The organism is Telluria sp. RB2R28 (assembly GCF_059685835.1).
The window spans coordinates 1139806-1255148 of record NZ_JCASIK010000001.1 but is presented as its reverse complement, the minus strand read 5'-3'; the positions used below and the strand labels follow the sequence as shown (position 1 = coordinate 1255148).

At 62.3% G+C, this 115343-nt stretch carries 97 protein-coding genes and 1 tRNA gene (2 of these 98 only partly in view); 53 read left to right on the top strand and 45 right to left on the bottom strand.

Annotated features, from left to right (window positions below):
• On the bottom strand, positions 1-651 hold the 5' portion of the coding sequence (locus AC56LV_RS05575; protein WP_499556404.1) for a glucose 1-dehydrogenase. 189 nt of this gene lie to the left of the window's left edge; only the first 651 of its 840 coding nucleotides appear in the window; its start codon is at positions 649-651; its stop codon lies beyond the left edge, outside the window.
• 262 nt (positions 652-913) lie between these two features.
• On the opposite strand from AC56LV_RS05575, the gene AC56LV_RS05570 reads away from it, so the two are divergent.
• From AC56LV_RS05570 to AC56LV_RS05560, 3 genes are read left to right on the top strand one after another with little or no spacing between them, the layout of a single operon-like run.
• Positions 914-1234 carry a thioredoxin family protein gene (locus AC56LV_RS05570; protein WP_499556403.1) on the top strand — a complete coding sequence of 107 codons (321 nt, stop codon included), beginning with the start codon at positions 914-916 and terminating at the stop codon, positions 1232-1234.
• Positions 1231-2511 carry an MFS transporter gene (locus tag AC56LV_RS05565; RefSeq protein WP_499556402.1) on the top strand — a complete coding sequence of 427 codons (1281 nt, stop codon included), beginning with the start codon at positions 1231-1233 and terminating at the stop codon, positions 2509-2511. The genes AC56LV_RS05570 and AC56LV_RS05565 overlap by 4 nt, the downstream gene beginning before the upstream one ends.
• A complete protein-coding gene (locus AC56LV_RS05560; RefSeq protein ID WP_499556401.1) occupies positions 2508-2984 on the top strand; it encodes a GNAT family N-acetyltransferase in 477 nt (158 codons plus the stop codon). The genes AC56LV_RS05565 and AC56LV_RS05560 overlap by 4 nt, the downstream gene beginning before the upstream one ends.
• Before the next feature lie 26 nt (positions 2985-3010).
• Here AC56LV_RS05560 and AC56LV_RS05555 read toward each other — a convergent pair whose 3' ends face one another.
• The gene (locus AC56LV_RS05555; protein ID WP_499556400.1) at positions 3011-3814 is read right to left on the bottom strand and encodes a DUF481 domain-containing protein; all 804 of its coding nucleotides are present in this window, start codon (positions 3812-3814) and stop codon (positions 3011-3013) included.
• A gap of 177 nt (positions 3815-3991) precedes the next feature.
• Positions 3992-5284 (bottom strand): NCS2 family permease, encoded by a 1293-nt coding sequence (locus AC56LV_RS05550; protein WP_332532041.1) that lies wholly within the window; start codon positions 5282-5284, stop codon positions 3992-3994.
• A 142-nt stretch (positions 5285-5426) separates the two neighbouring features.
• Between AC56LV_RS05550 and AC56LV_RS05545 the strand changes: the two genes are divergently transcribed.
• Both AC56LV_RS05545 and AC56LV_RS05540 read left to right on the top strand, forming a co-directional pair.
• Positions 5427-6635, top strand: a complete 1209-nt coding sequence (locus AC56LV_RS05545) for a hypothetical protein (RefSeq protein ID WP_499556399.1) — start codon at positions 5427-5429, stop codon at positions 6633-6635.
• 433 nt (positions 6636-7068) lie between these two features.
• Positions 7069-8247 carry a glycosyltransferase gene (locus AC56LV_RS05540; RefSeq protein WP_499556398.1) on the top strand — a complete coding sequence of 393 codons (1179 nt, stop codon included), beginning with the start codon at positions 7069-7071 and terminating at the stop codon, positions 8245-8247.
• 75 nt (positions 8248-8322) lie between these two features.
• Here AC56LV_RS05540 and AC56LV_RS05535 read toward each other — a convergent pair whose 3' ends face one another.
• Together AC56LV_RS05535 and AC56LV_RS05530 are read right to left on the bottom strand one after the other, a co-directional pair.
• Complete coding sequence (locus AC56LV_RS05535) at positions 8323-10668, bottom strand: ATP-binding protein (protein ID WP_499556397.1); 2346 nt, start codon at positions 10666-10668, stop codon at positions 8323-8325.
• A gap of 122 nt (positions 10669-10790) precedes the next feature.
• Positions 10791-11051: a hypothetical protein gene (locus tag AC56LV_RS05530; protein WP_499556396.1), complete on the bottom strand. Its 261-nt coding sequence runs from the start codon at positions 11049-11051 to the stop codon at positions 10791-10793.
• A gap of 194 nt (positions 11052-11245) precedes the next feature.
• Between AC56LV_RS05530 and AC56LV_RS05525 the strand changes: the two genes are divergently transcribed.
• The 3 genes from AC56LV_RS05525 (at position 11246) to AC56LV_RS05515 (ending at position 14230) form a co-directional block, all read left to right on the top strand.
• Positions 11246-12034, top strand: coding sequence for a DNA/RNA non-specific endonuclease (locus AC56LV_RS05525; protein WP_499556395.1), 789 nt, complete (start codon positions 11246-11248; stop codon positions 12032-12034).
• Positions 12035-12046: 12 nt separating this feature from the next.
• Positions 12047-12322 (top strand): hypothetical protein, encoded by a 276-nt coding sequence (locus AC56LV_RS05520; RefSeq protein ID WP_499556394.1) that lies wholly within the window; start codon positions 12047-12049, stop codon positions 12320-12322.
• A 165-nt stretch (positions 12323-12487) separates the two neighbouring features.
• Positions 12488-14230, top strand: a complete 1743-nt coding sequence (locus AC56LV_RS05515) for a hypothetical protein (protein ID WP_499556393.1) — start codon at positions 12488-12490, stop codon at positions 14228-14230.
• A gap of 217 nt (positions 14231-14447) precedes the next feature.
• On the opposite strand, the gene AC56LV_RS05510 is transcribed toward AC56LV_RS05515, so the two are convergent.
• Both AC56LV_RS05510 and AC56LV_RS05505 read right to left on the bottom strand, forming a co-directional pair.
• Positions 14448-15368, bottom strand: coding sequence for a sensor domain-containing diguanylate cyclase (locus AC56LV_RS05510; RefSeq protein ID WP_499556783.1), 921 nt, complete (start codon positions 15366-15368; stop codon positions 14448-14450).
• Between the two features lie 244 nt (positions 15369-15612).
• A complete protein-coding gene (locus AC56LV_RS05505) occupies positions 15613-16563 on the bottom strand; it encodes a sensor histidine kinase (RefSeq protein ID WP_499556392.1) in 951 nt (316 codons plus the stop codon).
• A 172-nt stretch (positions 16564-16735) separates the two neighbouring features.
• Here AC56LV_RS05505 and queE point away from each other — a divergent pair, with 172 nt between their 5' ends.
• The 8 genes from queE (at position 16736) to AC56LV_RS05465 (ending at position 23484) form a co-directional block, all read left to right on the top strand.
• Positions 16736-17371: a 7-carboxy-7-deazaguanine synthase gene (gene queE, locus AC56LV_RS05500; protein WP_332532050.1), complete on the top strand. Its 636-nt coding sequence runs from the start codon at positions 16736-16738 to the stop codon at positions 17369-17371.
• Positions 17372-17410: 39 nt separating this feature from the next.
• Positions 17411-17857 carry a 6-carboxytetrahydropterin synthase QueD gene (gene queD, locus AC56LV_RS05495; RefSeq protein ID WP_183552419.1) on the top strand — a complete coding sequence of 149 codons (447 nt, stop codon included), beginning with the start codon at positions 17411-17413 and terminating at the stop codon, positions 17855-17857.
• Positions 17850-18368, top strand: coding sequence for a tRNA adenosine(34) deaminase TadA (gene tadA / locus AC56LV_RS05490; RefSeq protein WP_499556391.1), 519 nt, complete (start codon positions 17850-17852; stop codon positions 18366-18368). Before queD ends, tadA begins: the two co-directional genes overlap by 8 nt.
• A 102-nt stretch (positions 18369-18470) precedes the next feature.
• Positions 18471-19388: a muramoyltetrapeptide carboxypeptidase gene (gene ldcA / locus AC56LV_RS05485; RefSeq protein WP_499556390.1), complete on the top strand. Its 918-nt coding sequence runs from the start codon at positions 18471-18473 to the stop codon at positions 19386-19388.
• 103 nt (positions 19389-19491) lie between these two features.
• Positions 19492-21093: an ABC-F family ATPase gene (locus tag AC56LV_RS05480; RefSeq protein WP_183552413.1), complete on the top strand. Its 1602-nt coding sequence runs from the start codon at positions 19492-19494 to the stop codon at positions 21091-21093.
• 48 nt (positions 21094-21141) lie between these two features.
• Positions 21142-22275, top strand: a complete 1134-nt coding sequence (nadA, locus tag AC56LV_RS05475) for a quinolinate synthase NadA (protein ID WP_499556389.1) — start codon at positions 21142-21144, stop codon at positions 22273-22275.
• A complete protein-coding gene (gene nadC, locus AC56LV_RS05470; RefSeq protein WP_499556388.1) occupies positions 22272-23135 on the top strand; it encodes a carboxylating nicotinate-nucleotide diphosphorylase in 864 nt (287 codons plus the stop codon). The genes nadA and nadC overlap by 4 nt, the downstream gene beginning before the upstream one ends.
• A 28-nt stretch (positions 23136-23163) precedes the next feature.
• A complete protein-coding gene (locus AC56LV_RS05465; RefSeq protein ID WP_183552409.1) occupies positions 23164-23484 on the top strand; it encodes a hypothetical protein in 321 nt (106 codons plus the stop codon).
• Between the two features lie 95 nt (positions 23485-23579).
• Here the strand turns inward: AC56LV_RS05465 and AC56LV_RS05460 are convergent, their stop codons facing one another.
• From AC56LV_RS05460 to nadB, 3 genes are read right to left on the bottom strand one after another with little or no spacing between them, the layout of a single operon-like run.
• The gene (locus AC56LV_RS05460) at positions 23580-24431 is read right to left on the bottom strand and encodes an NAD-dependent protein deacetylase (protein ID WP_499556387.1); all 852 of its coding nucleotides are present in this window, start codon (positions 24429-24431) and stop codon (positions 23580-23582) included.
• 27 nt (positions 24432-24458) lie between these two features.
• The gene (locus AC56LV_RS05455; protein WP_499556386.1) at positions 24459-25358 is read right to left on the bottom strand and encodes a DMT family transporter; all 900 of its coding nucleotides are present in this window, start codon (positions 25356-25358) and stop codon (positions 24459-24461) included.
• Position 25359: 1 nt separating this feature from the next.
• On the bottom strand, positions 25360-26970 hold the full coding sequence (gene nadB, locus AC56LV_RS05450; RefSeq protein WP_499556385.1) for an L-aspartate oxidase: 1611 nt from the start codon (positions 26968-26970) through the stop codon (positions 25360-25362).
• A gap of 173 nt (positions 26971-27143) precedes the next feature.
• Between nadB and AC56LV_RS05445 the strand changes: the two genes are divergently transcribed.
• Together AC56LV_RS05445 and pnuC are read left to right on the top strand one after the other, a co-directional pair.
• Positions 27144-27638 (top strand): pyridoxamine 5'-phosphate oxidase family protein, encoded by a 495-nt coding sequence (locus tag AC56LV_RS05445; protein WP_482898778.1) that lies wholly within the window; start codon positions 27144-27146, stop codon positions 27636-27638.
• Positions 27639-27743: 105 nt separating this feature from the next.
• On the top strand, positions 27744-28358 hold the full coding sequence (pnuC, locus tag AC56LV_RS05440) for a nicotinamide riboside transporter PnuC (RefSeq protein ID WP_499556384.1): 615 nt from the start codon (positions 27744-27746) through the stop codon (positions 28356-28358).
• A gap of 77 nt (positions 28359-28435) precedes the next feature.
• Here pnuC and AC56LV_RS05435 read toward each other — a convergent pair whose 3' ends face one another.
• Positions 28436-28834 (bottom strand): hypothetical protein, encoded by a 399-nt coding sequence (locus AC56LV_RS05435; RefSeq protein ID WP_499556383.1) that lies wholly within the window; start codon positions 28832-28834, stop codon positions 28436-28438.
• 197 nt (positions 28835-29031) lie between these two features.
• Between AC56LV_RS05435 and AC56LV_RS05430 the strand changes: the two genes are divergently transcribed.
• A complete protein-coding gene (locus tag AC56LV_RS05430) occupies positions 29032-30198 on the top strand; it encodes a tyrosine-type recombinase/integrase (RefSeq protein ID WP_499556382.1) in 1167 nt (388 codons plus the stop codon).
• 207 nt (positions 30199-30405) lie between these two features.
• Here AC56LV_RS05430 and AC56LV_RS05425 read toward each other — a convergent pair whose 3' ends face one another.
• A complete protein-coding gene (locus tag AC56LV_RS05425) occupies positions 30406-30684 on the bottom strand; it encodes a hypothetical protein (protein WP_499556381.1) in 279 nt (92 codons plus the stop codon).
• A 357-nt stretch (positions 30685-31041) separates the two neighbouring features.
• On the bottom strand, positions 31042-31530 hold the full coding sequence (locus tag AC56LV_RS05420) for a hypothetical protein (protein WP_499556380.1): 489 nt from the start codon (positions 31528-31530) through the stop codon (positions 31042-31044).
• Between the two features lie 292 nt (positions 31531-31822).
• On the opposite strand from AC56LV_RS05420, the gene AC56LV_RS05415 reads away from it, so the two are divergent.
• The 12 genes from AC56LV_RS05415 (at position 31823) to AC56LV_RS05360 (ending at position 48863) form a co-directional block, all read left to right on the top strand.
• Complete coding sequence (locus AC56LV_RS05415; RefSeq protein WP_499556379.1) at positions 31823-32689, top strand: hypothetical protein; 867 nt, start codon at positions 31823-31825, stop codon at positions 32687-32689.
• A gap of 133 nt (positions 32690-32822) precedes the next feature.
• Positions 32823-33533 (top strand): site-specific integrase, encoded by a 711-nt coding sequence (locus AC56LV_RS05410; RefSeq protein ID WP_499556378.1) that lies wholly within the window; start codon positions 32823-32825, stop codon positions 33531-33533.
• Positions 33534-35087: a site-specific integrase gene (locus AC56LV_RS05405; protein WP_499556377.1), complete on the top strand. Its 1554-nt coding sequence runs from the start codon at positions 33534-33536 to the stop codon at positions 35085-35087. It abuts the gene before it with no gap.
• On the top strand, positions 35084-37405 hold the full coding sequence (locus AC56LV_RS05400) for a hypothetical protein (protein WP_499556376.1): 2322 nt from the start codon (positions 35084-35086) through the stop codon (positions 37403-37405). The genes AC56LV_RS05405 and AC56LV_RS05400 overlap by 4 nt, the downstream gene beginning before the upstream one ends.
• Entirely contained in the window at positions 37398-37904 is a 507-nt protein-coding gene (locus tag AC56LV_RS05395; protein ID WP_499556375.1) for a Maf family protein, read from the top strand. Before AC56LV_RS05400 ends, AC56LV_RS05395 begins: the two co-directional genes overlap by 8 nt.
• Before the next feature lie 489 nt (positions 37905-38393).
• The gene (locus AC56LV_RS05390; protein WP_499556374.1) at positions 38394-38663 is read left to right on the top strand and encodes a helix-turn-helix domain-containing protein; all 270 of its coding nucleotides are present in this window, start codon (positions 38394-38396) and stop codon (positions 38661-38663) included.
• Between the two features lie 2 nt (positions 38664-38665).
• Complete coding sequence (locus tag AC56LV_RS05385; RefSeq protein WP_499556373.1) at positions 38666-41464, top strand: type I restriction endonuclease subunit R; 2799 nt, start codon at positions 38666-38668, stop codon at positions 41462-41464.
• A 16-nt stretch (positions 41465-41480) separates the two neighbouring features.
• Positions 41481-43145: a type I restriction-modification system subunit M gene (locus tag AC56LV_RS05380; RefSeq protein ID WP_499556372.1), complete on the top strand. Its 1665-nt coding sequence runs from the start codon at positions 41481-41483 to the stop codon at positions 43143-43145.
• Positions 43142-44644: a restriction endonuclease subunit S gene (locus AC56LV_RS05375; RefSeq protein WP_499556371.1), complete on the top strand. Its 1503-nt coding sequence runs from the start codon at positions 43142-43144 to the stop codon at positions 44642-44644. Before AC56LV_RS05380 ends, AC56LV_RS05375 begins: the two co-directional genes overlap by 4 nt.
• On the top strand, positions 44641-46425 hold the full coding sequence (locus tag AC56LV_RS05370; RefSeq protein WP_499556370.1) for a restriction system-associated AAA family ATPase: 1785 nt from the start codon (positions 44641-44643) through the stop codon (positions 46423-46425). The genes AC56LV_RS05375 and AC56LV_RS05370 overlap by 4 nt, the downstream gene beginning before the upstream one ends.
• Positions 46425-47501, top strand: a complete 1077-nt coding sequence (locus AC56LV_RS05365; RefSeq protein ID WP_499556369.1) for an HNH endonuclease — start codon at positions 46425-46427, stop codon at positions 47499-47501. Before AC56LV_RS05370 ends, AC56LV_RS05365 begins: the two co-directional genes overlap by 1 nt.
• 84 nt (positions 47502-47585) lie before the next feature.
• Positions 47586-48863, top strand: coding sequence for a hypothetical protein (locus AC56LV_RS05360; protein ID WP_499556368.1), 1278 nt, complete (start codon positions 47586-47588; stop codon positions 48861-48863).
• Positions 48864-49286: 423 nt separating this feature from the next.
• Here AC56LV_RS05360 and AC56LV_RS05355 read toward each other — a convergent pair whose 3' ends face one another.
• From AC56LV_RS05355 to AC56LV_RS05345, 3 genes are all read right to left on the bottom strand, one after another.
• Positions 49287-49988, bottom strand: a complete 702-nt coding sequence (locus AC56LV_RS05355) for a pirin family protein (RefSeq protein WP_499556367.1) — start codon at positions 49986-49988, stop codon at positions 49287-49289.
• Positions 49989-50000: 12 nt separating this feature from the next.
• Complete coding sequence (locus tag AC56LV_RS05350) at positions 50001-50396, bottom strand: OsmC family protein (RefSeq protein ID WP_499556366.1); 396 nt, start codon at positions 50394-50396, stop codon at positions 50001-50003.
• 79 nt (positions 50397-50475) lie between these two features.
• Entirely contained in the window at positions 50476-52266 is a 1791-nt protein-coding gene (locus AC56LV_RS05345) for an amidohydrolase (protein WP_499556365.1), read from the bottom strand.
• A 226-nt stretch (positions 52267-52492) separates the two neighbouring features.
• On the opposite strand from AC56LV_RS05345, the gene AC56LV_RS05340 reads away from it, so the two are divergent.
• The 3 genes from AC56LV_RS05340 (at position 52493) to AC56LV_RS05330 (ending at position 56114) form a co-directional block, all read left to right on the top strand.
• Positions 52493-54184, top strand: coding sequence for a sensor histidine kinase (locus AC56LV_RS05340; protein ID WP_499556364.1), 1692 nt, complete (start codon positions 52493-52495; stop codon positions 54182-54184).
• 54 nt (positions 54185-54238) lie between these two features.
• Positions 54239-54871, top strand: coding sequence for a response regulator transcription factor (locus AC56LV_RS05335; protein ID WP_499556363.1), 633 nt, complete (start codon positions 54239-54241; stop codon positions 54869-54871).
• A 133-nt stretch (positions 54872-55004) separates the two neighbouring features.
• Positions 55005-56114 carry a porin gene (locus AC56LV_RS05330; protein ID WP_499556362.1) on the top strand — a complete coding sequence of 370 codons (1110 nt, stop codon included), beginning with the start codon at positions 55005-55007 and terminating at the stop codon, positions 56112-56114.
• A gap of 20 nt (positions 56115-56134) precedes the next feature.
• On the opposite strand, the gene AC56LV_RS05325 is transcribed toward AC56LV_RS05330, so the two are convergent.
• The 6 genes from AC56LV_RS05325 to AC56LV_RS05300 form a co-directional block, all read right to left on the bottom strand.
• Entirely contained in the window at positions 56135-56758 is a 624-nt protein-coding gene (locus AC56LV_RS05325) for a response regulator transcription factor (RefSeq protein WP_499556361.1), read from the bottom strand.
• Positions 56755-61413 (bottom strand): AAA family ATPase, encoded by a 4659-nt coding sequence (locus tag AC56LV_RS05320; protein ID WP_499556360.1) that lies wholly within the window; start codon positions 61411-61413, stop codon positions 56755-56757. Before AC56LV_RS05320 ends, AC56LV_RS05325 begins: the two co-directional genes overlap by 4 nt.
• Positions 61410-61814: a response regulator transcription factor gene (locus AC56LV_RS05315; RefSeq protein ID WP_499556359.1), complete on the bottom strand. Its 405-nt coding sequence runs from the start codon at positions 61812-61814 to the stop codon at positions 61410-61412. The genes AC56LV_RS05320 and AC56LV_RS05315 overlap by 4 nt, the downstream gene beginning before the upstream one ends.
• Before the next feature lie 18 nt (positions 61815-61832).
• Positions 61833-62129: a XapX domain-containing protein gene (locus tag AC56LV_RS05310; RefSeq protein ID WP_499556358.1), complete on the bottom strand. Its 297-nt coding sequence runs from the start codon at positions 62127-62129 to the stop codon at positions 61833-61835.
• A gap of 76 nt (positions 62130-62205) precedes the next feature.
• The gene (locus AC56LV_RS05305) at positions 62206-62892 is read right to left on the bottom strand and encodes a hydrolase (RefSeq protein ID WP_499502244.1); all 687 of its coding nucleotides are present in this window, start codon (positions 62890-62892) and stop codon (positions 62206-62208) included.
• 107 nt (positions 62893-62999) lie between these two features.
• The gene (locus AC56LV_RS05300) at positions 63000-63704 is read right to left on the bottom strand and encodes a YoaK family protein (protein WP_499556357.1); all 705 of its coding nucleotides are present in this window, start codon (positions 63702-63704) and stop codon (positions 63000-63002) included.
• 208 nt (positions 63705-63912) lie between these two features.
• On the opposite strand from AC56LV_RS05300, the gene AC56LV_RS05295 reads away from it, so the two are divergent.
• The 4 genes from AC56LV_RS05295 (at position 63913) to AC56LV_RS05280 (ending at position 70501) form a co-directional block, all read left to right on the top strand.
• Positions 63913-64539 (top strand): response regulator, encoded by a 627-nt coding sequence (locus tag AC56LV_RS05295; protein WP_499556356.1) that lies wholly within the window; start codon positions 63913-63915, stop codon positions 64537-64539.
• 27 nt (positions 64540-64566) lie between these two features.
• Positions 64567-66438 (top strand): amidohydrolase, encoded by a 1872-nt coding sequence (locus AC56LV_RS05290; protein ID WP_499556355.1) that lies wholly within the window; start codon positions 64567-64569, stop codon positions 66436-66438.
• Between the two features lie 72 nt (positions 66439-66510).
• Positions 66511-67332, top strand: coding sequence for an alpha/beta fold hydrolase (locus AC56LV_RS05285; RefSeq protein WP_499556782.1), 822 nt, complete (start codon positions 66511-66513; stop codon positions 67330-67332).
• Between the two features lie 220 nt (positions 67333-67552).
• Positions 67553-70501 carry a sensor histidine kinase gene (locus tag AC56LV_RS05280; RefSeq protein WP_499556354.1) on the top strand — a complete coding sequence of 983 codons (2949 nt, stop codon included), beginning with the start codon at positions 67553-67555 and terminating at the stop codon, positions 70499-70501.
• Here the strand turns inward: AC56LV_RS05280 and AC56LV_RS05275 are convergent.
• Complete coding sequence (locus tag AC56LV_RS05275; protein WP_499556353.1) at positions 70461-70931, bottom strand: DoxX family protein; 471 nt, start codon at positions 70929-70931, stop codon at positions 70461-70463. The two genes, AC56LV_RS05280 and AC56LV_RS05275, sit on opposite strands and share 41 nt — an antisense overlap.
• Positions 70932-71137: 206 nt before the next feature.
• Here AC56LV_RS05275 and AC56LV_RS05270 point away from each other — a divergent pair, with 206 nt between their 5' ends.
• Entirely contained in the window at positions 71138-72100 is a 963-nt protein-coding gene (locus AC56LV_RS05270; RefSeq protein ID WP_499556352.1) for an alpha/beta fold hydrolase, read from the top strand.
• Here the strand turns inward: AC56LV_RS05270 and AC56LV_RS05265 are convergent.
• Both AC56LV_RS05265 and AC56LV_RS05260 read right to left on the bottom strand, forming a co-directional pair.
• Positions 72090-72248, bottom strand: coding sequence for a hypothetical protein (locus AC56LV_RS05265; RefSeq protein ID WP_499556351.1), 159 nt, complete (start codon positions 72246-72248; stop codon positions 72090-72092). The two genes, AC56LV_RS05270 and AC56LV_RS05265, sit on opposite strands and share 11 nt — an antisense overlap.
• 10 nt (positions 72249-72258) lie before the next feature.
• On the bottom strand, positions 72259-72846 hold the full coding sequence (locus AC56LV_RS05260; protein WP_499556350.1) for a TMEM175 family protein: 588 nt from the start codon (positions 72844-72846) through the stop codon (positions 72259-72261).
• 479 nt (positions 72847-73325) lie between these two features.
• Here AC56LV_RS05260 and AC56LV_RS05255 point away from each other — a divergent pair, with 479 nt between their 5' ends.
• On the top strand, positions 73326-74336 hold the full coding sequence (locus tag AC56LV_RS05255) for a tyrosine-type recombinase/integrase (RefSeq protein ID WP_499556349.1): 1011 nt from the start codon (positions 73326-73328) through the stop codon (positions 74334-74336).
• Positions 74337-74346: 10 nt separating this feature from the next.
• Here AC56LV_RS05255 and AC56LV_RS05250 read toward each other — a convergent pair whose 3' ends face one another.
• Positions 74347-75597 (bottom strand): SGNH/GDSL hydrolase family protein, encoded by a 1251-nt coding sequence (locus tag AC56LV_RS05250; RefSeq protein ID WP_499556348.1) that lies wholly within the window; start codon positions 75595-75597, stop codon positions 74347-74349.
• Between the two features lie 116 nt (positions 75598-75713).
• Between AC56LV_RS05250 and AC56LV_RS05245 the strand changes: the two genes are divergently transcribed.
• On the top strand, positions 75714-76658 hold the full coding sequence (locus AC56LV_RS05245; RefSeq protein WP_499556347.1) for a LysR family transcriptional regulator: 945 nt from the start codon (positions 75714-75716) through the stop codon (positions 76656-76658).
• On the opposite strand, the gene AC56LV_RS05240 is transcribed toward AC56LV_RS05245, so the two are convergent.
• Complete coding sequence (locus AC56LV_RS05240; RefSeq protein ID WP_499502225.1) at positions 76636-77049, bottom strand: Rrf2 family transcriptional regulator; 414 nt, start codon at positions 77047-77049, stop codon at positions 76636-76638. The genes AC56LV_RS05245 and AC56LV_RS05240 overlap by 23 nt on opposite strands.
• Before the next feature lie 180 nt (positions 77050-77229).
• Here AC56LV_RS05240 and AC56LV_RS05235 point away from each other — a divergent pair, with 180 nt between their 5' ends.
• Positions 77230-77610, top strand: a complete 381-nt coding sequence (locus AC56LV_RS05235) for a translational machinery protein (protein ID WP_499556346.1) — start codon at positions 77230-77232, stop codon at positions 77608-77610.
• Positions 77611-77740: 130 nt separating this feature from the next.
• Here AC56LV_RS05235 and AC56LV_RS05230 read toward each other — a convergent pair whose 3' ends face one another.
• Positions 77741-78199, bottom strand: a complete 459-nt coding sequence (locus AC56LV_RS05230; RefSeq protein WP_499556345.1) for a DUF2721 domain-containing protein — start codon at positions 78197-78199, stop codon at positions 77741-77743.
• A 184-nt stretch (positions 78200-78383) separates the two neighbouring features.
• Between AC56LV_RS05230 and AC56LV_RS05225 the strand changes: the two genes are divergently transcribed.
• From AC56LV_RS05225 to AC56LV_RS05210, 4 genes are read left to right on the top strand one after another with little or no spacing between them, the layout of a single operon-like run.
• Positions 78384-79409: an acyl-CoA dehydrogenase family protein gene (locus AC56LV_RS05225; RefSeq protein WP_499556344.1), complete on the top strand. Its 1026-nt coding sequence runs from the start codon at positions 78384-78386 to the stop codon at positions 79407-79409.
• Positions 79397-80170, top strand: a complete 774-nt coding sequence (locus AC56LV_RS05220) for a PIG-L deacetylase family protein (RefSeq protein ID WP_499556343.1) — start codon at positions 79397-79399, stop codon at positions 80168-80170. The genes AC56LV_RS05225 and AC56LV_RS05220 overlap by 13 nt, the downstream gene beginning before the upstream one ends.
• Positions 80163-80768 carry a class I SAM-dependent DNA methyltransferase gene (locus AC56LV_RS05215; RefSeq protein WP_499556342.1) on the top strand — a complete coding sequence of 202 codons (606 nt, stop codon included), beginning with the start codon at positions 80163-80165 and terminating at the stop codon, positions 80766-80768. Before AC56LV_RS05220 ends, AC56LV_RS05215 begins: the two co-directional genes overlap by 8 nt.
• Complete coding sequence (locus AC56LV_RS05210) at positions 80765-81478, top strand: glycosyltransferase family 2 protein (RefSeq protein WP_499556341.1); 714 nt, start codon at positions 80765-80767, stop codon at positions 81476-81478. Before AC56LV_RS05215 ends, AC56LV_RS05210 begins: the two co-directional genes overlap by 4 nt.
• 28 nt (positions 81479-81506) lie before the next feature.
• On the opposite strand, the gene AC56LV_RS05205 is transcribed toward AC56LV_RS05210, so the two are convergent.
• From AC56LV_RS05205 to AC56LV_RS05195, 3 genes are all read right to left on the bottom strand, one after another.
• Complete coding sequence (locus tag AC56LV_RS05205; RefSeq protein ID WP_499556340.1) at positions 81507-83069, bottom strand: alpha,alpha-trehalose-phosphate synthase (UDP-forming); 1563 nt, start codon at positions 83067-83069, stop codon at positions 81507-81509.
• 95 nt (positions 83070-83164) lie between these two features.
• Entirely contained in the window at positions 83165-84139 is a 975-nt protein-coding gene (cyoE, locus tag AC56LV_RS05200) for a heme o synthase (RefSeq protein WP_499556339.1), read from the bottom strand.
• Between the two features lie 132 nt (positions 84140-84271).
• Positions 84272-84961, bottom strand: coding sequence for a hypothetical protein (locus AC56LV_RS05195; RefSeq protein ID WP_499556338.1), 690 nt, complete (start codon positions 84959-84961; stop codon positions 84272-84274).
• Positions 84962-85267: 306 nt separating this feature from the next.
• On the opposite strand from AC56LV_RS05195, the gene AC56LV_RS05190 reads away from it, so the two are divergent.
• Positions 85268-88498, top strand: a complete 3231-nt coding sequence (locus AC56LV_RS05190; protein ID WP_499556337.1) for a di-heme oxidoredictase family protein — start codon at positions 85268-85270, stop codon at positions 88496-88498.
• Positions 88499-88802: 304 nt separating this feature from the next.
• On the opposite strand, the gene AC56LV_RS05185 is transcribed toward AC56LV_RS05190, so the two are convergent.
• The 10 genes from AC56LV_RS05185 to AC56LV_RS05140 all read right to left on the bottom strand — a co-directional run bounded on the left by AC56LV_RS05185 (position 88803) and on the right by AC56LV_RS05140 (position 99561).
• Positions 88803-89189, bottom strand: coding sequence for a DsrE family protein (locus AC56LV_RS05185; RefSeq protein ID WP_499556336.1), 387 nt, complete (start codon positions 89187-89189; stop codon positions 88803-88805).
• Positions 89186-89632, bottom strand: a complete 447-nt coding sequence (locus AC56LV_RS05180; RefSeq protein WP_499556335.1) for a glycine cleavage system protein H — start codon at positions 89630-89632, stop codon at positions 89186-89188. Before AC56LV_RS05180 ends, AC56LV_RS05185 begins: the two co-directional genes overlap by 4 nt.
• Before the next feature lie 23 nt (positions 89633-89655).
• Positions 89656-89751 (bottom strand) — tRNA-Sec (locus AC56LV_RS05175).
• 43 nt (positions 89752-89794) lie between these two features.
• Complete coding sequence (gene selB, locus AC56LV_RS05170) at positions 89795-91714, bottom strand: selenocysteine-specific translation elongation factor (protein ID WP_499556334.1); 1920 nt, start codon at positions 91712-91714, stop codon at positions 89795-89797.
• A complete protein-coding gene (gene selA, locus AC56LV_RS05165; protein ID WP_499556333.1) occupies positions 91711-93168 on the bottom strand; it encodes an L-seryl-tRNA(Sec) selenium transferase in 1458 nt (485 codons plus the stop codon). The genes selB and selA overlap by 4 nt, the downstream gene beginning before the upstream one ends.
• Before the next feature lie 2 nt (positions 93169-93170).
• On the bottom strand, positions 93171-94202 hold the full coding sequence (fdhE, locus tag AC56LV_RS05160) for a formate dehydrogenase accessory protein FdhE (protein ID WP_499556332.1): 1032 nt from the start codon (positions 94200-94202) through the stop codon (positions 93171-93173).
• Between the two features lie 146 nt (positions 94203-94348).
• A complete protein-coding gene (locus AC56LV_RS05155; protein ID WP_258834163.1) occupies positions 94349-94978 on the bottom strand; it encodes a formate dehydrogenase subunit gamma in 630 nt (209 codons plus the stop codon).
• Positions 94979-94988: 10 nt separating this feature from the next.
• Positions 94989-95918, bottom strand: coding sequence for a formate dehydrogenase subunit beta (gene fdxH / locus AC56LV_RS05150; protein WP_499556331.1), 930 nt, complete (start codon positions 95916-95918; stop codon positions 94989-94991).
• Between the two features lie 3 nt (positions 95919-95921).
• Positions 95922-98996, bottom strand: coding sequence for a formate dehydrogenase-N subunit alpha (fdnG, locus tag AC56LV_RS05145; RefSeq protein ID WP_499556330.1), 3075 nt, complete (start codon positions 98994-98996; stop codon positions 95922-95924).
• Between the two features lie 136 nt (positions 98997-99132).
• Complete coding sequence (locus AC56LV_RS05140) at positions 99133-99561, bottom strand: hypothetical protein (RefSeq protein ID WP_343829235.1); 429 nt, start codon at positions 99559-99561, stop codon at positions 99133-99135.
• 508 nt (positions 99562-100069) lie between these two features.
• Between AC56LV_RS05140 and AC56LV_RS05135 the strand changes: the two genes are divergently transcribed.
• The 5 genes from AC56LV_RS05135 to AC56LV_RS05115 all read left to right on the top strand — a co-directional run bounded on the left by AC56LV_RS05135 (position 100070) and on the right by AC56LV_RS05115 (position 109109).
• Positions 100070-103066, top strand: coding sequence for a TonB-dependent receptor (locus AC56LV_RS05135; RefSeq protein WP_499556329.1), 2997 nt, complete (start codon positions 100070-100072; stop codon positions 103064-103066).
• Positions 103067-103156: 90 nt separating this feature from the next.
• On the top strand, positions 103157-104836 hold the full coding sequence (locus AC56LV_RS05130) for a sodium:solute symporter family transporter (protein ID WP_499556328.1): 1680 nt from the start codon (positions 103157-103159) through the stop codon (positions 104834-104836).
• 48 nt (positions 104837-104884) lie between these two features.
• Positions 104885-107101: a beta-glucosidase family protein gene (locus tag AC56LV_RS05125; RefSeq protein ID WP_499556327.1), complete on the top strand. Its 2217-nt coding sequence runs from the start codon at positions 104885-104887 to the stop codon at positions 107099-107101.
• 41 nt (positions 107102-107142) lie between these two features.
• Positions 107143-107547, top strand: coding sequence for a helix-turn-helix domain-containing protein (locus AC56LV_RS05120; protein ID WP_499556326.1), 405 nt, complete (start codon positions 107143-107145; stop codon positions 107545-107547).
• Positions 107544-109109 carry a GH39 family glycosyl hydrolase gene (locus AC56LV_RS05115; RefSeq protein WP_499556325.1) on the top strand — a complete coding sequence of 522 codons (1566 nt, stop codon included), beginning with the start codon at positions 107544-107546 and terminating at the stop codon, positions 109107-109109. The genes AC56LV_RS05120 and AC56LV_RS05115 overlap by 4 nt, the downstream gene beginning before the upstream one ends.
• 67 nt (positions 109110-109176) lie before the next feature.
• Here AC56LV_RS05115 and AC56LV_RS05110 read toward each other — a convergent pair whose 3' ends face one another.
• Together AC56LV_RS05110 and yfcF are read right to left on the bottom strand one after the other, a co-directional pair.
• Positions 109177-109644 (bottom strand): hypothetical protein, encoded by a 468-nt coding sequence (locus AC56LV_RS05110; RefSeq protein WP_499556324.1) that lies wholly within the window; start codon positions 109642-109644, stop codon positions 109177-109179.
• A gap of 64 nt (positions 109645-109708) precedes the next feature.
• Positions 109709-110326, bottom strand: a complete 618-nt coding sequence (gene yfcF, locus AC56LV_RS05105; RefSeq protein WP_499556323.1) for a glutathione transferase — start codon at positions 110324-110326, stop codon at positions 109709-109711.
• Between the two features lie 1765 nt (positions 110327-112091).
• Here yfcF and AC56LV_RS05100 point away from each other — a divergent pair.
• Complete coding sequence (locus AC56LV_RS05100) at positions 112092-112682, top strand: hypothetical protein (protein WP_499556322.1); 591 nt, start codon at positions 112092-112094, stop codon at positions 112680-112682.
• Between the two features lie 14 nt (positions 112683-112696).
• Here AC56LV_RS05100 and AC56LV_RS05095 read toward each other — a convergent pair whose 3' ends face one another.
• Together AC56LV_RS05095 and AC56LV_RS05090 are read right to left on the bottom strand one after the other, a co-directional pair.
• Positions 112697-113788 (bottom strand): SGNH/GDSL hydrolase family protein, encoded by a 1092-nt coding sequence (locus AC56LV_RS05095; protein ID WP_499556321.1) that lies wholly within the window; start codon positions 113786-113788, stop codon positions 112697-112699.
• 64 nt (positions 113789-113852) lie between these two features.
• On the bottom strand, positions 113853-115343 hold the 3' portion of the coding sequence (locus AC56LV_RS05090) for a glycoside hydrolase family 31 protein (protein ID WP_499556320.1). It continues 1377 nt past the right edge of the window; 1491 of the gene's 2868 nt are visible here — the last part of the coding sequence; its start codon lies beyond the right edge, outside the window; its stop codon occupies positions 113853-113855.

The window sequence follows — 115343 nt, the reverse complement described above, 5'->3', positions numbered from 1 at the left end:
CGGACCCGGCGCGACCGAGTTGACGCGGATGCCCTTGTCCGCCAGCAGCTGCGACAGGCCCCCCGTGAAGTTGGCGATGGCGCCCTTGGTGGTGGCGTAGGCCAGTAGTGTTGGCTTGGGCTTGTCGGAGTTGATCGACGTCGTGTTGATGATCGACGAGCCGCTCGGCATATGCTTCACCGCCGCTTTACACAGATGGAACATGGCGGTGATGTTCACCTGGAACGTATAGTCCCATTCGTCGTCCGGGATGTCTTCGATGGCCTCATGGCTCATCTGGAAGGCAGCGTTGTTGACCAGGACGTCGATGCGGCCGAATTCGGCCACGGCGCGCTCGATGACCGCGCGGCAATGCGCCGGATCGGCCAGGTCGCCCGGCACCAGGATCGCGCGGCGGCCGGCTTCTTCGACCAGGCGCGCTGTCTCCCTGGCGTCGTCATGTTCGTTCAGGTACGAGATCAGGACGTCGGCGCCTTCGCGCGCGTAGGCCAGCGCCACGGCGCGGCCGATGCCGCTGTCGCCGCCGGTAATCACGGTGGCCTTGTCCTGCAGGCGGCCGGAGCCGCGATACGATGTTTCGCCGTGATCGGCCTTGGGATGCAGGGCAGCTTCGCTGCCCGGTGGTGTTTGCTGTTGGGATGGCATGTTCATCGGTGGATCCTTTCAGGGTTCAGGGCTGAGGGGGAGCCGACTTGAGCTGACTTTATTGAGAGCTGACTCGAGAGCAGACTGCATGAAACGCCAGCGTGACAGCGTCATCCGCTCCGGTCGGTTAGGTGACACACCCAGGGACGACCATGTTTCAGTAGCAACCACGATAGGCCGCAACGGGGTTTTCAGGTAGGCTTATGCTATTGACAAGGCCAGGATTGGCCAGGACCAGGCCAAAATCGGCTTATACAAGGAGACCCGCATGTCCACAGCCTATGCAACCCACCAGCCCGAGCGCGCCGAGATCGATTCCGCACCAGGCATTCTCGTCCTCGACTTCGGTACCGACTGGTGCGGTTATTGCCGCGCGGCCGCGCCGGCCATCGCCCAGGCCGTCGCCGGGCAACCGGCCGCCAGGCACGTCAAGGTCGAGGATGGCCCCGGCCGGCCGCTGGGCCGGTCATTTCGCGTCAAGCTGTGGCCGACAGTGATCGTGCTCAGGGATGGCCAGGAAGTTGCGCGCGTGGTGCGCCCGGCCGATGCCGGCGCCGTAACCGAAGCGCTGGCCCGGGCGGCTGCATGAGCGTCGTCACGGCCAACAAGCCCCGTACCGTCCTGTTTGCCAGCTTGATCGGCACGACCATCGAGTTCTACGACTTCTATATCTACGCGACGGCCGCCGTGCTGGTGTTTCCACGGCTGTTCTTCCCGACCGCCGATCCAGGCGCCGCGATGCTGCAGTCGCTGGCGACATTCGCCATCGCCTTCTTCGCGCGCCCGGTGGGCTCGGCCGTGTTCGGCCACTTCGGTGACCGCGTGGGTCGCAAGGCGACCCTGGTTGCGGCGCTGCTGACGATGGGCCTGTCGACCATCCTGATTGGCCTCTTGCCTACCTATGCCCAGATCGGCGTGGCCGCGCCCCTGCTGCTGGCGCTGTGCCGCTTCGGCCAGGGTTTGGGCCTGGGCGGTGAATGGGGCGGGGCGGTGCTGCTCGCCACCGAGAATGCGCCGCCGGGCAAACGCGCCTGGTACGGCATGTTCCCCCAGCTGGGCGCGCCGATCGGCTTCTTCCTGTCGGGCGGCGTGTTCCTGCTGCTGGGCGAAGTGATGACCGATGCCGACTTCTTTGCCTGGGGCTGGCGCATTCCATTCCTGGCCAGCGCCGTGCTGGTGGGCGTGGGCCTGTATATTCGCCTCAAGATCACCGAGACGCCGGACTTCCAGAAGGTATTGGACAGCAAGGCGCGGGTCAAGGTGCCAGTCGTGACCGTCATGCGCGACCATCGCCGCTCGCTGGTGCTGGGCACGTTCATTGCACTGGCCACGTTTGTCATCTTCTACCTGATGACGGTCTTCGCGCTGAGCTGGGGAACCGCGAAGCTCGGTTACACGCGCCAGCAATTCCTGTTACTGCAATTGTTCGCGGTACTGTTCTTTGCGCTGACCATTCCGCTGTCGGCGCTGCTGGCCGACCGGCGCGGGCGGCGCACCGCGATGATGCTCGTCAGCGGGGCGATCGCGCTCTTCGGCCTGCTGTACGGGCCGCTGTTCGGGGCGGGTGGCGCGTGGTCGGTCGGCGCCTTCATGGTGCTGGGCATGTGCCTGGTCGGCTTCACGTACGGGCCATTGGGCACGCTGCTGGCCGAGCTGTTCCCGGCCGAGGTGCGCTATACCGGCGCGTCGCTGACCTTCAACTTCGCCAGCATTCTGGGCGCGTCGGTCGCGCCATATATCGCGCTGTGGCTGGGCACGAATTACGGGCTGGAGTATGTTGGCTACTATCTGAGCGGCGCAGCGCTGATCAGCCTGTTGGCGCTGGTCCTGGCCCGCAGCCTGATACCGCACACGGCGAAGGCGTGAACGAACGCCGCTTCGGCGCGCTGACGGGACGTGCGCCGCACGCAACCGACGCGGCGTTCCTGGCGGCCCTGTACCTGGCGGCACGGCCCGACCTGGGCGCGCTGCCGGTGCCGCGCAGCGTGATCGAGGGCATCGCGCGGCACCAGCAGCAACTGCAGGTCGACGAGTACGCGCAGCGCTATCCTGTTGCCGAGACGTGGCTGCTGACCGATGGCAAAGAGGCGCTGGGACGGGTGGTGCTGGACTGGACGCGCGACACGCTGCGCGTGGTCGACCTGGCGGTGGCGCCCCATGCCCGCCGCCGCGGCCTCGCGCGCACGGTGCTGGGGGCGCTGCAGGACGCGTGCCTGGGGCAGCGCACGATAACGCTGCGCGTGCGCTGTGAGAATACCGCCGCACGCGCGCTGTACGGGGCGTGCGGCTTTGCCGTCGTGCGGGACGACGGCGCAACGCTGGAACTGGCCTGGGGTTGAGCTGAGGTTGATCTGGTGTTGCGCGTCTAGAACGAATAGACCATCGTCAGCGAGGTCTGGGTATCCGTGTTCTTCTTGTCTTCGGGCACGCTGCTGTCGTTGCGGACGCTGAAGCCCGCCTTCATCTGCATGCTGCCGTTGATCTTGGTCGACAGCGATGTCTCGGCCACCGAGTGGGTGTTCGACGTGCCTTTTTCGACGGCGAGCGTCTGCGCGAAGAACGCCGACGGGCTGACCTGCCAGCGGAACTGCGCCGCGCCGCGCACGGTCAGGCCGTCTTCTTCTTCGTCCGTTTCGCGTTTGCCGTTGAAGTAGCCCGGACCGATCTCGACGTCGAGCGTCTTGTCCGGCGCCGTGTACCAGCGTGAGCCGTAACCGACCGACAGCGACGAGTAGCGTACGTAAGCGCCGAACTTGTCGTTCACGTGCGAGCCGAGAATGAAGGCCCGGCGTCCGTCGCCCAGTAGCTTGAACGAGGCCTTGGCCGACGTCGCCCAGCGCTCGGCCGAACGTGTACGCTGCAGCTCGCCTTCTTCGTTCTCGTACTCGTCTTCCTTGAAGTAGCCGCTGGCAATGAATTCATGGCTCCACTGCGACGTTTCGTGGCGGGCGTCGATCTTGCCCGTCACCGATGTGCCGTTCGTGTTGCCGGACGTGTTGATGGCGCCGAGCTCGGCCGAGGTGAACCAGCCGCCATCGGGAATCGCCGGCATCATGACTTTGAGCGGCGCATGGACGTCGCCAACCTGGGGAAGATCGGGGGCCGCGTTGGCCACGCCGTGGACGCTGACAACAAGCAGCGCCAGGATCGGGGATAGTTTCATCAGCATCCGTTGAAAAGCATGGGCCGCACTGCACCAGACCTGCGCAGGGCAACCGGCCCATCGTTCGTGAATCGTTCATGAATCGTGCGCGGCAGGTACGTTGCCGCGAGTTGGCCGATATTGTAACGCATAGGCTGCGGGATGCGGCGTACATGCATGCCGCATCGCGCCTCGCACTGGACATCAGGCCCCGACGTAGGCGATCTTGAACGCGAACAGTGCGGCGATCACCCAGACGACCGGTTTCACGTCGCGTGCGCGGCCCGTCAGCAGCTTGAGCACGGCGTAGCTGATAAAGCCGAATGCAATGCCTTCGGCGATCGAGTACGTAAACGGCATGCCCAGCGCGGTGACGGCGGCCGGGATGCTTTCGGTGGTATCGCTCCAGTCGACTTCGCCCAGATCGGCCAGCATCAGGCAGGCAACGAACAGCAGTGCCGGCGCAGTCGCGTAGGGCGGCACGACCGAGGCCAGTGGCGCGATGAACAGGCACGCGAGGAACAGCGCGGCGACGGTCAGCGCCGTCAGGCCCGTGCGGCCGCCCACCTGCACGCCGGCCGCGCTTTCGATGTACGCGGTCGTACTCGAGGTGCCCAGCACGCTGCCGGCGACGATGGCGCCGCTGTCGACCAGCAGCGCCTTGTTCAGGCGCTCCATCTTGCCTTCCACCAGAAGGCCCGCGCGGCGCGCCACGCCCATCAGGGTGCCCGTCGCATCGAACAGCTCGACCAGAAAGAACACCAGCACCACATTGAGGATACCGGCCGCCAGCGCGCCCGGGATATCCAGCGCGAACAGCGTCGGCGAGATGGGCGGTGGCAGCGAGAACACGCCCTGGTAGGTATTGCCGCCGAAGAAAAAGCTGAGCACGGTCACCAGCACGATGCCGATCAGGATCGCGCCGCGCACCCGCAGGCGGTCCAGTGCGACGATCACGAAGAAGCCCAGCACGGCCATCATGGCCGCCGGCTGGTGCAGGTCGCCCGCCTTGACGAGCGTGGCGTCGCTGGCGACGACGATGCCGGCGTTCTTGAGTGCGATCAGGGCCAGGAACATGCCCAGCCCGACCGTGATGCCCACCCGCATCGAGCGCGGAATGCCATCGACGATCATCGCGCGCAGGCCAACCATCGTGACGAGGATGAACAGGCAACCGGAGATGAATACGGCGCCCAGCGCCGCCTGCCACGGGATGCCCATGCCAAGCACGACGGCGTAAGCGAAGTAGGCGTTCAGGCCCATGCCGGGCGCCATCGCAATCGGGTAGTTGGCGTACAGGCCCATCAGGGCGGTGCCGCCCGCAGCGATCAGGCACGTTGCGACGAAGACGGACGCTTTCGGCATGCCGGCGTCGCCCAGGATCGATGGATTGACAAAAATGATGTAGACCATCGTCAGGAACGTGGTCAGGCCCGCCATGAGTTCGGTGCGGACGGTGGTGTTGTTGGCGCTGAGTTGGAAGAAACGGTCGAGCATGGTGATCCTGCAGATTACGGTAGGGCGAAGCATATCATTGCGCGCCGACGCGACGGCGACCGATGGCGACTGTCAGCGCCCAGGCCAGGGTGTTACCATGCCAACACGATTCTTTTTTCATTTTCATTCTCCGACTTCAGACATGCCAAAAAACAAGCGTCCGGTGCCCCGCACCTCGAACAACACACGCGAACCGGACACCAATGCCCAGGCCCAGGAAATGGCCGATCTGGCGCTCGAAATCGCCGAGCGCGAAGACCTGGAAACGGGTGAACCCGATACCGTGCGCCGTGACCAGCTCGTTCTGGCGGTGCGCAAGGCCGTGCGCAAGAAGCGCGACGAGGTCCTGTACGAGGCGATCGAACTGGCCCGCTATACCGATCCGCTGGCCTGCCGCGTGCTGCGCGGGTGCATCGAAGAAGAGGCGGCGACGCTGCGCGTGGGTCGCGAAGGCGGCCCGGAACACGAAATCGACGCCTTCATGGTGCCGCTGTTCGTGCGCAGCCAGGGCGGGCTGGTGGCGCAGGAATTGTTCCAGGACGAAGCGGCCTTCGAGGCGCTCGTGGCCAGCTTCCAGGATGGCGGCCTCGACAGTCCGGATGCGCGCGTGATCCTGCTTCAGCATGCGTTCGACCTGGGCGAGATCGACCATATCGCCTACGGCACGCTGCACGAGATGCTGCGCGAAGCAGCTGCCTCGCTGACGGAAAAGAAACTGCAGCCGGCCCCGACCATCGCAGCCAGCATGCGCGGCTGGACCGGCGAGCCGGTCGCGCCCGACGAAACTGCGCTCGAGTTGCGTTTCCTGCTGGGCTTTTCGTTCAAGCGCAGCGACGATGCCTTCTACCGGATTCCGAAGGACGAGGCCGGTAGCGACGCCTATTTCACCGCCCGCATGGACCGCTACCGTGACTGGACCGTGGCTGCCGCACCTCTGGTGGCGCGCTGCCTGGCGGCCGACCCCGCACGGCTGGACCTGAACTTCCTGTACCAGGACCTGTTCTACGGTGCGAAGGAGCAGGGCGTGGCCGAGCTGGCGACACTTGGCGTGCTGGCCGACATCAAGGGCCTGCTGCAGGCCAAGGACCTGGCGCCGGATGCCGTGCATGCGGCTGTCGCGCCGATCGATATGGGCGAACACATCCTGCTGCGCGCGAACCTGTATGCGCTGGACGGTGGGCAGCCATGGGGCAGCGTCGAGAAACCGGTCGACCTGGCCGCTGATCTGGTGCTTGAAGTCGACGAATTGTGCGACGCGCTGCTGTCGCTTGGCCTGGAAGGCGTGTCGATCGCCGTGGGCTTTAGCGACGATGGTCATGCCGAAGGCGCTGAACCCTATCACCCGGGCTGAGCTTCTCCGTCTTGCCGGCGCGCCGCCAGGCGTGCCTGGATACAGTGGCAGTACTGGAATTTCCGACCCGTGGTGCGGTGCAACCGGGTTCGGGCACCGATTTTGCGGCGTGGCTTTTGGTGAGTTTCGTCAAGATTTTCACTTGTATTCGTAGTGGAACTTCTTGTCGCGCTGTAGGACGCCACTGACAGCAAATCATGTCAAAAACCGCCTCTCCCTATGAGGTCCGGCAAAAATCAACAACAGGCGTGTTACATTTCCTGAAATATTGCTCTGCACAAATCAAAAAATTAAGAAAATTGCATGTTACGATCCACTCGTCCGGCCAGGTTCCCGCGCGTATGCAGCGGTGGTCCCGAGTAGAGAGAGAAGAACCGTCCGGCTGCACAATTACCAACAACTATAGCGCCACCAAGGCGAAAGGAAAATTCACATGCCGACCCTCATCGTGTTCTGCCATCTCCGCTGGGATTTCGTGTTTCAACGCCCCCAGCACCTGATGACACGTCTGGCTCAACACTACAAGATTCTCTTCGTCGAAGAGCCGATGCACACGGACGGCGAAGCGCGCCTGGAAAAGATGGAAGTTGCCGACAACATCACGGTCTGCCGTCCGCACACGCCAATTCATCAGTGGGGTTTCCACGATGACCAGCTGCCAACGCTGCAAAACCTGCTCGCTGACCTCGTGCCAGCCGGTGAAGAGCCAATCGTCTGGTTCTATACCCCGATGGCGCTGCCGCTTCTGCAAGGCCTGAAGCCATCGAAGGTGATTTACGACTGCATGGACGAACTGGCAATGTTCAAGAACGCGCCGAAGCAGCTGCTGCAGCGCGAAAGCGCCTTGCTCAATATCGCCGACGTGGTCTTTACCGGCGGCCCGAGCCTGTACCAGTCCAAGCGTGACCGTCACGCCAACGCCCACTGCTTCTCGAGCAGCGTCGACGCCAACCACTTCCGCCAGGCGCAGGATGCGGCAATCTCGCATCCTGACCAGGCCCACATCGCACATCCGCGCCTGGGCTTCTATGGCGTGATCGATGAGCGCTTCGACGTCGACCTGGTCTCGAGCATGGCCGATACGCATCCGGAATGGCAAATCGTCCTGGTCGGACCAGTCGTCAAGATCGATCCGGCAACGCTGCCAAAGCAAGCCAACGTGCACTACATGGGTCAGCGCACCTACAACGAGCTGCCGCAATTCCTGGCTGGCTGGGATGTCTGCCTGCTGCCGTTCGCGATCAACGATTCGACCAAGTTCATCAGCCCAACCAAGGTGCTCGAATACATGGCGGCCGAACTGCCATCGGTGTCCACGCCGATCACCGACGTCAAGGTGCCATACGGTGACGTGGTCGAGATCGCCGAATCGTACACCGACTTCATCGCGGCCTGCGAGCGCCAGCTGGCGCTGACGCCCGAAGCGCGTGCAACGATGGCAGCGCGCATGCGCGACGTCGTGGCCGGCACGTCGTGGGATCTGACCGCGCGCAGCATGCATGAGCTGATCGACAGCGCCGTGCGCAGCAACAAGGTCGAGCGCTTCTTCGCCAGCAACCAGGAAGCCGTGCCAAGCACGCCAGACCTGGTCGCAGTTGCCCACGCAGGTTAAACGCAGCAGCAAGAAGTCATAAAAAGGCCGGTGTCGCAGGACACCGGCCTTTTTTACGTGGAAGCCTGTTGCTTGCTATGTCGTGTGGCGTAGCACGTCCTCGATGGCTTCCACCGTCGCCGGCTTGGTCAGGTGGGCATCGAACCCGGCCTGCGCGGTGCGTTCGCGGTCGGCTGCGCCCCCCCAGCCGGTCAGTGCGACCAGGCGGACGGCGGCGTAGCGGGCCTCGGCGCGGATCGCTTTGGCCACGTCGTAGCCGGACATGCCCGGCATCCCCAGATCCAGAAACACCACATCCGGCATCAGCACTGGCAGCATCCGCAGCGCCTGATGGCCATCGTTGGCGACCGGCGCGCTGTGGCCCAGCATCGACAGCAGAGCGGCCAGGGTTTCGGCCGCGTCGCGGTTATCATCGACGACCAGCACGCTGCAGGGCGGCACCGCGCCTGCCGGGGCCGCCTGGGTTGCTGGCGGCGCGGCACCAACAAGCCCGCTGGCGAGCGGCAGGCGCACCGTGAACCGGCTGCCTGCATTCGTCCCTGCGCTGTCGGCGCGCACGCTGCCGCCATGCAGCTCGGCCAGGCTGCGCACCAGCGACAGGCCGATGCCGAGGCCGCCCGAGCCGGGCTGCTGGGCCTGCCCAACCTGCGTAAACATCCGGAACACTGCTTCGAGCGCATCGGCTGCGATGCCGATGCCATTGTCGGTCACGGTGATGACCGCTTCGTCGCCATCCCGCTCGGCGCACAGCGCAATGCGCCCGCCCTTGGGGGTGTAGCGCGCCGCGTTGTTCAGCAGGTTGCTGATGACCTGGGTCAGGCGTGTGGGATCGGCCAGCAGCGGCAGGGGCAAGGCGGGCACGTGGACATCAAAGCTGTGGCGCGCCGCCTGGAGCAGCGGCATGCTCGTCTCAATCGCTGCGTTCACGACCGTGGCCAGGTCGACCGGTTCGCAGCGCAGCTCGACCTTGCCGCGCTGGATACGGGCGACGTCGAGCAGGTCGTCGACCAGCAGCACCAGGTGGTCGAGCTGCCGGCCCATGATCTCGTGCACGCGGCTGACCGCATCGGCGTCGCCCGGCGTGCGCCGGATGAATTGCAGCCCGCTGCGGATCGGCGCCAGCGGGTTACGCAATTCATGCGCCAGTGTGGCCAGAAATTCGGTCTTGAGCCGGTTGGCCTCGGACAGGTCAGCCGCCATCTGGCGCAGCGCGGCGTCCGACCGGCGCCGTTCGGTCACGTCGGTAAACAGCACCGCGAGGCGGTGCGTGAGTGGTCCGCCCAGCCGCGTGGCGTACACGTCGAACCAGCGCGACAGCCCCTTTGCCTCGTTTTCGAAGCGCACCGGCTCGCCCGTGGTGGCGACCCGCCCGTAGATGTCGAACCAGTGCTGTTCGTGACCTGGCACCATGTCACGCATGGTCTTGCCCACCGCGTCGGCAAGACCAGTGTGCTTGATGAACGCTGGATTGGTTTCGATGAAGCGAAAGTCGCATGGCGCGCCGTCGGCATCGAACAGCATGTCGATCACGCACAGGCCTTCGTCGATCGAGTTGAATACCGTGCGGTAGCGTTCTTCACTGGCATGCAGTTGCTGCTCTGCCTCGAGCTGGCGGGTGGCGTCGATGATGACGCCGCGCACCGCTGTGGCCAGCCCGTCGCCGTCGGTGTCGACATGGCCGCGCGCCATTACCCAGCGCCAGCCACCGCCCGGCAGACGGATCCGATAGGTCGCCGCATAGGCGCTGCACGCTGCAATTGCCGTGCTGATCTCCGCCCGTGTCGACTCGACGTCATCGGGGTGGACGGCGGCCAGGTAGCGGGCCAGCGGGGCGCTGCCGCGTTCGTGGCGTTGCACACCGAACAGATCGGCCACGCGCTCGTCGGCCTCCACGCGATCGGCCTCGATATCCCACCACCAGATGCCCAGTTCGGCAGCTTCGATGATGCGCGCGAGTCGCCGGCTGGTATCGTCGAGCGCCACTTCGGCGCGCCGGCGCTCGATTTGCGTGTCGAAGGCAGCGATATAGAAGCGCGCCTTGGCGCGCAGGATCGTCGGCGAGAGCGGTTCGGTGAGTACGGCAATCACACCGGCGTCGTACAGCGCCTCGTGCGACATCGGCAATGGCAGCGGCAAGCCCATTGCGACGATGGGCGTCAGGCTCGAGCGCGCGTTGCTGCGTACCGCAGCGATGACGGCAAGCATGCCCTCAGGGTCACCCGCGTAGCCGACCAGCACCAGGGCGAAATCCCGGCGCTGCACCTGCGCCAGGCCGTCGTCGAGGGAGGTCGCATGCACGACCGCCCGGCCAAGTTCGCGCGCCACTTTTGCCACGATCGGATCGACGGTGGCGTGTGTGCAGATGAACAGGATACAACTGCTGGTGAGACTGTCGGGACAGTCGTTCGAATTGTTCAACATGCGCCTGGCTTGCGAGTGTGTTTACTCTGACAATCTAATGCGCTGCTGAGCAAGTGTCAATGACAGCCTTGCCCGCAAACAATACGGCAAGCGCCGTTGGCGCCGGCCGCGCGATAACGGTATTACGGTTTTTCAGGCACCTGCTGCGATGGTACGGGGGTCTTCAGTGCCTCTGGCAGGGAATCGGCGATGCCGTTGCCCGGCGCCTGGCCGATGCGCCGTGCTTCGTCCGAGTGCTGGTCGAGACTGACTTCCTCGGCCACATCGAAGCGGCCGTCTTCGAAACCTTCTTCGCCCGGCAGCAGGTTCTCGGAGCGTTGTTCCTGGCCACCGGCCGGCGCCGGCGCGTCTGGCTTGCGGTCTGCTTGGTCTTGATCGGTCATGATAATCTCCAACGTTGGTTTGATATGCGCCAATTATGTCGCAGCGACCGGGGGCGGGGCGCACGTCAACGCCGACTGCGTCACCATGCGCGGGCGTGGCGTGGCCCATTGGTGGTAACGCGGTACGTGAATTTTATGCTCGGGAAATTGTCGCTCAGCTAGAATGCCGCTGTTTCCCTTACTGTATCGTCATCATGTTCCGATTGTCCTTTGCCAGTATCGCCGCCCGGGTCACATTCGCCGGCGCGCTGCTGGCCTCTGCGGCTGCCCAGGCCGCAAGTTGCCCTGTCCATTACCTCGACGGCCGTCCGCCGGAAATCCAGAATCAGAAGCTGGCCGTGTCCACGCGCGAGCTGTGCTACGGCGTGTTTGGCGTCGTGCATTCGGGCGTGACCCGCACGCCATTGTGGTCCGCCGAATATGTGCGCGCCGATAATCTCAAGCGGGCGCAGGGGCTTGACCGCGACGATAAATTCCACGCCGAGTCGCGCCTGCCGCGCGGCCAGCGCGCCGAGTTGGCCGATTACGCCCGCAGCGGTTTCGACCGCGGCCACCTGGCGCCAAACGCGAACATGCCCGACCGCCGCACCCAGCGCGAGAGTTTTTCGCTGGCCAATATGGTTCCGCAGGACCGCGACCATAACCGCAAGATCTGGGCGCCGATCGAAGGCGCCGTGCGTACGATGGCAAAGAAGGAAGGCGAGCTGTACGTGATCACGGGGCCGGCATTTCTGGGCACGAGCCTGAAAAAAGTCGGCAACGTGATCGTGCCGACCCATCTGTACAAGGTGGTGTACAGCCCGCGTCAACGCCTAGGCGCCGCCTGGCTGACCGAAAACCGGGCCGATGCCCCGATCAATGTCGTGCCCGTGGCCGAGCTCGAGCGGATCGTCGGCATCGAACTGCTGCCGTCGCTGAGCACGAAGCAAAAGGAGCGCATGCTGCGCCTCCCGACGGTCAAGCCATCCAAAAAACGTTCATAACACGGAGGATCCATGAGCAAGAAAAAACCCGTCAGCTTTGTCCCGTTCGCCAATGAAGCCGACGTCATCGGTATTGGCGACCTGACACTGGAAAACCGGCTCGACCGCATCACGATTGCGGGCGACGTCGACCTGACTGCGGACGTGCCCGGCCTGGCACACGCGCGGCGTCTGCACGCCATGCTGGGCGAGATCGTCGCCGCGCTGGAGGCGCGCGAGTCGTCTGGCGAGTTGCCGGCGCAATTGCCGCCCCCCGAAGGCAAGACCATCGACAATCCATTCGCCTGAAAGGTAAGTCGAGACGAGGGGCGAGGCATGTGACGGGCGGAACTAAATTTCCGCCCGTCAATGGTGCGCGAGTTCCACCGAGAATAGAGTAATGTTGACAACATAGCGCGAACGACAGAGGCGGCGTCGCCGCCCGCGCATGACCCACTATTCGGAGGAACGACCATGCAACATACCCTCGTCGCGGTGTTCGATAACCGCACTGATGCACAGAACGCAATGAACGAATTGCTGTCGTCGGGCTTTACCCGCACCGACGTGCGACTGTCGACCGCCGATGCAGACACGATTGGCCAGAGCGATAGCCTGAACGCAACGTCCGACCTCGATACGACCCGCAGCGCCGATGGCGACACGGGCATCACTGCCAGCATCAAGAACTTCTTCGGCGACCTGTTCGGCTCGGATAATGCTGAACACGCCAACCGTTACGAAGGCGCCGTCAATCGCGGTAGCCACGTGCTGACGCTGGTAGCAAATTCGCTGCCGGAAGTCGAGCGCGGCGCAGACATCGTCGAACGCTACGGCCCGACCGACATCGATGAAACTTCGAGCGGCACGCCGGATCTGGCCTCGACTGGCTTCAGCAGCGGTGCGATGCACGCCGGCAGCACGATCGGCATGCAGCAGGCATCGTCGATGTCGGCGCAGTCGACCTCGACCCCGGCCTCGGCCTCGACCGGCGCCGGTTCGGTGCAAGCCGCAGCGATCCCGTCGCTGGACAATCCAGGCGACCGCCAGCTGTTCCAGCACCAGGAGTCGCTGGGCACGTCCGATCTGACCAACTCGACGCACCAGGAACCACTGGGCCAGAGCGGCCTGACCGCCACCGGCGGCACGTCGCTGCAAGGCTCGACCCTGCGTGACACAGCGATCCAGGGTTCGGCGCTGGACGGTTCGATCCGCCAGGGTTCGACCGCTGTCGACCGTGGCGATTCGCTGCAGCGCGATACGTCGATGAGCAGCACCGGCAGCACCGGCACCCAGTTCACCGACAAGCAGCGTAACGGCGTGCGCATCTTCTCGCGCGGCCAGTCCGGCGCCGCACTGGGCACGGCCACCGGGCTTGAATCGGGTTCGCGCAGCAGCGCGATGGGTTCCGGCGACGGCGACGACACCTACTACCGCAATCATTTCGACACCACGTATGGCGCGACTGGCGCATCGTACGACGAGTACGCACCAGCCTACAGCTACGGTACCGAAGCTGCCCGCAGCGGCCGCTACACCAACGGCGCCTGGGACGATATCGAAGCCGACCTGCGCAACGACTGGGACAGCCGTTACGCGACCGGTGGCGAGCCATCGACCTGGGAAAAAATGAAGGCCGCCGTGCGTCACGGCTGGGAACGCATGACTGGTGACAACGACGACGACCAGTACCGCAGCCACTACGACAGCACCTACGCCTCGACCGGCGAAAAGTACGACGACCTCAAGCCGGCCTACTCGTACGGCACCGAAATGCGCCGCAGCGAGATGTACCGTAACCGTCCATGGGACGATGTCGAAACCGACCTGCGCACGGGCTGGGACAACCGTATCGACGGCACCCGCGACTTCAGCACCACGGGCAGCGACAGCAGCGAGCCATCGGCCTGGGATCGCGTCAAGAATGCCGTGCGTCATGGCTGGGACAAGATGACGGACGACAATGACGACGACATCTACTACCGCAATCACTGGAATTCGGTCTACGGCAGCACCGGCAGCGCCTATGACGAATTCCGTCCGGCCTACAACTACGGTACCGAGATGGCGCGCGAAGAAAAGTACCGCAACCGTCCATGGACCGAAGTCGAAGCCGATTTGCGCAGCGATTGGGACAACCGTTATCCGGGCGAGCAGTCGACCTGGGACAAGATGAAGTCGGCAGTACGTCACGGCTGGGAACGCATGATGCGTTAAGCGTATCGGGTAACCGGTAAAAGCAAGAACGGCGCCTGAGGGCGCCGTTTTTTTATGCGTCAAGCCCGTGATATCGGGCCCCTTGCATGCTTGTTGAACGCGTGGACGGGAAACCCGTCCACCCCCACGATCAAACGTCAGGCGACGTAGGGTGGACGGCTACGCCGTCCACGCGTTCAACGACCGTGTGCCAGCAGATCATGTTGACTGAACGCCCTCAGGCCGCCTCGGTCATCGGCAGGCTGATCCGGTTACGCCCCAGGTGCTTGGCCCGGTACAGCGCCGCATCGGCGATCGCGACCAACTGGTTGGCATGGTTGTCGGGGCCGGCGATCGCCGTGGCCGCGCCGATCGACACGGTGACGTGGCCCGCGGCAAAGCGGCATGGCAACTGCAGCTGTTCGACCCGACTGCGGATCCGCTCGGCCACGATGGCCGCGCCCTTGAGCGACTGGTTCGGCAGCACTACGGCGAATTCCTCGCCGCCGTAGCGCGCTACCAGGTCATTGGCCCGCATCTCGCTCGCCACGGCGCGCGCAACGCGCTTCAGGCATTCGTCGCCGCCCAGGTGGCCATGGGCGTCGTTGTAGGCCTTGAAATTGTCGACGTCGACCATCAGCAGCGAGAGCGGCTGCACCTGGCGCAGTGCGCGTGCCCATTCCGCTTGCAGCGTGTCATCGAAGCAGCGCCGGTTCGCCAGGCCCGTCAGGCCGTCGCGGGTTGCGAGTTGCTCCAGCGCCGCCTGGGCCATCTTTTCATCGGTCAGGTCCCGCAGGGTTTCGACCACTGCCGACAGCTGGCCGTTGGCGCCGAAGATCGGACTGGCGTCTGCCGCCAGATAGCGACGGCGGCCAGCGCGCGGCATGTCGCACCAGCTCTCGATGGACAGGCCCGGCGTGGTGCGCCCGGCATCGGTCGTGGCGGCCAATGCCTTGCTTGCCTGTACCGGATCGCTACCGGTGCGCAGGACGAGATCGGCGAGGGTGGGGCGCTGGACGTCGTAGAAGCTGCGCCAGTGGTCGCCCGTGCCCAGCACTTCGGGAGCTGGCACGCCGGTCAACTGCTCACAGGCACGGTTCCAGATCGTCACGCGCGCATGGGTATCGAGCACGAAGACCGGTACCGACAGGCTTTCCATTAACTGACCGACGAAGGCGACGTCCTGGAGCAGGGCTGTCGGGTATGCCGCGCTGCTGCTTGTGTTGATCATGAGCAGTCCTCTGCGAGTGGTAGCGCTTCGGTTTGCGGCAACCGGGTGGCTGCCGTTAGGAACCGATTCTGCTACTCGCATCAACACACGCTATTGATCTTTAGCAAGGAGGTTTCAGCGTTGTGTTTAACGTACACGGTTGTGCGGTCGCACGCCGATCATCACAAGCCGATTAAGCAACCACGGCCATTTCCGCAGCAAGGTCGCTTGCGGGATTCCTGACGGGCAGCGACAAGGACCAGCGTCCGGCATGCCCGGCGGTGGCGGTGACGCGCAGTACGCCGCCCATGGCGCGGATCTGGTCGATCAGCTCAGTCGGCAGCGAAGCGACTTCGCCCGCGGCGCTGGCGCAGCCATCGATTTCCAGCCCCAGCGAGCCGGCGTTTTCCAGCAGGCGCACATGCAGTTCGCCGTGCTGGACGCGCGCAGCAGTGGCGAGCACATCCTGCAGCACGCGAAACACGGCCAGCCGCGCGGCGCGATCCTGGCTGGCGCGCGAGCTGGGGTCGATGCCGGCCTCGAAGCGATAGCGCATGCCGTACAGGTGCGCGTGCTCGGCCAGGCAGCGTTCGAGCGCGTGGCGCAGGCCATCGCCCGGACCGAAGCCGCGCAAGCCGCTCGCTACCGCGCGCACGGCGCCGATCGCACCGTCGATGTGCGCGATGGCGCTGTCCAGGCGGCTGGCCAGGGCCGGCGCCTGGGCCGTGGCGGCGCTGTCGTACAGGTTCGAAAGGTCGGTGCGCAGTGTCAGCAGGCGCCGCCCCAGCTCGCTCTGCAGTTCACGCGCGATGCGCGTGCGCTCGCTGTCGCGCACATCTTCGTTCTGGCGCACCAGGCGGTAGACGACGTCGTGGTTGTCTGCCAGTGCCTGCTCGGACTGCGCGCGCGATTCGCGCTCGGCCGCCAGTTGCCCGTGCAGGGCCCGGGCCCGTTCTTCCAGGCCCATGCTGCGGCGCATGCTCAGGCATGCCAGCACCAGCGCCGCCATCGTCACCAGGATGCAGGCCAGCAGTTCCGGTGCTGCGCTGCGTAGTAGCATCGGCACCGTGAAGTAGGCGTCACTCGCGCTGGCACCGCTGGCGACAAAGGGCAAGGTCACCAGCAAAAAAGTCGGTTTGTTCATGATTGCCCTCGTGAAGGTGTCGGAAGTTTCCGTAAGAACTTACCGCTCCGCTCATGTAGGAATATTGTTCAGTCTCAAACCTGACGTTTCCGACACCCTCTCAGCGACCGGCCACTTCCGCTGCGCCGGCGAATGTGCCGCGCTATAATGGAAGGTTGACGAGAGGCTTAACGTGACTTACAGCATTAAAGAGATCTTCTACACCTTGCAGGGAGAGGGTGCCCACGCCGGCCGGCCGGCCGTATTCTGCCGCTTTTCCGGCTGCAATCTTTGGACCGGCCGCGAGCAGGACCGCGCCACGTCGATCTGCCAGTTCTGCGACACCGATTTCGTCGGCACGGACGGCGAGCGCGGCGGCAAGTTCAAGGAAGCGGCGCTGCTCGCCGCCGAGATTGACGGCCTGTGGCCTGCTACCTATCCGGCCAGTAAATATGTGGTGTTTACGGGCGGCGAACCGCTGCTGCAGCTTGACCGCGCCCTGATCGACGCCATGCACGAGCGCGGCTTTACCATCGCGATCGAAACGAACGGCACGCTGCCGGTACCCGACGGCGTCGACTGGATTTGCGTCAGCCCCAAGATGGGCTCGACGCTGGTCGTGGAAAAAGGCAGCGAGATCAAGGTGGTCATCCCGCAAATCGGACAAGACCTGGCGGCCTACGAGCGGCTCGATTTCGACCATTTCTTCGTGCAGGCCATGGATGGGCCACTTGCCGCGCAGAATATCCGCCTGGCCATCGAGACGTGCCGCGCCAATCCGAAATGGAAGCTGAGCCTGCAGACCCACAAGCTGCTCCAGATTCCCTGATTCATTAATTTCACTCAATTACCTAGTAAAGCAGCAACAATGTTGACCATTACCCGCAAGCTTGAATTCGATGCCGGACACCGGATTCCCGACCACAAGAGCCAGTGCCGCAACCTGCACGGGCATCGCTACACCCTCGAAATCACGCTGACCGGCGAAGTCATCGACGCTGACGGCAATTCCGATAACGGCATGATCATGGATTTCTCCGACGTCAAGGCGCTGGCCAAGCAGCACCTGGTCGACGTGTGGGACCATGCCTTCATCGTGTACGAAAAGGATGACAAGGTGCTGGACTTCCTGTCGTCGCTGCCGGATCACAAGACCGTGGTCATTGACCGCATCCCCACCGTGGAAAACCTGGCGCAAGTGGCGTTCACGATCCTCAAGACCGTGTTCATCGACCGTTTCGGTACCGGCCTGCGCCTGCACAAGCTCGTACTGCACGAAACGCCGAACTGCTGGGCCGAGATCACCGATGCCTGATGTTTCGTCCGCAGTCGTGCATGACGATTCTGCGGATGCGGCGCACGAGCAGTTCATGGCGCTCGCCCTGGCCCAGGCGCAACTGGCGTGGGACCGCGGCGAAGTGCCGGTCGGCGCCGTCGTGGTCAAGGACGGCGAAGTCATCGCGACCGGTTTCAACCAGCCGATCAGCGGCCACGACCCGACGGCGCATGCCGAAATCGTGGCGCTGCGCGCCGCCGCTGACAAGCTGGGCAACTACCGGCTGCCCGGCTGCGAGCTGTACGTGACGCTCGAGCCGTGCATCATGTGCTCGGGCGCGATGATGCATGCGCGTTTGGCGCGTGTGATCTATGCGGCGACGGACCCGAAGACCGGCGCCTGCGGCTCGGTCGTGAACCTGTTCGGCGAGCCATCGCTGAATCACCACACCGACGTGGTTGGCGGCGTGCTTGCCGATCAGGCGAGCAGCCTGCTGCGCGCCTTTTTTGCCCAACGGCGCGCGCTGGCGAAGAAGGCCAGCCCGGTCTGACCCTTCGCGGGTGAGTTGGCTGGCGCTGCCGGCCGGCCTTGATCGGCACCGGTTGGCGCGGTAAGATGTTTCCGGATTCCACAGACGTCTTCCCGCCCACCAGTGATCACCTCCCGTCTCGGCATCGCCATCGTGGCGCCCGCCGGCTGCACCAACGATCCGCTCGCCGTCGAGCGCGCCATCGCTCGCTTTGAAGCGCATGGCTGCCTGGTCCGCAATTACTACGATCACAGCTGCACCCACCAGCGCTTCGGCGGCACCGACGACGCCCGCCTCGCGCAGCTCAATGCGGCGGTGCTTGACCCCGACATTCACCTGATCATCGCGCTGCGCGGCGGTTACGGTATCAGCCGCCTGCTGCCGGCGATCGATTTCGAGGCCATCGCCGCCAGCGGCAAGATCATCGTCGGCTTTTCCGATGTCACGGCGTTGCACATGGGCCTGATGGCCAGGACAGGCGCGCTCAGCTACGCCGGGCCGATGGTGGCCGGTGACTTCGGCGCAGAAGAGCCGGTGCCGTTCACGCTCGACGATTTCTGGGCCTGTCTGGCCGGCCCGACGCACACGATCCGCGAAACCGTCAGGGGCAACCCGCATCTCGACGTGCGCGGGACGGTCTGGGGCGGCAATCTTGCCATGATCGGCTCACTCGTCGGCACGCCATATTTTCCGCAGATCGACGGCGGCATCCTGTGGCTCGAAGACATCAGCGAACACCCGTATCGTGTCGAGAGATTACTGCTGCAACTGATGCAGACGGGCGTGCTCGAACGCCAGCAAGCCGTGGTGCTGGGCGATTTTTCAGGCTACCGCCTGGGGCCGCTGGACAATGGCTACGACTTCGAATCCATGCTCGAGTATGTGCGCCGCACGTTGCCGGTGCCCGTGCTCACGGGGTTGAGTTTTGGCCATATTCCACGGCGCGTCACGATCCCGTTCGGCGCGCAAGGGTGCCTGCAGTCGGACTTTGATGGTTTCAGCCTGCTGCTGTCGGACTACCCGACCGTGCGCTGCGCCTGAAGGCTCGTCGGCCAACGGTGCCCGCCAATCCAGCCCATTCGCCCTGCAGGGCATGCGATGGTAAAATAGCCGGTTAATCAAATACGCTTTTTGGGGTCATACAGTGCTATCCACAGCCAACATCACGATGCAATTCGGCGCCAAGCCGCTCTTCGAGAACATTTCCGTGCGCTTCGGCGACGGCAACCGCTACGGCCTGATCGGCGCCAACGGCTGCGGCAAGTCGACGTTCATGAAAATCCTGGGCGGCGACCTCGAGCCGTCCGCCGGTAACGTCAGCCTGGATCCGGGCGAGCGCCTGGGTAAGCTGCGCCAGGACCAGTTCGCCTACGAAGACACGCGCGTGCTCGACGTCGTCATGATGGGCCACACCGAGCTGTGGAACGCGATCGCCGAACGCGATGCGATCTACGCCAACCTCGAAGCCACGGACGACGACTACATGAAAGCCGCCGAGCTCGAAGGCAAGGTCGCCGAATACGACGGCTACTCGGCCGAAGCGCGCGCTGGCGAACTGCTGCTGGGCCTGGGTATCGGCACCGAGCTGCACCAGGGGCCGATGAGCGCCGTGGCGCCGGGCTGGAAGCTGCGCGTGCTGCTGGCGCAGGCGCTGTTCTCGAATCCGGACATCCTGCTGCTCGACGAGCCGACCAACAACCTGGACATCAACACGATTCGCTGGCTGGAAGACATGCTCAACGAGCGTAACTCCACGATGATCATCATTTCCCACGATCGCCACTTCCTGAACCAGGTCTGCACGCACGTGGCCGACATGGATTACGGTACGCTGAAGGTGTATCCGGGTAACTACGACGAATACATGCTGGCCTCGACGCAGGCACGCAACCAGCAGCTGTCGAACAATGCCAAGGCCAAGGAGAAGGTCGCGGAACTGCAGGATTTTGTCCGCCGCTTCTCGGCCAACAAGTCCAAGGCACGCCAGGCCACCTCGCGCGCCAAGCAGATCGACAAGATCAAGATCGAAGAGTTCAAGCCATCCTCGCGCGCCTATCCCTTCGTGCGCTTCGAAGGCGAGAAGAAGCTGCACCGCCTGGCGGTGGAAGCCGAGAACATCTCGAAAGCCTACGACCGTCAGCTGTTCAAGAATTTCTCGATCATGGTCGAGGCCGGCGAGCGCATCGCGATCATCGGCGCCAACGGGGCCGGCAAGACCACGCTGCTGCGCACGATTGGCGGCGAGCTGTGCGGTCTGCAGCCGGATGGTGGCCGCGTCAAGTGGGCCGAGAACGCCAATCCTGGTTACATGCCGCAGGATCCGACCGAAGAATTCGCGGTGGGCGACAACCTGACTGACTGGATGGGCCAGTGGACGCAAGAAGGTGACGACGACCAGGCCGTGCGCTCGATCCTGGGTCGTCTGCTGTTTGGCGGCGACGAAGTCAAGAAGTCGGTCAATGTGCTGTCCGGTGGCGAGAAGGGCCGCATGATGTACGGCAAGCTGATGCTGGGCCGTCACAATGTGCTGCTGCTCGATGAGCCGACCAACCACATGGACATGGAGTCGATCGAGTCGCTCAACATCGCGCTGGATAAATACGCCGGCACCCTCATCTTCGTTTCGCACGACCGCGAGTTCGTCTCGTCGCTGGCCACGCGCGTGCTGGAAATCCGCGAAAACGAGATCGTCGATTTCCGTGGCAACTACGAGGAATACCTGGCGAGCCAGGGCATCGACGCGTAATGCAGCAAAGGCAGGGCCTGCGGCCCTGCCATGGAGACCGAGAAGAGTATGGACACCGTACCGATCAAGACGTATGAATACGACCGGCCCCAGGCCGGTCTGGCCTGCACTGCCGAGGCCTGGGCACGCATCCCCAGCGCGCCCGAACTGGCCGAACGCAACGCGCTCAAGGACAAGATCCGGCGCCTGCTGAAAGAAAAAGGCGCGGTCCTCGTCGCCCACTACTATGTGGACGCCGACCTGCAGGACCTGGCCGAAGAAACGGGCGGCTGCGTGTCCGACTCGCTCGAAATGGCGCGCTTCGGCCGTGACCATGCCGCGCAGACGCTCGTCGTCGCCGGCGTGCGCTTCATGGGCGAAACGGCCAAGATCCTCAGCCCCGAAAAAACCATCCTGATGCCCGATCTCGATGCGACCTGTTCGCTCGACCTCGGTTGCCCGGCCGACGAGTTCGCCGCGTTCTGCGACCAGCATCCCGACCGCACCGTCGTCGTCTACGCCAACACGAGCGCTGCAGTCAAAGCGCGCGCCGACTGGATGGTGACGTCGTCCATCGGTCTGGACATCGTGGCCGAGCTGCACGCGCAGGGCAAGAAAATCCTGTGGGCGCCCGACCGTCACCTTGGCTCGTACATCCAGTCCAAGACTGGCGCCGACATGCTGCTGTGGCAGGGTTCGTGCCTCGTGCACGATGAATTCAAGGGCATCGAACTCGACCTGCTCAAGGCCGAGTACCCGCTGGCCAAGGTGCTCGTGCACCCGGAGTCGCCAGCGAACGTCGTGGCGCAGGCCGACGTGGTCGGCTCGACCACGCAGCTGATCAACGCCGCGCAGACGCTGGACGCCACCCACTTCATCGTCGCCACCGACAATGGCATCCTGCACAAGATGAAGATGGCCGCCCCCGGCAAGACCTTCATCGAAGCGCCGACCGCCGGCAACAGCGCTACCTGCAAGAGCTGCGCGCATTGCCCGTGGATGGCCATGAACGGCCTGCGCAATCTGGCAGAGGTGCTTGAATCTGGCGCCAATCAGGTGCACGTCGACCCTGCTGTCGGCCTGCAAGCCAAACGCGCCATCGACCGCATGCTCGATTTTGCTGCGGCCAAACGCGCCAAGGCGCTGCCCACCGGCGCGCTCGAACAGAATGCCCCCATGTTTTCCGGAGTCGGCCCCGCATGACCAGTCTGCACAATCCCCACGCCCAGTTTGATGACAAGCTGCAGGCGGCGTTCGAACAGAATATCCTGGCCGCACTGCTGGAAGACATCGGCAGTGGCGATCTGACCGGCAAACTCGTGCCGAACGACACCCGCGTCTCGGCGCGCGTGATCGTGCGCGAAGCGGCCGTGCTGTGCGGCGCGCCGTGGTTCGAGGGCGTCATGCTCGCGGTCGACCAGGACACCGACATCGCGTGGCAGTTTGCCGAAGGCGACCTGATGCCCGCCAACAGCACCGTCTGCACCATCACGGCGAACCCGCGCGCGCTGCTCACGGCCGAGCGCGCCGCGCTGAACTTCCTGCAGCTGCTATCTGGCGTGGCCACTGCCACCCGGCGCTACGTCGACGTCATCGCGGGCACGAACGCGGCAATTCTCGACACCCGCAAGACCTTGCCGGGCCTGCGCCAGGCGCAGAAGTACGCAGTACGGGTCGGTGGTGGCAAGAACCAGCGCATGGCGCTGTATGACGGCATCCTGATCAAGGAAAATCACATTGCCGCTGCCGGGGGCGTCACGCCCGCGCTGACGGCGGCCGCCAGCCTGAACGCCGGCGTGCCGGTGCAGATCGAAGTCGAAACCATCGCCCAGCTTGAAGAAGCGCTGGGTGCCGGCGTCAAGTCGGTACTGCTTGATAACTTCGACCTGGCCATGATGCGCGAGGCGGTGCAGGTCAATAGCGGCCGTGCGCTGCTGGAAGCGTCGGGCGGCATCAACCTGGACACCGTGCGCGCGATTGCCGAAACGGGCGTGAACCGCATTTCCATCGGCAGCCTGACCAAGGACGTGCACGCCACCGATTACTCGCTGCGCATCGTCTGATCGCACCGCTCAACTCTCAGACCACACTATGTCGATCACCACTAAATTGAAGCGCTCGCTCGTCTTTCGCCTGTTCTGGCTTGGCTTCGGCCTGCTGCTGGGCGTGCCCCAGTTGATGGACGGGATTCTCTACAATATGAAGGGCGAACTGTTCTTCGGCATCGGCATGCTGCTGGTCGGTATTCGCGGCTTCCTGCGGCCGGTCGTGCTGAGCCGCGCGATGGCGATGCAGCGGGATGCCGCGGCGTCCGATGCGTCGATCGGCTCGCCTGTGTTGCATGGCGTGCTGTCGATTGCAATGGCGGCGGCGTTGATCACTGGCCTGGTGATCAAGTTCAGCAATAATTAGTAGGGTGGACGGCTGTGCCGTCCACGCGTTCAACGATATGTTGCGCGCCACAAAATCAGCTTAATTTGAACGCGTGGGCGGGAAACCCGCCCACGCTACGGCAATCCGGCCACGAGCGGCAAGACCCGCTCGGCGGACGCTTCAATCTTCAGCGTCAGCATGTCGTCAGCGCGCGTGCGGCCGAGGTTCAGCGCCGCAATTGGTTTGCCGGCCGCTTCGGCCAGCCGACAAAAGCGAAACCCCGAATACACCATCAGCGACGAGCCGACCACCAGGAGTGCGTCGGCCGCTTCCATCCGCGCCAGCGCGGCTGCCGTGCGCGCTGCCGGCACATTGTCGCCAAAGAACACGACGTCGGGCATCAGCATGCCGCCACAGTGCACGCATGCCGGCGCCGTGAATTCCGTCACCGCATCCGGATCGATCTCGGCGTCGCCATCGGGCAGCGGCTGCGCAAGAACCTGGCGCAGGCCCGGATTGTCCGCCTCCAGCTGCACCTGCAGCGCAGCGCGCGTGAAGTTCGCCCCACAGCCGAGGCACGTCACGTGGTGGATATTTCCATGCAATTCCAGCACGTCGCGGCTGCCCGCCCGGGTATGCAGGCCATCGACGTTTTGCGTAAGAATCGAGCCGATCCGCTTGTCCGCACCAAGCGCGGCGAGCGCGCGGTGGCCTGCGTTCGGCGCGGCGCCGGACATCATCCGCCAGCCCACCATGCTGCGCGCCCAATAGCGGCGCTGGATTGCCGGGTCGCGCCGGAATTCCGGGCCCTGGATGGGAAGCCTGCCGCGCCGCACGCCATCCCGGTCGCGGTAATCGGGAATGCCGGACGCGGTCGACAGGCCGGCGCCGGTCAGCACCAGCGCACGTGGATACTGTTCGAGAAACGTGGCCAGCTGCGTGGCCGCGTGGTGTTCGCCAATTGGGTTGCGAGGTTCGTCGTTCATGGGTGGAATCGTACCACCGCTCTGCAATCAGCGCGCCGATACGACGATCCCGCCGACGATCAGGCCGAACGCCGCCACGTGGTACAACTGCGGCAGTTCGCCCAGGAAGGCGGCCGACAGCAGCGCCGTGAACAACGGCGTCAGATTGATGAAGAACGCACTGATCCCGGGCCCGGCACGCTGGACGCCCGCGCCCCAGCAGCGCATGGCGATGATCGCCGGCCCGATTGCCAGGTACAGCAGCGCGGCGGCAAGGGGCCAGCTCCAGACGATTTGCGGCGCGCCCAGCGCCCACTCGCCGCCGGCCAGCGCGGCCGACCACAGCACGCCATACGCAACCTGGGCCAGCAGGAAGGCGGCCCAGTCCGCACGCAGCGCCGGCACATCGTGCTTCTGCAGCAGCGACCAGCTGTAGAACGACCAGACAATCGTCGCCACGATCATGATCAGGTCGCCCGCCACGAGGCGCAGCGCGGCCAGCTCGGCCAGGCTGCCCCGGCACATGACGACCAGCACGCCGGCAATCGACAGCACGGCGCCGCCGATCTGGCGCCCCTTGACCGGCACGTCGTAGAACAGCCGGCCGACCAGCAGCATCCAGACCGGCACGCCGGACGCGACGAGCGTCACGTTCAGCGGCGACGAGGTCGTCAGCGCCAGGTATTGCATCGAGTTATACAGGCCAATGCCCAGGAGGCCAAGCAGGGCGTAGCGGCGCCAGTTGTGCAGCACGCCGCTGCCAGGACGCAGTGCGGCGCGGCCCAGCACTAGCAGGATCACGAGCGCTATCGACCAGCGCAGCAGATTGAGCGTCATCGGCGGCATGGCGTCGCGCACGAGGCGGCCGATGATGGCATTGCCCGCCCAGAGTACGGGCGGGATGCTCAGTAGCAGGACTGTCGTGAGTGAAAGCCGCTGCCGTTCCATGCTAGCGTCTGCGCGGCGTGAGCACGCTCGGCAGTGCCTTGGGCAGGGTGTCCGGGAAGTCGCGCGAGTAGTGCAGGCCGCGGCTTTCATGGCGCGACATCGCGCTTTTCACGATCAGATGCGCCACTTCGACCAGATTGCGCAGCTCGAGCAGATCGGGCGTGATGCGGAAGTTGCGGTAGTACTCGTCGATTTCTTCCTTGAGCAGCTTGATCCGGTGCAGCGCGCGTTCGAGGCGCTTGGTCGTGCGCACGATGCCGACGTAATTCCACATGAAGCGCCGCAGCTCGTCCCAGTTGTGGGCGATGACCACTTCTTCGTCGGCGTTCGTCACGCGGCTCGCGTCCCAGTCTGGCAGCGCCGGGTTGGCAATCGCCGGACTCGCAGCGATCTGCTGCGCGCAGGCGCGCCCGACGACGACGCATTCGAGCAGCGAATTGCTGGCCAGCCGGTTGGCGCCATGCAGGCCGGTGCAGGCGACTTCGCCCACCGCATACAGGCCAGGGATATCGGTGCGTCCGGCCAGGTCGGTGACAACGCCACCGCAGGTAAAGTGCACGGCCGGCACGACGGGAATCGGTTGTTGCGTGATGTCGATGCCCAGCTCGAGGCAGCGCGCATAAATGGTCGGGAAGTGCTCCATCAAAAATTCGGGCGGCTGGTGGCTGATGTCGAGGTTGACGTAATCGAGGCCCCGTTTCTTCATCTCGAAGTCGATGGCGCGCGCCACGACGTCGCGTGGCGCCAGTTCGCCGCGCTCGTCATGCGCCGGCATGAAACGCTCGTCGGCCTGCGCGCCCGCCTCGGGCGGCAGCTTGAGCAGGCCGCCTTCGCCGCGAATCGCTTCGGTGATCAGGAACGACTTCGCATACGGGTGGTACAGGCAGGTAGGATGGAACTGGATGAATTCCATGTTCGACACCCGGCAGCCGGCGCGCCAGGCCATCGCGATGCCGTCGCCGGTAGCAGTGTCGGGGTTCGTCGTGTACAGATAGACCTTGCCGGCGCCGCCCGTGGCCAGCACCGTGTGCTCCGCCTCGAAGGTGAGCACGTCGCCACTGTTCACATCCTGCACATGCAGGCCATAGCAACGGGGCTGGCTGCCATGCCCCACCTTGGGCCGCAGTTTGGCGGACGTGATGACGTCGATCGCGACATGGTGCTCGAACAGCGAAATATTCGGGTGGGCGCGTACCTTCTGTTCCAGCGTGACTTGCACGGCGTATCCGGTGGCGTCGGCTGCATGGATAATCCGTCGCTGGCCATGGCCGCCTTCGCGCGTCAGGTGAAAGCCCATTTCGGCTGTCGGGTCGCGCGTAAAAGGCACGCCCTGATCAATCAGCCATTCGATGGCTTCGCGCCCGTGTTCGACGATGTAGCGGGTGGCAGTCTCGTCGCACAGACCGGCGCCGGCAACCAGGGTATCGGCCACGTGCTGCTCGTGGCTGTCGCCCGAATCGAGCACGGCGGCGATACCACCCTGGGCCCAGGCGCTGGCGCCGTCGAGCAGGGTACGCTTGGAGATGATGGCAACCTTGCGGGTCTGGGCCAGGTGCAGGGCTACCGACAGGCCGGCCAGGCCGCTGCCGACGATTGCGACGTCGAATTTCATGGGATTGTTGAAATGTTTACAGAGGCAATACTATAAGCCATTTGCCACCGGCTGCGGGACAGCGTGACCAGGCCGAAGTCAGCAATTGCGGGTCGCAAATGTACGCCCGCGCACCGAAGGGCGGCGTGCGGCGCGTTAGGATGAGTTATTACTCACCCAATCAAGGATTCACCATGACTGCAGACCGCACCCACGTAGCAGCCCTCGAAGACCGTATCGGTTCCCTGCGCTTTGCCATGTTCACGTTCCGTGACCAGCACGACCACCTGGCCAGCCAGCCGATGACCAAGCAGGACGTCGATGCCGAAGGCGGCATCTGGTTCTTCGTGCACTCGGCCACCGACCTGTGGGACAGCATCGCGCACCAGCCGGAAGTGAACATCAGTTTCTCGGAACCTGACGACAGCACCTATGTGTCGGTCAGCGGTACCGCCGAGCGCATTGTCGATCGCGACAAGATCCGCAGCATGTGGAACCCGATGGTGCAAGCCTGGTTCCCGGCCGGCCCGGAAGACCAGCATGCCGTGCTCGTGCGCGTGGTTCCGCACGCAGCCGAGTACTGGGATTCGAACGACAGCAAGATGGTGCGCCTGTTTGCGGTCGCCAAGGCAGCCGTGACCGGCAAGCAGCCGGATCTGGATTCGGAGCACGGCACGATCAAGCTGTAAGCATTCTTCTGCACTAACTTGCGGCGGGGCATGAGAGTGGCGTAGAGTAGCCGCTCTCATTCAGAGGACACTCACTATGTTCCCAGCCTGGCCCAGCCGCATCCGATGATATCTCCCCTCGAACTGGCCGCGAACTTCTTCACGGCTGTCGCCATTTTCCTGGCAGGCCGCAACAACGTCCACACGTGGTGGACAGGGATTGTTGGCTGTACCCTGTTCGGCGTGCTATTCATGCAGTCGCAACTGTATGCCGACGTCGTGCTGCAAGCCTTCTTTGTCGTGACGGGTGTGCTGGGGTGGTGGCGCTGGTTGCGTGGCAAGGAAGGCGCACCGCTGCCGATTACCCGTGCGGGCTGGCGTACGATGGCATGGATGACGCCGGTCGGACTCATTGCCACTGGCGCGTATGGCGCTGCACTTCACTTCCATACCAAGGCTTACGCGCCGTTCATCGATTCGGCGGTGCTTGTGTTTTCCGTCATCGCGCAATTACTGATGATGGGGCGGCGCATCGAGAGCTGGCCGGTCTGGCTGCTGGTGAACACCATTGCGGTGCCGCTGTATTTCAGCCGTGGCTTGTACCTGACGGCGTTCCTGTACATGTGCTTCTGGGTGAATGCGATCGTGTCGTGGATCTGGTGGCGCAAGTTGGCGCAGCGAGAGCAGGTCGCGGCACAGGCCTCAAAGAATGCATATGCTGCTGCAGGAGGCCCGCCGTGAAGCTTTTGTGTTCGCCTGGCCTGCGTGAACAGCTGGCCAGGCGAATATCGAAACGTTAGTGACGGGCACACCGCGCATCAGCGCGTGAATGGCGGCAGATCACCTGCAGTTTGATTGCCACCCGTTTCCGGCGCGCCCATTCCCGTCACTTTCGGGCCAGCCTGGCCTGGCCGCGTGTCCTGCGCACCTGGATTGGCATGCGTTGCTGCGGTGTCGAGTGGCACAGTGCTTGGCGTTTCCGGCTGCGGCGCGGCGCTGCCGTCGGTAACAGGCGGCTCATTGCCTTCGGTACCATCGGGTGCGTTCACGTACGGACCTGATTGATTGCGGGTCAGCCCCGGGCCGCCATTGCCGCCGGTTTCCGTTTGCGACTCATGCGATGGCGTCGCGCCTTGCTGGCCGCTGGTCTGGCCGCCAATACCGACCGTGGCGTCGTCCTGGGTTGCAGTCGTCGATGCGGGTGCGTTGCTGTTCATGGTAGTCCCCTTCGTAAAATGGATAAACCATTGTCATGCAGGGCAGGGCGGACACGTATCGGCGCGCAGGGCATGGCGCTGTAGGACGAGAGCGCCCGTCATGGGTAATTCAGCGAAAATTTGCGGCATCATCCCTTACGGAGCTGCGTGTCACGATGCTATACTGTATATCCATACAGTCATCTCGTTTAGCCCTCATGCCCGTGTTCGTACCGATCAATCTCGATCCACTGCCACCAGCCGACCCTGATCGGGCGGCCGCCAGCCGGCTCGGTGCGGGCAGCTTCTCCAGCATGTACGATGAGCCGGTTACTTCCGCCACGAGCGACGCCGAACTGGTGCGCGAATACATCTCTCATGGCGAGCTCCGCCCCAAATCGATTGCCAATCTGCAGAAGGAGCTGTATCGGTTCCTGACCTGGTGCCGCGAAGAAGCAGGCAAAACATTCCAGCAGCTGAACGTCGGCGACCTCAATCTGTACAAGGAATTCATCCGGCAGCCGCCGACCGCGTGGATCAGCACCACCAAATGGCCCCGCAACGATTCGCGTTATCGGCCGTTTACCGGGCCACTGTCCGACACCAGCCGCCGCCAGGCGATGATTGCGATCAAGGGCGTGCTGACGTTTGCCGAGCAAACCGGCTACCTGCGCCGCAATCCTGCGCGGCTCGTGCGCAATGTCCGCGCTGCACACGCGAGCCGCATCACCCGCTACCTGAGTCCAGCTGCGATTGCCTATGCGCTGGCCGCAGCCGAAGCACGGCCTGGCGACACCGAGGCCACGGCGCGCCAGCGCGCGCGTGACCGCTTCCTGCTGATCGCGTTCGCCCAGACCGGTGCACGCCTGAACGAAATCGTCAGCGCGACCATGGGCGCCGTCTACAGCGAGGGCGACGGGCGCTGGTGGCTCGACGTGCTGGGCAAGGGCAACAAGCCGCGCCGCCTCCCGGTTCCCCCAGCCACCATCGGCGCCTACCGCGACTACCGGCGCGCGTTCGGTCTGCTGGAGCAGACGAGCAGGGGCGATCGCATGCCCCTGGTGCTGTCGAGCCGTACGAAAGAGTACGTAGGGATCACGGACGAGGCCGCATCCGAAGCACTCAAGGCGATCTTCCAGCTTGCAGCGGATGATGCGGCAGCGAAAGGGGATGGCGATAGTGCGTCGACGCTACGCCTGGCGTCACCGCACTGGCTGCGCCACAGTATGCTTACCAATCATGCAAACAGTGGTGTGCAACTCAAGACGCTGCAAGATACGGCAGGGCACGCGAATATCGCGACGACGGCAGCCTATCTGCACAAGACCGATCACGAGCGGCATGATGAGATTCTTCGCTCCAACGGCGACAGAGGAATTAACTAACTGACACAGAAGACGTGGTCTTCCATTTAAAAACGTAACTAACCAACAAAGAACAAAACCGAAAAATATAACTCAACAGTTAACAACTTCGGAATCAATAACAAAGATCCAACGAGTCTACAGAAAGAAGGTTGGATGTCGTTCAACGATGGTCGCCATAAGTCAGCAGGGGAGGCGTGCCACTTCCCCTGTTCGGCGACCAAATGCTTATACAGGAATCGACGACGTGCCACCTTCAGCACTGCCGTAATTCTGTAACTCGTCGAGTGTCAGACGACGTTCGTTCAAGGCCGTGATGATGGCTTCGAGCTGTTCATCATCGGGCTGGATATAGACGATTCGCTGTTCAAGCAGGTTGTCCCAATACGGCGTATAGGGAACGGCGGTCTCGGTCATGACCTCGGCAGCAAAACTGCCATCGTGCATTTCGCCAACGAGCGTGATGCGGGTGGTTGCGGGGACGGTATTCTGGACGGTGATGTTCATGGTGTTCCTTTGAGTGATCAATAAGTGTTATCGCATTGTCACGCAGTCATCGGTTACGCGCAAATCATCGGCTGCGTGCCGTGCGCAGCTCACGGCTATGGACGGCTTGCTGTATTCCTGGAATGGATGCGGCGTCTGGATGAAGGCGGGAGTCCAGCGATCAGCGAGAGCAGGGGAGCATGTCGCGGTGGATTTTCATGCGTGTTCAGCGCACGCTGAAAGGGACGCTGCAATGAATCAATCGGGTCTCTCGCACGCGCATGTGCAAAACGCCGCCGCTTCCAAATGGGTGCGTATTCGGGACCTTATCGATTCGCTTGACCGCTGCGGTACAGGATATGTGCAACAAAGCCGCCATCAGGTCAATTCCGGGATCTTCAGGTGATCGTCCTGAGCGGCATGCGCGCCAGCGGCTGGCGGCCGGCGAACCAAAGTCAGACAGGCGACCAGGAAGCCGGCGCCCGCCAGGCCCCAAATGACGGCGCTGACAACTTCAAAGGTATTGCGCAGCTGCGGGTGATTGATGGCCAGGGGCACGATCACAACGGCCCGCAACAAACAGACGCCGGCCATACCGCCCAGCATGAAGCGGGGCAGCGGGAGGCGCGGCAAACGTCCCAGCGCGGAGAAGGCGTAGGCCGCGCATACCGCCATGAGTAGCCCGATGATGCTGGTGCTCACCGGTGCCAGCCAGGTTCCATCACGCGATGATGCCACGACCTGCGGCGGGGCATTGAAGAAAACATACCAGGCAGTTCCGCCAGCAATGGCCGCGAAGTGGATGAGGGCGCCGATAGCGCTGATGATGCCAGCGAAATGGACAAGCGGGACGGCCAGGTTTTTCATGCGCGACTTTCAACAAGGTGAGAGACGATGACAAAGGTGGCAAGGTGCGGCTAAGACATGTCAGGAATTCAGCGGCATGGGTCCGGGAGGTGCGGTTTCCATGCAATAAGACTGAGCAGGCACCGTAATCATTTCATGGCAGATTCGGTCGAAACAGGCGGCCAGGACTAAAATAATCTCAATCGACATTAGGGAATATATTGTCGAGTTAGGAATGGAAGTGACGTTATTTTCTTGTCCCCTCTGTGGGATAAGGGTAGAGTCCCAACAATGATCAAATATACATTGTCTGATGAATATTGAGCATGTTTCTGCGGGTGCCAACGCCGAGTTACAACGCAATGATGACCATGTTGCAGTGTTTACTTCCGCTGGCGTCAGCGACATTGTCGTCATTGATGGTGGCTCCTCCGTAGCGGAACGGGATTACATTGACGAACGGCGCGGTGATGTCGCATGGTTTGTCCATGCATTCACCGACGCGCTTCAACGAATGTTGATACCAGGGCGCGATCAGCCTGATTGCGTCAGGATGGCGATCGCCGATGTCCGGGCGCAGTTCAGGCAGATTGCAGCCGGTCGCGACGTTCCAGTGCACGCGTGGCCAATCGCAGCAATGACCTGGTTGAGGATTTCGCATCACGATGAGTCGACACGTGCGACGCTGTACAGTCTAGGCGACTGCACGACGCTGTTGTACACGGGCTCAGGTTCTTGTATCGATCTGGATCCATTCGTAAATCCTCAGGAAGCTGTTCTACAGGACGTAATTTCTAAACTAACGGCCGACGGTATCGAGGATCCGTTGCGTCGACGCGAACAGATGCTACCAATGCTGCGTGCTCGGCGCGAATCACAAAACATGGCGCCGGCGCCCGGTGTCCTGTGTCTCGATCCGAATGGGCCGTTCCAGGCGCGTCTGCGAAACGTCCGGCTGGAGCACGGTGCCAGCATTCTGGTGATGACAGATGGCTTCTACCGGCTGGTTGATCTCTACGGCTTGTACACCAATGCTGCGCTGGTGGAGGCGTGCATCACCGACGGGCTGGAGGCGCAACTCGACAAGTTACGGAAATACGAGGCAACGAGCGCACGAACTGCGGCGCGCGCAGTGAAGGCCGCAGACGACGCATCTGCAGCGATCTGGACTGCATCGTAGATTGTGTTGAGAGGGAGGCATGCCTGCTGTTCCATCTACAGTTTGCCATTCACATGAATAGCGCATTTAACATAATATAGATTATGCGAAGTACTGGTACTTTGTGGAGTGTTGCAGCCTGAGTGCTCATAAGATGGTTCATCCCGAATCCGAACTCAACCCGTTTCCCAGGGAGCGAACGCGATGGCGGATATATTTTGCGTTTCTCTTGATGCTTCATCAAGGGCTGCGCCGCGGCGAAGTCCTTCTACTGCCAGCAGATACTGTTAAAAGTGGATTCGACCGGAAGGCCAACAGAAACCGCCTTTGGCTGAACGTACAAGAGAATCCTTATGAGGACGCTGCAAAAGACCCTCGCTATTCCAGGCCGGGCATCAAGACAGCAGCATCGTATCGTCAGATCCCGATCAGTGAGGCTATTGCTGGGGTTATAGATATGTACGTCCAAAATTTTCGAGGACGTCCGAAGCACTCATTTTTGCTGAACTCCCAGTCAAACTTGCCATTATCAACCGAAGCAATCACGAAGGCGTTCGCACAAATCTCAAGCAAGTTGCCCCAGCCCGTGCTGACGGAACTTAAGAACCGGACTGGTAAGGACTCTGTGACTCCTCACGACCTACGGCATACCTGTGCGGTCATGCGGCTTCATCAACTTCTGGCAAAGAGTGATCCGATGGATGAGGCGCTTCAAAAACTGCGCACATTCTTTGGATGGTCCAAAACCTCGGCTATGCCTTCACATTATGCCCGCGCTGTATTCGAAGACAGACTTGCGACGGTATGGAATAGCGCATTTGATGACCGCGTAGCACTGTTGCGCGCATTACCTAAGGAACAATAAATGAGCGAGCGAGCAACGCAGCAACAACAGGCATTATTTGCCCACTATTCAGCAGATCGAGAAGTTTTACACGAACTGTGCCGGTTGTTGCCCGCCCTCCCCCCAGCGCTCCGTTACTATGACGAGTTTGAGGACGCAGTCCGATCAATTAGAAATCCTGCTGCTCTAACAGTATTTGAGATTTCCGCTTTCGGAAAAAAATTCTCTGTCGACTTTGCTCGACTGGGTGAAGAATGTTCCGTTATATTCAAGCATATTTTTTCATACATCATAGCGCAAGATTTAGCGATCATATCTGCCGTGGGTTACCTATCAGCCGCACAGCATCTTAAGTCTGCCGATGTTGCCGCGCTGGTTGAAGCTGGGCCGACTCAAATCGGGCCAGTGTGGAAAGCTTTACGTGCACGGGAACTGCCGTCTGGCACCTATATTTGCGCGAAATATGTACTGCAATTGCTGTGCGCTCTGCGTCTTTGCGGCTGGTCTGACGAATACCAGATGTATTTGAAGAACGCCCTGCCCCTGCCTGCAAAGGACAAATACGCGGGCGTCCGCTCAGGCGACGTTTTCTTATCTGTAGATGAGGAAGCTATACTTGTTCGTCACCTAGACGATACAGTTGCGAAACTTACGACGTTTGGTGAAGCGAGCCTCAGCCACGACGAAATTGTCGATGCAGCGATGCTGTTATGTTCGTACCAGTTCGGTATGCGCCGAAGTCAAATAGCGATGCTCACTCTCGGGAATGTGAGAATTTGGTCAAAGGACCATAATATGACGAAATCCGTTCACTTAACGTTCCACATGGCCAAACAACGCAGCGACACCAAACGAAAACCGTTGCTACGGCGGGTGAAGGTTGAATGGACTCCGCTGTTCGTCTACATAAAATCCAAACTTGAGGCCACTGGTGCTGATGCAAGTGCCAAGTTCTTTTCTGCCCAGTCCACGGATGAGGTTGGAAGAAGGATCTCTGCACTCGTGCGTAAACTGCTGGAATCGGATGAGCGTGGAACGCTAACTGACCTCCGCCATACAGCTGCGCAGCGTCTTGTTGACGCCGGCGCGAGCCATGAAGAACTCGCAGAGTTTATGGGACATTCCCAAGTCAACACTGGCCTGGTGTATTTCGCTACCGCGGCATCACACGCTGAACGTGTCAACCGAGCCCTGGGAGCCTCCGAGGTGTATCGCCGTGTGGCAAAAATTGCCCATGACCGGTTTATATCGAACGAGGAACTGTCAGAACTTAAGGGGGAGCAACAGATTGCCGGTGTTCCACACGGAATTCCGATTAGCGGGATTGGCGGCTGTTCCTCGGGTCAGCCCTCGTGCCCTTATAACCCCGTTACGTCATGCTATGGCTGCCGGCGCTTCATGCCGCTTCATAATCGGGAAATCCATCAGCAGGTGCTTGCTGATATGCGCGAGGTTGTACTATTTTTTGATCAAAGCTCTCGGGGTGACGTACGTTCACCCGCTTATTTGCAATTGCAGCGGACTATTGCAGAAATTCAGAACGTCATCGAAGAACTGGAAACGAATCCGAAATGAGTCAAACATTTACTGCTTTTGTTGAGCTTGGCCGGAATTTGGTTATGTCAAAAGGGTTCGACTGGGACATTCCATTAGACGACGCAGGCTCAGCCAAGGATGGAATTGGCTGGAATCTCACCGCGGCTGTCGGTGACGTTCCGCCACCAAATCATTATTTGCGCGACCTTGGTTCAGAGCAAAAAGCTCTAGCTATCGTTAATCAGCAGAGAGCTGCGAACAATCTCCCGCCGCTTATGCGAACGTCACTCTCAAGCGCATGGCAGGATTTCATTAAGGCTGCGGTGGCCGATCAATTGTTTTTTAAGCGGAACACCACTGGTTACGTCATTCAAAGCATCCTTCGCCCGTTACGCGTTGTCGCTAGTTGCACCGACAAAGAGCCATGGATGTTGCAGTTGGACGACCTAAGGTATGCCATTAACGTTGCCAGGGACATGCAAGCTTCTGGCAAGCTCGCAGATTTGGTCGTCGGTTTGGTCAAAGTCGTATTTGACCAACACCATATCTGCGATGTGGGACAAATTTACCCCATGCTCGGACTTGCTCGGATACCGGTTCGCAGTGTGAAGTCTAAACACACAATGTCCAAGGAAGAATTGCGAACTAACCTTGAGCAGCGGAAGCGGGCCGAGCGATTGCCAGAAAGGCGTGCGTTTTGGGAGCTGGTGCGAATCTCTATGACGGAAAAGCCGAATACGTTCGTGGACGAGCTACGCTTTGCGGCGATCCGCACGATCATCATTACCGGCCTTCGGGTTGGTGAGGCGGCTTTGCTTCCGTTCGACTGGAAACGTGAGCGTGCCTACCTAGACGCAAGAGGCCGTCCCGCAGGGGAAGCCGGCGGCATATCCTCGTCCTTGATGCTCCGTCACTTCGCAGAAAAGCAACAGGAAGAACAGTCGGATAGCGTGGTCCTGCGTGAAAACACCCAGCCTGTCCCTGAAATGTTTCGTGAAATCCTTACGGAGTCGCTTGATCGGGTAGCCCGTCTTACGCAGCCGCTCCGTAATACTCTTAAGTTGCAGTGCGAGACCGGGCGCATTCTTCCGTTGTACAACGCCAGCGATGTCATTCCGTTGGCCGAATTATATTCTCAGGTTACAGGAAATCCATTTTGGCTCGACATGGACCGCCAGCCATTCATTGACCGGTACCGGGAGGATTTCGCCTTTGGCGTACTCGAAGAGCTTCGCAGCTTACAGTTTGAGAGCTATAAAAACCAGGGCGGCAAGCTCGATCAAGCACTTTATATGTTCGGAAATCGGCTCCAAAAGCAGATTGATAGCGGCGAGTATGAACTTCGCTTCCGCTCAGCGAACGGTGCAACTATTGCTGCGGGGAGCCGAATGAACTGGCGAGAGACGTACTTGCGAGTTGGGGAGCTCGAGGAATTCATCAGGAAGGCAACTCCCTCGAAGACGTCGGATTTGGCTCCGCTGCCGCTAGCGACCGGAGCAGTTCAGCCGTGGGAATTCCTATTTCTGCATCCAAAACGGTCCCTCGCAGAAGAACGTAACGACGGGTTATGCGACGTTACGCGCTATATTTCGGTGAACCGCCCTGACCCCACCTTCGTTGCGTTATCGCTTGGTGGAGCGAAACACCTGTCTTCGATTTTCGAACGGTACGGCCAGACAGACGAGGACCGGGCGCTGACAATCGAGGCGCATTCGCTGCGTCACCTACAAAATACCGAACTGTTCCGCCTGGGAGTGGCAGACACAATTATTTCGAAGCGATTCAACCGAAGGAGCGTGGTCCAAAGTTATGAGTACGACCACCGTAGCCTGGCGGAAGAACTGGATCAAATTGAGATGGACGACGACCTGGAAATCATGCTCGGTGAAAAGGCGACTACGGTTGCGAAGATGATCACCGTCGGAAAGGCCAACGGGCCAATCGTTGATTCGTTCCGTCGCATACAGCGGAACGAGGGCGATACTGCCGCCTATGAATTTCTGCGCACAGAAGCTGACGGCTTCCATGCTACCCCTTACGGTCATTGTCTAAATTCGTTTACCGTAGACCCCTGTCCGAAACATCTTGAGTGTTTCTCCGGCTGTCGTTATCTTTCTGCCACAGACCTCCCGGAGAATCGCCGCAACCTCATTCGCCTGGAAGGAAAACTCAAGGGCGCGATTGAAATTATCAGAGCGCGACCGTCCAACAGTGTTGGCTGGCAAAACCAGTTGGAGCATGCCGAACAGCGACTTAACGGTGTGCAGACATTGTTGGCTACACCAGTCGGACAGCCAGCATTTCCAAACGGAGTGGACCTTTCCAAACCCGCCTCACCCGGAATACTTGATGACTAAAGAAGAAAATATCGAACGACCTGAAGAAGATGCAATGGTGCAAGTTCTTGAGCAACTGCTCGCGGAGAACGTGGATATCACAGCACGAGCAGTTGCGAGACTTCACCCGTCGCTCAAAGCAGCTTCCTCGATCACACGTAGCCCCTTGCGCATGGAGTTGCTTTCAAAGTATCAGGAGCGGCAGGCCAGTTATCGACGGTGGAATGGACGGACCAAGCGGATGTCCGGGACAGAACAATCCGCTGTATTAGCCGCGAGGGACGCACGCATTGCTGAGCTTGAAGCAACAGTCCAGCTCCTGACGGCTTCGCATGTTGCAATGCTGCGCGCAGTTGGCGAACTAGGCGGGTTCAGCAAGTGGACGAAATTCTTCGGAAATTACAGTTCTGTGAGAGACAAACTTAGCGCGCTTGGCGCACTTCCGACCTCCACCGTGCGCCCGTTTGCATCCCCTTCCGTATCACCAAGCGAAGCTGAAAGCAAAATCAACATCGAGTAGTTGCTGTATGCCTGATCGTCTAAATGTTGGTCATAGGCAGTGCCATCGCCGCGAACGACGGTGATTATGCGGCGCTTCCCCTGGTGTCGAACCAGACTCGCCCCGCCCGTGCCTGCCTGGTTGCCTTGCCGGCGTCGCCGGGCGGCTCCGCTGTCTGGGCAAGGGCGATCAGCATTCAAGTCCCGTGCCACTGTATTGTCTTCGACGTGCCGGTGGTCGGCAACCGAAAAGCGCTAAGCGGCACGGCGACGGTCGCCACCGCCGTACGCTCCCTACAGCAAGCCATAATTCGCCTAGCATTGGTAGGGCTGGTTAGTGCGAGCCCGACTATCATAGCCTGAAGGGCAATCTTTATTGCAATAATTGCAGGATCTTCGTTGATACTCCGTCATCTAAATTTGATTGACCTGCCTTCCAAATGGTAGAGTTCGCCTTCTACGACTCTTTCCGACTTTATGCCACTCGTGCTTCAACAATTGGGATTCTTGCATGAGTGAGCCGTGGATTTCTGTCGAGCAGATTGCTGAACACTTGGGCGTCAAAAGAAACTCGATCTACCGTTGGATCGACCGTAAAGGCCGGCCTGCGCACCGCGTCGGGTTCTGTGGAAATTCCAACGGGCCGAGGTGGATGAATGGGTGCGCGCCGGCGGAGCTGATGATGACGTCGAGCGTGCACATAAGGAAAAGTGAAGTACCAACGAATCATGCGCATGTGCTTGTATTGCGCTTATCCATGTCGGCTCTAGGGGAACGATAACGATGACGAAATCCGAGGCGCAAACTCGGTCAGAGTTGATTGACCAGCAACTCGCTCAGGCTGGTTGGAATGTCAAAGATCCGACTCAGGTCGTCGAGGAGTTCGACATCCTTACAGCCCTACCGCAAGGTTTGGCGCAACCACGCACCCCCTATGAGGGCCGCCAGTTCAGCGATTATGTTCTGCTGGGTAAAGACCGCAAGCCATTGGCGGTGATCGAAGCCAAAAAAACCAGCCGTGATGCCGCCATTGGCCGTGAGCAGGCCAAGCAGTATTGCTACAACATCCAGAAGCAACTAGGCGGTGAGTTGCCGTTCTGCTTCTATACCAATGGCCACGACCTATATTTTTGGGATTTGGAAAATGCGCCGCCGCGCAAAGTGATCGGTTTTCCGACCCGCGCCGATCTAGAACGCTTTGCCTACATCCGCCGCAACCGCAAGCCGCTGACACAGGAATTCATCAACACTTCGATTGCCGGCCGTGACTATCAGATCCGCGCCATTCGCTCGGTGCTTGAAGGAGTCGAGCAGAAGAAGCGTGACTTTCTGCTCGTGATGGCCACAGGCACTGGTAAGACTCGCACTTGTATTGCCATGGTCGATGCGCTGATGCGCGCAAGCCACGCCGAGAGAGTGCTGTTCCTGGTCGACCGCATTGCACTCCGGGAGCAGGCTCTAGCGGCCTTCAAGGAGCACATGCCTAACGAGCCGCGCTGGCCCAATGTCGGTGAAAAGTTGATCGCCACGGATCGTCGTGTTTACGTTGCCACCTATCCTACGATGCTCAACATTATCCGGGATGAGGCACAGACCCTGTCTCCACACTTCTTCGATTTCATTGTCGTCGATGAAAGCCATCGCTCGATCTACAATACTTTTGGCGAAGTACTCGACTACTTCAAAGCCATCACGCTGGGCCTGACGGCGACCCCGACCAACATCATCGACCATAACACCTTCCAGCTCTTTCATTGTGAAGACGGCATTCCCACGTTTGCCTACACCTACGAGGAAGCCGTCAATAACGTGCCGCCATACCTCTGCACGTTCCAGGTCTTGAAGGTTCAGACTAAGTTCCAGACGGAAGGCATCAGCAAGCGCACCATTTCCTTAGAAGACCAGAAAAAGCTGATCCTGCAGGGCAAGGAGGTTGAAGACATCAACTTTGAAGGCACCCAGCTCGAAAAGCAGGTGATTAACAAAGGTACCAACACCCTGATCGTGCGGGAGTTCATGGAAGAAGCCATCAAGGACGCTAACGGCGTTCTTCCAGGCAAGACAATCTTCTTTTGCGCCACGAAGTCCCATGCCCGGCGCATTGAAGAGATATTTGACAAGCTCTACCCGCAGTATCACGGCGAACTTGCCAAGGTCTTGGTGTCGGACGACCCACGTGTGTACGGCAAAGGCGGCCTGCTTGATCAGTTCACTAACAACGACATGCCGCGCATTGCCATTAGTGTGGACATGCTCGACACCGGCATCGACGTGCGCGAGATCGTCAACCTGGTGTTTGCCAAACCAGTCTATTCCTATACGAAGTTCTGGCAGATGGTCGGGCGCGGCACGCGTTTGCTGGAAAGCAGCAAACCCAAGCCCTGGTGCATTGAAAAGGACGTGTTCCTAATCCTCGACTGCTGGGATAACTTCGAATACTTCAAGCTCAACCCGAAAGGCAAAGAGCTCAAGCCGCAATTGCCGCTACCGGTGCGGCTCGTGGGTCTGCGGCTCGACAAGATCGAGAAGGCGATCGACAGTGGTCACCACGACATCGCCGCGCGGGAAATCGACAAGCTTCGCCGCCAGATTGCTGCCTTACCAAAGGAATCGGTTGTAATCAAGGAAGCAGCCGCGGCGCTCGCTGGGCTTGCAGATGAAAATTTCTGGATTAGCCTCAACCACAATCGGCTGGAATTCCTTCGCGCCGAAATCAAGCCGCTTTTCCGTACCATTTCCGAGGCCGACTTCAAAGCCATGCGTTTTGAACGCGACCTGCTGGAATATTCACTCGCAGTGCTCAACGAAGACAAGGAGCAAGTAGAAACACTCAAGTCAGGCATCGTCGAACAGATCAGCGAACTCCCGCTTTCGGTTAGTTTCGTTAAGCAAGAAGAAACCCTGATCCGCGCCGCGCAAACTAACCACTTCTGGACCAAGGCCGACGAAGACGCCTTCGATGAGATGGTCATTACGCTCGGCCCGCTGATGAAATTCCGCGAGCAAAGCACTGGCCAGGAGCAAACCCACCTCGATCTGACCGATGAGTTACACAAAAAAGAACGGGTGGAATTCGGCCCGCAGCACGAGGCGGTGAGCATCACGCGTTATCGCGAAATGGTCGAGGCCTTGATTGCCGGGCTGACCGAACACAATGTAGTGCTGCAAAAGATTAAAACCGGCGAGCCGGTCAGTCCGAGTGAAGCCAATGAACTCGCCGAACTGTTGCACGAAGAACACCCGCACATCACCGAAGACCTGCTGCGCCAGGTCTACAAAAACCGCAAGGCTCGCCTCATCCAGTTCATACGCCACATCTTGGGCATTGAGGTGCTCAAGAGCTTTCCAGATGAAGTCAGTGCCGCGTTCGACCGATTCACCCGTGCGCACACCACGCTGAGCAGCCGTCAAATGGAGTTCCTTAACCTGCTGAAAAACTTCATCATCGAGCGCGAAAAGGTGGAGAAAAAAGACCTGATCAACGCACCGTTTACGGTTATTCACCCCCAAGGCATCCGGGGTGTGTTTAGTCCGGCCGAAATCAACGAAATCCTGCAGCTGACCGAACGGTTGGCCGCCTAAAAAAGTATCGCATCCCATGCTACAGAACAACCCCGAACTTAAAAGCAAAATTGACCAGCTCTGGAACAAATTTTGGAGCGGCGGCATCAGCAACCCACTCACCGCCATCGAGCAAATCACCTACCTTCTTTTCATGAAGCGTCTCGATGAGCTTGACCAGAAACGCCAAGCCGATGCCGAATGGACTGGCGAGAGCTACACCTCCAAATTCGCAGGGAGCTGGATTCCACCTGAATACCGCAGCCAGCAGGAGCCGGAAAAGTTCGCCATTGCCAAGCGCACGCTGCGCTGGAGCGAGTTCAAGCGTATGCAAGCGGAAGAGATGCTGCAACACGTGCACGGTAAGGTGTTCCCCTACCTAAAAGACCTGAACGGTGCGGAATCCAACTTCACCCATCACATGAAAAATGCCGTGTTCGTCATCCCCAAGCCAGCCCTGCTAGTGGAGGCGGTGAAGACCATCGACGACATCTTCGAGGTGATGGACCGTGACTCGCGCGAGAACGGCCAAGCCTTTCAGGACATCCAGGGCGATGTCTATGAAATGCTCCTGTCCGAGATTGCCACGGCCGGCAAGAACGGCCAGTTTCGCACCCCGCGCCACATCATTAAGCTGATTGCCGATCTTGTGCAACCTCAACTTGGCCACAAGATTGCTGACCCGGCTTGTGGCTCCGGCGGCTTTCTGCTCGGCGCGTACCAATATATTGTCACGCAGCTCGCCATCCAGGCAGGCGACAAAGAACTCGCGCCCGATGAAGACGGATTTGTCCGCACGTCGGTCGCTGCCGCCCTCACCGAGAGGGCCCAGGCTATTCTAGCCAGCTCGCTGTGGGGCTACGACATCGACTCCACTATGGTGCGCCTGGGGTTAATGAATCTAATGATGCACGGCATCGACGAGCCCCACATCGACTACAAGGACACCCTCAGCAAGAGCTACACCGAGGAATCCGAATATGACATCGTGATGGCCAACCCACCGTTCACCGGAAGTATCGACAAGGGCGACATCAATGAAAACCTACAGCTCGGAACCACCAAGACTGAGCTTCTGTTTGTCGAGAACATCTACCGCCTGCTCAAAAAAGGCGGTACCGCCTGCGTAATCGTGCCGCAGGGCGTGCTGTTCGGCTCCGGCGTCGCTTTCAGAACCCTGCGCCAGTGGCTAGTGGAGCGTTGCGATCTTAAAGCCGTGATCACCCTGCCCAGCGGTGTGTTTAAACCCTATGCTGGGGTCAGCACCGCTATCCTATTGTTCACCAAAGTTTGGGGACCGAAAGACAAGGTCACCCAGCCCGCCACCGAACACGTTTGGTTCTATGAGATGTCCGCCGATGGTTATACATTAGACGATAAACGCAGCAAGCAGGAGGGTGACGGTGATTTGCAGGACATCATCGCCAAGTATCGCGCGCGTAACTCGGCCACCGACACTGACCGCACGGCGAAATACTTCATGGTTCCGCGCACCGAGATAGCAGATGAAAAGAATAACTACGACCTATCACTCTCCCGTTACAAAACCAATGTTTTTGAAGAGGTAGACTACGGCGCGCCTGGGGTGATTATGGAGCGACTGATCCAGGCTGAAGTTGGCGATGTGGATGAGGCGGCGCTTGCCGAGGTACAGAGCGGTATCGTGCGTGAGTTGTTGGAATTGAAGAGGATGTTCGCGTGAAAGTTGTTAGGCTTGGCGAGGTTTGCAAAGTCATCTCTGGTTCGACGCCTAAACGAGAGATTGCTGAATATTGGGGCGGTTCAATCCCTTGGGTAACGCCAAAGGAAATTAGCCGACTGACCTCACGTTACCTGTCGGACGCAGCTGAAAAAATCACGGAGGCCGGATTTAGCTCGTGTTCGACCGCGATGCTGCCTGCGGGTTCCTTGTTGTTGAGTTCACGGGCTCCAATTGGCCTTTTGGCTATTAACAAGATCCCCGTTTGCACCAATCAAGGCTTCAAGAGCCTGATTCCTGGCGCAGAGGTAAGCGTCGAGTATCTTTACTATGTTTTAAAGGCGAACGTCAATGCTCTTCAAGCACGGGGCAATGGCGCAACCTTCAAGGAGTTGGCCAAACCAGCAGTTGAAAACTTTGAAATCCCGCTGCCACCTCTCAACGACCAAGTCCGCATCGCCCATCTGCTCGGAAAAGTCGAGGGCCTGATCGCCCAACGCAAACAACAGCTGCTACAGTTAGACGAACTTCTTAAGAGTGTGTTTCTAGAGATGTTTGGTGATATCAGAGCACAAAAATCGAGGCACCCATGGGAGGCGTTAAGGCCATACCTTAAGGCGAGCAGCGGAAAATCCAGCAAGAAAGTTATTACAGATGACGAAACAGGGATTCCAATATTCGGTGGCAACGGTATAAATGGCTGGGCGGTTGAAGCGCTTTACGATGATCCAGTTGTCATTGCCGGTCGCGTAGGACAGCAATGCGGGGTTATTCATGTGTCAATGGGGCCGTGCTGGGTCACTGACAATGCCATTGCTCTTAGTGTCGTGAATAATGAAAAGCTCAACATAGTCTACTTGGCGAAGGCATTTCACTATGCGCCCATAAGAGATCGGGTAAAGCAGCTAGATTTGCCGTTTATTAATCAGTCAATGCTGCTGGACTATCCTCTTCCATTGCCGCCAATCGAACTCCAGGAACAATTCGCCGCCATTGTTCAGAAAGTAGAACGCGTCAAGACCAGTTACCAAAAAAGCCTCATTGATCTGGAAGCCCTATACGGCGCATTGAGCCAGCAGGCATTTAAGGGCGAGCTAGATCTGTCGCGCGTGCCCCTGCCCGGCATAGAGCCAGAGCAAGAGAGCATCGTGGCAGCAGAAGCCTTACACGCGCCCGCTGAACAAGGGCTTGCCATCAACTTGCCTGACACCGACAACTTGCTCAACGCACTCGAAAGTGATGAGGCCCGAGATGCACTTGTCTCGCATTGGCTGGAGGCTTATCGCGGCCAATTGGGCAGGACGTCGTTTTCGGTGCAGCGCTTCATGGCGGCCGCGCAAACCCGACTTGCGGAACTGCACCCGGACAAGGACTTCACGCTGGGCGCCAACGACTACGAGCACATCAAGGAATGGGTGTTCGAGGCGCTAGCCGCGGGCACGCTGACCCAGGCGTTTGATGATGCAGACCACCGCATCTTACTCAAGGCCGTGCAGCCATGAAACTGCTACGCCTAAAAATTACCGACCCGAAGGGTTTTCGCAGCTTACCGCGAGGGTTTGAGCATTACTTTCGAACCGAATGGAGTTTAAAGGAAGAGCTTGGTAAATCGGCTAGCTTTGCCCCCTTTATCTGCGCGGGTCGAAATGGCAGCGGCAAGTCCAACTTACTCGAAGCTCTGGCAGCAATTTTCTTCCAGTTGGAAATCCTGCGGGTACGTCGCAGTTTTCTGCCTGAGGTGTTGCAGAACGCCGATCAAGAGTTCTCGCCGGTCGCCTTTGAGCTCGACTATTTAATTCAGGTGCCACCGGCATATCGTTACCAAGATAGTCCGATTTGGGCCGATGTGCAGATTTCAAAAGAAGTCGGCAAACCTCTGCGGATCGAGTGGAAAAATCAGTACGATTTTGATGCTGACACTCTGCACTCTGTCAAGTCGGGTCATGCTGACATTTTGTTGCCTGAATATGTGTTAGGTTATTCATCAGGTGAAAATGAAATCCTTAGCCTGCCTTTTTTCAAGATGCGATTTGTGCAATTCGATGAATACTGGAATGCACTCAGCAGACAACTTCCGTATCCTGGGTATCCCGAAACACGTTTAGCCTATCTCGACACTGAATTCAGTCAAGCCATTCTGCTCTGCAACCTTTTGTTTCAGGACGATGCGACCTTGAAGCCTTTCCGCGAGGACGTGGGCATCGAAACACTTAAGGAATTCCGCATCATCCTACGGCGCAGTATTCCCCTTACACGCCAGCAGGCGGCATTGTTCACGTCTGATGAGTACGTTTCTTCGACCGACGTGCAGGATGGCCGCTTTGCTGATACGGATGCGATCTATCTTGATCCTGAGACCGGCGACTATCGGTTGAATGTACTCCAGACCCTGGAGGGTGACGAACGCACATCGATCATTGAAAAGCTCAAGCGTTGCGCGACGGCGCATTTTCACGATGAAGCGTCCGACACACTGATCTTTGATTACTGGGTCAATGAAAGAACCAAGGAAACGTTCCGCGCCAACTTCGAGGATTCAGCCTTAGTCCTATTCCAGGCCCTGCAAGTCTTACTGACGCTGAATCTGTATTCGGTTAGCGAAGCGCTGAAGTCGGATCTGTACACCTCGACCAGCCATTATGTCAGCGAAACGGTGCCGACTTTGGCATCCGACGAGCGCATCATGCGCTTCAAGTTCGTGCGCTTCACAAAACAGGGCGTGGCGGAACCGCTGATGCTGAAGGAGCTATCGGACGGCGAACACCAGTTACTACACAGCCTCGGCTTGTGCCTGTTGTTCCGCAACACCAACAGCTTATTCTTACTCGATGAGCCAGAAACACATTTCAACCCCCACTGGCGAGCCAACTTGATAACTCGGTTGCGTCAATGCCTGCCCGGTGACGGCGATTATGCGCATGAGATGCTGATCACTACCCACACGCCCTTCCTGATCTCAGACAGTAAGCCGGACAAGGTGCTGGTCTTCGAAAAGAATGAGTTGAGTGGCGAAGTCAGCATTAGTCCGCCGGACTTCAATACGTTAGGGGCTTCGATCAATAAGATTACGATGAGCAACGTGTTCGGAAAGCGTGAAACCATCGGCGGCTATGCGCAAGGAATTCTGAATGAATTGCGCAGGCGTTTTGAAGCAGGCAACGAAGACAAGGAATCCCTGGTTACAGAGATCCATAGGCAGCTTGGGGACTCGGTTGAAAAGCTCCTGCTGATCAAGGCGATCCTTGACAGCAATTTGCAAGGTGGTGGGGAGGTAAAAAACTGATGCTCTTCTCCTACAAGTATGTGCCTCATCAGATGGAAAAGATGCAGCGGTTCATTAATTTCATCTTCTATCAAGTATGGTGCCGAGCGCGCAAGGCTGGACCATACGATTTGGCCTTGTTTGATGCCAATCCAGCGCTGAAAGAGGTGATGACGTCCTTCGCTTACGACCACACCCAAGGCGGGGATCGCTTTTCAAGCCAGATTCAGGCCATTTATCAAAGCTTCTCTCTGCTTTCGCGAAGCGACATCGCACAGTTCAAGCGGTGGTACCAAAGCAATAATGACCTGGAGAAGGTGTGTGCCAATGATTCGTGTGCCCATCTTGTTCGTTACGAGGACATACCTATCGAACATAAAGGGCTTACAGAACAATTAGCGGCCTTTTTCAAGGGTTTGTACTCACAGTCGCTGCTTGACCTCGCGGCACTACGAGCTAAGATCGGTGACATCGACGATCACTATCAGATCTTCGTACAAACCAACAACGCAGGCAAATGTCCGTTTTGTGGCATTAGCGACCTGCTGGGCGAATATCACAGTAAGCGTGAAGCTTACGATCACTACCTGCCCAAGGCGCTGTACCCGTTCAATTCCATCAATTTTCGTAATCTCGTGCCAGCCTGCCACCACTGCAACAGCAGCTACAAGACGAGTAAGAACCCAGCCTATACACCTAAAGACCCTGCAGGGGCAATTCAACGTCGCGCGTTTTTTTATCCATACAAAACGACGCCGCATGCCATCGAGCTAGAAGTCGTCTTGCATCAGTCTGACATCGCCAAGCTGACACAAGCGGATATCACCTTGCAATTTGGCCCTGCGGCGGTCGCCGAGGAACTAGAGACTTGGAAGGATATATACGGAATCGAGGAACGCTACAAGGCTAAGCTCTGCGGAGAGAATGACGGCAAGTACTGGATCATGCAGGTGCTAGACGAATGGAAAGAGGATGGTCGAACTCCTTCCGAGTTTTTGACAACATTGACGCGCCAAGCGCGGAAGCGTCCGTACGCTGAGTGTAACTTTCTCAAAAAGTCGTTTCTCGACGCCTGCCAAAAGGTCGGCGTTTTATAAAAAGCTCGTGAGATTAGTCAGTCTGTGCCATTATTTGCCTAAACGCATTGCGACCAAATTTGTCCTAAAAAAAGGATCAGTAGCGTGACAGAAAAGCTTCCCTCATGGTGGCAACAAGCCATATCCATTGAATATCTTCCCTGTAGAGATTACTCGAAGGGGAAGCGAATTGGTAAAATCGATTTCTCCTTAATCTCTGCTGATCAACTCACGCAGGCGTTAAAAGACCATTCGATAGTGGCTTTTGGTCAAATTGTGCAAAATGTGGACCAGGTGACCTTTCATGGTCGGAACTTCCTGAATCTATTCAGTGGTATCGCGAAACCAATCGTAAACGGCGATAAAGAGGCATTAATTCCCCATGGAGTTGTCTCGAAATATCATTTCCCTTGGCTCACAAATCCCATCAATTTAGTGGACCCGATTGAAGATTTCAATTCCCACATTCAGGTTTTTGATGATGAGACTCTCTATCAATGGGAGATTGCACGTTTTGAAGGCGTGGAGGGCCGACATTATGGTCGATGGGTATCAGATTATGTTAATCTCAAGGGATTTGACGAAACGTACGACGATTTCCAAGAGCTAATTCGGCTAAAACACCGGCTAGGCGGAGAAAGCGAAGAGTACCAAAAAGAAGCAGATGCATTCATCACCAAGCTCCGCAAGCTGCGTGAGGAAGCTTTTTCTGTTCTTTTAAATGTTCATGAAGATCTAAAGAAACGCCATCAGGGAAGCATCCGTAAAGTCGTGCAATATCAACCGCCAGCACTTTCACATTTCGAAACAATGCAGGTGGAAAACGGTCAAATTTCAACCATCGCTTCGATGGCCCCTATGTTCTATCGCGCATCGCTTAAACACAGTCGTGCCGCCGACCTGGTAGAGCGAAACAATAAAGTGACCGCATTTGTTCTCGATCAGGTTTATGAAGAGCGCGCACAAGCTTTAATAATGGCAGCCGCATGTCTTGAGGCGGTTGTGAATGAAGTCGGCAGCGCCAAACATGCTGAGATTTGGGGTGGGCTAGAAAAACTCTCGATTTTGGACAAATGGATGATGTTATGCACATTATCCGAAGGTCGCACCAAATTCGATTCTTCGAGCGAGCCCTTTCAGTCAGTCACTAAGATCGTGATCGCACGAAATGACATGATGCATTTCAAGCCTGTTTTCAAGAAGGTCACCGTACTGAAGAACAAAGGGATTTCTAAAATTGAGATGACGTTAAACAAAGAGCTGGTCGAGCGTCTTTCCCTGGCCTTACCTCAAGCAATTAGCGAGATTTATAGGGCTGTGGATTCCCCGGCACCACCGTGGTTGACCGACCAGCCGGGCTGGAAAGTCAGTCGGGACAGTTGAACATTTGCATGGCATCACAGTTCGGGGCGTTCGCCAAAAGATGGGGGCAGCACCACAATATCGCTGCAACCTCATGAACTGTGCTGCCGCACATCTGCGGCGCGGTCCAGCTTGGTTTCCAAGCGTTGGTCATTTGGCCATGCGCGAGCCAAGCTTGAACTCTTGGCTCGTCTTTGACGCAACAGCTATGCGGGGGAACTGTAAGCCTGCAGCCAATGAGTGTTGCGTTAGCCGAGATCTCGTGCGCAACAAAAGAGAGGCAGGCGAAAGCGCAACGCAAATTACGAGAACTCATCGGACTTACCCAGAGAAATCGAACGCAACACCTCGCCATAACTACCAAGAATGCGAACATTGGTTTCAGCTTAGGTCGACGATCCTTTCGGCTCCTGTGCAAGCGTTACCTACCTGCACACAACCCTGTCAGGCTGGTAGATCGAATAACAGAACTTCAGCGGCTACGGCGTCTCGGATGGTGACAAGATCTTCCGATACGAGCTTTAAAGCATCCCCGGTTGCCAGCTGCACACCATTAACGCATGCAGAGCCGCGGACCGCGTGAACGTAGGCAATCCGGCCAGGCTTTAACAAATACTCGATCGCATCCGTGCCACCAAGGATACTGACATACAAAAAGGCGTCTTGATTGACGGTAACCGAGCCGTTACGGCCATCTGGCGATACGATCAGTCGGAGTTGCCCTGTTTTCGAAGCAACATCAAAGTGCTTCTCTTCGTAGCTAGGAGCGATACCCTTGAACTTTGGCTCGATCCAAATCTGAAGGAAATGCACTGGCTCATCCGAGGAATGATTGAACTCACTGTGTCTGACGCCGGTACCGGCGCTCATCCGCTGAACATCGCCATACCTCAATGCTGATCCGTTACCCATGCTGTCTTCATGCGCCAAGGTACCGTCGAGCACATAAGAAATTATTTCCATGTCTCGATGGCCATGGGTACCGAAGTCGCGGCCAGGCGCCACTTCATCTTCGTTGATTACCAAAAGCGGACCGAAGCCGCTGTGCCGGGTGTCGAAATAGTCTGCAAACGAGAATGAATGGCTCGATTTCAGCCAACCGTGATGTGCGCGGCCGCGATCTGCGCTTTTACGTACTTCAAGCATGAGATTCTCCCGTCAGTCGGCTTTGACCGCTTCGACAGTCACGATTTGTATTGTTCCCATGAGCGTCTTATGCACAGGACATTTGTTGGCAATGTCGCTAAGGCGCGCCCTCTCCTCGCTGCTCAGTTCGCCTTCATAATGAATACGCCGATTAAATACATATGAACTGTCTTGCTGAGCGTGGCTGATCTGCACATTCACATCGTCAAGCTTGTAACCCTTGCGCCGCGCATACATCGTTACGGTAAGCGCGGTACATGCTCCTAATGCTGCTGCCAACAAGTCGTGAGGCTCGGGGCCGGTCGCTTCGCCACCGGCCTCAACCGACGCATCCGCGGTCAGGCGATGCGATCCCACCTCGATAATCTGCTGCAGCTTGCCTTGCCCGTGATGCGTGACGATATCCATGTGATCTCCCTGTGCGTGATGACTTTCGATTTGGCGATCGCAGGAACGCCGTCCTTTCGAGAACTGCGGCTGCCAGGCTTTAACGGTTCTGATAGCCGCCGTAGACAGCAACCGGGCTCCACGTCGGCGACACCGGCGGCAGTTGCGGATTCAGCGGCGAATACGGGCCGGCGCCGTAGACCACCGTGCCGTTCACCACGGTCAACAGGCTCTCCAGGCGCTTGATGCCTTCGGCCTCCATCGTGAAGTAGTCCTGGGGCAGGACCACGAAATCGGCGTACTGGCCGCGCCGGATCGTTCCCTTGAGCTTTTCTTCGCCGCTCATCCAGGCCGAACCCGTGGTCATCAGTTTCAGGGCCTGATAGCGGCTTGGCACATCCCTCGCCTGCCAGGTCGACATGCCGCCAGCGGTCTTGCCAGTGGCGGCCCAATACAGCGACGGCCAGGGGTTATAGCTCGACACCCGCGTGCCGTCGGTGCCCAGGCCGACCGGGATCTTCATGTCCAGCATCTTGCGAATCGGCGGCATCTGGCGCGTCTGCGCGCCATAGCGCTTCCAGTAGGCTTCGCCCTGGAAGTGCATGCGGTCCTGGACCGCGATGCCGCCGCCCAGCTTCTTGATCCGCGCCAGCTGGGCGTCGGTGACGGTCTCCGCGTGGTCGACAATGAAGCGTAGCCCGTTCAGCGGTGTTGTCGCATTGACCTTTTCGATCACCGCCAGGTCGCGGTCGATGCTTTCACCGTAGGTGGCGTGCAGCCGGAACGGCCAGCGCTTCTGCACCAGCAGGCCGACCACCTGCTCCAGCTCCTCCTCCATGTGGGTCGGCAGGTCGGGACGTGGTTCGAGGAAGTTCTCGAAGTCGGCCGCGCTGGCGACCAGGTTCTCACCCGCACCCTCAGCCGAAAAGCCGTTCGGATAGAACATGTGGTCGTTCTTCTTTGGATGGGTCATGCCGATCCAGCGCTGGAAGTCTTCCAGTTCCCTGCCGGGGCGCTGGGCGAACAGGTAGTAGGCGGTGCGCACGGTGAGCTTGCCCTCGCGCGCCAGCCCGATCGTCACGCCGTAGTCGTCCGGGTAGTTCTGGAAGCCGCCGCCGGCGTCGATGACGCTGGTCACGCCCAGCCGGTTGAGTTCGCGATAGTAGTGCAGCGTGGAATTGACCTGGTCATCGCCGCTGAGCTTGTTGGTCTTGGCCAGGGTCGAGTACAGGATCAGCGCATTCGGCTTGGCGATCAGGCGCCCGGTCGGCTTGCCGTTGGCGTCCAGCTCCACCAAGCCATCCTTGTACTTCGTCTCGCTGGTATAGCCAAGCGTCTCGATGCCTTTCTTGTTCAGGAAGCCCAAGCCGTACAGGTAGAGAACGAAGACCGGTCGATCGGGCACGGCCGCATTGATCTCCTCCAGCGTCGGCAAGCGCTTTTCCTCGAACTGGTACTCATTCCAGCCACCCACCACCTTCACCCATTCGCCTTCCGGCGTGCGCGCAGCTTGCTCCCTGAGCATCTCGAGCGCGCGCTTGAGCGAGGTGACGCCGTCCCAGCGCAACTCCATGTTGTAGTTCAGGCCTTCGCGGATCACATGGGTGTGCGAATCGTTCAGGCCGGGAATTACGGTGCGCCCGCCGGTGTCAATCACCTGGGTAGTGGCGGTCTTGTGCTTGAGCACGGCGGCATTGCTGCCAGTTGCCAGCACTTTCCCGTCCCTGACCGCGAGGGCCTGAACGAACTCGCCCTCGCGGACCATGGTGGCAATCTTGCCGTTGGTGAGGATCAGATCGGCCTGGGCCTGCGCTGCCGCCGCAGCCAGCAGGCCGGAAGCCAGCAACGCCGAATAGACGCCGGTACGAAGGGATGAAATGGTGTGGTTCATGGCGCTTCTTTCGTTGATATCAAGCGAGATGCATGCTTTCCTCACGATAGCTGCGGATCGCCTGGCCGCCCCCTGCCATTTTACGGGGGCGCCTGCGCCTACAAAAACACATGCGCTTGCGACTATCGTATGAATGATATGTCAACGCAAGCCACCATAATGAGTCGGCGGCGACCTTCCGCGCCCCGCTCCAGGCCGCACACACGATGAAAGCACGTCCGATCCCATGAACCAGGTCCCACACACTGCCCTGTCAGTACGGCCCCTGCATGGTCCACACCCACATCAGGCGCCATCTTGCGCAAGTGCCGCCAGTAGCAAGGCCGATGCGGCCTTGCTGCTGGCGGCCATGGTCACGCCGGTCACCGCCAGCCTGGAACAGGCATCCTGCGAACTGGCCTCCATCTGCGAAGACGACGCGGCGCCGGCCAGCGCCGCGCTCTACCTTTCGAGTACCGGGTTCGCGGCGGGCATGCCTTTGCCGGAACTGGCGCACCGCCTGGCCCAGACCCGGTGCCGGCCCGCAGGCGCTGAGGACCGTGCGGAACTGGCCGGGCGCGCCGGGCTGCTGGACATCCTGCTGGTCGGCGATGAAGCGGTGGCATCTTCCGCACCCAGCGGCGCTGCGCTGGAACATCGCTTCGGACACTGGCTCACCGTCCTGCAAAAAGCCTGGTATGCGGGTGCGCAAGCCCAAGCCTTGACCGCCATCGAACGCGCCAGCGCCCTTGCCAGCGCCCTGCAGTGTCCCGCGGAGCGCATGCTTTTCCACCTGTTCGCTGCGCTGGCCATGTCGCGCTGCATGGACGGGCAAGTCCGCCGCGGCCCGGACATCCATTGCGCAGAGCTACGCCAGATGGCCCGGCTGCACCCGGCCAGCGCCGCCAGCTTTTCCCTGCTGGCCGATGCAGCGCACGCCGGCCACAACGGCGACGTCCTGGCTGCCTTGCGCGGTTATGAGGCGGCGGCCGACGCGGCGACCGGCCAGGGGCGGCACTGGATGGCTGCCCTGGCCTGGGAAGAAGCGGCGCACCTGGCCCATGCTTGCGGCCTGGGCTCGGTCACCGGCCACTACCGGCAGGCAGCGCTCTCCAGCTACGATCGCTGGGGCGCCCACGGCCGGCTTGCCAGCCTGCGGTCACGGTGGGGCCTTGTCGAGTCCGGCCACGCGGGCAAAGTGCCCAGCGTGCCGGCGGAAGCGCACGCGCTTCAAGCAGCCGGCCTCGGCGAACTCGGGTTATCGATCGCACATGAAGTCAACCAACCGCTGGCGGCGATTTCGCTGCACGCCGCGGCGGCCAGGAAATGGCTCCGCAAGGCTGAGCCGGACATTGAACGCGCCCTTTCATCCATCGCCCTGATCAGCGACGCCGGGCGGCACGCCGGCGAGATCGTGCGCAGCATGCAGCGGCTCGCGGCGCACCGGAATAACGATATGGGCCAGGTGAAGGTCGACCAGACCGCGCGCGACGTCCTCCAGCGCCTGCAGCGCCGCATGCGCAAGGAAGGAATCGACGTGAAGGCCGCCCTTGGCCTGGGCGAGACGACGATCCACGCCAATGCCACCCAGCTGCAGCAGGTCATGACCAACCTGCTCGTGAATGCGATCGAGGCGTTGACCGGCTCCTGCTCACCGGCCGGACCGAAACAAATCAGCATCGCCACGCGCCCGCATGGCGGCCACGAGGTGGAAGTGCGCATCAGCGACAATGGCCCCGGCGTCCCCCTGCACCACCGCGAGCGCGTCTTCGGCAGCCTGTTCAGCACGAAGCCCGGCAGTACCGGCCTGGGACTGGCGATCTGCCTGGCCATCGTGCGCGCGCACGGGGGGCAGATCGCCTACGAGGCGGGTCAGCCCCGGGGCGCCTGTTTCCGCTTTATCGTTCCCGTGCATCCGGGCCGGCTTGACCTGGGCTGAAAGCCGCGCCAGACTGCTACCCGTTGCACAGCTTGCCGACATCGACATGGACACATGAACCAGCCCGACCAGCCGATCCGCGTGATGATCGCCGACGACCATCCCATGATGCGAGAGGGGATTGCCGCAACCCTGCTCGCCCAGGGCGGGATGGACATCGTCGGCCTGGCCTGCAATGGTGAGGAAGCCATCGCACAGTTTGCTCGCCACCGGCCGGACGTGACGCTGATGGACCTCCAGATGCCGGTCAAGGATGGGCTCGAGGCGATTGTGGCGATCCGCGCCATGCTTCCCGATGCCCGCATCATCGTGCTGACGACCTTCAGCGGTGACGCACGCGTGATCGCCGCACTGAAGGCGGGCGCCACCGGCTACCTGTTGAAGGACGTGTCCGCAGCCGAACTTGCCCATACCGTGCGCCACGTCTACCAGGGCGCGAGCGTGATCGCCAAGGTGGCCCAGGACGAGGTCGATGGCCACTTCCCTGCCGACAAGCTGTCTGCGCGCGAACTCGAGGTCCTGCGCCTCGCTGCCAACGGCAATTCCAACCGCATGATCGGTGAAATTCTCACCATCAGCGAACCCACCGTCAAGAGCCACATGAGCACCGTGCTTGTCAAGCTGGGCGCGAGCGACCGCACCCACGCGGTGACCCTGGCCATCAAGCGCGGCTACATCACCCTGTAGCGCCCGTGCACCTTGCGCGCAGTGCGACCCCGTCATTCGGCAGGGTCGCGCTGCGCGGCGCCGCCGTAGGATAGGCGTTACGGACCTTGCAGCCATGGTCCGCCGCTATTCATCACCACGGCATCGATCGACCATGAAAACACGACTTCTCCCGGCAGGCATACTTGCCATGCTTCCCTTCTGCCTTGGCTCGGCCGCCCGGGCCCAGTCCGAAACGGTCCAGATGTACGGGCGTCTCAATCTCGGCCTGGAGTCGGCGCAAGCCAGTGGCCTTGCCGGCCGCTTGCCCCCTGCCGCAGCGCGCGTGACGCGGCTGGCGAACTACCGCTCGGTGATCGGGCTGCGCGGCGACGCGCCGCTAGGCGGCGCCCTGCATCTGATCTGGCAGGTCGAGGGCGCGGCTGCGCCCGACACCGGTACCGGCGCGCTCGCCTCGCGCAACACCCGGGTCGGCCTCGAAGGCCGCTGGGGTACCCTGTTCGCCGGCAACTGGACCACGCCCTACAATGCCTCGACCTCGGATCTCGATCCCTTCTACGTGACGACGGCGGGCTACATGAGCATCATGGGCAACGGCGCTGCGCCCAGCAGCGACAACCTTTCCGATATCAGTTCCTTCGATCGGCGCCAACAGAACAGCCTGCATTACTGGACGCCGCCCTGGCGGGGCCTTTCGCTACGCCTGGCCCACGGCTTCAGCGAGGAGCGGCCCGCCGGCGGCGCCCGCCCGGCGCTGGACTCGGCAGCCCTGCTGCTGGAGCGCGGGCCGCTGTACGTGGCACTGGCGCATGAACGCCATCGCGACTACCACGGGCCGGGCCGCGACGACCGTGGCACCAGGCTGGCGCTGGCCTATCGTTTCGGCCCGACGCGCCTGGCGCTGGCCGGCGAGCGCCTGGATTACCGCACCAAGAGCGGCGTGCTGCGACGCGACGCCTGGTACGTGTCCGCGACCCGGCAGATGGGCCAGCATGCGCTGAGCCTGGGCGTGGCAAAAGCGCAGGACGGCCAGGGGACCGCGAGGCAGCGGATCGGCTTCATCAGCGCAGGATCTGACACCGGCGCGGTCCACGCCACCATCGGCTATGAGCTGGCCCTGTCGCCCCGCACCACCTTGTTTGCCTTCCACACGCGTCTGCACAACGACGATCGCGGGGCCGTCGACTTCGCCATCAACGGACTGGATCCGGTTGCCGGCGCCCACCTGCGCGGCACCGCGCTCGGGATCAGGCACGCGTTCTGAGCCGACCCGGCGCGGCCGTTCTAGCGGCTGCGCGCCCTTGCGATCTGAAGCCGCTCGGCGTAGCGCACCAGGTCGGGCAGGGAGCGCGCGCCCATCTTGTCCATCACCTTGCGCTTGTGGGTCTTGGCCATGATTTCGCTCACGCCCAGGGCGTCGGCCACCTGCTTGTTCAGCAGGCCTCCGATGACCAGCTCCATGGTTTCGCGCTCGCGCGGGGTCAGGCTCGACAGGCGCTGGCGCAGTTGCGCCGTTTCCCGGCGCGCCGCCAGATTCGCCTCATCAGTGCGCAGGCCGTCACGCACCGCGCGCAGCAGTTCTTCCGGCGCGACCGGCTTGGTGAGAAATTCAATGGCGCCGGCCTTCATCGCCTGCACCGTCATCGGAATCGAGCCGAACCCGGTCATGAAGATGATGGGCATGTCGCTACCCTGGCGCGCCATTTCAGCGGCCACCTCCAGGCCGCCCAACTCGGGCATTTTCATGTCACAGACCAGGCAGGCCGCAGTATCCGGGCGCGCTGCCCCGATGAAGGCCGTACCGGCCGCGAATCCGCGCGCCTCGAAACCCTCGGCCGCGAGCAGGTTCAGGATCGACGTACGCACCGCGTCGTCGTCATCCACCACGAATACCATTGGCGCCGTCATGGCGAATCTCCTTTCATGTCGGCCGTCAAAGGCAAGATAAAGACCAGGTGACAGCCATGTGGCGCGCGCGGCTGCGCCCGGATGGTGCCACCATGGGCTTCGACGATCGATCGGCATATCGCCAGGCCCATGCCGATCGCCCCGGACTTGGTGCTGACAAACGGCTCGAACATCGCTTCCAGCCCGGCCTCGCAGCCGCCAACGCCGTTGTCGGACACCTGGACCTCGACGCCGTCCCGGACGCAGACTGTCGCCACCTGCAGGATCCGGTCACGGCCCACGGTGGCCGCCATCGCCTCGATCGCATTGCCCAGCAGGTTGGCCAGCACCTGCTGCAACTGGACCGCGTCGACCTCGACGCGGTCCGGCTCGGCAGCCAGGTCGAGCACCACCCTGATCTCGTGGCGGTCCAGCTCGCCCCGGGCGAGCGCGAGGGCGTCCCGTATCATCGCATGCAGGTGGGCCGGGTGGAACACGGGGCTGCGGTGCCCCAGCGCCTGCAGGGTCTGGATGATCTTGCCAGCGCGCTGGCTCTGGCCGACGATGTCGTGCAGCAGGCCGCCCAGCTTCTCGAGCGCCGGCGTGTCGCGCTGCAGCCAGCGCAGGCCGGCGCCTGCGTTGCTCGAGATCGACATCAGCGGCTGGTTCACCTCGTGCGCGATCGCCGCAGTCAGCTGGCCGACCGTGGTCAGCCTGGCGCCGCGCACCAGTTCCTCCTGGGCCCGCCGCAGGGAAGCCTCCTCCGCCTTCCGGCGCGTGACGTCGCTGACCGTACCCACGTAGGTGTCGGTCTCGTTGTCGGCCATCGGCTGCCCGATGACGGACAGGTGGCGGATCTCCCCTTTGGCGCCAGTGATCCGGTGCTCGAAACGAAACGCCGTGCGGGCGGCCGATGCCTCGCCCAGCAGCTGCGCGGCGCCGGTGCGGTCGCCCGGATGAATGCGCGCCATCAGGGCGTCAAAGGCGATCCACGTTACCTCAGGGTCGAGGCCGAAAATTCGGCGGAACTCGGGGGAACAGTTGATCACGCCGTCCTCGACCTCCCAGGTCCAGCTCCCGCTCTGGTTGATTCCTTCCCCCAGCAGCAGGGTCGCGCGGCTTTCCCGCAAGGCGCGCTCGGCCTGGCGCCGCTCGCGGTTTTCCTGAAGAAGCTCAGCATACAGGTTCGCATTCTCGAGCGACACGGCCGCCTGCGCCGCCAGCAGCGACAGCAACTGGGTATGCTCGCCGGTGAAGCCGCTGGACGACAGGCGGTTCTCGAGATACAGCATGCCGACCAGTTGCGATCGCTTGATCATGGGAATCGCGATCGCAGCGCAGCGCGGGTGAGTGCGCAGATAGGGATCGAGCGCATGGCCGGGAGGACGCTGGCTGTCGCTGACGCTGACCGCCGTGCGCGAGCGCAAGGCGGTATGGATGACCGTGAGTGGCAGATCCAGTTCGCCCGGTGTCGCCTCCGTCATGTCGACCTCGAGGCCGTCGGCGCCGAGGCGCGCGCTGGCCTGGACCAGCAGCCGGTCGCCGTCGCGGCGCAGGAGTACGCCACGCTGGGCGTTCGCATAGTCCAGCGCGATGCTCATCAAGGCCTTGACCAGCGGCGCCGGGTCGATCTCTTCCGACAGGGCGCGGGTCGCACGAATGACGCCATCGATGTTGCGGATCGCCCCGGTGGCGCCGGGCGGGCCAGGACGAGCCGCGCCACCAACACCCGGATAGGTATCCTCGAGCCGGGCCACCTTGCCGAGTGCGCCCCAGCGGCGGTAGGCCGCGCACGCCGCGCTGGCGTGCGCGGTCGCCGCGGTGGCCAGGCCACCGTGCCTGGCAAGCCGCGCCGCGCATTCATGCGCGATGCCTTCGATGTGTGCGCTGCCGCCCTCTTCCGCCAGCACAGCTGCGCGTTCGTAGGCCGCGAGCGCGGCCATGGCTTCGCCGCCGCGGTCGAGGACAGCGGCGTGGGCCAACGCCAGCTTGTCGGCGAAGCCACGCGGGTAGCCGGCGGCCCAGGATGCAAGCTGTACGACGTGCGCGTCAATACGCGCACGCACGCCGGCGGCGCCAGCGGCCAGGCCAGGCGCGCGGCACAAGGCAAGGATGCTGAACAGGTGGTAGTCGGCCTGGTGCAGGTGCGCCGGCGCCGACCACGCCAGCAACCCGGCCTGTTCCAGGCAGAACAGGGCCTGCGCGTCATCGCCATCCAGGTAATCGAGCATGCCGATGTAGAGCCAGTGCCAGAAGCGCAGCGTCGACATGGATTCGGCACCGCCGTTGCCGGGCTGCTCGTGCCGGCACAGCAGCCCCGTTCGCGCGCTGCCGGCCGGCTGAACCGTTCTCAGGCAGTCCACGACATCGCGCTGCACGCGCAGGATCGCTTCCACATCCGCGAAGCCGACCTGGGTAACGAAGGCCAGCGCGCGTTCGATTTCCTCGCGCACCGCTTCGAGCCGGTCGCCTCGCGCAAGCAGGATGCAGGTCCGATGGCAGGCTTCGAAGCAGGCGATCGTGAAGTCTCCTTGCGCGCGCGCGGCCTCGAAGCCGGCCTGGGCGCAATCGAGCGAAAAGTCCAGCGGCCGGGTCCAGACGCTGGCCTGGTCGAGCGCCAACAGGACTTGCGCCTCGTGCGAAGCGTAGCCATGCCGCCCGACCAGCTCGCGCGCCTCCTGCGCATAAGCGAAGCCGTCGTCGAATGCGCGGTAGCGCTCGCATACCACGACGCCGAGCCAGGCGAGCGACACGGCCGCTTCCGGCGTCATGCCATGCCGCAGGGTCAGTTCCAGCATGTGGCACAGCTGCATGAACAGCAGGTTCAACGACGTGAAGGCGGCAGGAACCAGGAGGCTGGCCAGCAGCGAGACCACGATCCGGGCTTCGGGATCCGTCAGCGGCGTCAAAGCGCCCAGCCCGTCCAGCCGCTCGCGCAGCGCGGCGTAGGCGCTGTCGCACGCTTGCTCCGACGGTTCCCGGGGAATGGCGATCCCGAATCCGAGCAGGGCGTCAAGTGCGATGTTGCTCGCCTCGCGGTAGCGGCCGCGCCGCACCGCCAGCTCGACCGCAAGGCACTGCACCTGGGCCTGGACGAACCGGTCCGGCACCGTCGCGAGCAGCTTGCGCACCAGTGCAGCGCAGTCGTCCAGCTGGCCGGTCAGGAAGCGGCCGTGGGCCAGTTCGAGCTCAATCTCGGTCGTGAGCGCGACCGCGAGCGCGGCGCCCGGTACAGGCACCGGCGCCCGCGTCAGCAGCTCCAGGGCCTGCAGCTGGTAGCCGCAGGCCGCAGCGTAGGCGCAGGCGCGGCGCGCGAGCCGGCCTGCGCGCGCCGCCAGCGTTGCCAATTCGACCGCCTGCGCCGCCGGTACCAGGGCGCCAGCGTGTGCCAGGTGGTCGACCCCGTGAAACAAGGTACGGTCCTGTCCGTCCAGCCGCGCGCGCGCCAGCAGCGCGGTGGCTGCGGCGTAGTGCAGCCGGGTGCGGCGGGAAGGCTCCAGCATGGCGTAGGCCGCCTCCTGCAGGCGGTCGTGCGTGAAGACGTAGATCCCGCCGCGCCGTGCCAGTACATCGGCGCGCAAGGCTGGCGCCAGCCTGTCGTCGAGCGCCCCGGACTCGGCGCCGGAGACGTCGCACAGCAGGGCCAGGTCGGCTGCCCGTCCCAGCGCGGCGATCGTGCCGAGCAGTTCATGCAGTTCCTGTGGCAGCTGGATCAGGCCCTGCAGGGCAAGGCCCAGCATATTGTCCGTAAAGGGGCGCCGCCATATCCCGTCGAAGTCGAACGCCCAGCCCTTCTGTCCGTAGTGCGCCAGACCACCGTCGGCCAGCCCCTGCAGGAACTGCCGCACGAAATACGGATGCCCGCCTGTTTTGTGGTGCACCAGGCCGCCAAGCCGTTCCAGCTGCGGCTGCGCGCCTTCGAAGCTATCGGCCAGCATCTGCTCCAGGTCTGCCACTGACAGGGTCTCGACCGCCAGTTCGCGGTAGTAGGCGGCGCGCGAGGCCAGGCGCCGGCCCAGGCCGGCGGCCGCGTCGAGGGCGCCGCCGGCGCGCGGCCGCGTCGCGATCACGAGCATCACCGGCAGCCCGGCGGCCATCCCGACCACCTGCTCGAGCAGCGTGGCCGCGGCGGGGTCGAGCCAATGGGCATCGTCGACCACGATGACAAGCGGGCGCTCGGCGCTGGCGAAGGCGCGTAACAGCCGCAGGACCGCTGCCGCCAACCGGCCGCCTCCACCCAGGGATGCCTGGGGCAGCTGCGGCGTCGCGCCTTCCAGCAGCAGGGCGAGTTCCGGCACCAGCGCAAGCGTCAGCTCGGGATCCGCCACGCCGGCGCCGATCCGGCCGCGCCAGTGCGCCACTGAGGCTTCACTCTGCCCGAGGATGTCCGCCACCAGCGCGCGCATCCCGTCCACGAGCGCCGCATAGGGTGCGCCTCCGCCGTACTGGTCGGCCCGGGCGCTGAGCACCGTCGCATCGCACAGAGAGGGGTCGGCCAGGAAGCGCGCCAGCAGTGCCGACTTGCCGATGCCTGAGGGTCCGTGCACGACCGACACCCCGAAGGTGCGCTCGCTGCGCACCCGGCGAAAGTCCGCCGCCAGCTGTGCCAGCTGCCATTCCCGGCCATACAATCCGGACACGTCGGGCACGGCAGGTGGATCGAGCGACGCCGTCATCCGCGCCGCTTGCGGGAGTTCAGGGCACATTCGATGTGCTCGAACAGCAGGTCGGGGTCGACCGGTTTGCGCAGCAGCGCGATCGCGCCAGCGCGGGCCGCGCGCAGTTCCATGTCGCGGTCGCTGTGACCGCTCAGGAACAGCAAGGGAATGGCCAGGCCCAAGGCGGCGAAGCGCTCCTGGGTCGTGAAGCCGTTGATGCCGCGCAGCTTGACGTCGAGCAGGACAAGATCAATGTCGGGCAAGTGTGGCGATGCGAGGAAGCTTTCGCCGGACTCGAACAGCAACGTTGCGTAGCCGTCCGCCTGCAGCAGGTTGGCCATGGCCTGACGTACTGCGGCGTCGTCGTCGACGACGCAGATGCGCGCCGGTGCTGCATCGTCGCTCCCTTGCTGGTTCATGCCGTTGCCCGTCCCGCCTCACGCATGTGGCTCGCCTGTCGTCGGCGCGTCAGCGCGACCCTTGGACGTTCCTGCGTCGGTGGGGCTGGCTGGAATGCCGGTGATCTGGGCCACGCAATGCGTGCGCAGCCAGCTCGCCGTGATCGGTTCCCTGGCGAGCATGCGCTTGACCAGCGGAACCGACTGCTCGCCGATCAGCATGCCGAGCAGGCCGACCAGGGCAACAACCGGCGGCGCTGGCGAGCGCACCTGCAGCAGCGCGTAGATCAGGCCGACCAGCAGGCCGGCCGCCAACGCGACGACATAGATTTTCATGGGGTCCTCCCAAAAAATAACGGCAAGGCGGCACGGCGCCACCGTGCCGGCCCTGCCGTATTGCCGCGCTGACGGATTATTTGGCGGGCACCGGTGCCAGCGTTTCGTGGCTGCCGGTGATGCGCTGCGGCGCCTTGTGCACCATCGTGTAGGCGTAATCCACGCCCATGCCGTAGGCGCCGGAATGCTCGCGCACGATCGCCATCACGTCATTGTACGTGTCGCGGTGCGCCCAGTCGCGCTGCCACTCGAGCAGCACCTGCTGCCAGGTGACCGGCACGGCGCCGGCCTGCACCATGCGCAGCATCGCGAAGTCGTGGGCGTCCTTCGAGGTGCCACCCGAGGCATCGGCCACCATGTAGATTTCGTACTCGCCTTCCAGCATGGCGCACAGGGCGAACGTGGTGTTGCAGACTTCGGTCCACAGGCCGGCAACAATCACCTTTTTCCGGCCGTTGCTGGCCAGCGCGTCGCGCACCTTCTGGTCGTCCCACGAGTTCATCGATGAGCGTTCGAGAATCTCCTTGCCCGGGAATACGTCGAGCAGCTCCGGGTAGGTATGGCCGGAGAAGCTCTCGGTCTCCACCGTGGTGATGATGGTCGGGATGTTGAAGGCCCTGGCGGCCTTGGCCAGCCCGACTACGTTGTTCTTCAGGACCTGGCGGTCGATCGACTGCACGCCGAAGGCCATCTGCGGCTGGTGATCGATGAAGATCAGCTGGGAGTTTTGCGGGGTCAGGACTTCGAGTTTCGGATTGGGCATGATGTTCTCCATTGATTGCTCGGGCGGCCCATCGTGATGTGGGCCGCAATGGTGGTAATCGTAAGACGCGGCTTGCTGTGGAACCAGTATCCAAAGGTATACCTGCCTTACGGTGGGGTCGCCCGCTCCTGCACCGGCATTGCCGGCGTTTCCGTCGCCATCAGGCCGAGCAGGATCAGGACGGGGAGTACCAGCGCGGCAAAGCCGAACCGGTGGAAAGCGAAGGCCGCGACGACGCAGCCGATGGCGAATGCCGCCAGGGGCCAGATGAACTTGGCGCACCTGCTTGTCAAGCCCGGATCGTTGGCCCCGCGGGCGGCGTCTGTCAGGTCGATCACGATCTGGGTGACGTTCCCGGTCATCATGGAAGTCGGGGCCAGATGGGTCAGCAGCAGACGGCTGGTGGCGCTGTGCGCCCCCATCCCTGCGGTGCCCAGCAGGCCCGCCGCCATCGCCAGCCACCCGGCGTGCTCGCCGATCGGGGTGGCCGCGATGCCGCAGGCCATGAAGCCCGACAGCAGCACGACCTGCAGCAGCAAGGCCGGTCGCAGCGCGGCGCCGCCGCGCCGCTCGACCGCGACAATCAGCAGGCGCGCCAGGACGACGCCGACGATGAAGGCCGGGAAAGCCAAAAACTTCAACAGCACCATCTCGCGGCCGGGGTCGGCCAGCGCGGCGCCGATCATGATGAAGTTGCCGGTCACGTGGGCGGTGAACAGGCCAAACAGGGCGAGAAAGCCCAGTGTGTCGACATAGCCTGCCAGGAAGCCGAGCGCCAAACCTTGCGTGCGGTGATGTGTTGGTTCGCTCATGCGAATCTCCAGGTTGGGTGGTGGATGGACGGTAATCGATCCGTTACCGGCCACCGCTGCCCGACATCGTAGGCAGCCGGGGGACGTCGCGCCCATCCCATTTGGCCAGTTTTACGACCTGCCCCTCCTATCCATTGGTATAGCTAGACCGTCATGGCGGCCACGCCGACAATGCGGCCATCAGACTACGGACAGCGGAGCATCCAGCATGGACAAGTCCCCAATATCACTGGTCATCGCCGACGACCACCCCCTCATCCTGGCCGGTCTTGCCAGCCTGATCGAATCCGAGCCGGGCCTGGCGCTGCTCGGCCAGGGCACCAGCGCCGCCGAGGCGGTTGCGCTGTATGAGCGCCTGCGCCCGGACGTGATGCTGGTCGACCTGAACATGCCGGGCGGCGGCCTGGAAGCCATCATCGCGACCCGCAGGATGCACCCGGATGCAAGGATCGTGATGCTCACCAGTTACGAAGGCGATGAGAACGTGCACCGCGCACTGCAGGCGGGGGCGGCCGGCTACCTGCTCAAGCAGGCCGGCTTCGAGGAAATCCTGCGCTGCGTGCGCCAGGTCGTGGAGCACCGACGCTATCTGCCGGCCCTGCTGGCGGACAAGCTGGCGCTGCGCATCCACACCAGCCCGCTGTCGCGGCGCGAGCTGGACATCCTGGCCCACCTGAGCGCGGGCAAGAGCAACAAGCTGATCGCACGCGACGCGGGCATTGGCGTGGGCACCGTGAAATACCACGTCAACAACATCCTGTCGAAGCTGAACGTATCGTGCCGCACCGAGGCTGCATCCGTGGCGCAGCAACGCGGCCTGCTGCAAGCCTTTTAGACCATCCAAGAGCAGAGAGTTCCCATCATGAGCCAATCCACCAGCACCGCCCCCCACAGCGCCCCACTGATCCTGTTCAACGGCTGTTTCCACACGGTCGACCGCCAGAATCCCCAGGCGAGCGCAGTGGCGATTCAGGACGGCAGATTCCTGGCAGTCGGCGATACCGACGAGGTGATGCGTCATCGCCGGCCCGACAGCCAGGTGATCGACCTCAATGGCCGTACCGTGATTCCCGGCCTGAACGACTCGCACATCCACCTGATCCGCGGTGGACTGAACTACAACCTGGAGCTGCGCTGGGAAGGCGTGCCCTCGCTGGCCGATGCGCTGCGCATGCTCAAGGCGCAGGCCGAGCGTACCCCGCATCCCCAGTGGGTGCGCGTGGTGGGTGGCTGGAACGAGTTCCAGTTTTCCGAGAAGCGTATGCCGACCATCGAAGAGATCAACCGCGCCGCGCCGGACACGCCGGTGTTCGTGCTGCACCTGTACGACCGCGCCCTGCTCAACCGCGCCGCCCTGCGCGCGGTAGGCTACGACAAGGACACGCCGAATCCGCCAGGCGGCGAAATCGTGCGCGACGCGGCCGGCAACCCGACCGGCATGCTGATCGCGCGCCCGAACGCGATGATTCTGTACGCCACCCTGGCCAAAGGCCCGACCCTGCCGCTCGAGCAGCAGGTCAATTCGACCCGCCAGTTCATGCGCGAACTGAACCGCCTGGGCGTGACCAGCGTGATCGATGCCGGCGGCGGCTTCCAGAACTACCCCGAAGATTATGCCGTCGTCGATGCGCTGGCCAAAGATGAGCAGCTGACGGTGCGCATCGCCTATAACCTGTTCACCCAGAACAAGGGCCAGGAGCTGGGCGACTTCGAACGCTGGACCGCGCTGGTCAAGCCGGGCGACGGCAGCGATTTCTACCGCCACAACGGCGCCGGCGAGATGCTGGTGTTCTCGGCTGCGGACTTCGAAGATTTTCTGCAGCCGCGCCCGGACCTGGCCGACGGCATGGAGGCGGAACTCGAAAAAGTGGTGCGCCACCTGGTGCAGCAGCGCTGGCCGTTCCGCCTGCACGCCACCTACGACGAATCGATCTCGCGCATGCTGGATGTGTTCGAGAAAGTCGACCGCGACATCCCCTTCGCCGGCTTGTCCTGGTTCTTCGACCACGCCGAGACCATCACCCCGCGCAACATCGACCGCGTCAAGGCCCTGGGCGGCGGCATCGCCATCCAGCACCGCATGGCCTTCCAGGGTGAATTCTTCGTCGAGCGCTACGGTGCTGACGCGGCCAAGGCCACGCCGCCCATCACCCGCATGCTGGAGACCGGCGTGCCGGTCGGCGCCGGTACCGACGCGACCCGCGTGGCCAGCTACAACCCCTGGACCGCGCTGTACTGGCTGGTATCAGGCCGCACGGTCGGCGGACTGCGCCTCTACGACGCGGCGCAGCGGCTGCCGCGCGAGACCGCGCTCGAACTGTGGACCAGCGGCAGCGCATGGTTCTCGAGCGAGACGGGCAAGAAAGGCCGCATCCGCGAAGGCATGCTGGCCGACCTGGCGGTGCTGTCCAGCGACTTCTTCCGCGCGGAGGAAGAATCGATCAAGGACATCGAGTCGGTGCTGACCGTGGTCGGCGGCAAGATCGTCTACGGCCAGGCTGAATTCAGTTCGATCGCGCCACCGCCGATTCCCGTGCTGCCCGACTGGTCGCCCGTGAACACCGTGCCGGGCCACCACCGGAAAGCGACACCGGCCGCCGCCCTGCCCCATCAGTGCCGGGGTGCCTGCGGCGTACATGGTCACGCCCACGACCGGGCGCGCAGGTCGCACGTGCCGGTGTCGGACTTTGCCGGATTCTGGGGCGCCTTCGGCTGCAGCTGCTTCGCCTTCTGAGTTTTTTTACCGCCAACCCGGCGCCGCGGGCATCGCGCCGCCTCCCTGAAAGGAAACACCATGAGCCACACCATCAACACCGTGACCACCCACGACGGCACCATCATCTACTTCACCGACTGGGGCCACGGCACCCCGGTGGTGTTCAGCCACGGCTGGCCGCTGAACGGCGACGCCTGGGAAAACCAGATGATGTTCCTGGCCGAGCACGGCTACCGGGTGATCGCGCATGACCGCCGCGGCCATGGGCGCTCGAGCAAGGCCTGGCACGGCAACGACATGAACACCTACGCCGACGACCTGGCGGCACTTCTCGAAACGCTGGACATCACCGGCGCCACCCTGGTCGGGCACTCGACCGGCGGCGGCGAAGTGGCGCGCTACATCGGACGCCATGGTACCAACCGCGTCGCCAAGGCAGTGCTGGTGGGCGCGGTCACGCCCCAGATGATGATCTCGCCTGCCAATCCGGACGGCGTGCCGATGTCGGTGTTCGACGGCATCCGGGACGGCGTCATGACCGACCGTGCTCAGTACTTCCTTGATCTGGCGGTGCCATTCTTCGGCTTTAACCGCCCCGGTGCCAAAACCTCCGACGGCCAGCTGCAGACCTTCCTGATCCAGGGGCTGCAGTGCAGCCTGAAGAGCGCCTACGGCTGCATCAAGCAGTTCTCCGAGACCGATTTCACGGAAGACCTGAAGAAAATGACGATGCCGACACTGGTGGTGCACGGCGACGACGACCAGATCGTGCCGCTGGCCAGCACCGCGCGCCGTGCCGTCGAACTGCTGCCGCAGGGCCGCCTGTCGGTGTACGAGGGCGCAGGTCACGCGCTGCCGGTGACCCACAAGGACCAGCTTAACGCCGAACTGCTGGCTTTCCTGCGCAGCTGATGCGCCTGGCACTCCCGCCTGAGGCGGGAGTGCTGAGCGTCCAGCACATCGGGTGTCGGCCGCTGGCGTCGCGCCGTCCTTACTTGCCACTGGCACTTTCGTCTCTCTTCAATTAGTATCGCACTCACCTCAGGACAGACAAGCTCAAGGCAAAGTGGTCACAAGCGCACTCATTTCACCCGGCGCATGGCTGCGCGCCCTCCCCCTGCTGGCGATCGCCATGCTTGCGCCGGCCGTTGGGGCGGTCGACACGCTGTCGCCAGCGCCGAACCTGCGCAACTACCACCACACGCGCTGGACCGCCGAGGAAGGCGCGCCGCAGGCGATCCGCGCAATGGCGCAGACCTCCGACGGCTGGCTCTGGCTCGGCACCATGGACGGTTTGTACCGGTTCGACGGTGTGCAGTTCTCACGCTATCCACTTCCGCCCGGCCTGGGCCTGAACCGCAACATGATCCGCTATCTGCACGCTGGCAGCCGCGGCGAGTTGTATATGGGCCGGGCTGCCGAAGGCATGTCCGTGCTGCATCCCGATGGCCGTTTGCAGGACTTGCCCCCAGCGCCGGACCCGGGCGCCATGATCGACGTCCTGTCGGCCGATGCCGATGGCAGCGTCTGGATGGTCAGCAAGGGCGTGTATCGCCTCGAAGGAGACCGCTGGCTGGCCGTTCAAGCGGGTGAGGACTGGGATGCACTCGACGTGCGTGGCTTCCTCCTGGACGGGCAAGGCCAGCTCTGGATCAGCAGGGATCACAGTATCTGGCGGCTCGACCGGCAGACCCGCCGCTTCGCGCGCATTCTGGACAAGGGGGGCGACCTGCTGCGCGCGCCCGACGGCAGGCTGTGGCTGATCTCCGGCGAAGGCGAGATGCAGTCGCTGCCGGCCGGCGCCTCGCCCGGCCGTCGCACTGTCCCGCGTTCCCCGGAGGCGCTCGGCACAGGCCAGTTCTCCGACGACGGCGCCCTTTGGACGCTCGACTGTCCCGGGCCGCCGTGCGTGGTGCCAGGCGCAGCTCGCCATACCGCTCCCGGATACAAGGTCGCGCGGCCGGCCGGCGCGCCAGCCGACGCGACGATCCAGATGTCAGGGAAGACCCTGACCTCGATCCTGGTGGATCGCGAAGGCGCGACCTGGGTCACGTCTGAAGGCGGGATCGACCGGTTTCGCCCGAAGCGGATGGTTCCCACCGAACTGGAAGGAGAAGGCGTTGTCTACAGCACGGTGGCCGATGGCGCTGGACGGATGTGGGCCGCGAATGCAGTGACGGGCAAGATGTGGCAGTTGCTGCCCGAGCGCGCAGTGCCGGTGGAGCCCCGGCATCCGGTCACGGTACTGGGCCGGGACCCTGCCGGCGCCTTGCTGGTGGGCGGAAAACGCAGCATCTGGCGTCATCATGCGGAAGGTGCGGCGGAGATACCACTGCCCCCAGGGGCCGACGGGAAGCCGATGGACCGGCGGTTGTTCGGTATCCTGGACGACGGCAAGGTCTTGTGGACAGCAGCAGCCGATATCGGATTGATCGGCTGGCGAGATGGGAAATGGCAGCCTGGCAGGAACTTCAGCCTGCCGGCCAAGATTTATCAGTCGGCCCTGGCCGGGCCTGGGCAGATGTGGCTGGCTACCGGAAACGGCGAGCTATTCCATTACGACCTCGCGACCGATGCCACCCGCCCGCCCATCGATATCCGTGCCCTCGGCATGACTGCGGCGATCTTTCCGGAAACGGACCTCGTGCTCAGTGGCGACAACGGCACCGGTGTCGTACAGGGCGGCGCCTTGCGCATGCTGCACGCTCCTGACGCGAGTGTCCTGCGCAATGTCTCGGGCTTTGTCGTCACGGCCGACGGTGACCGCTGGCTGAACGGCGCCGCTGGACTGGTCCATGTGACAGCAAAGGACTGGAAGCGCAGCATCGACAATCCCGATCTGCCGCTGAATTACGAAGTCTTCAATGCCCTGGACGGCTATCCGGGCCGCGCCGTCATCGAAAGTCGCTGGCGCAGCGCATGGACCGTGGACGGCCGCACGCTCTGGCTGGTGGCGACCGGGGGCGTGATGCGCGTCGACAGCGCGAACCTGAAGCGTAACCACGTTGCGCCGAAACCATTGATCTTGTCCCTGTCGAGCGACAAGGTCGTATTCACCCCCGGATCGCCCGGCTGGAACGCGGCGATTCTGCCAGCGGGTACCGAACGTTTGCGCGTCGACTTCACCGCGCCCTCGCTGCGCATGCCGGAGCGTGTGCGTTTCGAGTATCTGTTGGAAGGGATCGATTCGGGGTGGCAAGACGCCGGCACGCGCCGCACGACGTCGTATACCAATGTGAAGCCGGGAAATTATGTATTCCGCCTGCACGCCATCAACGAAGACGGCGTGCGCAGCGCGACACAGGCGGTGCTGCGCTTTACGGTCGAACCGACAATGTGGCAGACAACGTGGTTCAAACTGTTCGGCATGGCGCTGATAGCTGCCCTGCTGTTCCTGGCCTATCGCTACCGTGTACGTTATCTGACTCGGCGCGTGGCCGAGCGCATGCACGTGAAGATGGCCGAGCGCGAACGCATTGCACGTACCTTGCACGATACCTTCCTGCAGACGGTCCAGAGCCTGGTGTTTCGTGTGGATGCGATCGCCGCGGGCTTGCCCAGGGACGCACGCGCGCGCGGCGAGATCGAACAGGTGCTCGGCCATGCCCGGCGGGCGCTCGGCGAGGGGCGCGAACAGCTGCAAGAGCTGCGTTCAGTCGGCAGCGAACAGCCCGAGGACCTGCTTGAGGACAGCATTGCCCAGTTGCGGGTGGCGCATCCGGACATCGCTATCGGCCTGCGCACCAGCGGCCTTCGGCGCCGCCGTGCTGTCGGAATCGGTGCAGAGGTGGCCGCCATCGCCCGCGAAGCGCTGCACAACGCCTGTGTCCACGCGGCCGCTTCCCACGTCGATGCGAACCTGGAGTATCAGCACGAGCGTCTGGTACTGACCGTTACCGACGATGGACAGGGCATCGACGCAGCGGTGTTGCACAAGGGCGCCGCCGACGGCCGCTGGGGCCTGGTCGGCATGCGCGAGCGTGCCGATCGCATCAGCGGCATCCTGGAACTCGAATCGGGCAGCGGCGCAGGCACGGTCATCAGGCTGACGGTGCCCGGCGTGCGGGCCTATGCCGGCTGAACCGGTCGTCACGCGTCCAGTCGTTCCAGGCCACGAGCAGGAAAGCGCCCGCCAGGCCGAGGTGCTCGCAAAAGCCGTTCTGCGCCATCGTGCGCGCCATGCCCGACATGTCCCAGAAGCGGTTGGCGACCAGGTTCGCCGCCAGGGTGAACGCCGCCAGGTAGACGGCGCCTGCCCAGCGCATCCTGCCGGACAGGACCAGAATCGACGCGAGCAGCTCGCCGGCGATGGTCGCCAGCGCAAGGGGCGCAGCGGGCGATAGTCCAAAATGGCGCATTTCGGCCACCGCAGCGGGGAAGTCGAGCGCCTTCTGCAGCCCGCCCTGCAGATAGGCCGAACACAGCAGCAAGAGGCAGCACCATCGGATGATGTCGCCGCGCGTCTGCGCTGCCGCATGCTGCCGGGTTGCTGCCGGAATAAGCGTATGCATGTGATTTCCTGAATTAATGTGGTGAGCCCGCAGGGTCCGGGTATGCAGCAGGATGGTAGCGACCGGACTGCGGGACGGCCCGTATCGTTCGGCCAGTCCGGGTGGCCTGGCCTTCTGGCCGGGTTCAGGCAAGGCCCGCTTCTTTAGACTGGAGCCAGCCCTGGGCTTGCGAGCACAGGCTTTTGTCCAACCTGAAAGGATCCATCATGTCGAACCAAGCTACCCTGTCGCGCCGTAGCCTCCTTGCGGGCGCTGCGTCCGGCGCCATCGGCGCCGGCCTTGCGGTGGCCGGCAACGCCGCCGCTGCGACCAGGCCACAACGTCCCTCCATGCCGGGCGGGCGCGCCGGCAACTACCTGACCGTCGAGGACGGCACTGTCATCCATTACAAGGACTGGGGCAGCGGCCAGCCGGTCGTGTTCAGCCATGGGTGGCCGTTGCAGGGCGATGCCTGGGAAGACCAGATGTTTTTCCTGGCATCGCGGGGCTACCGCGTGATCGCGCACGACCGCCGCGGCCACGGTCTGTCGAGCCAGCCGTGGAACGGCAACGACATGGACCATTACGCGGACGACCTGGGGGCACTGATCCGGCACCTCGACCTCAAGAACGCGGTGCTGGTCGGCCATTCGACCGGCGGCGGCGAAGTGGCACACTATATCGGTCGCCATGGCAATCAACGCGTGGCCAAGGCAGTGCTTGTGGGCGCGGTGCCGCCGCAGATGGTCAAGTCGGCCACGAACACCGGCGGCCTGCCGATGGACGTGTTCGACGGCATCCGCAAGGCAGTGGTGGAAGACCGCTCGCAGTTCTTCATGGACCTGACGCTGCCCTTCTATGGCTACAACCGTCCGGGCGCAAAAATCTCGCAGGGCGTGCGCGACACGTTCTGGGCGCAGGGCATGCAGTGTGGCCTGAAGAATGCCTATGACTGCATCAAGCAATTTTCAGAGACCGACTTTACCGCCGACCTGAAGAAGATCGACGTGCCAACCCTGATCGTGCATGGTTCGGACGACCAGATCGTACCGATCGACGCCTCTGGCAAGGCGGCGGCGAAGCTGGTGAAGAACGCCACCCTGCTGGTCTACGAAGGCGCGCCGCACGGCCTGCCAACCACCCACAAGCACCGCCTCAACGAGGACCTGCTGGCCTTCATCAAGGCTTGACGCGCCTCAGGCACGCTGCGCCGGCTCCCCTGACGGGGGCTGGTGCGACCAGTATCCCGGCGCCGATTACGAGCGCGCCGGGCGCCTCTACCAGCAGCCGCAGCCATTCGACCCAGGCAGTGACCTGTGTTTCCACGTGGTCGAGCACGGCGTTCTCCTCATCTGTTTCGGGTCTCTGCCCTGTCTGCCGCTTCCGTGGACGGCTGGCGAACGTCCGGCCGTACCCAGATGAGTGCGAGCAGCATATGGACCAGGGCACCGGCCAGCGTGGACCACAGCGACAGCAGGACGGCCAATGCGTACATCAGCACCGAGAAGCGGTTCTTGCGGCTGGTCCAGGCGGTGCCTGCGGCGCCGCTACCGCGCTGCAGGCACCACGACAACAGCGTGAAGGCCAGCGCGCAGTTCATCAGAATGACGCCGTACAGTGCCACCGGTACCGGATCCATCGGGTGCTGGCCGGCCCACGCCGTCACGTAGGGAATCAGCGACATCCAGAACAGCAGGTGCAGGTTGGCCCACAGGGCCGGCGCATCGATGCGCCGCACCCGGTCCAGCAGGGCATGGTGGTTGACCCAGTAGATACCGACGTATACAAAGCTGAGCAGGTAGCGCGCGAGCGCCGGCCCGGCATCGGCTACGGCGGCCAGACTGCTGGATGCGGGCGCATGCAGCTCAAGTACCATGATGGTGATGATGATGGCGATGACGCCGTCGCTGAATGCCTCGGTGCGGTTCTTGTCCATGCCGCCACCTTAGCGCGCAAGACGGCACGCTATCCCCTATCAAGGGATAGTGGCGCTCGCCGCCGGGCCGCGTCCGATTCTCAGTTCCTTTTAGCGCCCTGCTGATTGTTGGAGGAAGGATCCTCCGACAACGAACACGAATGCCGCCTTTTCCGGTGCAAAAGCTATGGGTATCTGCACCGGGGTGCACCGTACCTGCGTCAAGGGTAGCGCAACAAAATTTTTTCGCAATTGCTGGAGTTCCGGTTCAGCTTGTCTGACCAGACCTGGCTGTTCAGAAACGGATCGAGTCGATCTTCGGGGTTGCGGACTTCCCCAGCCGGTCGAGGCACAATCGAACCTTCCCTCTGGTGGCTGGTTGTTGGGTTGTTGTCTTTGAGGTAGTCGAAAATGTTGATATATAGGCTTGGTGTGATTTCTATGTTGGTTAGTTACCTTTTTATGGTAGTCTGGTGCATCCCAACCTGATCCTATCGTCCATGTCCACACCAACTTCATGGGACCGTGATCCCATCAAAGCATTCCGGGAATTCGTCGCTACCGCAGCCTTTGCCGAAACCGGCCGCCGCCTTCCCGCCGATGGCACGTTGCGCATTCCGTCTGCGGCATCGGCTAAGATCTACAACTTCATGTTCGCCAACGTGGCGGGCTGGATGCTTGAGCAAGGCCTCACCTTCTCCACGGTCACCCACGCCGACCTCGCCCGTTTCATCGGCCGCACCGTCAAGGGAAAGCTTGTCCTCAACAGCAAGATCGCCTACCGTTACCTGCGGCTCCTTGAGCGCTGCTATGAGCACCTCGACGTCAACCCCAACCCGGCGCAGCTCGCCATCCTCCACATCGATCGTGCCCACATGACGCGCGATGACGCCGGCCGCACATTGTCCGACGAGCAGTTGGTGCGCTTCTTCGCGGCCTTGCCGGCAGAGGCGCCACAGCGCCGTACCAGTACCCCGTTCGAGGGCTGGAAGCGCCGGCGGGATCGCGCCATGCAGGTCGTCATCGCCCTGGCCGGTTTGCGCGTATCGGAAGCGATCGGCTTGCTGATGTCCGAGATCGGCCGCCAGCAGGCGCTCGACGGCTCGATCGTGCTGACCATCACGCCCGACGAAAAGCATGACACCAGCCACGAACACACGATCACCCTCCCCCGCGACGGCGCCGATGAGCTGCTGCCGTGGCTCGCCGAGCGCGAGACGCTGGCCATCCCTGGCCAGTTCGTCTTTCCGGCCAATGCAGCCGGCGCCAGGATGACAAGAAAGACCGTCTACGTGCAGATGCGCGCCACGTTCGAGCGCGCCGGGATGGATCTGGCGCGCTCCGGCGGCCGCACGCTGCGCAACACGTTCGCCAAGCAGCAACTCGACAACGGCGCGAGTCCTGACGACCTCAAGGATGTGCTCGGCCTGGCGCTCGAGCGCTCTGCGGCCGACTACAAGCTCACGCGCGTCAAGCCGGACCCGGGCGCAAACAACGACGACAAGGAATGATCAGACCAGCTCACTGAATCCGGGCCGAAGCAGCGTCGCGACGAGCGCGCGGATCGCGCGCAACGATGGCGCCGATATCGATGGCATCGGCCATCTTCCGATACCCTGCATCGCCCGGGTGCAGATGGTCGCCCGAATCAAATTCAGCACGCATGCGCTGCGGTCGCGCCGGATCGCGCAGCACCGCGTCGAAGTCGACCACGCCGTCGAAGATGCCAGCGCCCCGGATCCAGTCATTCAGCCGCAGGCGCAATGCCTCTTTCTGCGGGTTGTAATGCCCGGCAAACGGTGTTCCCTCCAGCGCCCCCTCGAATGGCGGCAGCGTCCCCACCGTGATCCGGATGTTTCTGGCATGCGCGGTGGCCGCGAGCTGGCGAAAGCCCGCCGTCAATTCATCCAGCGCCACCATAGGTTCAGTCGGCGCAAATGGACTGCCAGGCCAGCCGATATCGTTGATCCCCAACAGGACAATCACGTCCGACACCCCGGGTTGGCTCAGCACATTCTGCCCGAATCGCGCCAGCGCGCGCTCGCCCATGCCATCTTTCAGCAGCCGCGCGCCGGAAATGCCGGCATTGGCCACAGCGATGCCGTGCGGCGCAAGCCGGCGCGCGAGGAAATCGGGCCAGCGCCGATCCGCATCCGGCGTGGATCCGTTGCCATCGGTGATGGAGTCGCCCAGCGCCACCACCGCGCGGCCATTCGGCAATGCGCCCACCAGCACGGCACTGAGAAACAAGCGCCCTTCCACCCGCGCCGCGTTCGAGAAATCGGCCGCCCGGCTCGCATTGCCGGCAACGATGCTGAAACTCTGCGAGGCACCCCAGTGAAACCCGGTGACCGGGGTACGCCGTGGCACATAGGTCGTGACCTCCAGCTGCGACAGCGGCGCGACCGATAACGCAACCGGGTCGCTCGTGACCGTCGCACCAGCTGCGATCGTCACCTGCCGCGCGCCTGCAAACGTCACCTTGCGCATCATCACGCTGGCCGCGCCGATTGCAAGGGGCGCTTTACCATAGCGATTCGAGAACACCAGCTTGATGCGATCGCCGCCGGTACTGATGCGAACGTATTCGCGCACTGTCTGATCCTTCAAAACGGCAGGCACGTTCATCGGCAGGACGAATTGGCTGTCCCAGCCAGGTTGAGGTGCTGCGTACCAGGACGTCACCCAATGCGTACGTGCGTCCTCCGCCAGCGCGTTGCCTGCAAGGGTTATTGCGGCGCAGATCGCGGCGTTGTGTAGGTAGTAGCGCATGGGTATCCTCAGCAATAAAGAGCCCACGATAGGTCATTCGATACTGTGCAGGAAGATGGTAAAATCGAACATCACTCATTCCATTCAAGAATATCTCGATGGATACTCTCCGGGCCATGCGCACCTTCGTGCGAACGCTGGAGCTGGGCAGCCTCTCGGCAGCAGCGCGTGAACTCGGGACGACGCAGCCGACGGTCAGCAAGTTGCTGGCCCAGCTCGAACAGCACCTGTCTGTGCGGCTATTCCAGCGCAGCACAAGGGGCTTGTCGCCAACCGACCAGGGGCGGCAATTCTATCTCGATGCCAAACTGGTGCTCGACGGCTTCGATGCTGCCGTGGGCACGGTCCAGGGGATGGCCGGCCACGTCTCGGGTCTTCTGCGCATCAATGCGCCCGTCGGCCTGGGGCAGTTGCGGATCAATGCGATCGTCGGGCGCTTTCTGGCGGCGCATCCGGCGGTGGAGATCGAACTGGTACTGGACGACCGCTACATCGATATGGTCGCCGAAGGGGTCGATATCGCTTTCCGGCTCGGCGGACCGCTACCGCCCGACGTCACCGGCCGCCACCTGGCGACGATCCCGCGCTTTCTAGCGGCCTCGCCTGCGTATCTGCAGCAACGCGGCGTCCCACGGCATCCCGCCGACCTGGACGGCCACGACTTCGTGCGTTTTGCGTGGACACCCGGCTCCACGATCGATCTGCATCGCGGCGGTCAAGCGATCCAGGTCCCCGTGCGCAGCCGGTACCGCGTCAATAATGCGCTGGCGATCCGCGAAGCGCTCGTGATGAAAAGCGGCATCGCCATTTGCCCCGACTGGCTGATCCACGATCTGTTAACGACCGGAACACTGGTTCAGGTATTGCCAGGCTGGATGGCCCGCAGTCAGGACTTGTACGTGCTGACGCCGTCACGCCACTATCAGCCGCTGCGCGTGAAAACCTTCATCGATTTCGCGGTGGAGCAATTCAGGCAGTTGGGCGGTTTTCATGTAGTGGTGCCAGAGCCAGCGGCAAGCGATCAGACGAATGCCCTCTTCACGTCGCCGCAGGCGCGATGAAGGCCGACAGGCGCACCTGCCCGAATTCACGCAGCAGCGTGCCAGCCGCCTGGGCCATTGCCACTTCGAGCGCCCCATTGATGGCCTGTTCCTGCGGGCAGCCCGGATGATCGACATTCGCGCCGATTGCGAAGATCACCGGTTCTTCCAGCGCCTGGTACACATCGAGCACCGTAATCGCATCGGGATCGACCGCCAATACCCAGCCACCGTTACGCCCGGACGTCGACGTCACATACCCTGCGGCGCGCAGTCCACCCATCATCCGGCGGACGAGCACGGGATTGGTATTAAGCATGACAGCGAGCTCCTCGGAACTCGTGGTGTTCGTGCGGCCGTGAATATGGCTCAGGACGTGCAGCATGCGCGCCAGTCTGAAATCTGCTCTCATCGTTGGTATCCTCCTGACGCCATGATACCGAAACTTCAGGAGTATCGATATCGTCGCCACCTGAATGCAATTCGTGGAGTTTCAGTTTAGCGCGCTGTGATGGGCCCTGCGTGTGGTAGCGCACCCAGTCATCACGGCACATGCGCTATCCTCGAATCACACTACATAACGAAAGCAACCATGTCCCTGAATAACGCCGTCGTCTGGCTCGACCACACCAAAGCCCAAGTCATCCACTTCGACAAGAATGCGTCGGAATCCGAATCGATGAAAACCCATTCGACGCATCCGCATCCTCACCAGAAGCACGGCGACAACCATGTCAATGGCGACGACAACACGCTGTTCTACAAGGACATCGCCAATGCGCTGACCGACAGCGAGCAGATCCTGGTCGTGGGCCCGGCCGAAGAAAAGACCGCGTTCGTCACCTACCTGACGAGCAAGATGCCGGCAATCGCCGACAAGATCAAGGCAGTGGAAACCGTGGATCATCCATCGGAAGCCCAGCTGCTGGCCTACGCACGCGAGCATTTCATCAGCAGCGGCGGCATGCAGTAATTCGCTGACGGCTGTTCAGCGCCAGCGCACGACTAACCCGCTTGCCGTCACGGCAAAGCGGGTTTTTTAACGCCAGGGCATAAACCGCAACTTCAGCAGTATCAATTCGGGTGCCCGTACCGCTTGACAGTCAGGGAGCACGCCCCGCGCACATGGCCATCGCCATTAGCTGCTGCTCACGCATCAGGCGGTACGACATCGATACCTCGCGCATCAGACTGATGAAGCTGGTCGTCAGGGCCAGCATCGCGCCAATGAAACTGGCAGCGATCAGATGGACGAGCGGCAGACCGGTGGCGTCGCCGAGAAACAGCATCGCGATCACCAGGCAGATCAGCAGGCCGCACAGCGTGCCGGCGGCAATGGCGATATTGATCAGGCTGGAACGGCGGTGCAGATTGCTCAGCGCAGCCACACACTCGGCATCAACGCACTTGATGGCGCGATCTTCCAACAAGCGCATCTGGTCGATGATGCGTCCAAGCCGGTTGGTCAGCACGATCAGCAAGATGCTGACACCAGCAAGCAGGAACACGGGCGCGATCGCCAACTGGATGACCTGACCGATATCGCCGAGCTCGAAGTTCATTGCAACGCTGTCCGTGGAGGGGAAGATGGCGGGAGTGTAGCAGCATCATTACGTAAAGCACGAGTGCCGGATAACGAATGACCCGCCCATCTTGCATACTCCTTTCCTGTGTGAAATGGCGTACAGGCGGAATGTATCAACGCCTGCTAGCATCGAATCGTTGCAATAAAAACACGTCGATGTCATGCAGATTGCCGCTTCAGTCACACCTCCACTTACCCCGCTGTGCAGCGCGCTCGCCAGCCTCGTTGGGCCGTCCCCGACCGAGGCGCTGAGCGAACTCGTGCGCGATGGCCATGCACGCCTCCCGTTACCCGGCCATGGTGCAACGCTGGCCCGCTGGCAGGCACTCGCCGCCGTTGGCGCGCATGACCTGCCCCTGGCGAAGGTGTTCGAAGGGCATACCGATGCGGTGGCCATCCTGCACGAAGCCCAGGCGCACGCACTGGCCGACACCCAGCAAGCTACGTGGGGAACCTGGTGCGCGGAGCCACCGGATGCACGCCTGGCCCTGCTGTCCATCGATAACCAACATATTCTGCGCGGCCGCAAGGCCTGGTGCTCGGGTGCCCATGGCGTCACACATGCGGTGGTCAGTTGCTGGGATGACGACGGCGCCCCGATGCTGGCGGCGGTCGACCTGCGCCAGCCTGGCGTGCGCGTCACCAACGACGGCTGGAACGCAGTCGGCATGCGCGCCACGGCCAGTGTCGACGTCTGGTTTGACGATGTCGTCGCCACGCCGCTGGCAGGCCCGGGCTTCTATGTTGAACGCGCCGGCTTCTGGCAAGGCGGCGCAGGCGTGGCTGCATGCTGGTTCGGCGCCGCAACGCGTCTGGCCGATGCGCTGCGGGAACGGCTGGCCGAACGCAGCGACCCCCATCGCCTGGCCCAACTCGGCGAAGTTACAGTAGCACTGCAAGGCTGCGCCGCGCTGATCCGCGAGGCCGCGGCAGCCATCGACAGCGCACCACACGCCAACGCCATGCGCACCGCGATGACAGTACGCCTGAGCGTCGAAGCGACGGCCAACGCGGTCTTGCATGCCGTGGGCCGCGCACTGGGCGCCGGCCCGCTGTGCAAGGATGCCGCGCTCGCGCAGCTGTATGCGGACCTGCCCGTTTTCATGCGCCAGAGCCACGCGGAGCGCGATCAGGAAGCTGTCGGCAAGCTGGTCGCCGCCTTGGAAAATGCGCCATGGACCTTGTAAACCGCTCACGGCACATTAGCGGCACGGGCCCGGCAGCGGCCGACTGGGCGCGCGACGCTGCTCTCGCCGCGGTCGAGCCAACCACGCTCGATGCGTTGGTACCGCCCGGCGCGCGCGTCGTCGTGGTCGCGCCCCACCCCGACGACGAAATCCTGACCTGCGGCGCCTTGCTGCAACTGGTCGCCGCGCGGGGTGACGCGCCGCTGATCGTGGCCGTCACCGATGGTGAAGCCAGCCATCCGGGCTCGCCTACGTGGTCGCCGGAGCGCCTGCGCCAGGCGCGAACCGACGAAACCAATGCCGCCCTGGCCCACCTGGGCATCGACGCCGACCATGTGCTGCGCCTGCATATCCCGGATGGCGGCGTGACGGCCGCCGCGCCTGAACTCGAGCGCCAGCTGGCCGCGATCATCGCGCCGGGCGACATCGTCATCACCACCTGGCGCTTCGACGGCCACCCCGACCACGAATCGACAGCGCTGGCGTGCAGCGCCGTTGCCCGCCAGCGCGGCGCCCGCGTGCTGCAGGCACCGGTCTGGGGCTGGCACTGGAGCGCGCCGGGCGACGATGCCATGCCCCTGGCGCAGGCGCGCAAACTGCCGGTGCCAGCCGACGCGCTGACGCGCAAGCGCGCCGCCCTCGGGTGCTTCCACAGCCAGATCGAGGGCGACGCCAGCAGCGGCGCAGCGCCCATCCTGCCCGCGTTTGCCATGGAACGCGTCCTGCACCCTTTTGAAATTTACTTCCCAGACCATGCGTGACACACAACCCCTGGCCCATTTCGAAACCCTGTACGCCCAATCGGACGATCCGTGGGACGTGCGCGGCGCCTGGTATGAACAACGCAAACGCGCGATCCTGCTCGCCAGTCTCGGCAAGCCACGCTACCGCAGCGCGTTCGAGCCGGGCTGCGGCAACGGTGAAATGAGCGTGGCGCTGGCCGCACGTTGCGACCGCTTGCTGGCCTGTGACGGCGCCGCCAGTGCGCTGGATGCCGCACGGCGCCGCGTCCCTGACGCCGCCGCGCGGGGCATTCACTTTGAAACACGCCGCCTGCCGGCCGACTGGCCGCTGGACGACACCTTCGACCTGATCGTGCTCAGCGAACTGCTGTATTACTTCGACGAAGATGCGATCGCCTCGATGCTGGCGGGCTCTGCAGCGAACCTGGCGCCGGACGGCGAACTGGTGCTGTGCCACTATCTGCACGACTTCGACGACCGCATCACGCCGACGGCGACGGCGCACGCGATTGCTGACGCGCTGCCGGGCCTGCGCCGCGCGCTGCACCATCGAGACGAAGCGTTCGTGCTCGACGTCTGGCGCCCGGTGGCGCCGCTGCAGGGAGAACGCGCATGATCGGCGTCGCCATCCCCGCCCACAACGAAGAAGCATGCCTGGGCGCCTGCCTGCAAGCCGTCCTGCAGGCAGCAACGCATCCGCAACTGGCCGGCGAACCGGTCATGGTGTGCGTCGTGCTCGACGCCTGCGACGATGGCACGGCCGCTGTCGTGCGCGAATGGCAGACGGCATTCGCGCTGGCCGGTTGCCGGCTCGACGCCCTGGAAATTGCGGCGCGCCAGGTCGGCAGCGCGCGTGCTGCCGGCGCCCTGCACCTGATCGCGGCCGAGGCGCGCTGGCTGGCATTCACCGATGCCGATACGCGCGTCTCGCCACAATGGCTGGCCGTGCAGGTCACGCTGGGCGCCGATGTCGTCTGTGGTTCGGTGGCAGTCGACGACTGGTCGCCCCACGCGGACAAGGCGCAACTGCTGCGCGAGCATTTCGCCCGCACCTACCATGACCGCGAAGATCACCGTCACATTCACGGGGCGAACCTGGGCGTGTGCGCGCAGGCCTACCAGGCGGCCGGGGGCTTTGCGGCAGTGGCCTGCCATGAAGACGTGCTGCTGGTACGGGCGCTGGAACTGTCGGGCGCCCGCTTCGCGTGGAGCGCGCTGCCGCGCGTGTTCACCAGCGCCAGGCTCGATGCGCGGGCGCGCGGGGGCTTTGGCGATACGCTGCTGGCCGTAACGTGCGAGATGGAAACCGCCCTGCCGACAACCTGAGCGTCGCCAGGGCGGTGCTTCTACCCGCTCAACGCAAATAAGCGTGTGCCGGGCTACGCGTGATCCGGCGGCTCGCCTCGATGCGCATGCCATCCACCAGCAACTGCGCAGCCCAGCGGAACACCGTGTATTGACTGACGACGCCGCGCATCGCGCGCAGGCGCCGGGTCTGCTCGTCGAGCGGCATGTCCAGCGCGCGCTCAATGGCGCGGGCCATGCCGGCGATATCGCGCGGATCGACAATCAGGGCCTGATGCAGTTCAGCGGCAGCGCCGGCCTGGCTGCTGAGCACCAGTGCGCCGCGCAGGTCGGTACGGGCCGCCACGAATTCCTTTGCCACCAGATTCATCCCGTCATGCAAGCTCGTGACGAGGCACACGTCGGCCGCGCGATAGCAGGCGGTGACGGTGGCCGCATCCGCGCTTTTTGCATGCAGTACGACCGGCTGCCAGTCATCCTTGCCAAAGCGTGCATTGATGCGCTGCGTGAGCGCGACCACGTCGCGCGTGATCGTCTGGTACGCGGCCAGCGCCGAGCGGCATGGCGCGCCGATCTGCAGCAGCGTTACCTGCCCGCGCAAGTCGGGCCGGCGCTCGAGCAGCAACTCGAAGGCCTGCAGGCGCTCGCTCAGGCCTTTCGTGTAGTCCATGCGATCGACACCGACCAGCAATCGCACGCAAGGCGCGATGCCGAACTGGCTGCCCACCGCGTCACGCACGCCGGGCGTGGCAACGTCATTCCTGGCCGGCCACGCGATCGAAATCGGATAGGCGCCGGCATGCGCCGCGCCGCGGCCCTGGGCGCCAGGGATGGCAGCACGCGCCAGGCTGAAGTTGGTCAGATCGGCCGGCGTTTGCAGGCCCATCACGGTGCTGGCAAGCAAGCCTGCCATCATCTGCTGCGCCCATGGGAACGTGGCCAGCACCTGGGGCGTCGGGAACGGAATGTGCCAGAACAGGATGATGACGGCGTCCGGCAGCTGCTCGCGCACCATCTGCGGCACCAGCGCCAGGTGGTAGTCCTGCACCAGCACCACCGGCCGCTCGCTCGTGGCTTCGGCAATCACGGCGTCAGCGAAGCGGCGGTTGACGGCCACGTAATGCGACCAGTCGTCAAACCGGAACGTCGGTGCGACGCCGGTGCGGTGGCACAGGGGCCAGAGCGCCTCGTTGGCCAGGCCGTCGTAGTAGCCGGCCACTTCGGCATCGCTGAGCCACAGGCGGCGCAGCCGGTACGGCGCGTTCAGATGCTCGGGCAGGACGTGGTCGTTGGCATCGACCGTGGCGCGGTCGGCTGTGCCGCTGCCATGGGCGATCCAGCATCCGCCCTCTTTGGACAGGACGGCTTCGAGCGCCGTCACCAGGCCGCCGGCGGGCCGCTGGGCATTCACGCCGTCATCCGTCTGCGAATGCACGCACGGTGCGCGGTTGGACACGACAATGAGGTCGTCGCCGCAGCCAAGTTGTTCGATCAGCCGGGCCAGGTCAGCGCTGTCGCGCACGTCCTCGGGCAGCAAGGCTGTAGGGCGCGCAATCTTGCGGCGCTCGCCCGGAAAGGTTGGAAGGGGTAGAGGCGCCGGATTGCTGCGCATCCTCGTCGTGGGGGCGGAGTGGTATCGAGCTGTCATGGGAACAGCTTAAGATGTTAGCGTTCTCCGCTTCTGTTCGATGACGAACCCAACGTGGCTCAAACCGCCAATAGCAGGGTCAGGTAATGGTCGGCCAGCAGCGCGCCGAACAGCAGCGCCAGATACACGATCGACCAGGCAAATGCCTTGCGGGCGATCGCGTCACTGTAGTGCTTGTGAACCAGCCAGCCATGGCGCAGGAACACGGCGTTCAGTGCGCACGCGCACGCCAGATAGAACAGCCCGCTCATGCCAACCGCCCATGGCAGCGCAGTCCCGATTGCCAGCGCCACGCTGTAACGCCATACCTGCTGGCCGGTATGGGCCATGCCATGGGTGATCGGCAGCATCGGCAGGCCGGAGCGCGCGTAGTCGTCGCGCCGCGCCATCGCCAGCGCCCAGAAATGCGGCGGCGTCCACAGGAAGATGATCAGCACCAGGAGCCACGCCTCGAGCGGCACCCCATTGGCCACCGCGGCCCAGCCGAGCGCTGGCGGCATGGCGCCGGCAAACCCGCCGATCACGATGTTCTGCGGCGTGGCCGGTTTCAGCAGCAAGGTATAGATGAAGGCGTAGCCAACGAACGTGGCCAGTGTCAGCCACATCGTCAGCGGATTGACCTGCGTGTACAGCAAGGCGGCGCCAGCGCCGCCCAGCACCAGCGAAAACACGACCGTCTGGGCTGGCCCCAGGTCGCCGCGCGCAGTCGCCCGGCGCGCCGTGCGGGTCATGCGGGCATCGACCTGCGCTTCCAGCAGACAATTGACGGCAAAGGCGGCGCCAGCCAGTAACCAGATACCGGCAGCGCTGTAGAGCAACACGGACCAGGCGGGTGCGCCATCCGTGGCCAGCAGGCTGCCGATCACGGCGCAGAACACGGTCAGCAGGGTCACGCGCGGCTTGGTCAGCGCCCAGTACTGGCCGGCACGCTGCGCCAGGCCACCGGCGGGCGACGGGCCAGTCACGACGCCAGTAACGACATCGGGAATGGCCAGGGCGGCCGGCTGGATTTCGACAACTTTTGAATTCGACATGATGGGGCGACCGCTACAGGCAGGTGGTCATTTCACAGAACCCATCATGCTAGTGGAAAACGGCGGCGCGACCAACGGGCAATTTGTCCTACTTGCCAAGCGAGCCACATGCGCGCCGCCAGCAAACCGGCGTCAGCGCATCTGTTTTGCGCGAGCATCGACGCCGTGCTCGTGGCGTGGCCCCAGAGCCGGCACCCGATGCCGCAGGACGACCACTTGCAGACTGCACAGCGCCACGTAGGCCAGCAGTTCGACCAGCTCCTCGAAGACCTGTGCGCGCGACGCGACCAGATCGATATGGCATGACATATGCCCCTCGGCGCAGGTTGACCCCACGGCCGCACCGAGCGCCACAAACAGCAGCAGCCAGGGCGCGCTGCGCACGAACGCCAGGCGCACCACCTCGTCGATGCGGTAATGCCAGGCGCTGTACACGAGCCAGCCGATGAGCAGCACGGCGCCCGGCCAGACCAGCGGCTGGAACCACAGCGGCTCGGGCGGCAGCGCCCTGCCCGACGCATCGAACCCGGGCACGGCGCGCCAGGCGCGGCCCCAGCTGAGCTCACGGCCCGCCAGCAGCAACCACACGGGCACGGCCCACAGCGCCAGCATCGCCGTGCGTTCCGGCCGACGCCGCATGAAGACGACGACTGCGACCACGAAGCCGCTCAGCAGAACGAGAACCTGCAGGTTTTCCAGAACGCCTGCTTCGCGGCCCCACGACAGCGGCAGGAGCAGGCTCACGGGGTAACAGGCCACGAGCGCAGCCAGCAGCGCCCACTGCGCCGGGCGCGTCTTCGCCCACAAAAATAATCGCCCCATCGTCTCTCCGTTTACACAATTGTTGCCCATCTGAACGGGCTAATTCGCAATTGTACGAATTGGCAGGTCGCGCACGATTGGTTTTTGGGGAAATGCGACGTGCCTGGACTGTATTTATTGGTGGAAGACAGGCCGTAAGTGTCACATCGGCGCAGATTTCTTGACACGTCTCCAACGGGTCGGTTACCTTATGGTCAACAATTGCCTTTGAGCAATTATAACGATCCCGGCCGGCACACATGGCCGGGGCATGCGGAAAGTAGTGTTGAAGTTCACCCATCGACGTTCATACCTAGGAGTTTCACCATGGATCAACTGCCTTGCGGGCAGTCGTCACGCCGCATCCGCATGCCCGGCGCGCCGCTCGCACCCATCCTGCTGTTACCGCTGCTGTTAGCGGGTTGTGGTGGCGGCACTGCCGAGTCGCCTGTCGCCGTCATGCAGAACGCCAGCGCCAGCCTGTTCAGGACCGTGGCCGGCGTGTTCGCCAGCACGGAAACGGCGCTGACCCCGGTCAAGGCCCAGGCCAGCTCGGCCGAGCGGCCCGATCTCGATGGCCCGGCGGCAATCGACCATGACAACGCCACGCGCTGGGGCAGCCGCTTCACCGACGATGAATGGTTGACGCTCGACTACGGTGCGGTGCAGACGATCACCCGTGTGCGGATCGACTGGGAGGCTGCCCATGCGAGTGCCTATCTGTTGCAGGTGTCCGGGGACGGCAGCAGCTGGACCACGATCAAGAGCGTCACCGACAGTGTCGGCGGCACCGAGGATCTCACGGGCCTGAATGGCCAGGGCCGCTATCTGCGCATGCAGGGTGTCAAGCGCGCCGGCCAGTATGGTTATTCGATCCTCGAGATCCAGGCCTTTACCGGCACCCCGGCCGCGCCGGCGCCGAGCCCGGACCTGCCAGCGCCAGAGCTGCCAATCGACCTGACCCGTCCCGGCGTGGCCATCAAGCCGGTTGCTGCGACGTCGTCGACGCCGGAGAACGGCGGCATGGCGGCTGGCATGGCCATCGACGGCAAGCCCGGCACGCGCTGGTCGAGCCGGCCCGAGGACGGCGCCTGGATCAACTTCGATTTCGGGGCGCCCACCGCAATCGGCTACATGAAGCTGACCTGGGAACAATCGTATGGCAAGGTGTATACGGTGCTCACGTCCAACGACGGCGTGACATGGACACAGTTGCGCCATGTCGGCACCGGCAAGGGTGGCGTGGAGGAATTCTTCAACCTGGGTTTCCGCGCCCGCTACCTGCGCCTGCAGGGTGTCGCACGTGCAACGCAGTACGGCTACTCGCTGTTTGAAGTCGAGTTCAAGTCGCCGGGCAGCGACAACACGCTGCCCGATGCGCCGACGTCGGCCGTGGCCTTTCCCGCCAATGGCTCTGCGCTAAGCCCGCTGCCGGGCACGGCCGAGCCGATTGAATCGTTGCAGTTCACTCTTGCGGACGGCACGCTGGTGACGCGCTTCGGCGCCCGTGGCCTGGCGCGCCATGGCCGCGAGCGCGGCGAAGAGTGGAACGAGATCGGCTACGGCCCGAACGACACGGTCGACCCCGCCAGCGGGTTGCCCGTTGACAAAGGCCCGGGCAACTACCTGACGTTCGTGCCGCAGTACCACAAGAACCGCACCTGGGGCGTCGAGATCATCGACAACAGCCGTGTTGCGGGCGTCACGCAACCGATGCTGGTCGTGAACCAGTACACGACGGTCGACTTCCTCAAGGGCGGCGTTGCCTTCTTCCGCCAGTTCGACGAGCCGTATTCGACCGGTTACGGCTGGATGCGGCCCGGCGAACTGGTCAATAACGATATCCCTATCTGCAAGCCGACGCCCTACCCGCAGAACAACCGGCTGGCCAGCGCCAACGGCATCAATGGCGGCTGCACCTTGCTGGTCAAGGATTATCCGGGCCATAGCGAGCTCAACAGCGACGGCTTCAAGACCGGCCGCAGCGTGCCGGGCCGGCCGCTCGTCAAGGGCGACATCATTGAAGTCTCGCCGTCGTACTTCACCACGCGCGAAGCACTGGGCGCGCTGGGCGACACCGGCGGCATCCGCTACTACTCGCAGGAATGGAGCTATGTCGTCGGCCAGGGCCTGCGCCCATGGTACGGCGTGCAGCCGCGCCTGAATTCGGTGCCGCTGCCGGACGACGTGCTGTCGGGCGGCCTCGGGTCGGTGTCGTACAACTACAGCGACAATGGCCTGTTCATGTTCCAGCAGCCGCACAACAATGTCGGCATGCAGAACATGCAGCGCTTCGTCGAAGGCCGGCGCCTGCTGCACACCAACTTCACCACCGGTGAGCATAACGAAGCGGGCAACGACCGGTATGCGGCGGCAGTGGGTCTGCAGGGAGCCCGCTTCAATCAGTCGGCCTGTATTGCGTGCCACGTCGGCAACGGCCGCAGCCCGGCCCCTGCGGCGATCAACCAGCGCCTGGATGGCATGGCGGTACGCGTGGCGCGCGTCGGGCCGCAAGGCCAGCAACTGCCACATCCGACCTATGGCACGACGGTGCAGATGAATGCGGTCTCCAGCAACGGCACCCCGCAGAACTGGGGCACCGGCGTGCGCGTGACGGGCTTCGACACCCGCATGGTGCAGCTGGCGGACGGCACGAACGTCGAACTGCGCAAGCCAAAAATCGCGTTTGACGGCCCGGTGCCGGAAACCGTCTCGCTGCGCGCGGCCCAGCCGATGATCGGCACCGGCCTGCTCGAAGCGATTCCCGAAGCCGACATCTTGGCGCGCGTACGCTCGAGCCCGGACGGCGACGGCGTACGCGGCACGGCCAACTTCGTGTTTGATCCCGAAAGCGGCGCCGTGCGCCTGGGCCGCTTTGGCTGGAAAGCATCGAAGGCCACGCTGCGCCACCAGGCGGCTTCGGCGCTGCTGGCCGACATGGCGGTCACCTCGCCCGTCTACCCGAGCCTCAGTTGCGACGCCAACCCGGCAGCATGCGCCACCGCGCCCCGCCAGCGCGGTATCTCGGAAGCAGAGCTGCAGTCGATCTCGAACTATCTGGCGCTGCTGGCCGTACCGGCCCAGCGCAGCCTGGCCAGCGGCTTCCCGAAAGGCGTCACGCCACTTGACGAGCACAGGGTCGACACGCGCCAGGTCGCCACGGGCCAGAAGCTGTTCGAGACGATGCGCTGCGTGGCCTGCCACACGGCCTCGATGAAAACCGGCGCAAAGCACCAGTTTGCGGAACTGCGCGACCAGACCATCCGGCCGTACACCGACCTGCTGCTGCACGATATGGGCCCGGGGCTGGCGGACAACTACGTCGAAGGCCAGGCCACCGGCAGCATGTGGCGTACTGCGCCGCTGTGGGGCATTGGCTACAGCGACAAGGTGATGGGCAAGGATGGCAAGGTCGGCTACCTGCATGACGGCCGCGCACGCACCTTAAGCGAAGCAATCCTGTGGCACGACGGCGAAGCCGCCGCCGCGCGCAAGCGTTTCGAGAAGCTGGCGACCGTTGAACGCGAGGCGCTGCTGGCGTTCCTGCGCTCGCTGTAACGTTCGTGCCGACGTGACGGAGGCGCCGGGTTCACAGCCCGGCACTTTTTTTGCGCGGCATATTCTGCACTGTGAAAGCCGGGGTCAGGTCTGACATTCGGACACGAACTCGACAGCCAGATAGTCGAACTGGCTGACACCGGGCTATGCTAAGGCTTGTCGATACACCATTGGACGTGGCTCAGGCTGAGGCCGTGTCTGAATGTCAGACCTGACCCCGGCTATGTGCACCGAGGAGGTGGCTAAGCAGTGCTGACGCCGCAGCCAGAAAAAGCCGTGGTGATTCTGACGTGGACGCGCAAGCTTAGAACACCAGCATGCGCCAGCCAGGCGCGCTGCCCTGCTCGACGAACGTCACCATGCCTTCGACGCCAGCGCATTGGGGCGCCAGCGCAGCGCAGTCCGCGCCAAGGGCGCTGAGCGCCTGACTGCAGGCGCGGATCTCGACACCCAGGTCAATCGTGGCATCCAGGTGGCGCTCAACTGTCCACCGGTCGACGCCAAAGCCACTCAGGCGCGCGCTGTGTTCGCGCAGCAGCCACGCGACGGACTGGTTGGTAAACAACATTTTGACGGGCATGTCGAGCGCCGCTGCGGCCTGCGCCGTCATGAACGGCGTCGTCAACGCCTCGGGCCGGGTCAGGTCGCACGACCAGACCATGATCGCCAGACCTGCCTGCGCTGGAATCACGGCTTGATCCAGTCATCGACCGGCTCAAGCCGCATGCGCCGCTCGGCCTGTTCAACGAGGTCGGCGCCGTGCGCCAGTTGCGCGCGGTCACGTTCCCAGTCGCTGGCCTGGATCACGGAAATCCAGCCGGCGCCATATGGATCCTGGTGGATCAGTTCGGGCGTTTCTTCGAGCGCCGTGTTGATCTCGACGATCGTGCCGGACACCGGCGTCTTGATTGTCACGACTGTCTTGCTCAGCTCCACGACACCCACCGTCTTGCCCTGCTCGACCTCGTTGCCCACCGGCTTGGGACGGCACATATAGAAATGGTTGCCGCTGATCTGAACACCGAATGCGCTCACACCCACCTGCATGCGACCGTCATCCAGCGGGCGGCACCACATATCGTTGTCGAGGTCGAAATAGCAGTCGTCCGGATAGTCGAAGCCGAGGATGATCATAGGAATGTGTCAAACAGAAAGGATGGCGGAAGGATGCGGGAGTCGAACCCACCCGGCGACGCATGGCGCCACCAACTGGGTTTGAAGCCCAGCCGCCCCACCAGGGACGATTTCCTTCCGTTGAGCCGGGATTTTACCTTGTCCGGAAAAATTGCGTCAGGGTCACAGCGTTTTCTCGGAAAACAGCAACGTTCCCGGCCGCAGCAGGTGCACGTCACCCACGCGGCGCAGCAGCCCGATGCGGTCAAAAAACTCCAGGATCTGGATCGCGCGCTTGCGCCCCAGGCCGGTCAGGTCGCGGAACCGTGCTGCCGTGACCTGGCCACCGGCTTCTTCCGCGGCGAGCTTCCTCGCCAGCGCGGCCAGCTCGTGCATCACGGCCGGATGATAGAACAGATCCTTGACCACCTGATACACGTCGCCGCCGCGCGCCATGCGGCCCAGCACCTGGCGCACCTGCGCCTCGGGCAACCGTGCCTGCAACGCGATATCGCGCACCCATGGCGGATCGAAGCGCCCTTCACGCAGCATCGGCAGCGCGTGTTCGGCCACGATCTGTTCGGCCGCGCGCAAGGCCACACCGTGTTCGGGCAAATGCAGGAAGCCATTCCGGCGCGCGAGCACGCCGGCCTCGATCATATGGCCCGTCAGTTGCAGCCACAGCGCCTCGGGCATGCGTGGCGCAGCCAGGCGGCGGGCGCGCTGCACGTCCGGGCCGATTTCATCCGGGTACTTGTCGTGGAAGTCGCGCAAGGCTGCGAGCAAGCCGGCCTGGGCTTCATCCAGGCGTGCACGGGCGATCAGCCACTCGCCGCCGGCGCCGACGACGATGTCAGGCACGCTTGTCAGGTCGAACGGCCAGCGTGCCAGGCCGCTGCTGCGCAGCCAGGTGGCGCCATTGACGCCGTACTGCGCCTGCGCCAGCGCGCCCAGCAGGCGCGTCTTCGGATCAATGGCGCGCTGCGTTTCCAGATAGGCAAGGCGCTCGGGCGTCTGGCGATAACGAATCGGCCCCAGCGGATCGAGCACCTGGCCACCGGCCACCGTGCGCACCGCGGACGCGTCGCGCAGGATAAAACGGTCGCCATGCCAGACATTGGCCGGCTTGTGCAGCACGAGCTGGGCCGGCGCGCCGGCGCCCGGGGCGATCGATGGCTGGCCCAGCACGGCCACCGTCGCCAGGCAATCCTGGGTCGCCGCGTGCAGGTGCACGAGCGTGCCCGAACGCAGCGGCTTGTCTTCGGTGGCGGCGACCTGCAGCCAGACATCAATCCGCTGCGTGGTGAGTGCGATGGCCGGGTCGCACAGCACCTGGCCGCGCAGTTCGTCCGTGCGTTCCAGGCCCGCCAGGCCCACGGCGCAGCGCTGGCCCGCCTGCGCCGCCTGCGCCGCGCGGCTGTGCACCTGAAGGCTGCGCACGCGGTACGTGTCGTCCGGCGTGGACGCCAGAGACAACGCGTCGCCGATCGTCACGCCGCCTGCCGAAACGCTGCCGGCCACCACGGTGCCGACGCCATCCAGCGTGAAGGCACGGTCCAGGCCCATGCGGAAACCGGCACCGGCCACATCATCGCCCGGCGCAGCGGCCAGCGCATCGACCAGGTCCGCGCGCAAGGCATCGATACCATCGCCGCGCACGCTCGAGACATGCAGCACCGCGTAGTCGTCCAGCCCGCTGCTGGCCAGCAGTGCGCGTACGCGGGCTTCAGTTTCGGAGACGCGCGCCGGCTCCACACGGTCGATTTTGGTAATGACGGCCGCGCCACGGCGCACGCCCAGCAGCGACAGGATGGTCGCGTGCTCGATCGTCTGCGGCATCGGGCCGTCGTCCGCGGCGATCAGCAGCAAGCCGAAGTCGATGCCGCTGGCACCGGCCACCATCGTGCGCACCAGCTTTTCGTGGCCCGGCACGTCGACGAAACCGATGCGGCGGCCGTCCTCCAGCGGCATCCAGGCGTAACCGAGTTCGATGGTGATGCCGCGCCGTTTTTCTTCCGGCAGCCGGTCGGCGTCGATGCCCGTCAGTGCGCGCACGAGCGCTGTCTTGCCGTGGTCGATGTGGCCTGCAGTGCCGACAATCATGGGGCGTCTCCGATGATGGCCAGGCGCAGGCCGGCCAAGTGATTGATGACCTCGTTTGGATCATCCACACAGCGGCAATCGAGCAGCACGCGGTCGTCGGCAATTCGGCCGATGATCGGCGCCGGCAGGCCGCGCATGGCGTCCGACAGCGCGTCGAGCGCCGTGCCCATGCCGCGCTTGCCAGACAAGACCGGTGCGATCGCCAGCCCGCACGATGGCAGGCGGTCGATCGGCAGCGAGCCCGAGCCGATCTGGCTCAGCATCGGTTCCAGCGTGACCGTGTAGCGCGGCGCCAGCGCGGCGCGCAGCGGTTCCAGGATCGCGTTTGCGGCCATGGCCACCTGCTCCTGCGTGCGGGTCAGCCAGCGCAGCGTCGGCAGCTCGCGCACGAGCAGTTCGGGTTGCAGGTACAGCTGCAAGGTCGCTTCCAGCGCCGCCAGCGGCAGCTTGGACAGCCGCAGCGCGCGCTTCATTGGAAACTTGCGGATGCGCCCGATGTGCTCCCGAGTGCCGACGATCAGGCCCGCCTGCGGGCCGCCCAGCAATTTATCGCCCGAGAACATGACCACGTCGCAGCCGTCCGCCAGCATCTGCTGCGGCGTCGGTTCCTGCGGCAAGCCGTACTTGCCCATGTCGATCAGCGAGCCGCTGCCCAGGTCCGACACGAGCGCCACGCCGCGGGCGCGGGCCAGCGGTGCCAGTTCGGCCTCGCTCACCGCACTGGTAAAGCCCTGCACCATGTAGTTGCTGGTGTGGACCTTGATCAGCATTGCGGTGCGCTCGGTGATCGCGCGCTCGTAGTCCGCCAGGTGCGTGCGGTTGGTGGTGCCCACTTCGACCATGCGCGCGCCAGCGCTGTCCATCACGTCCGGCATGCGGAAGGCGCCGCCGATTTCCACCAGTTCGCCGCGCGAGATGATCGCTTCGCGCCCGCCGCTCAGCGCGGCCAGCGAGAGCAGCACCGCCGCGGCGTTGTTGTTGACGACCGTCGCCGCTTCGGCGCCGGTGATTTCGCACAGCAGGCCTTCGACGATGCTGTCGCGATCGCCCCGTGAGCCAGTGTCGAGGTTGTATTCGAGATTGTTCGGGCCGGCCATCATCGCCGTCAGGTGGCGGATCGCCACGTCTGGCAGCACCGAGCGGCCCAGATTCGTATGGATAACCGTGCCGGTCAGGTTGATCACGCGGCGCATGCGCGGCGCAATGCGCGCGGCGACGCGTTCGGCCAGCGCCCTGCCCAGCGCATCGGGCATCACGGCGCTTGCCGCGAGCACGCCGGCCAGCGCCTGTGCGCGCAGGTCGTCGACCAGCGCGCGTGCCTGCCCGGCGACCAGCGTGTGGCCGTGGGCTGACAACTGCGCCTGCACCGATGGCAAACGCAGCAGTTTATCGATCGAAGGCAGCTCCTTGACTGTCGCCTTCGAGCCGTGGACCACGGACTCGCTGAGCGACATGATCAATTACTCCGGTTCGATGGTGGTGCGATGGCCGGTTCGTCCGGGGCATCTTCGCCGCCCGACAGCAGCAGCAGATTCACGCCATGCGCCTCGTAACCCGCTTCGGACACCAGGATGTCCAGCGTCAGCGAGGCCAGGTCGTCGGCCACCGGATCGACATTGAGCTCACGCTCCATGCGCACGATCTTGATGTAGTGATGGCACTCGTCGCACGTTTCGGCTTGGACCGATGCCTGCGACGCATCCTGCACGGCGCCATCCGTGGCCAGCGCCTCGAGTGAATGGTAGTGAATGCCCTTGGTGCTTTCGCAGTGGCTGCACTTGACCCGCACCATATGCCACTGCGCCGAACACAGCGAGCAATGCAGATAGCGGAAATTGCTGCCGGTCTGGTCGACGCGCGTGATCGACGCGGTCGGCAGACTGCCGCAGCATGGGCAGGTCGTCATGTCGAGCGTGCGGCCATACGGCTGCTGGCGCGCTGCGCCATACGCTTCCTGAATGGCCAGAACCATGTTCGTCCAGTACACCTGCAGACCGGCCGCCACCAGGGGCGCGGCGCTCATGTCCAGGCCCGCCGCGCCTTGCAGCAGCAGTTCGGCCTGGCCTTCGAGATGGTCGTCGCCCGCAGCCAGCAGGGCCTGCACGGCGGCTTGCGCCGGGCTACCCGCGAGGCGCGGCACCAGCAGTTCCAGCATGCGGCGCATCGCGCCGCGCCAGACCGGATCGCGTGGCCACAGCGGCGCCGGCACCGGTGCCTGGGCGGCGCGCGCGGCGGCGGCCAGGTCGTCCAGCGTCGGCAGCGTGACGGTCGGGTAATCCTGCAGCACTTCGTGCTGCACGGCGGCCAGTTCGGCGGCAAACAGTAAAAAGTCGTCCATCGCGTGGCCCGGCGCCAGCTGGCGCAGACGGGTGGCACGGGCGGAGAACAACTCGCGGCGCACCGGGAGTTGAATATACGGCATTTGCTCGCCAGCCCGGACCGCGATTTCTTCGGGGCTGAGCAGCTTGGTGGATTTGGTAATGCTCATGGAAAGGATGCTTCCTATTCGGTTCTTGCGATGGTCAATCCGATCGGCCGGGGCCCATTTTACTGCCCCCGTTAGTGGAAAGACCGTCGTTCCCGCGGTGGCGGAAACGACGGTCTCGACAGCCAGCTTAGCCGAACAATACTACGTTAGCGCTTGTTGCGCTTGGCGTCCTCTGCCACTTCCTTGTACCACAGCGGGTGGTGCGACTTCGCCCAGTCCTCGTGCACGGTGCCACGGGTCATGGCGCGGAACGAGCCCTTGACCCAGATGGCGGCGTACACGTGCATGATCACGCTCAGCACCAGTGCCAGGGCCGAAGCCGCATGCACCAGCATCGCGAAACGACGCAGCGGGATCGGGAAGAAGTCCGCGAACCATGGTTGCCAGAACATGAAGCCAGTGATCAACAGCAGCACCAGGCTCACGGCAAAGATCCAGAACACGGCTTTCTGGCCCGCATTGTACTTGTGTACAGGCGGCATCGCGTGCTCGTTACCCTTGAGGAGTTCCGGCGCCTTCTTGACCCAGGCCGTATCGGTCTTGGTCCAGAAGTTGTCACGTACCACGGCAAAGAACAGGAACACGAAACCCAGGACCATCAGCAAGCCGAAGAACGGATGCAGGATACGGGTCCACTGTCCACCGCCGAAGAACACACTGAAGAAAAACATCGACGGATGGAACAGGGCAAGGCCAGTCAATCCGGCGCAGATGAACAACAGAGCCACGGCCCAGTGATTCATGCGCGTCATGTCGCGATAGCGAGTGATAAACATGGTCTTCTCCTTATACCCGTTCGTCGTCGCGCTGGTCGGGACCAGGCGTCGGCTGAACATCGGGTTCGTCGTGGTGCGTCTCGATCGGGCCAACCTTCATGTAGTGGAAGAAGCCGGCCACAGCAGCACCGACCATCGCAGCCACACCCAGCGGCTTGGCGATACCCTTCCACAGCGCCACGGTCGGGCTGATGGTCGGGTTCTCGGGCAGGCCGGCATACAGGCTCGGCTTGTCCGCGTGCTGCAGCACGTACATCACGTGCGTGCCGCCCACACCGGCCGGGTTGTACAAACCGGCGTTCTGGTAGCCACGTTCCTTCAGGTCGACCACGCGGTCACCCGCGTATTCGATCATGTCTTCCTTGGTGCCAAAACGGATGGCGCCAGTTGGACAGATCTTCACGCAGGCCGGTTCCATGTTCACTGCAACGCGGTCGGCGCACAGTGAGCACTTGTAGGCCTTCGAGTCCACCTTGCTGATGCGTGGCACATCGAACGGGCAACCGGCGACGCAATAGCCGCAACCGATGCAGTTCTCGCTGATGAAGTCAACGATACCGTTCGTGTACTTGACGATCGCGCCCGGCGCCGGGCAGGCCTTCAGGCAGCCTGGCTCGTCGCAGTGCATGCAGCCGTCCTTGCGGATCAGCCACTCCAGACGATCGCCCTCGTCCGCGGACTTGGTCACGACTTCCGAGAACTTCATGACGGTCCACGACTGTGGCGTCAGGTCGATCGGGTTGTCGTAGGTACCGTGGTTTTCGCCAATTTCATCGCGCAGATCATTCCACTGCATGCACGCCACCTGGCACGCCTTGCAGCCGATGCAGCTGGACACGTCGATCAGCTTGGCGACTTCCGGCTTGTGCGTACGGGCCACCGGCGGTTGCGTGGTGGTTGCCGAGCGCGCCGCAATATCGAGAGATTGTAATGAAGACATTGTTTAGACCCTTTCGATATTGACCAGGAACGACTTGTATTCCGGGGTCTGGGTATTTGCATCGCCCACGAATGGGGTCAGCGTATTGACCAGGAAGCCCGGCTTGGCCACACCGACAAAGCCCCAGTGGTTCGGCAGACCCACTGTATCGACCTTCATGCCATCGCAGTTCAATTGTGGAATACGCTTGGTCACCAGGCACTTGGCCTTGATGAAGCCGCGCATCGACGACACCTTGACCATATCACCATTCGTGATGCCCTTGGCCTTGGCCAGCTCTTCACCGATTTCCACGAACTGCTGTGGCTGGATAATCGCGTTGGAGACAACGTTCTTGGTCCAGTAGTGGAAGTGCTCGGTCAAGCGGTAGCTGGTCGCGACGTACGGGAAGTCCTTGGCCGTACCGAACGCTTCCATGTCGCCCTTGAACACGCGGGCCGCCGGATTGGAACGGGCGATCGGGTTCTTCGGGTGCATCGGATTGACCGGGAACGGCGACTCGAACGGCTCATAGTGCTCCGGCAGCGGACCTTCGGCCATGCCGGTTGGTGCGAACAGACGCGCCACGCCTTCGGACGTCATGATGAACGGTTGCGTACGGTTCTCTTCGGCCGGATCGGCGTCTGGGCGGATGTCCGGAATATCCGAACCAGTCCACGCCGTACCATTCCACGAGATCAGGTTCAGCGCAGGATTCCACGGCTTGCCCGTCTTTGGATCGGCCGAGGCGCCGTTGTACAGCACGCGGCGGTTCGCCGGCCAGGCCCAGGCCCAACCCAGCGTCTGACCAATGTTGTACGGGTCCGCATTGTCGCGGCGCGCCATCTGGTTGCCGGCCTGCGTCCAGGCGCCAGCATAGATCCAGCAACCGCTGGCCGTGGAGCCATCGTCGCGCAGCACGCCAAAGCCCGGCACCAGCTCGCCGGCCTTCAGGATGACCTTGGTCGGATCTTTCGCGTCATAGATGTCAGCGAGCGCCTTGCCGTTGAATTCTTTGGCCAGCTCTTCGGGAGACGGGCTGTGTGGAATCTTGTACGGCCATGACAGCTTGGTGATCGGATCCGAGAATGCACCGCCATCTTTCAGATAGAGGTTCTTCATGCGCGAGAACAGGTCAGCGATGATGTCGATGTCCGGCTTGCACTCGTATGGCGCTTCGGCGCCCTTCCAGTGCCACTGCAGCCAGCGGCTCGAGTTCGACAGCGAACCGTCTTCTTCAGCGAAGCAGGTGGTCGGCAGGCGGAACACGGTCGTCTGGATCTTGCTTGGATCGACGTCGTTCGACTCGCCGAAGTTCTTCCAGAACTCGGCCGTTTCGGTGTTCAAAGGATCCATCGTCACCAGGAACTTCAGCTTTGACAGACCAGCGATGATCTTCTTCTTGTTCGGGAACGATCCGACCGGGTTGAAGCCCTGGCAGATGTAACCGTTCAATTTACCCTGACCCATCAGTTCAAACGCCTGCAGCACGTCGTACAGCTTGTCGATTTTCGGCAAGTAGTCGAAGGCCCAGTTGTTTTCTTTGGTCGCGGCATCGCCCCACCAGGCTTTTTGCAGGCTGACGAAGAACTTGGGATAGTTCTGCCAGTAGCTCATCTGGTTCGGACGCAAAGGCTTGAGCGCACGCGGCTTGTAGTACGACTCGAGGTCCTGCTCCTTGTCGGTTGCCAGCGACAGATAGCCCGGCAGCGAGTTCGACAGCAGACCCAGGTCGGTCAGACCCTGGATGTTGGAGTGACCGCGCAGTGCATTCAGGCCACCGCCGGCAATACCGACGTTACCCAAGAGCAGCTGCATGATCGCGCCGGTGCGGATGATCTGGCTACCCTGGCTGTGCTGGGTCCAGCCCAGTGCGTACAGGATCGTCATCGCACGGCCCGGCTGGGCAGTCGACGCAATGTATTCGCAGACCTTCAGGAACTGCTTGACCGGGGTACCGGTGATCTTGCTGACCTGCTCAGGGGTGTAGCGCGAATAATGGCGCTTCATCACTTGCAGCACGCAGCGCGGGTGCTCCATGGTCGGATCGACCTTGGCGTAACCGTCGTCACCCATTTCGTAGCCCCAGCTTTCATTGCTGTAGCGACGCTTGGCTTCGTCGTAGCCCGAGAACAGGCCATCCTGGAAGTCAAAGCCTTCGTTCACGATGAACGGGGCGTTGGTATAGCTCCGGACGTATTCGGTCTGGATCTTGTTGTTGGTCAGCAGATAGTTCAGGACGCCGCCCAGGAAGGCGATGTCCGAGCCAGCGCGGATCGGTGCGTAATAGTCGCTCATGGCGGCCGAACGCGTAAAGCGCGGGTCGACCACGACCAGCTTGGCTTTATTGTGATGCTTTGCTTCGATTACCCATTTGAAACCGCATGGGTGTGCTTCGGCGGCATTGCCGCCCATGATCAGTACAACATCGGCATTCTTGATGTCAACCCAATGGTTGGTCATCGCTCCTCGTCCGAACGTCGGGGCCAGACCGGCCACCGTAGGTCCGTGTCAAACGCGAGCCTGGTTATCGAATACGAGCATGCCCATCGAACGCATCGCTTTGTGCGTGATGTAGCCCGTTTCGTTGCTCGACGCGGACGCGCACAGCATACCCGTGCTCGTCCAGCGATTGACCAGCTGGCCTTCGGCGTTGGTCGCAATGAAGTTCGCATCGCGGTCAGCCTTCATCAGGCCGGCCAGGCGCGTCATTGCCTCATCCCAGGAAACGCGTTTCCATTCGTTGGTGCCAGGTTCGCGGATTTCCGGGAACTTGAGACGGTTCGGCGAATGGACGAAGTCGAGCAAGCCGGCGCCTTTCGGGCACAGCGTACCGCGATTGACCGGGTGATCCGGGTCGCCTTCGATGTGGATGATGTCCGAGGTAACGTTCTTTGCGCCGTCGCCCAGACTGTACATCAGCAGGCCGCAGCCCACCGAGCAGTATGGACACGTGTTGCGCGTCTCCTTGGCTTTCGCCAATTTATAGTGCCGCGTCTCTGCCATCGCCGGCAACGGCGAGAAGCCGAGCGCGACGATGGTGGAGGCGGCGAGTCCCGCACCGCTTGCGCGGAGGAACTGCCTTCTGTTCATGCCCATCTAGATTCTCCTGCTAGTAATGGATTGCGCACATCAGAATGGGGTCAGCCAGGGTCGTCGCCCTGGCTTTCTTTCCATCCTGACCGTTACCGGCGCCACCATGCGCCGGTGTGCGCGCCGTTGGACTCGCCAGCAATTATTTTGCCGGCGGCGTCGCTGCCTGCGTGGTGGCGCCATCGCCACCCGTTGGTTCTGAAGCACCGCTGTCGCGGGGTTTGTTCGAGTCTGCATCCTGACCGGCAACCATGCCGCCGATCGCGGTACCGCCTTCGGCAGGACCGGTTTCCGGCACGGCCGCAGGGGCAGTCGCCGATTCGGATTTCAGGCCTGCGTGCGGATCAATGGCTGCGCCATTCGGACCGGCGACGTCCGGCGTCTGCACCGGCGCGGTCGCTTCCTTTTTCTGGCACGCGGCCAGAGCGAATACGGCGGTCGCTACGATGGCTGCATTGCGCAGGGTAAGTGCTGTTTGTTTGATGTGAATCATTGCAATATCCATTGACTTAGAGATACAACTGAAAATATAGCGGAAATGCGGAACTACTTGAATAAGTATTTTACGCACAGCCGTTCGCAAAGGGTGACATTCCGTGAGTTTTGACCCGCTTTTATGACGAATATTTTCGTCAAAGGCGGATGTAAAGACTGTCTGGCCGCCAAATTGACGGTTTTATCGACATTTTTACTGTTTCCGCCCTGCTTTCTTGCGGCTAACAACCACGAGGCGGCGCTAGTGTAGCCTGCCTTCGCGCGCGTTGCAGAAGTGCGTCAAATTTGCGATTCTCACGCTGGAAATCGCTGCCACGCATCGCGCTATTGCTCAACGTCAGCCGGGCTTGCATCCACCGCGCTGCTTACCCTATTCACATCAAACGACGCGACCGCGTCAAGTGCTATGTAGCAAAAATGGTATTTACCAACAGGCCATCACAAAAAATGGTTGCGCCTAACATTTAGTGTTATATTATTTTACAGCTTGCATGGACGCCGCCCCTACGCCCCTGACGAGCACGGTATTTCCAGCAGAGAGTCCCGGCAGATGGGCTCTTCACAACAAAGACGGAGACAACAGAATGAAGCATCTGAATCGATCGGCGATTGCCGTGGGCGTGGCACACCTGTGCTGGTTGTCCGCAGCGTTTGCCCAGGAAGCCGCCCCGGCCCCTGCCGACGCACAGGTCGTGACCATTACCGGCCAGCGCGCCGCACTCAACAGCGCACAGCAACTCAAGAAGAACTCCGACGAGGTCGTCGATTCGATCGTCGCCGACGATATCGGCAAACTGCCCGATAAATCGATCACCGAAGTCCTGCAACGCATCCCTGGCGTCACCATCGACCGCACCATGTCGCGCTCCGACCCGGAACACTTCTCGGTCGAAGGCTCGGGCGTGTCGATCCGTGGCCTGACCTGGGTGCGCTCGGAACTCAATGGCCGCGATTCGTTCTCGTCCAACGGCGGCCGCGCACTGAGCTTCGAGGACGTCCCGCCAGAACTGATGGCCGGCGTCGACGTCTACAAGAACCCGTCCGCCGAACAGATCGAAGGCGGCATCTCCGGCCTGGTCAACCTGCGCACGGCGCTGCCGTTCGACATCAAGGGCCAGCGCATCTCGGGCAGCGTCGAAGGCACGTACACCGAACTGAACAAGAAGAAGGACCCGGCCGGCTCGTTCATGTATTCGAACCGCTGGAAAACCGACATGGGCGAGTTCGGCGTGCTGGTCAACTACGCGAATTCCCGGAGCAACACCCGCACCGACGCCTTCCAGGTCGAGCCGTACTACCCGGTGGCCGATGCCGAGCCGGGCCGCACGGTATGGATTCCAAAAGGCGCGCAGTGGCGTACGCTGGACTTCGAGCGCAAGCGTCAGGGCGCCTACGCCGCACTGCAGTGGAAGCTGGACAACACGCTGCGCAGCCACCTTACCTACTTCAAGTCGAAGTACAAGATGCAGTGGGACGAGAACGCCCTGTTCTCGGCCGAAGGCAACCCAACCAATCTGCGCGTGACCAACGGCGTGTACGACGCCAACGGCGCGTTCATGAGCGGCATCCTGTCGAATCCAACCAATAACGGTATCGAGTTCGGTAACAATACCCGTACCTCGAACCGCGATTCGTCGACCACCGACGTCGCCTGGAATGTCGAGTGGAAGCCGGCAACCAACTGGACGCTGACCTCGGACATCCAGCACGTCAAGGCCGAATCGGAAGGTCTCGATTCGACCGTGGCGCTGGGCACGATCATGCAGCAGCAGAACCTGGACCTGACCGGCAGCTACCCGAAACTGATGTTCGATGCGGCCCAGACCGCCGGCCTGAGCGACCCGAACAACTACTTCTGGGCCTTCACCCAGGAGCACCGCGACCGCAGCGTCACCGAACAGACCGCATGGAAAGGCGACGTCAAGTATGACTTCGACCACCCTGTCCTGCGCGACATCCGCGTCGGCGTGCGCTTTACCGACCGCGATGCCAAGACCATCAATTCGAACCCGAACTACAACTGGTCGGCAGTCTCGCAGCGCTGGATGATGCCTTGGCAGATCAACCAGCTGGCAACGCTGAGCGACCCGCGCTTCAACGCGCCGACGACGGTCAACCAGTTCAAGAACTTCTTCAACGGCGACGCCAGCGTCCCGGCGGTCGTGTTCCCGGCGAAGTCGCTCGTGGCCGGCTATCCAGGCACCTACGCCCAGCTGCACAGCTACCATGACATCCTGTGTGCACAGGCCGGCAACAGCTGCGATCCATGGAAAGCGGCTGCCTTCGGCGAAGCCAATCCATCGGGCGACAACGAGCAGTCCGAGAAGACCAAGGCGATCTATTCGCAGCTGCGCTTTGCGTTTGATGACATGAAGATGCCGATCGACGGTAACATCGGCGTGCGCTATGTGAAGACCGACAACAAGTCGTTCGGCTACACCGTGTACAACTCGACCTTCATCATCCCGCCAGGCGGCACCACCGGTCTGGGTGTGCCGACCATCGCGCCGTTCGCCGGTCGTCAGGACTACGAGAACAGCTACCACAACTGGCTGCCGAGTCTGAACCTGCGCATGAAAGCGACCGACCAGCTGCAGTTCCGCTTTGCACTGGGCAAGGGCATGTCGCGACCAGACTTCGGTCAGCTGCAGGCGTACACGACACTGGGCCAGAGCGTACAGAGCACGACCAGCGGCACCGGTGCTGATCAGGTCACCAATGTGACGTCGGTAGCCCATACCGGCGAATCCGTCGGCAATCCACTGCTGCGCCCGGTTACCTCGCGCAATATGGACCTGACCGCCGAATGGTACTTCGCCCAGGCCGGCTCGCTGACCTTCGCCGTGTTCGACAAGCGCCTGAAGGACATCATCGTCAAGCAGAATTCGGCTTACCAGCTGACTGACTCGACTGGCCGTGTAATCGATTTCAATGTGGCGACGCCGGTCAACGGCGCACGTGGTTCGGCGCGCGGTATCGAGATGGCGTACCAGCAGTACTTCGACAAGCTGCCAGGCTGGATGTCGGGCTTCGGTGTGCAGGCCAACTACACGCACGTCAAGAGCAAGCGCGACCTGTACAGCCCGGTGTTCTCGCAGTACTGCTCGAACGTGAGCGGCGCAGCCAACCTGAACCTGAACCTGAACGGTTGCGACACCGATGGCCGTACCTTCGGCGACCTGCCGCTGGAATACCTGTCGCGCAACTCGTACAACCTGGCGCTGCTGTACGACAAGGGCCCATGGTCGGCGCGTCTGGCCTACAGCTGGCGCTCGAAGAGCCTGCTGGGTAACAACAACAACGGCACCAACGGCACCAACGGCGTCGACACCAATCCGGACAGCCCGACCTTCAATCAGAACGTGATTGCCTGGGGCTTGCCGATCTGGGCCGACGACTACGGTCAGCTCGATGGCGGCGTCAGCTACAAGTTCAACGAGAACTTCCGCCTCGACTTCCAGGGCACCAACCTGACGGACGCGAAGTACAAGCAGATCATGACGCACCACATCGGCGACAAGGGCCGTGCGTGGTTCGTCAGCGGTCCCCGCTACAGCGTGCGTCTGGGCGTGACGTTCTAAGTCGATGCCGATGTAATCCCGACGCCCGCTGACCTGCCGCCCCGCGCGGCAGGTCAGCGGGCTTTTTGCTTTTCCAGGAAAACCCGACCAATGCAAAGCTCGACTTTCTCGTCGCTGGACACGTTCGTCTTTTTTGTCTACTTCATCATCGTGGCCGGCTACGGCTTCTGGGTCTACAAGCGCAAGCAGCGCTCCGCATCGGCCTCGCACGATTACTTTCTGGCCGAAGGCTCGCTGACCTGGTGGGCCATTGGCGCCTCGATGATCGCGTCGAACATCTCGGCCGAGCAGTTCATCGGCATGAGCGGCTCGGGCTTCAAGATGGGCATGGCAATCGCCGTCTATGAGCTGATGGGCGCATTCACGCTGATCCTGGTGGCGGTGTTCTTCATGCCGATCTACCGCCGCAACCGCATCTACACGATGCCCCAGTTTCTCGAACAGCGTTACGGCAGCACCGTTGCTACCGTCATGGCGCTGTTCTGGCTGTCGCTGTACGTCATCGTCAACCTGACCTCGATCCTGTATCTGGGCGCGCTGGCCATCGGCGCCATTGCCGGCATCGACGTCTGGACCTGCATGGTGTTCCTGGCCCTGTTTGCCGTCATCATCACGCTGGGCGGCATGAAGGTCATTGGCTACACCGACGTGATCCAGGTCCTGTGCCTGGTGCTCGGCGGCCTGGTGACCACCTGGCTCGCGCTTGACCTGGTCGCGCAGAACAATGGCGGCGGCGGCGTGATGGCCGGCTTCAATCACCTGCTGGGCGTGGCGCCCGATCACTTCGACATGGTGCTCACGCGTGATAACCCGAACTACCTCGACCTGCCTGGCGTCTCGATCCTGATCGGCGGCATGCTGATCGTGAACCTTAACTACTGGGGCTGCAACCAGTACATCATCCAGCGCGCGCTGGGCGCCGACCTGCACACGGCGCGCAAGGGCATCCTGTTCGCGGCCGGCCTCAAGCTCCTGATGCCGGTAATCGTCGTCCTGCCGGGCATCGCCGCGTTCGTGCTGCACCAGCAAGGCGTGCTGGGCGCATCGATGGGCGTGGGCGCGGACGTCAATCCCGACCGCGCTTACCCGGTGCTGCTCACGCTGCTGCCGACCGGCTTGAAGGGCGTCGCGTTTGCCGCGCTGACGGCGGCGGTGGTCGCTTCGCTGGCCGGCAAGGCCAACAGCATCGCGACCATCTACACCTTCGACATCCACAAGAAAGCCTTCAACCAGGGCATCTCCGAACAGCGTATGGTCTGGATCGGGCGCGTGACCGTGGTCGTGGCGATGCTGCTGGCCGTGCTGATCGCCCCATTCATGGGCATCGACAAGAAAGGCGGCTTCCAGTACATCCAGGAATACACGGGCTTCGTCTCGCCCGGTATCCTGGCCATGTTCCTGATGGGCTTCTTCTGGCGGCCGGCCACGGCCAGCGCGGCGATGTTTGCCACGGTCGGCGGCTTTATCGGCTCGATCATCCTGAAGTTTTTGCCGGGCCTGATGGACCTGTCGTTCCTGGCGCCGATCGGTTTCGCCGTGCCGAACAGCGCCGGCATCTACGAGATCCCGTTCGTCGACCGGATGGCGATCGTGTTCGTCGTCGTCGTCATCGGCATGGTCATCATCAGCAAGCTGTGGCCGAAGGCCGGCCTCGAACAGAGCAAGGGCGTCGAAGTCGAGGCGTCGATGTTCAAGGTGCAGCCGGGGTTCGCGTTCGGCGCGACCGTCATCTGCATCGCGCTGATCGCGATCTACAGTGCGTGGTGGTAAGGTCGCTGCGCTGCTAACACCATTATAAAAATTCAAGGAGACATACACATGCACCCAGCTTTGCCCTTCGGCCGTTCGGCCATCGCCCTTGCCGGCGCCCTCGCCTTTGGTGCCGCGCATGCAGCACCAGCCGCTGCGCCGACTGCTGCACCGGATGCAGCCCAACAGCGCGCCGCCAAACTGGTGAGCCAGATGACGCTCGATGAAAAGATCGGCATGGTGTTCGGCTACTTCGGCACCGAATTCAAGGGCCAGAAAGCGCCCGAGGGCGCCCTGCCCCAGTCAGCCGGTTTCATCAAGGGCATCGAGCGACTGGGCATCACGCCGCAGTGGCTGACCGACGCCGGCATCGGCGTGGCCTCGCAGCCGGGCAAGGATGCGCGCGAGCGCACCTCGCTGCCCGCCGGGATTGCGACGGCCGCCACCTGGAATCCGCAGCTGGCGTTCGAGGGCGCTGCGATGATCGGCAAGGAAGCGCGCCTGTCGGGCTTCAACGTGATGCTGGGCGGAAGCGTGAACCTGGCGCGCGAGCCGCGCAATGGCCGCAACTTCGAGTACACGGGCGAAGACCCGCTGCTGGCCGGGATCATGGCCGGCGAACAGATTCGCGGCGTGCAGTCCAACCATGTCGTCTCGACGCTCAAGCACTACGCGTATAACGATCAGGAAACGGGCCGCAATCACCTGAATGTCAAGATCAACGATGCCGCGGGCCGCATGTCCGACCTGCTGGCCTTCCAGATCGCGATCGAACGGGGCGACCCGGGCTCGGTCATGTGTTCTTACAACCGCATCAACGGGCCGTATGGCTGCGAGAACGACCATCTGCTGAACAAGGTGCTCAAGGGCGACTGGGGCTACAAGGGTTATGTGATGTCTGACTGGGGCGCGGCGCACTCGACGATTCCCGCTGCGCTGGCGGGCCTGGACCAGCAGTCGGGCTACCCGTTCGACAAGTCGCCCTACTTTGACGGCGCGCTGAAGGAGGCTGTTGAAAACGGCCACGTGCCGCAGGCTCGCCTGGACGACATGGTCGCCCGCATCCTGTGGGCACTGGGTGCGCACGGCGCGCTGGATCATCCGGTCAAGGTCCAGGCCAGGGACATCGACTACGCGGCGCACGGCAAGATTTCGCAGGCGGATGCCGAAGAAGCGATCGTCCTGCTCAAGAACACGGGCAACGTGCTGCCGCTGGCAAAGGACGTGCAGCGCATCGCCATCATCGGCGGGCACGCCAACAAGGGCGTGCTGTCGGGCGGCGGCTCGGCGCAGGTCTACCCGCGTGGCGGCATGGCCGTGCCGAACGAAGGCCCGGCCGCCTGGCCAGGTCCGATGGTCTACCTGCCAGGCTCCCCAATGAAGGCGCTGGCAGCGCGCACCAAGGCCAGGATCACCTGGCACGATGGCAAGGATGCCGCCGCAGCCGCGAAAGTCGCGGCGGGTGCCGACGTGGTGCTGGTGTTCGCAACGCAGTGGACATCCGAAGCAGCAGACGTGCCGACGCTGGCGCTGCCGAACAACCAGGACGCGCTGATCGCAGCAGTGGCCAAGGCCAATGCCCGCACCGTCGTCGTGCTGCAGACCGGCACGCCCGTCACGATGCCGTGGGTGAACGATGTGGCCGGCGTGGTCGAGGCCTGGTATCCGGGCACGAACGGCGGCGAAGCCATCGCGCGCGTGCTGACGGGCGAAGTCGATGCGTCGGGCCGCCTGCCACAGACCTTCCCGCTGGCCGAGAATCAGCTGCCGCGACCAAAGATCGATGGCATCGACCTGCCGAAGGACACGCGCTTTGACGTCGACTACGACATCGAGGGCGCCGCCGTCGGCTACAAGTGGTTCGACCTGAAAGGCCACAAGCCGCTGTTCGCATTCGGTCACGGCCTGTCGTACACGAGCTTCACCTACACGAACCTGAAGGCCGACGCGACAAACGGCAGCATCCGCGTGCGCTTCAATGTGGCCAACAGCGGCACGCGCGCGGGCAAGGCGGTGCCGCAGGTGTACGTGTCGAAAGTGGGCGCGGGCTGGGAAGCGCCGAAACGTCTCGGTGGCTGGGACAAGCTGGCACTGGACGCCGGCGCAAACCGCACCAGCGAAGTAACGATCGATCCGCGCACGCTGGCGGTGTTCGACGGCGCCAGCAACCGCTGGAAGATTGCGGCCGGCGACTACCGCGTGATCCTGTCGACGGCGGCCGATGCGCCGGTATCGACGGTGACGGTGCGCTTGCCGGCGCGCGAGTTTGCCGCCGGCGCGCGCTGATTGCGGATCTGCACGAGAACCGACTGAAAGACGGACCGCTCGTGGCCTGCCAGCAGCTCTCGCCCGAACCGCAGCGCGACCGCGAGAGGTCGGCGATCCTGCACGCCATCGCCAGCCGTTTCGCCGATGCGGATCTCGAGCTTGAAGCTGTTGCGCATGGCGCTGGCGTGAACCGCAACAAGGTCAACGACGTGCTCAAGGCCGAACTGGGTTGTACGTTCACCGGTTACCTGAACCGGTTGCGCCTGACCGAAGCAGCCCGCCTGCTGGCCGAACGCGATTCGGCCAGCATCACGGACATCGCCTACACCGTCGGCTACAACCACGTCTCGTACTTCAACAAGCTGTTCAAGCTCGATTATGGCTGCACACCGAAGGCATTTCGGGCGCAAGCGCATCGCACGCCCATCTGCCCCTCGCCCACATCCGGAGAAAAGACCCCATGAAGCACACGATTATCACCATGACGCTGGCGACGCTGCTTGCGCTGCCAGCGGTGTCCCAGGCGCAGCAACGTAACATCGACCTCGATGTCACCCAAGTGAAGGGCCAGCTCGACCGGATGTTCAACCTGTCCGTCGGCGCCGGCCGCGCCAACGAGGGCCTGCGCGCCGACTGGCAGCAGCAACTGGCCGAACTGCGCAAGGACACCGGCTTTCGCTACATCCGCATGCACGGTCTGCTGAGCGACGACATGGCCGTGTTCCGCATCGATGCGCAGGGCAAGGAGCAGTACAACTTCCAGTACGTCGACGCGCTGTTCGACTACCTGCTGAGCGTCGGCATCAAGCCTTTCGTGGAACTGGGCTTCATGCCGTCCGCGATGGCCAGCGGCACCAAGACCATCTTCTGGTGGCGCGGTAATGTCACGCCGCCGCGCGACTACGCGCAGTGGGAACGCCTGGTCAAGGCACTGACCACCCACTGGACCGAGCGCTATGGCAAGGCCGAAGTGGCAAGCTGGTACTTCGAAGTCTGGAATGAACCGAATCTGGATGGTTTCTGGGCCGGCTCGCAGGACGAATATTTCAAGCTGTACGCGCACGCCGCGCGCGCCGTCAAGAGCGTCGACGCGTCGTACCGCGTGGGCGGCCCGGGCACCGCGGGTGCTGCCTGGATTCCGGAGATGATCGGGTACGCCAGCAAGAACGGCGTCCCGCTCGACTTCGTCTCCACCCACTCGTACGGCGTGAACCAGGGCTTCCTCGACGAATTCGGCACCACCGGCACGGTCCTGAGCCCCGACCCCATGGCCGTGACCAACGACGTGCTAAAGAACCGCAAGGAGATTGCGGCCTCCAGCATGCCGAAGCTCGAGCTGCACTACACCGAATGGAGCTCGTCGTACACGCCGTCCGATCCGACCCACGACAGCTACCACCAGCCGGCCTACATCCTGCGAAAGCTCAAGCAGAGCACTGGCGCCGTGCAGTCGATGTCGTACTGGGTGTTTACCGACATCTTCGAGGAAGCCGGTCCGCGCTTCGAAGCCTTCCACGGTGGGTTCGGTTTGATAAATACGCAGGGGATCAAGAAGCCGGCCTATTTTGCCTACCAGTTCCTCAACCAGCTGGGCGATCGCGAGCTGAAGAACGCCGACCAGGATTCGACGGCCACGCTCGACGCGAAGGGCAATGCGCAGGTGCTGCTGTGGGATTACTCGCACACGCTGCCGGCGGGGATCAACAACCAGCAGTACTTCATAAAGGACTTGCCTGCGAAATCGAAAGGCCAGGTCAAGGTGGCGATGCGGGGCCTGAAGCCCGGTGCCTACACGATGACGGTCTCGCAGGTCGGCTACAGGCAGAACGATGCGTTCACTGCGTATATCGGCATGGGCTCGCCCAAGCAGCTGACGCGTCCGCAGGTCGCTGCGTTGAAGGCGACGGCGACCGGGAAGCCGTTGAAGCAGGCGTCGGTGACGGTCGGGCGCGATGGCGTTTTCAGCACTGCATTGCCGCTGCGCGAGAACGATGTCTATCTGCTGCAGTTGAACGCGGTGCGGTGACGCGCGGTCAGGTGTCAGATGACACCTTATGGGCGCGCGCTCGTTTTGGTGATTTGCATGTCTATTGCTAGAGTGAAACCTGTCGGATCCCACAGGTCACGTCTTTGACAACCAACCTTCCGGGCGCGCCAGCGATAGCTGCGTAAAACATGATGTTAAAGCTCGCACTTGATATCAATGAAGTGTGCAGACCAAGCCCTCCAGCATACGGGGTCGTGCCGGGGGGTATCAACGCCGCAGCCTGACTGGATTTTGCAAGGTCAAAGGCTTGCCCTGCCCCTCGCATCATTGAATTTGCTTCGTGCAGGGACTTGCCGATAAACGTCTCCCGACAGAGACCATCCATTTCCAGAAAAAACTCGGCCGGACGAATTTTCCATTGCTGGAGCACCTGTTCGCGAAATACTCGGCCATTACGCTCGGCAGCCGTTAATCGCTTGGGCTCAGCCTTGGCGATGCGATCTGAATCACGCCATGAGGTGAGTGAAATGATGAATAGCAGGACAAGCAGGCTGCCGTGGTTGCGTTTTAACATAAAATAGCCACGTCCCGGTCGCGTGAAGATTACCGCAGTCATCCCTCAGACTGGACTGGTTTCGTCAGAGTGCTGGGCGCTTCAAGCTTACCCATTCCTGCACTGATGGTCGCTGCCACTGCCTACGGGCATAGTCAGCAAGCCTCTCAGGTACAGCATCGCCGTTCAGAACAAGCCGATTCAACATGAGTGCCAAGTCCACATCGGCGATACTCCAGCTGCCGAACAAATGATCGCCGTTGTGCTCAAGCAGGGCCTCCGACACCCGGAACAGTTTACGGCTTGCGATTTCTGCAGCGGGTGATAGGGGAACGTGGCTAGGTCGGTAGAACACGACGATCGTTGAGCGCTCCTGGCGGATCGGCAGGAGGTCACTTCTGATCCACGCCTGGACTTGCCGTGCACGCGCTTTCGCTGATGGATCGGACGGGTAAAGAGCCACGCCTTGATGGGCTTCATCCAGATATTCGGTGATGGCTGACGACTCGGACAGTGAGAAATTGCCGTCTACTAAAGTGGGCACCCGCCCGGTCAAAGATTCTGTTGCGTATTCTAAGCTATGGTTTGCCCCATTTTCCAGGTCGACGGTTCGTAGTTCAAAGGGGATATTTTTTTCTTTAAGCCCGACAAATACTGACATCGCATAGGGGCTTGTGTACTGAGAATCAGCGTAAAGTAGCATTGGGTTACCAAATCTTTAAATGTGTGAACGATCGTATCTGAGCCAGGAGTGGCCGGATCAACTAACGGTGACGTCAGCAGATCACTGAATTTGAAAGTATTTCCCTCCAGCTTTGACCGTGCGGTTCTGGCTGATTGGCGCTGTTCAGATCAGCAAAGTAGCTGTCTTTAGGCGAAATCTCATTTGGTCACCGGAGCATACTCGCATGACCTGGTCTAATCCTGATTTTTTTGCTTTATTTTTTTTCGCCTTATCAGCTCAGCAAAAAATAATGTCGCTGCAGAGATCAAGAATATGCCGGTGGTAAGAGCGGAGCTATCCCCCGAAACCAATCGGTATACAGAAACGGAGAACAGTACGACGGCAGAAGCGTTGCGTATTGCGGACATGGGAAATAATCCATCGATTAATTGAGTATAACGCACGACTATCACGGCAACGGCCAGACATCCGCTTTTGGCCGAACCCGGCTGTTGAGCTGAGCATATCAGTTCATCAAGTTGAAAAAGTCGCGCATTGTCACCAACGGGAGCAAACAACCCAAAGCAATGGAATGGGCTTCTCCCCGAGGGCAAGTTAGCGCCAAACTGGCGTTTCCACAAAACGGGTTTGGAAAGAAGGAGTCGCCAGTAAGCTTAAGACCGTAGCGGGGAGCAGACCGCAGCGGGGGTCAGGTCTGAGATTTGGACACAAGCTCTTCCCTAAACGTGCAACAAGGCATTCACTAACAGACCTATTGTTAAGCTCGTGTCTGAATGTCAGACCTGACCCCGGCTACATGAATGTCAGACCTGACCCCGGCTACATTGTTAAGCTCGTGTCTGAATGTCAGACCTGACCCCGGCTACAGAATGTCAGACCTGACCCCGGCTACATGACCCCCGCTACATATTTGACCGAACCCCGCCGTTAAGCTGAGCATATCAGGGTACCAATGCGGAAAAGTCGCGGACTGTCACGAAGAACGGAAACCGATCCGAAGAGGAATTGCTAATCGATGGGCAGCCATCAGAAAATTCTAAGCGCAGCGGGCGCAGCGGGGGTCAGGTCTGACATTTGGACACGAGCTCTTCCCTAAACGTGCAACAAGGCATTCACTAACAGACTTCTTGTTAAGCTCGTGTCTGAATGTCAGACCTGACCCCGGCTACATGACCCCGGCTACATATTTGGCCGAACCCCGCCGTTAAGCTGAGCATATTAGGGTACCAAGGCGGAAAAGTCGCGGACTGTCACGAAGAACGGAAACCGACTCGAAGAGGAATTGGTAATCGATGGGCAGCCATCAGAAAATTCTAAGCGTGCTTCCTGAGCAGCTTGAACCCCACCCACACAATCAAGCCAACCAAGACGAAGAGCGAGGCCTGCGCCGAATACACTTCAATAGTTTGCGGACAGCCCCATATGCAGACAGAAATGTTAAAGATTGCTGACAATGCTAGTCCAATGATCGATGCAACCAGTATCAACCAGAGCAGCAACTTTTTCATAGTGTTCCCTACCATTGAATACCGCGAGTCCGCCGCATGGCTGTGTCATGATCCGCCTCTGGCCGATGCCGGATTTTAGTAAAGTGTACGCAGGCATTGCACTTATCGCAAAGACATACCTTCCCTGAACTTAATCACTTCATTAACCGCGGAAGCAGTATTTCACTAAACCTCGCGCTGTTTTCACGTTCTGTGTTACTCGACATAAAGACACGGGCGCGCATTGCCAACGCTAAGCGTGCTAGAGTTGGTTACTTCATCCGGTATCCAGCGCCATGCCCCATATTGCTGTTGACATCAATAACGTGCGAATCACGACAATCAACCTGGCTGCAATGCGCGTCATGGATGTATGCGTGCACGGCGCGCTCGACCGGGCGTTGAAAGCGGCCGTCGATGCGATGGGCGGTAATTATGACGAAGGGGGCTGCGGCCATCTGACCTGGCTGATGGAACATCCCCTGCAGCCGGGAGACATAGTGCGCGTTCACCTGAACCAGGGTGACGCGAATGGCGATGCAGGCAAGACGTTCGAGGATCTGTTCCCTGACGAGACGCCATCGACCCAAACCGATTTTTCGATCTCCGAGGCCATGGCCGCTGAAATTCGCGCCAGGCCACGGCTTCATGCAGCATTCGAGGTGCAGGCATCGACACCAGACGGGCAACAGGCGACTGCCACCAGCGACGAACGCAATACCGACTTCAGATTCAGCGTCTTATGGAACCACTTTCAACCGGACCAGGCCCGCGTTCACCTCGCCACCTATTGCCTTGATCATGTGCTGACCCGCACGGCGGGAACGACGCAATTGCAAGCGACGATCCACGCCGGCGAGAGTGCGACGTTCTCGCTCGTGGCATGACACACGCTGCACCGTTATTTGGTACCCGTCCAACCCAGTTTTTTTCGCACGAATGCAGTCAGCAAGTCCGCGTTGGCCTGATGCTGCCTGACGCGCGGGTGCTGGCCATAGCCGGTGAACGGGAAGAACAGCATATCGATGCGCGCGTCGCCTGATGCGCGCAGGTTCGCCACCGCCGACTTGACGTAGCCCGGCCATACGGAACCGGCGCGGGTCGCGTCCATGCTCCCCAGCGCGCAGACGATGTACGCTTTCGGATACAGCGCGCGCACGCGGGCGACGAAGGCCTGATAGGCCGCGATGCGCTGCGCATCCGTCGGTTCCGGCTGCAGCTTGTGATCGCGACCGATCAGCCAGCTGTCGTTCTGCATCAGGTTGATGACGACAACGTCAGGCGTCCAGCGCTTGAAGTCCCAGCGGCTGTCGTTGTCGCCGACGGCATTCAGTTGGTCGTAAAAATCCGGCATCGTAAACGGAAACCAACTGATCATCACACCGATACCGCTTTGCGACGTGATGTGCGCTTCGGCGCCGAGCTGACGCGCTGCGATCGACGCATAGGACTGGTAATTGTTCTTGTCCTTGCCCAGATCGTCCCGCCCATCGTCGGGCGCTTCATTGCCCATCCCGCTCGTGATCGAATCGCCGAAGAACTCGATCCTGCGCGTCGGCCGCGCGGGCGGCGGCGCCAGCGTCGCCTTGTCATCGAGCTCGATGCCCTTGAAAAGGGTCGCGCCCTCCTCGCCCTCGGTGCGTTTTGTGAGCAGAAAACGGTGCGCGCCCGGCGCCAGTCCATTGGCGACCAGATAGGTCTTGCTACCCTTCTCCAGCTGCAGGATGACCGGCCGCGCGGTGTCGCCATCGACGAACACATTGAAGTAATTCTTGCCGTGCTGGTCGTCGAGCACGATCGCGAGCGAGGTCCCGGTAAAGTTGCCGGCGATCGCCGTGCCGGGCCAGCTCAGGACCGGCGCCTTCGCATCGGTCATGTCGATACGCCCTGTATAGGCCAGATGCGGATGATCCGCCGCGATCTGGTTGGCAGCGCCAGCTGGTCCCAAGTGCAGCAAGGCGGCCAGGGCAAGTGAATATGCGAGATTTTTCATGGAAGTCAGTATGAAAAAAGCCGGGTGCATGTTGGCACCCGGCTGTTGATAAGCGCCGTAATGATTACAGCTTGATGGTCACCGGCTTGCCCTCATAGACCACGGTCTTGTCGGCCGCGTCCAGGTTCTCGGCTGTCGAGACGCCCGGCTTGATGACGCGCACCTTGAACTCGCGCTTCATCGGCATGCCCTTGTACTGGCCGGCGCGCTCGCCGATCTGCACCACACCCGTCTTGTCGTCGTAGGCAATGCGGATGCGGCTGGCTTCGCCGCGCTCGTAGCCTTTGCTCACGCCGTCGTCCTCGTACAGCGTGGCTTCGCCATTGGCGCCCGCATACACGAACAGCGTGACCGGCGCATCCGGCTTCTCGTCGACATACTGCATCACAGGACCCGCCGTGATGACCGAGCCGGCCTTGACGAACAGCGGCATGCGCTCGCGCGGCGCCTGCACGGTGCGCGTGGCGCCGCCCTTGAAGCGCTCGCCCGTATGGAAGTCATACCAGTCCGCGCCCGCCGGCAGGTACACCTGGCGCGACGTGGCCTTGTACGCGTACACCGGCGCCACCAGGAACGATGGACCGAACATGTACTGGTCCTTGATGTTCTTGACCTTCTCGTCGTGCGGGAAGTCCATCACCAGGCCACGCATCATCGTGCCCGAACCGTAGTGCGTGTCGGCCGCCATCGTGTAAATGTAGGGCATCAGGCGATAGCGCAGCTTCAGGTACCACACCATATTGTCGCGCATGGTGTCGTCGCCGTTGGCGATATTGTAGATCTCGCGCTTGACCACTTCACCGTGCGAACGGAACAACGGCGAGAAGGCGCCGAACTGGAACCAGCGCTGGTTCAGCTCACGCCATTCCTTCATGTCTTCCGGATTCGCTTCGGCGCGCGAGGTGACGCGGTTTTCCTGGGCCGAGCCCACGTCGCCCGTCTGGTAGCGCACTTCCTGGGCGTAGCCGCCGATATCGTGGGTCCAGTTCGGGATGCCCGACATCGACATGTTCGTGCCCGATGCGATCTGGTCGAACAGATTGTTCCAGCGACCGACCGTGTCGCCGCTCCACACCGCCACCGAGTTGCGCTGGATGCCGGCAAAGCCCGAACGCGACAGAATGAACTGGCGCGTGTCCGGCTGGTCGCGCGCCAGGCCATCGGCCATCGCGCCCGTGCTCACCAGACTGTACGGATTGAACGTGATTTCGCCGGCGCCATACACGGTCGGGCCGATCAGCTCCTTGAAGTCTTCCAGGCGGCTGTTGGACAGCACGTCGGGTTCGGTATTGTCCATCCACCAGGCGTCAAAGCCCAGGTCGACCAGCTTCGTCTTGAGCTGGCGGTAGTAGATGTCGCGCGCTTCCTTGGTATACGGATCGTAGTGGCTGTTCAGGTAACCCTTGCCGACCCAGTCGCGCGAGCCGTTCTCGACGTTCTTGGTCCACATATAGCCCTTGGACTCGAGCTCCTTGTAGTTGGCGGTATTGGCGTAGAACTTGCCCCACACCGACAGCATGATGCGCGCATGCTGCTTGTGCACCGCGTCGACCAT

Coding starts and splice junctions, on each gene's coding strand:
- AC56LV_RS05570 (WP_499556403.1), top strand. CDS start 914: ATGTCCACAGCCTATGCAACCCACCAGCCCGAGCGCGCCGAGATCGAT.
- AC56LV_RS05565 (WP_499556402.1), top strand. CDS start 1,231: ATGAGCGTCGTCACGGCCAACAAGCCCCGTACCGTCCTGTTTGCCAGC.
- AC56LV_RS05555 (WP_499556400.1), bottom strand. CDS start 3,814: ATGCTGATGAAACTATCCCCGATCCTGGCGCTGCTTGTTGTCAGCGTC.
- AC56LV_RS05550 (WP_332532041.1), bottom strand. CDS start 5,284: ATGCTCGACCGTTTCTTCCAACTCAGCGCCAACAACACCACCGTCCGC.
- AC56LV_RS05545 (WP_499556399.1), top strand. CDS start 5,427: ATGCCAAAAAACAAGCGTCCGGTGCCCCGCACCTCGAACAACACACGC.
- AC56LV_RS05540 (WP_499556398.1), top strand. CDS start 7,069: ATGCCGACCCTCATCGTGTTCTGCCATCTCCGCTGGGATTTCGTGTTT.
- AC56LV_RS05535 (WP_499556397.1), bottom strand. CDS start 10,668: ATGTTGAACAATTCGAACGACTGTCCCGACAGTCTCACCAGCAGTTGT.
- AC56LV_RS05530 (WP_499556396.1), bottom strand. CDS start 11,051: ATGACCGATCAAGACCAAGCAGACCGCAAGCCAGACGCGCCGGCGCCG.
- AC56LV_RS05525 (WP_499556395.1), top strand. CDS start 11,246: ATGTTCCGATTGTCCTTTGCCAGTATCGCCGCCCGGGTCACATTCGCC.
- AC56LV_RS05520 (WP_499556394.1), top strand. CDS start 12,047: ATGAGCAAGAAAAAACCCGTCAGCTTTGTCCCGTTCGCCAATGAAGCC.
- AC56LV_RS05515 (WP_499556393.1), top strand. CDS start 12,488: ATGCAACATACCCTCGTCGCGGTGTTCGATAACCGCACTGATGCACAG.
- AC56LV_RS05510 (WP_499556783.1), bottom strand. CDS start 15,368: ATGGAAAGCCTGTCGGTACCGGTCTTCGTGCTCGATACCCATGCGCGC.
- AC56LV_RS05505 (WP_499556392.1), bottom strand. CDS start 16,563: ATGAACAAACCGACTTTTTTGCTGGTGACCTTGCCCTTTGTCGCCAGC.
- queD (WP_183552419.1), top strand. CDS start 17,411: ATGTTGACCATTACCCGCAAGCTTGAATTCGATGCCGGACACCGGATT.
- tadA (WP_499556391.1), top strand. CDS start 17,850: ATGCCTGATGTTTCGTCCGCAGTCGTGCATGACGATTCTGCGGATGCG.
- nadA (WP_499556389.1), top strand. CDS start 21,142: ATGGACACCGTACCGATCAAGACGTATGAATACGACCGGCCCCAGGCC.
- nadC (WP_499556388.1), top strand. CDS start 22,272: ATGACCAGTCTGCACAATCCCCACGCCCAGTTTGATGACAAGCTGCAG.
- AC56LV_RS05465 (WP_183552409.1), top strand. CDS start 23,164: ATGTCGATCACCACTAAATTGAAGCGCTCGCTCGTCTTTCGCCTGTTC.
- AC56LV_RS05460 (WP_499556387.1), bottom strand. CDS start 24,431: ATGAACGACGAACCTCGCAACCCAATTGGCGAACACCACGCGGCCACG.
- AC56LV_RS05455 (WP_499556386.1), bottom strand. CDS start 25,358: ATGGAACGGCAGCGGCTTTCACTCACGACAGTCCTGCTACTGAGCATC.
- nadB (WP_499556385.1), bottom strand. CDS start 26,970: ATGAAATTCGACGTCGCAATCGTCGGCAGCGGCCTGGCCGGCCTGTCG.
- AC56LV_RS05445 (WP_482898778.1), top strand. CDS start 27,144: ATGACTGCAGACCGCACCCACGTAGCAGCCCTCGAAGACCGTATCGGT.
- pnuC (WP_499556384.1), top strand. CDS start 27,744: ATGATATCTCCCCTCGAACTGGCCGCGAACTTCTTCACGGCTGTCGCC.
- AC56LV_RS05435 (WP_499556383.1), bottom strand. CDS start 28,834: ATGAACAGCAACGCACCCGCATCGACGACTGCAACCCAGGACGACGCC.
- AC56LV_RS05430 (WP_499556382.1), top strand. CDS start 29,032: ATGCCCGTGTTCGTACCGATCAATCTCGATCCACTGCCACCAGCCGAC.
- AC56LV_RS05425 (WP_499556381.1), bottom strand. CDS start 30,684: ATGAACATCACCGTCCAGAATACCGTCCCCGCAACCACCCGCATCACG.
- AC56LV_RS05420 (WP_499556380.1), bottom strand. CDS start 31,530: ATGAAAAACCTGGCCGTCCCGCTTGTCCATTTCGCTGGCATCATCAGC.
- AC56LV_RS05415 (WP_499556379.1), top strand. CDS start 31,823: ATGAATATTGAGCATGTTTCTGCGGGTGCCAACGCCGAGTTACAACGC.
- AC56LV_RS05410 (WP_499556378.1), top strand. CDS start 32,823: ATGGTTCATCCCGAATCCGAACTCAACCCGTTTCCCAGGGAGCGAACG.
- AC56LV_RS05405 (WP_499556377.1), top strand. CDS start 33,534: ATGAGCGAGCGAGCAACGCAGCAACAACAGGCATTATTTGCCCACTAT.
- AC56LV_RS05400 (WP_499556376.1), top strand. CDS start 35,084: ATGAGTCAAACATTTACTGCTTTTGTTGAGCTTGGCCGGAATTTGGTT.
- AC56LV_RS05395 (WP_499556375.1), top strand. CDS start 37,398: ATGACTAAAGAAGAAAATATCGAACGACCTGAAGAAGATGCAATGGTG.
- AC56LV_RS05390 (WP_499556374.1), top strand. CDS start 38,394: ATGAGTGAGCCGTGGATTTCTGTCGAGCAGATTGCTGAACACTTGGGC.
- AC56LV_RS05385 (WP_499556373.1), top strand. CDS start 38,666: ATGACGAAATCCGAGGCGCAAACTCGGTCAGAGTTGATTGACCAGCAA.
- AC56LV_RS05380 (WP_499556372.1), top strand. CDS start 41,481: ATGCTACAGAACAACCCCGAACTTAAAAGCAAAATTGACCAGCTCTGG.
- AC56LV_RS05370 (WP_499556370.1), top strand. CDS start 44,641: ATGAAACTGCTACGCCTAAAAATTACCGACCCGAAGGGTTTTCGCAGC.
- AC56LV_RS05365 (WP_499556369.1), top strand. CDS start 46,425: ATGCTCTTCTCCTACAAGTATGTGCCTCATCAGATGGAAAAGATGCAG.
- AC56LV_RS05355 (WP_499556367.1), bottom strand. CDS start 49,988: ATGCTTGAAGTACGTAAAAGCGCAGATCGCGGCCGCGCACATCACGGT.
- AC56LV_RS05350 (WP_499556366.1), bottom strand. CDS start 50,396: ATGGATATCGTCACGCATCACGGGCAAGGCAAGCTGCAGCAGATTATC.
- AC56LV_RS05345 (WP_499556365.1), bottom strand. CDS start 52,266: ATGAACCACACCATTTCATCCCTTCGTACCGGCGTCTATTCGGCGTTG.
- AC56LV_RS05340 (WP_499556364.1), top strand. CDS start 52,493: ATGAACCAGGTCCCACACACTGCCCTGTCAGTACGGCCCCTGCATGGT.
- AC56LV_RS05335 (WP_499556363.1), top strand. CDS start 54,239: ATGAACCAGCCCGACCAGCCGATCCGCGTGATGATCGCCGACGACCAT.
- AC56LV_RS05330 (WP_499556362.1), top strand. CDS start 55,005: ATGAAAACACGACTTCTCCCGGCAGGCATACTTGCCATGCTTCCCTTC.
- AC56LV_RS05325 (WP_499556361.1), bottom strand. CDS start 56,758: ATGACGGCGCCAATGGTATTCGTGGTGGATGACGACGACGCGGTGCGT.
- AC56LV_RS05320 (WP_499556360.1), bottom strand. CDS start 61,413: ATGACGGCGTCGCTCGATCCACCTGCCGTGCCCGACGTGTCCGGATTG.
- AC56LV_RS05315 (WP_499556359.1), bottom strand. CDS start 61,814: ATGAACCAGCAAGGGAGCGACGATGCAGCACCGGCGCGCATCTGCGTC.
- AC56LV_RS05310 (WP_499556358.1), bottom strand. CDS start 62,129: ATGAAAATCTATGTCGTCGCGTTGGCGGCCGGCCTGCTGGTCGGCCTG.
- AC56LV_RS05305 (WP_499502244.1), bottom strand. CDS start 62,892: ATGCCCAATCCGAAACTCGAAGTCCTGACCCCGCAAAACTCCCAGCTG.
- AC56LV_RS05300 (WP_499556357.1), bottom strand. CDS start 63,704: ATGAGCGAACCAACACATCACCGCACGCAAGGTTTGGCGCTCGGCTTC.
- AC56LV_RS05295 (WP_499556356.1), top strand. CDS start 63,913: ATGGACAAGTCCCCAATATCACTGGTCATCGCCGACGACCACCCCCTC.
- AC56LV_RS05290 (WP_499556355.1), top strand. CDS start 64,567: ATGAGCCAATCCACCAGCACCGCCCCCCACAGCGCCCCACTGATCCTG.
- AC56LV_RS05280 (WP_499556354.1), top strand. CDS start 67,553: ATGCTTGCGCCGGCCGTTGGGGCGGTCGACACGCTGTCGCCAGCGCCG.
- AC56LV_RS05275 (WP_499556353.1), bottom strand. CDS start 70,931: ATGCATACGCTTATTCCGGCAGCAACCCGGCAGCATGCGGCAGCGCAG.
- AC56LV_RS05270 (WP_499556352.1), top strand. CDS start 71,138: ATGTCGAACCAAGCTACCCTGTCGCGCCGTAGCCTCCTTGCGGGCGCT.
- AC56LV_RS05260 (WP_499556350.1), bottom strand. CDS start 72,846: ATGGACAAGAACCGCACCGAGGCATTCAGCGACGGCGTCATCGCCATC.
- AC56LV_RS05255 (WP_499556349.1), top strand. CDS start 73,326: ATGTCCACACCAACTTCATGGGACCGTGATCCCATCAAAGCATTCCGG.
- AC56LV_RS05250 (WP_499556348.1), bottom strand. CDS start 75,597: ATGCGCTACTACCTACACAACGCCGCGATCTGCGCCGCAATAACCCTT.
- AC56LV_RS05245 (WP_499556347.1), top strand. CDS start 75,714: ATGCGCACCTTCGTGCGAACGCTGGAGCTGGGCAGCCTCTCGGCAGCA.
- AC56LV_RS05240 (WP_499502225.1), bottom strand. CDS start 77,049: ATGAGAGCAGATTTCAGACTGGCGCGCATGCTGCACGTCCTGAGCCAT.
- AC56LV_RS05235 (WP_499556346.1), top strand. CDS start 77,230: ATGTCCCTGAATAACGCCGTCGTCTGGCTCGACCACACCAAAGCCCAA.
- AC56LV_RS05230 (WP_499556345.1), bottom strand. CDS start 78,199: ATGAACTTCGAGCTCGGCGATATCGGTCAGGTCATCCAGTTGGCGATC.
- AC56LV_RS05225 (WP_499556344.1), top strand. CDS start 78,384: ATGCAGATTGCCGCTTCAGTCACACCTCCACTTACCCCGCTGTGCAGC.
- AC56LV_RS05220 (WP_499556343.1), top strand. CDS start 79,397: ATGGACCTTGTAAACCGCTCACGGCACATTAGCGGCACGGGCCCGGCA.
- AC56LV_RS05215 (WP_499556342.1), top strand. CDS start 80,163: ATGCGTGACACACAACCCCTGGCCCATTTCGAAACCCTGTACGCCCAA.
- AC56LV_RS05210 (WP_499556341.1), top strand. CDS start 80,765: ATGATCGGCGTCGCCATCCCCGCCCACAACGAAGAAGCATGCCTGGGC.
- AC56LV_RS05205 (WP_499556340.1), bottom strand. CDS start 83,069: ATGCGCAGCAATCCGGCGCCTCTACCCCTTCCAACCTTTCCGGGCGAG.
- cyoE (WP_499556339.1), bottom strand. CDS start 84,139: ATGTCGAATTCAAAAGTTGTCGAAATCCAGCCGGCCGCCCTGGCCATT.
- AC56LV_RS05195 (WP_499556338.1), bottom strand. CDS start 84,961: ATGGGGCGATTATTTTTGTGGGCGAAGACGCGCCCGGCGCAGTGGGCG.
- AC56LV_RS05190 (WP_499556337.1), top strand. CDS start 85,268: ATGGATCAACTGCCTTGCGGGCAGTCGTCACGCCGCATCCGCATGCCC.
- AC56LV_RS05180 (WP_499556335.1), bottom strand. CDS start 89,632: ATGATCATCCTCGGCTTCGACTATCCGGACGACTGCTATTTCGACCTC.
- selB (WP_499556334.1), bottom strand. CDS start 91,714: ATGATTGTCGGCACTGCAGGCCACATCGACCACGGCAAGACAGCGCTC.
- selA (WP_499556333.1), bottom strand. CDS start 93,168: ATGTCGCTCAGCGAGTCCGTGGTCCACGGCTCGAAGGCGACAGTCAAG.
- fdhE (WP_499556332.1), bottom strand. CDS start 94,202: ATGAGCATTACCAAATCCACCAAGCTGCTCAGCCCCGAAGAAATCGCG.
- AC56LV_RS05155 (WP_258834163.1), bottom strand. CDS start 94,978: ATGTTTATCACTCGCTATCGCGACATGACGCGCATGAATCACTGGGCC.
- fdxH (WP_499556331.1), bottom strand. CDS start 95,918: ATGTCTTCATTACAATCTCTCGATATTGCGGCGCGCTCGGCAACCACC.
- AC56LV_RS05135 (WP_499556329.1), top strand. CDS start 100,070: ATGAAGCATCTGAATCGATCGGCGATTGCCGTGGGCGTGGCACACCTG.
- AC56LV_RS05130 (WP_499556328.1), top strand. CDS start 103,157: ATGCAAAGCTCGACTTTCTCGTCGCTGGACACGTTCGTCTTTTTTGTC.
- AC56LV_RS05125 (WP_499556327.1), top strand. CDS start 104,885: ATGCACCCAGCTTTGCCCTTCGGCCGTTCGGCCATCGCCCTTGCCGGC.
- AC56LV_RS05115 (WP_499556325.1), top strand. CDS start 107,544: ATGAAGCACACGATTATCACCATGACGCTGGCGACGCTGCTTGCGCTG.
- AC56LV_RS05110 (WP_499556324.1), bottom strand. CDS start 109,644: ATGTTAAAACGCAACCACGGCAGCCTGCTTGTCCTGCTATTCATCATT.
- yfcF (WP_499556323.1), bottom strand. CDS start 110,326: ATGCTACTTTACGCTGATTCTCAGTACACAAGCCCCTATGCGATGTCA.
- AC56LV_RS05100 (WP_499556322.1), top strand. CDS start 112,092: ATGCCCCATATTGCTGTTGACATCAATAACGTGCGAATCACGACAATC.
- AC56LV_RS05095 (WP_499556321.1), bottom strand. CDS start 113,788: ATGAAAAATCTCGCATATTCACTTGCCCTGGCCGCCTTGCTGCACTTG.